General features: G+C 58.3%; 107 protein-coding genes, 3 tRNA genes and 2 pseudogenes. 39 read left to right on the top strand and 73 right to left on the bottom strand.

Annotation, left to right across the window (positions count from 1 at the left end; genetic code table 11):
- Positions 1-406: 406 nt before the first annotated feature.
- The 4 genes and pseudogenes from PMI09_RS29975 to PMI09_RS03555 form a co-directional block, all read left to right on the top strand.
- Positions 407-574, top strand: a pseudogene (locus PMI09_RS29975) (JAB domain-containing protein); the annotation flags it as partial.
- A gap of 49 nt (positions 575-623) precedes the next feature.
- Positions 624-1,241, top strand: a complete 618-nt coding sequence (locus PMI09_RS03565; RefSeq protein ID WP_007788948.1) for a dual specificity protein phosphatase family protein — start codon at positions 624-626, stop codon at positions 1,239-1,241.
- A gap of 102 nt (positions 1,242-1,343) precedes the next feature.
- The gene (sthA, locus tag PMI09_RS03560) at positions 1,344-2,750 is read left to right on the top strand and encodes a Si-specific NAD(P)(+) transhydrogenase (protein ID WP_007788947.1); all 1,407 of its coding nucleotides are present in this window, start codon (positions 1,344-1,346) and stop codon (positions 2,748-2,750) included.
- 181 nt (positions 2,751-2,931) lie between these two features.
- Positions 2,932-4,722 carry a B12-binding domain-containing radical SAM protein gene (locus PMI09_RS03555; RefSeq protein WP_007788946.1) on the top strand — a complete coding sequence of 597 codons (1,791 nt, stop codon included), beginning with the start codon at positions 2,932-2,934 and terminating at the stop codon, positions 4,720-4,722.
- Between the two features lie 34 nt (positions 4,723-4,756).
- Here the strand turns inward: PMI09_RS03555 and PMI09_RS03550 are convergent, their stop codons facing one another.
- The 5 genes from PMI09_RS03550 to PMI09_RS03530 form a co-directional block, all read right to left on the bottom strand.
- Entirely contained in the window at positions 4,757-5,182 is a 426-nt protein-coding gene (locus tag PMI09_RS03550; protein WP_007788945.1) for a nuclear transport factor 2 family protein, read from the bottom strand.
- Between the two features lie 169 nt (positions 5,183-5,351).
- Positions 5,352-6,833, bottom strand: coding sequence for a trigger factor (gene tig / locus PMI09_RS03545; protein ID WP_007788944.1), 1,482 nt, complete (start codon positions 6,831-6,833; stop codon positions 5,352-5,354).
- A 187-nt stretch (positions 6,834-7,020) separates the two neighbouring features.
- Positions 7,021-7,105, bottom strand: a tRNA-Leu gene (locus PMI09_RS03540).
- Positions 7,106-7,260: 155 nt separating this feature from the next.
- Complete coding sequence (locus PMI09_RS03535; protein ID WP_007788943.1) at positions 7,261-7,848, bottom strand: GDYXXLXY domain-containing protein; 588 nt, start codon at positions 7,846-7,848, stop codon at positions 7,261-7,263.
- Positions 7,845-8,948 (bottom strand): DUF2157 domain-containing protein, encoded by a 1,104-nt coding sequence (locus PMI09_RS03530; protein ID WP_007788941.1) that lies wholly within the window; start codon positions 8,946-8,948, stop codon positions 7,845-7,847. Before PMI09_RS03530 ends, PMI09_RS03535 begins: the two co-directional genes overlap by 4 nt.
- Positions 8,949-9,829: 881 nt before the next feature.
- Here PMI09_RS03530 and PMI09_RS29970 point away from each other — a divergent pair.
- The 3 genes from PMI09_RS29970 to PMI09_RS03515 all read left to right on the top strand — a co-directional run bounded on the left by PMI09_RS29970 (position 9,830) and on the right by PMI09_RS03515 (position 10,887).
- On the top strand, positions 9,830-9,976 hold the full coding sequence (locus PMI09_RS29970) for a DUF1127 domain-containing protein (protein ID WP_007788937.1): 147 nt from the start codon (positions 9,830-9,832) through the stop codon (positions 9,974-9,976).
- Between the two features lie 298 nt (positions 9,977-10,274).
- Positions 10,275-10,418 (top strand): DUF1127 domain-containing protein, encoded by a 144-nt coding sequence (locus PMI09_RS03520; RefSeq protein ID WP_016553778.1) that lies wholly within the window; start codon positions 10,275-10,277, stop codon positions 10,416-10,418.
- 265 nt (positions 10,419-10,683) lie between these two features.
- Positions 10,684-10,887: a hypothetical protein gene (locus PMI09_RS03515; RefSeq protein ID WP_007788934.1), complete on the top strand. Its 204-nt coding sequence runs from the start codon at positions 10,684-10,686 to the stop codon at positions 10,885-10,887.
- 44 nt (positions 10,888-10,931) lie between these two features.
- On the opposite strand, the gene PMI09_RS03510 is transcribed toward PMI09_RS03515, so the two are convergent.
- A complete protein-coding gene (locus tag PMI09_RS03510) occupies positions 10,932-11,801 on the bottom strand; it encodes a LysR family transcriptional regulator (RefSeq protein WP_007788933.1) in 870 nt (289 codons plus the stop codon).
- Between the two features lie 130 nt (positions 11,802-11,931).
- Here PMI09_RS03510 and PMI09_RS03505 point away from each other — a divergent pair, with 130 nt between their 5' ends.
- The 4 genes from PMI09_RS03505 (at position 11,932) to PMI09_RS03490 (ending at position 16,872) form a co-directional block, all read left to right on the top strand.
- Positions 11,932-12,549, top strand: coding sequence for a glutathione S-transferase family protein (locus tag PMI09_RS03505; RefSeq protein ID WP_007788932.1), 618 nt, complete (start codon positions 11,932-11,934; stop codon positions 12,547-12,549).
- A 48-nt stretch (positions 12,550-12,597) separates the two neighbouring features.
- Positions 12,598-14,664, top strand: a complete 2,067-nt coding sequence (locus PMI09_RS03500; RefSeq protein WP_007788931.1) for a 2Fe-2S iron-sulfur cluster-binding protein — start codon at positions 12,598-12,600, stop codon at positions 14,662-14,664.
- A gap of 76 nt (positions 14,665-14,740) precedes the next feature.
- Positions 14,741-16,174, top strand: a complete 1,434-nt coding sequence (gene trmFO / locus PMI09_RS03495) for a methylenetetrahydrofolate--tRNA-(uracil(54)-C(5))-methyltransferase (FADH(2)-oxidizing) TrmFO (RefSeq protein WP_007788929.1) — start codon at positions 14,741-14,743, stop codon at positions 16,172-16,174.
- A gap of 104 nt (positions 16,175-16,278) precedes the next feature.
- A complete protein-coding gene (locus tag PMI09_RS03490) occupies positions 16,279-16,872 on the top strand; it encodes a class I SAM-dependent methyltransferase (RefSeq protein ID WP_037081775.1) in 594 nt (197 codons plus the stop codon).
- Here PMI09_RS03490 and PMI09_RS31990 read toward each other — a convergent pair.
- The 8 genes from PMI09_RS31990 to yajC all read right to left on the bottom strand — a co-directional run bounded on the left by PMI09_RS31990 (position 16,860) and on the right by yajC (position 23,779).
- On the bottom strand, positions 16,860-17,078 hold the full coding sequence (locus PMI09_RS31990; protein WP_081499008.1) for a GDCCVxC domain-containing (seleno)protein: 219 nt from the start codon (positions 17,076-17,078) through the stop codon (positions 16,860-16,862). The two genes, PMI09_RS03490 and PMI09_RS31990, sit on opposite strands and share 13 nt — an antisense overlap.
- A gap of 25 nt (positions 17,079-17,103) precedes the next feature.
- A complete protein-coding gene (locus PMI09_RS03485) occupies positions 17,104-18,141 on the bottom strand; it encodes an MBL fold metallo-hydrolase (protein WP_007788925.1) in 1,038 nt (345 codons plus the stop codon).
- 36 nt (positions 18,142-18,177) lie between these two features.
- Positions 18,178-18,837, bottom strand: coding sequence for a peroxiredoxin (locus tag PMI09_RS03480; protein WP_007788924.1), 660 nt, complete (start codon positions 18,835-18,837; stop codon positions 18,178-18,180).
- Between the two features lie 194 nt (positions 18,838-19,031).
- The gene (locus PMI09_RS03475; protein ID WP_007788918.1) at positions 19,032-19,499 is read right to left on the bottom strand and encodes a hypothetical protein; all 468 of its coding nucleotides are present in this window, start codon (positions 19,497-19,499) and stop codon (positions 19,032-19,034) included.
- 69 nt (positions 19,500-19,568) lie between these two features.
- Positions 19,569-20,420, bottom strand: a complete 852-nt coding sequence (locus tag PMI09_RS03470; protein ID WP_007788917.1) for a phytoene/squalene synthase family protein — start codon at positions 20,418-20,420, stop codon at positions 19,569-19,571.
- Between the two features lie 2 nt (positions 20,421-20,422).
- Positions 20,423-20,809, bottom strand: coding sequence for an Mth938-like domain-containing protein (locus tag PMI09_RS03465; protein WP_007788916.1), 387 nt, complete (start codon positions 20,807-20,809; stop codon positions 20,423-20,425).
- 4 nt (positions 20,810-20,813) lie between these two features.
- The gene (gene secDF / locus PMI09_RS03460) at positions 20,814-23,375 is read right to left on the bottom strand and encodes a protein translocase subunit SecDF (protein ID WP_007788915.1); all 2,562 of its coding nucleotides are present in this window, start codon (positions 23,373-23,375) and stop codon (positions 20,814-20,816) included.
- A 56-nt stretch (positions 23,376-23,431) separates the two neighbouring features.
- Entirely contained in the window at positions 23,432-23,779 is a 348-nt protein-coding gene (yajC, locus tag PMI09_RS03455; RefSeq protein WP_007788914.1) for a preprotein translocase subunit YajC, read from the bottom strand.
- Positions 23,780-23,988: 209 nt separating this feature from the next.
- Here yajC and PMI09_RS03450 point away from each other — a divergent pair, with 209 nt between their 5' ends.
- Entirely contained in the window at positions 23,989-24,861 is an 873-nt protein-coding gene (locus PMI09_RS03450) for an ATP-binding protein (protein WP_007788913.1), read from the top strand.
- Between the two features lie 53 nt (positions 24,862-24,914).
- Here the strand turns inward: PMI09_RS03450 and PMI09_RS03445 are convergent, their stop codons facing one another.
- From PMI09_RS03445 to PMI09_RS03385, 13 genes are all read right to left on the bottom strand, one after another.
- Positions 24,915-26,474, bottom strand: coding sequence for a peptidoglycan DD-metalloendopeptidase family protein (locus tag PMI09_RS03445; protein ID WP_037081773.1), 1,560 nt, complete (start codon positions 26,472-26,474; stop codon positions 24,915-24,917).
- A 136-nt stretch (positions 26,475-26,610) separates the two neighbouring features.
- Positions 26,611-27,264: a protein-L-isoaspartate(D-aspartate) O-methyltransferase gene (locus PMI09_RS03440; RefSeq protein ID WP_007788910.1), complete on the bottom strand. Its 654-nt coding sequence runs from the start codon at positions 27,262-27,264 to the stop codon at positions 26,611-26,613.
- A gap of 6 nt (positions 27,265-27,270) precedes the next feature.
- Positions 27,271-28,038: a 5'/3'-nucleotidase SurE gene (gene surE / locus PMI09_RS03435; protein WP_007788909.1), complete on the bottom strand. Its 768-nt coding sequence runs from the start codon at positions 28,036-28,038 to the stop codon at positions 27,271-27,273.
- A gap of 4 nt (positions 28,039-28,042) precedes the next feature.
- Positions 28,043-29,326: a serine--tRNA ligase gene (serS, locus tag PMI09_RS03430; RefSeq protein WP_007788908.1), complete on the bottom strand. Its 1,284-nt coding sequence runs from the start codon at positions 29,324-29,326 to the stop codon at positions 28,043-28,045.
- A gap of 92 nt (positions 29,327-29,418) precedes the next feature.
- Positions 29,419-30,246, bottom strand: coding sequence for a twin-arginine translocase subunit TatC (tatC, locus tag PMI09_RS03425; RefSeq protein WP_007788907.1), 828 nt, complete (start codon positions 30,244-30,246; stop codon positions 29,419-29,421).
- Entirely contained in the window at positions 30,243-30,863 is a 621-nt protein-coding gene (gene tatB / locus PMI09_RS03420) for a Sec-independent protein translocase protein TatB (protein ID WP_007788906.1), read from the bottom strand. Before tatB ends, tatC begins: the two co-directional genes overlap by 4 nt.
- Positions 30,864-30,912: 49 nt before the next feature.
- Positions 30,913-31,113 carry a twin-arginine translocase TatA/TatE family subunit gene (locus PMI09_RS03415; protein WP_007788905.1) on the bottom strand — a complete coding sequence of 67 codons (201 nt, stop codon included), beginning with the start codon at positions 31,111-31,113 and terminating at the stop codon, positions 30,913-30,915.
- Positions 31,114-31,298: 185 nt separating this feature from the next.
- Positions 31,299-31,979, bottom strand: coding sequence for an SMC-Scp complex subunit ScpB (scpB, locus tag PMI09_RS03410; protein ID WP_085990660.1), 681 nt, complete (start codon positions 31,977-31,979; stop codon positions 31,299-31,301).
- Between the two features lie 32 nt (positions 31,980-32,011).
- Positions 32,012-32,872, bottom strand: a complete 861-nt coding sequence (locus tag PMI09_RS03405) for a segregation and condensation protein A (RefSeq protein WP_007788903.1) — start codon at positions 32,870-32,872, stop codon at positions 32,012-32,014.
- A 21-nt stretch (positions 32,873-32,893) separates the two neighbouring features.
- Positions 32,894-33,907 carry a beta-N-acetylhexosaminidase gene (gene nagZ / locus PMI09_RS03400; RefSeq protein WP_037081799.1) on the bottom strand — a complete coding sequence of 338 codons (1,014 nt, stop codon included), beginning with the start codon at positions 33,905-33,907 and terminating at the stop codon, positions 32,894-32,896.
- A 109-nt stretch (positions 33,908-34,016) separates the two neighbouring features.
- Entirely contained in the window at positions 34,017-36,980 is a 2,964-nt protein-coding gene (locus PMI09_RS03395) for an SPOR domain-containing protein (protein ID WP_007788900.1), read from the bottom strand.
- A gap of 59 nt (positions 36,981-37,039) precedes the next feature.
- Positions 37,040-38,797, bottom strand: a complete 1,758-nt coding sequence (gene argS, locus PMI09_RS03390; RefSeq protein WP_007788898.1) for an arginine--tRNA ligase — start codon at positions 38,795-38,797, stop codon at positions 37,040-37,042.
- 65 nt (positions 38,798-38,862) lie between these two features.
- Positions 38,863-40,080 (bottom strand): deoxyguanosinetriphosphate triphosphohydrolase, encoded by a 1,218-nt coding sequence (locus tag PMI09_RS03385; RefSeq protein ID WP_007788896.1) that lies wholly within the window; start codon positions 40,078-40,080, stop codon positions 38,863-38,865.
- A 213-nt stretch (positions 40,081-40,293) separates the two neighbouring features.
- On the opposite strand from PMI09_RS03385, the gene erpA reads away from it, so the two are divergent.
- Both erpA and xth read left to right on the top strand, forming a co-directional pair.
- Positions 40,294-40,626 (top strand): iron-sulfur cluster insertion protein ErpA, encoded by a 333-nt coding sequence (gene erpA / locus PMI09_RS03380; protein ID WP_007788894.1) that lies wholly within the window; start codon positions 40,294-40,296, stop codon positions 40,624-40,626.
- 121 nt (positions 40,627-40,747) lie between these two features.
- Positions 40,748-41,539 (top strand): exodeoxyribonuclease III, encoded by a 792-nt coding sequence (gene xth / locus PMI09_RS03375; RefSeq protein ID WP_007788892.1) that lies wholly within the window; start codon positions 40,748-40,750, stop codon positions 41,537-41,539.
- An 83-nt stretch (positions 41,540-41,622) separates the two neighbouring features.
- On the opposite strand, the gene exoR is transcribed toward xth, so the two are convergent.
- The 4 genes from exoR to PMI09_RS03350 form a co-directional block, all read right to left on the bottom strand.
- Positions 41,623-42,426, bottom strand: a complete 804-nt coding sequence (gene exoR / locus PMI09_RS03370; protein ID WP_007788890.1) for an exopolysaccharide production regulator ExoR — start codon at positions 42,424-42,426, stop codon at positions 41,623-41,625.
- A gap of 707 nt (positions 42,427-43,133) precedes the next feature.
- Positions 43,134-44,408, bottom strand: a complete 1,275-nt coding sequence (locus tag PMI09_RS03360) for an OmpP1/FadL family transporter (protein ID WP_007788889.1) — start codon at positions 44,406-44,408, stop codon at positions 43,134-43,136.
- A gap of 404 nt (positions 44,409-44,812) precedes the next feature.
- Positions 44,813-47,656 carry a valine--tRNA ligase gene (locus PMI09_RS03355; RefSeq protein WP_007788887.1) on the bottom strand — a complete coding sequence of 948 codons (2,844 nt, stop codon included), beginning with the start codon at positions 47,654-47,656 and terminating at the stop codon, positions 44,813-44,815.
- Positions 47,657-47,774: 118 nt separating this feature from the next.
- Positions 47,775-48,665 carry a PopZ family protein gene (locus tag PMI09_RS03350; RefSeq protein ID WP_007788885.1) on the bottom strand — a complete coding sequence of 297 codons (891 nt, stop codon included), beginning with the start codon at positions 48,663-48,665 and terminating at the stop codon, positions 47,775-47,777.
- A gap of 77 nt (positions 48,666-48,742) precedes the next feature.
- Here PMI09_RS03350 and PMI09_RS32500 point away from each other — a divergent pair, with 77 nt between their 5' ends.
- Positions 48,743-48,874, top strand: a complete 132-nt coding sequence (locus PMI09_RS32500; protein WP_274533071.1) for a hypothetical protein — start codon at positions 48,743-48,745, stop codon at positions 48,872-48,874.
- A 13-nt stretch (positions 48,875-48,887) separates the two neighbouring features.
- Here PMI09_RS32500 and PMI09_RS03345 read toward each other — a convergent pair whose 3' ends face one another.
- Positions 48,888-49,550 carry a protein-L-isoaspartate O-methyltransferase family protein gene (locus PMI09_RS03345; RefSeq protein WP_007788883.1) on the bottom strand — a complete coding sequence of 221 codons (663 nt, stop codon included), beginning with the start codon at positions 49,548-49,550 and terminating at the stop codon, positions 48,888-48,890.
- A gap of 373 nt (positions 49,551-49,923) precedes the next feature.
- Here PMI09_RS03345 and PMI09_RS31640 point away from each other — a divergent pair, with 373 nt between their 5' ends.
- Positions 49,924-50,070 (top strand): hypothetical protein, encoded by a 147-nt coding sequence (locus PMI09_RS31640; RefSeq protein WP_007788879.1) that lies wholly within the window; start codon positions 49,924-49,926, stop codon positions 50,068-50,070.
- 994 nt (positions 50,071-51,064) lie between these two features.
- On the opposite strand, the gene PMI09_RS03340 is transcribed toward PMI09_RS31640, so the two are convergent.
- A tRNA-Cys gene (locus tag PMI09_RS03340) sits at positions 51,065-51,138 on the bottom strand.
- Positions 51,139-51,459: 321 nt separating this feature from the next.
- On the opposite strand from PMI09_RS03340, the gene PMI09_RS03335 reads away from it, so the two are divergent.
- On the top strand, positions 51,460-51,726 hold the full coding sequence (locus tag PMI09_RS03335; protein ID WP_007788877.1) for a sunset domain-containing protein: 267 nt from the start codon (positions 51,460-51,462) through the stop codon (positions 51,724-51,726).
- A gap of 759 nt (positions 51,727-52,485) precedes the next feature.
- On the opposite strand, the gene PMI09_RS03330 is transcribed toward PMI09_RS03335, so the two are convergent.
- Positions 52,486-52,920, bottom strand: coding sequence for a BA14K family protein (locus tag PMI09_RS03330; protein WP_007788873.1), 435 nt, complete (start codon positions 52,918-52,920; stop codon positions 52,486-52,488).
- Between the two features lie 198 nt (positions 52,921-53,118).
- Between PMI09_RS03330 and PMI09_RS03325 the strand changes: the two genes are divergently transcribed.
- The gene (locus PMI09_RS03325; protein WP_007788871.1) at positions 53,119-53,760 is read left to right on the top strand and encodes a DUF47 family protein; all 642 of its coding nucleotides are present in this window, start codon (positions 53,119-53,121) and stop codon (positions 53,758-53,760) included.
- Positions 53,760-54,764, top strand: coding sequence for an inorganic phosphate transporter (locus tag PMI09_RS03320; protein WP_007788869.1), 1,005 nt, complete (start codon positions 53,760-53,762; stop codon positions 54,762-54,764). The genes PMI09_RS03325 and PMI09_RS03320 overlap by 1 nt, the downstream gene beginning before the upstream one ends.
- A 1-nt stretch (position 54,765) precedes the next feature.
- Here the strand turns inward: PMI09_RS03320 and PMI09_RS31985 are convergent, their stop codons facing one another.
- On the bottom strand, positions 54,766-55,062 hold the full coding sequence (locus PMI09_RS31985; RefSeq protein WP_007788867.1) for a hypothetical protein: 297 nt from the start codon (positions 55,060-55,062) through the stop codon (positions 54,766-54,768).
- Between the two features lie 117 nt (positions 55,063-55,179).
- Here PMI09_RS31985 and PMI09_RS03310 point away from each other — a divergent pair.
- The 3 genes from PMI09_RS03310 (at position 55,180) to PMI09_RS03300 (ending at position 59,174) form a co-directional block, all read left to right on the top strand.
- Positions 55,180-55,254, top strand: a tRNA-Asn gene (locus tag PMI09_RS03310).
- Between the two features lie 179 nt (positions 55,255-55,433).
- A complete protein-coding gene (locus tag PMI09_RS03305; protein ID WP_007788865.1) occupies positions 55,434-56,780 on the top strand; it encodes a site-specific integrase in 1,347 nt (448 codons plus the stop codon).
- A gap of 585 nt (positions 56,781-57,365) precedes the next feature.
- Positions 57,366-59,174 carry a hypothetical protein gene (locus PMI09_RS03300; protein ID WP_007788863.1) on the top strand — a complete coding sequence of 603 codons (1,809 nt, stop codon included), beginning with the start codon at positions 57,366-57,368 and terminating at the stop codon, positions 59,172-59,174.
- Positions 59,175-59,262: 88 nt separating this feature from the next.
- On the opposite strand, the gene PMI09_RS03295 is transcribed toward PMI09_RS03300, so the two are convergent.
- Positions 59,263-59,946 carry a DUF4145 domain-containing protein gene (locus PMI09_RS03295; RefSeq protein ID WP_052026502.1) on the bottom strand — a complete coding sequence of 228 codons (684 nt, stop codon included), beginning with the start codon at positions 59,944-59,946 and terminating at the stop codon, positions 59,263-59,265.
- A 158-nt stretch (positions 59,947-60,104) separates the two neighbouring features.
- Between PMI09_RS03295 and PMI09_RS03290 the strand changes: the two genes are divergently transcribed.
- Complete coding sequence (locus PMI09_RS03290; protein ID WP_007788859.1) at positions 60,105-61,637, top strand: AlbA family DNA-binding domain-containing protein; 1,533 nt, start codon at positions 60,105-60,107, stop codon at positions 61,635-61,637.
- 181 nt (positions 61,638-61,818) lie between these two features.
- On the opposite strand, the gene PMI09_RS29670 is transcribed toward PMI09_RS03290, so the two are convergent.
- Complete coding sequence (locus PMI09_RS29670; protein WP_007788856.1) at positions 61,819-63,012, bottom strand: AIPR family protein; 1,194 nt, start codon at positions 63,010-63,012, stop codon at positions 61,819-61,821.
- Between the two features lie 418 nt (positions 63,013-63,430).
- Here PMI09_RS29670 and PMI09_RS03280 point away from each other — a divergent pair, with 418 nt between their 5' ends.
- The 3 genes from PMI09_RS03280 (at position 63,431) to PMI09_RS03270 (ending at position 65,639) form a co-directional block, all read left to right on the top strand.
- A complete protein-coding gene (locus PMI09_RS03280) occupies positions 63,431-64,018 on the top strand; it encodes a ComF family protein (protein WP_037081793.1) in 588 nt (195 codons plus the stop codon).
- A 3-nt stretch (positions 64,019-64,021) separates the two neighbouring features.
- The gene (locus PMI09_RS03275) at positions 64,022-64,579 is read left to right on the top strand and encodes a hypothetical protein (protein ID WP_007788852.1); all 558 of its coding nucleotides are present in this window, start codon (positions 64,022-64,024) and stop codon (positions 64,577-64,579) included.
- A 184-nt stretch (positions 64,580-64,763) separates the two neighbouring features.
- Entirely contained in the window at positions 64,764-65,639 is an 876-nt protein-coding gene (locus PMI09_RS03270) for a hypothetical protein (protein WP_052026501.1), read from the top strand.
- A gap of 304 nt (positions 65,640-65,943) precedes the next feature.
- Here the strand turns inward: PMI09_RS03270 and ligD are convergent, their stop codons facing one another.
- From ligD to PMI09_RS03220, 10 genes are all read right to left on the bottom strand, one after another.
- On the bottom strand, positions 65,944-66,990 hold the full coding sequence (gene ligD, locus PMI09_RS03265; RefSeq protein WP_037081769.1) for a non-homologous end-joining DNA ligase: 1,047 nt from the start codon (positions 66,988-66,990) through the stop codon (positions 65,944-65,946).
- 47 nt (positions 66,991-67,037) lie between these two features.
- Positions 67,038-67,484, bottom strand: a complete 447-nt coding sequence (locus PMI09_RS03260) for a hypothetical protein (RefSeq protein WP_007788845.1) — start codon at positions 67,482-67,484, stop codon at positions 67,038-67,040.
- Between the two features lie 117 nt (positions 67,485-67,601).
- Positions 67,602-67,967 carry a DUF1515 family protein gene (locus PMI09_RS03255; protein ID WP_007788843.1) on the bottom strand — a complete coding sequence of 122 codons (366 nt, stop codon included), beginning with the start codon at positions 67,965-67,967 and terminating at the stop codon, positions 67,602-67,604.
- Positions 67,968-68,096: 129 nt separating this feature from the next.
- Positions 68,097-68,375 (bottom strand): hypothetical protein, encoded by a 279-nt coding sequence (locus PMI09_RS03250; protein ID WP_007788839.1) that lies wholly within the window; start codon positions 68,373-68,375, stop codon positions 68,097-68,099.
- Between the two features lie 3 nt (positions 68,376-68,378).
- On the bottom strand, positions 68,379-69,344 hold the full coding sequence (locus PMI09_RS03245) for a glycoside hydrolase family 19 protein (RefSeq protein WP_007788837.1): 966 nt from the start codon (positions 69,342-69,344) through the stop codon (positions 68,379-68,381).
- A 159-nt stretch (positions 69,345-69,503) separates the two neighbouring features.
- Positions 69,504-70,079: a hypothetical protein gene (locus PMI09_RS03240; protein WP_007788834.1), complete on the bottom strand. Its 576-nt coding sequence runs from the start codon at positions 70,077-70,079 to the stop codon at positions 69,504-69,506.
- Between the two features lie 2 nt (positions 70,080-70,081).
- Positions 70,082-71,875, bottom strand: a complete 1,794-nt coding sequence (locus PMI09_RS29665) for a putative carbohydrate binding protein (protein ID WP_007788832.1) — start codon at positions 71,873-71,875, stop codon at positions 70,082-70,084.
- A gap of 14 nt (positions 71,876-71,889) precedes the next feature.
- The gene (locus tag PMI09_RS03230; RefSeq protein WP_007788830.1) at positions 71,890-73,422 is read right to left on the bottom strand and encodes a hypothetical protein; all 1,533 of its coding nucleotides are present in this window, start codon (positions 73,420-73,422) and stop codon (positions 71,890-71,892) included.
- Positions 73,422-75,845: a phage tail protein gene (locus PMI09_RS03225; protein WP_007788829.1), complete on the bottom strand. Its 2,424-nt coding sequence runs from the start codon at positions 75,843-75,845 to the stop codon at positions 73,422-73,424. The genes PMI09_RS03230 and PMI09_RS03225 overlap by 1 nt, the downstream gene beginning before the upstream one ends.
- Positions 75,845-76,249, bottom strand: a complete 405-nt coding sequence (locus PMI09_RS03220) for a DUF6950 family protein (RefSeq protein ID WP_007788826.1) — start codon at positions 76,247-76,249, stop codon at positions 75,845-75,847. The genes PMI09_RS03225 and PMI09_RS03220 overlap by 1 nt, the downstream gene beginning before the upstream one ends.
- A 76-nt stretch (positions 76,250-76,325) precedes the next feature.
- Here PMI09_RS03220 and PMI09_RS03215 point away from each other — a divergent pair, with 76 nt between their 5' ends.
- Positions 76,326-76,622: a hypothetical protein gene (locus PMI09_RS03215; RefSeq protein WP_007788823.1), complete on the top strand. Its 297-nt coding sequence runs from the start codon at positions 76,326-76,328 to the stop codon at positions 76,620-76,622.
- Positions 76,623-76,692: 70 nt separating this feature from the next.
- Here the strand turns inward: PMI09_RS03215 and PMI09_RS03210 are convergent, their stop codons facing one another.
- From PMI09_RS03210 to PMI09_RS03105, 24 genes are all read right to left on the bottom strand, one after another.
- Positions 76,693-77,337 carry a hypothetical protein gene (locus PMI09_RS03210; protein ID WP_007788821.1) on the bottom strand — a complete coding sequence of 215 codons (645 nt, stop codon included), beginning with the start codon at positions 77,335-77,337 and terminating at the stop codon, positions 76,693-76,695.
- Positions 77,334-77,951 (bottom strand): hypothetical protein, encoded by a 618-nt coding sequence (locus PMI09_RS03205; protein WP_007788819.1) that lies wholly within the window; start codon positions 77,949-77,951, stop codon positions 77,334-77,336. The genes PMI09_RS03210 and PMI09_RS03205 overlap by 4 nt, the downstream gene beginning before the upstream one ends.
- Complete coding sequence (locus tag PMI09_RS03200) at positions 77,951-79,897, bottom strand: phage tail length tape measure family protein (protein WP_007788818.1); 1,947 nt, start codon at positions 79,895-79,897, stop codon at positions 77,951-77,953. The genes PMI09_RS03205 and PMI09_RS03200 overlap by 1 nt, the downstream gene beginning before the upstream one ends.
- Before the next feature lie 359 nt (positions 79,898-80,256).
- Positions 80,257-80,406, bottom strand: a complete 150-nt coding sequence (locus PMI09_RS31185; protein ID WP_007788816.1) for a hypothetical protein — start codon at positions 80,404-80,406, stop codon at positions 80,257-80,259.
- Between the two features lie 2 nt (positions 80,407-80,408).
- Positions 80,409-80,822: a gene transfer agent family protein gene (locus tag PMI09_RS03195; protein ID WP_007788814.1), complete on the bottom strand. Its 414-nt coding sequence runs from the start codon at positions 80,820-80,822 to the stop codon at positions 80,409-80,411.
- Entirely contained in the window at positions 80,822-81,271 is a 450-nt protein-coding gene (locus PMI09_RS03190; protein WP_007788813.1) for a phage tail tube protein, read from the bottom strand. The genes PMI09_RS03195 and PMI09_RS03190 overlap by 1 nt, the downstream gene beginning before the upstream one ends.
- A gap of 21 nt (positions 81,272-81,292) precedes the next feature.
- Positions 81,293-81,721, bottom strand: a complete 429-nt coding sequence (locus PMI09_RS03185) for a DUF3168 domain-containing protein (protein ID WP_007788812.1) — start codon at positions 81,719-81,721, stop codon at positions 81,293-81,295.
- Between the two features lies 1 nt (position 81,722).
- Positions 81,723-82,139 carry an HK97-gp10 family putative phage morphogenesis protein gene (locus tag PMI09_RS03180; RefSeq protein WP_007788811.1) on the bottom strand — a complete coding sequence of 139 codons (417 nt, stop codon included), beginning with the start codon at positions 82,137-82,139 and terminating at the stop codon, positions 81,723-81,725.
- Between the two features lie 214 nt (positions 82,140-82,353).
- Positions 82,354-82,737, bottom strand: coding sequence for a head-tail adaptor protein (locus PMI09_RS29955; protein WP_007788809.1), 384 nt, complete (start codon positions 82,735-82,737; stop codon positions 82,354-82,356).
- 4 nt (positions 82,738-82,741) lie between these two features.
- Positions 82,742-83,038, bottom strand: a complete 297-nt coding sequence (locus tag PMI09_RS03175) for a head-tail connector protein (protein WP_007788808.1) — start codon at positions 83,036-83,038, stop codon at positions 82,742-82,744.
- Between the two features lie 10 nt (positions 83,039-83,048).
- Positions 83,049-83,243, bottom strand: a complete 195-nt coding sequence (locus tag PMI09_RS03170) for a hypothetical protein (RefSeq protein WP_007788807.1) — start codon at positions 83,241-83,243, stop codon at positions 83,049-83,051.
- Between the two features lie 67 nt (positions 83,244-83,310).
- On the bottom strand, positions 83,311-84,624 hold the full coding sequence (locus tag PMI09_RS03165) for a phage major capsid protein (RefSeq protein WP_007788806.1): 1,314 nt from the start codon (positions 84,622-84,624) through the stop codon (positions 83,311-83,313).
- A gap of 32 nt (positions 84,625-84,656) precedes the next feature.
- Positions 84,657-85,325, bottom strand: a complete 669-nt coding sequence (locus PMI09_RS03160; RefSeq protein WP_007788805.1) for an HK97 family phage prohead protease — start codon at positions 85,323-85,325, stop codon at positions 84,657-84,659.
- Complete coding sequence (locus PMI09_RS03155; protein WP_007788804.1) at positions 85,297-86,577, bottom strand: phage portal protein; 1,281 nt, start codon at positions 86,575-86,577, stop codon at positions 85,297-85,299. The genes PMI09_RS03160 and PMI09_RS03155 overlap by 29 nt, the downstream gene beginning before the upstream one ends.
- A complete protein-coding gene (locus PMI09_RS03150) occupies positions 86,574-88,283 on the bottom strand; it encodes a terminase large subunit domain-containing protein (protein ID WP_007788802.1) in 1,710 nt (569 codons plus the stop codon). The genes PMI09_RS03155 and PMI09_RS03150 overlap by 4 nt, the downstream gene beginning before the upstream one ends.
- A complete protein-coding gene (locus PMI09_RS03145) occupies positions 88,270-88,758 on the bottom strand; it encodes a hypothetical protein (RefSeq protein WP_007788800.1) in 489 nt (162 codons plus the stop codon). Before PMI09_RS03145 ends, PMI09_RS03150 begins: the two co-directional genes overlap by 14 nt.
- Before the next feature lie 124 nt (positions 88,759-88,882).
- Positions 88,883-89,092 carry a hypothetical protein gene (locus PMI09_RS31980; RefSeq protein ID WP_007788798.1) on the bottom strand — a complete coding sequence of 70 codons (210 nt, stop codon included), beginning with the start codon at positions 89,090-89,092 and terminating at the stop codon, positions 88,883-88,885.
- 399 nt (positions 89,093-89,491) lie between these two features.
- Entirely contained in the window at positions 89,492-90,163 is a 672-nt protein-coding gene (gene nusG / locus PMI09_RS03135) for a transcription termination/antitermination protein NusG (RefSeq protein ID WP_007788796.1), read from the bottom strand.
- On the bottom strand, positions 90,147-91,511 hold the full coding sequence (locus PMI09_RS03130) for a helix-turn-helix domain-containing protein (protein ID WP_007788794.1): 1,365 nt from the start codon (positions 91,509-91,511) through the stop codon (positions 90,147-90,149). Before PMI09_RS03130 ends, nusG begins: the two co-directional genes overlap by 17 nt.
- Positions 91,508-92,173 carry a hypothetical protein gene (locus tag PMI09_RS03125; protein WP_007788791.1) on the bottom strand — a complete coding sequence of 222 codons (666 nt, stop codon included), beginning with the start codon at positions 92,171-92,173 and terminating at the stop codon, positions 91,508-91,510. The genes PMI09_RS03130 and PMI09_RS03125 overlap by 4 nt, the downstream gene beginning before the upstream one ends.
- Positions 92,173-92,460: a hypothetical protein gene (locus PMI09_RS03120; protein ID WP_007788787.1), complete on the bottom strand. Its 288-nt coding sequence runs from the start codon at positions 92,458-92,460 to the stop codon at positions 92,173-92,175. The genes PMI09_RS03125 and PMI09_RS03120 overlap by 1 nt, the downstream gene beginning before the upstream one ends.
- A 5-nt stretch (positions 92,461-92,465) precedes the next feature.
- Positions 92,466-93,812, bottom strand: coding sequence for a hypothetical protein (locus PMI09_RS03115; protein ID WP_007788785.1), 1,347 nt, complete (start codon positions 93,810-93,812; stop codon positions 92,466-92,468).
- Positions 93,812-94,042, bottom strand: coding sequence for a hypothetical protein (locus tag PMI09_RS03110; RefSeq protein ID WP_157213331.1), 231 nt, complete (start codon positions 94,040-94,042; stop codon positions 93,812-93,814). The genes PMI09_RS03115 and PMI09_RS03110 overlap by 1 nt, the downstream gene beginning before the upstream one ends.
- On the bottom strand, positions 94,042-94,533 hold the full coding sequence (locus PMI09_RS03105) for a phage regulatory CII family protein (protein ID WP_007788781.1): 492 nt from the start codon (positions 94,531-94,533) through the stop codon (positions 94,042-94,044). Before PMI09_RS03105 ends, PMI09_RS03110 begins: the two co-directional genes overlap by 1 nt.
- Before the next feature lie 554 nt (positions 94,534-95,087).
- Here PMI09_RS03105 and PMI09_RS03095 point away from each other — a divergent pair.
- The 10 genes from PMI09_RS03095 (at position 95,088) to PMI09_RS03055 (ending at position 98,697) form a co-directional block, all read left to right on the top strand.
- Complete coding sequence (locus tag PMI09_RS03095) at positions 95,088-95,774, top strand: XRE family transcriptional regulator (RefSeq protein WP_007788777.1); 687 nt, start codon at positions 95,088-95,090, stop codon at positions 95,772-95,774.
- 263 nt (positions 95,775-96,037) lie between these two features.
- On the top strand, positions 96,038-96,235 hold the full coding sequence (locus PMI09_RS03090; RefSeq protein WP_007788775.1) for a hypothetical protein: 198 nt from the start codon (positions 96,038-96,040) through the stop codon (positions 96,233-96,235).
- 74 nt (positions 96,236-96,309) lie between these two features.
- Complete coding sequence (locus tag PMI09_RS31180) at positions 96,310-96,483, top strand: hypothetical protein (protein WP_007788773.1); 174 nt, start codon at positions 96,310-96,312, stop codon at positions 96,481-96,483.
- Positions 96,480-96,710: a hypothetical protein gene (locus tag PMI09_RS31555; protein ID WP_007788772.1), complete on the top strand. Its 231-nt coding sequence runs from the start codon at positions 96,480-96,482 to the stop codon at positions 96,708-96,710. Before PMI09_RS31180 ends, PMI09_RS31555 begins: the two co-directional genes overlap by 4 nt.
- Entirely contained in the window at positions 96,664-97,005 is a 342-nt protein-coding gene (locus PMI09_RS03080; protein ID WP_007788770.1) for a hypothetical protein, read from the top strand. Before PMI09_RS31555 ends, PMI09_RS03080 begins: the two co-directional genes overlap by 47 nt.
- A complete protein-coding gene (locus tag PMI09_RS03075; RefSeq protein WP_007788768.1) occupies positions 96,995-97,222 on the top strand; it encodes a hypothetical protein in 228 nt (75 codons plus the stop codon). The genes PMI09_RS03080 and PMI09_RS03075 overlap by 11 nt, the downstream gene beginning before the upstream one ends.
- A 20-nt stretch (positions 97,223-97,242) precedes the next feature.
- Positions 97,243-97,593, top strand: coding sequence for a hypothetical protein (locus PMI09_RS03070; RefSeq protein WP_007788766.1), 351 nt, complete (start codon positions 97,243-97,245; stop codon positions 97,591-97,593).
- Positions 97,593-98,135 carry a hypothetical protein gene (locus PMI09_RS03065; RefSeq protein WP_007788764.1) on the top strand — a complete coding sequence of 181 codons (543 nt, stop codon included), beginning with the start codon at positions 97,593-97,595 and terminating at the stop codon, positions 98,133-98,135. Before PMI09_RS03070 ends, PMI09_RS03065 begins: the two co-directional genes overlap by 1 nt.
- Positions 98,132-98,485 (top strand): HNH endonuclease signature motif containing protein, encoded by a 354-nt coding sequence (locus tag PMI09_RS03060; protein WP_007788763.1) that lies wholly within the window; start codon positions 98,132-98,134, stop codon positions 98,483-98,485. The genes PMI09_RS03065 and PMI09_RS03060 overlap by 4 nt, the downstream gene beginning before the upstream one ends.
- Entirely contained in the window at positions 98,485-98,697 is a 213-nt protein-coding gene (locus tag PMI09_RS03055) for a hypothetical protein (protein WP_007788761.1), read from the top strand. Before PMI09_RS03060 ends, PMI09_RS03055 begins: the two co-directional genes overlap by 1 nt.
- A gap of 340 nt (positions 98,698-99,037) precedes the next feature.
- Here PMI09_RS03055 and PMI09_RS31175 read toward each other — a convergent pair.
- Positions 99,038-99,166: pseudogene (locus PMI09_RS31175) on the bottom strand (IS481 family transposase); the annotation flags it as partial.
- Positions 99,167-99,361: 195 nt separating this feature from the next.
- Between PMI09_RS31175 and PMI09_RS03050 the strand changes: the two are divergent.
- Together PMI09_RS03050 and PMI09_RS03045 are read left to right on the top strand one after the other, a co-directional pair.
- Positions 99,362-99,646, top strand: coding sequence for a hypothetical protein (locus PMI09_RS03050; RefSeq protein WP_157213330.1), 285 nt, complete (start codon positions 99,362-99,364; stop codon positions 99,644-99,646).
- A 160-nt stretch (positions 99,647-99,806) separates the two neighbouring features.
- Positions 99,807-100,310, top strand: coding sequence for a hypothetical protein (locus PMI09_RS03045; RefSeq protein WP_007788758.1), 504 nt, complete (start codon positions 99,807-99,809; stop codon positions 100,308-100,310).
- A gap of 978 nt (positions 100,311-101,288) precedes the next feature.
- Here the strand turns inward: PMI09_RS03045 and PMI09_RS03040 are convergent.
- A complete protein-coding gene (locus tag PMI09_RS03040; protein ID WP_007788754.1) occupies positions 101,289-101,558 on the bottom strand; it encodes an HNH endonuclease in 270 nt (89 codons plus the stop codon).
- Positions 101,559-102,830: the final 1,272 nt, after the last annotated feature.

The raw sequence follows: 102,830 nt of genomic DNA, 5'->3' as shown, positions 1-102,830 counted from the left end.
CTGCCGCCGGCAGCGGCCACCGGCCACTATGGCGTCCAAGGCAGAGACCTCCCTTGCAGCCTGCGGCTTCAATGGCTTGCCGAACGCCGTCTGCTTGCTGAGCGGGTTTTCGGCGGACAAGCATGGGTCCTATCCATGTTTGTTTATCCGCCTTCAATGTCCATGATGACTATATCGCCTGAACTGAGGGTCGGCACGAGGACTGCTCGGCATAGGCCCGGAATGCCACGCCCTTCATCGCCCCGTCGAGTACGCGGTCGTGCCGTAAAACACGCATTTCCGGAAGCGGGAAGGATCAGACGGAATATGGCGGGATGGTCAAAGAACGTCATGTGTTTCAGACACCCCCAAGCTCGTCCGCTGACATGGATACTACACTGAAAAACAAGGCCTTTTTTCTTTCTCTATATTGATCCACAACCATCCCTCAGGCGATCCGACGCCATCGCGCCCCGATATCGACACGACGAAGATGATCGTCGATACGGCAAAGCCGCTCGGCATCACCGTTCATGATCACATCAGCATCGGCAAGGACGGTCACGCGAGCCTCAAGGGGCTGCGTCTGACATAGGAGCCGAATCCGCTTCAGGTGTCCGTCAGGTTTGGGTGGCAAAGCGACAATGCTGCAACCATCCTGCTTCGAGACGTTTATGACGACGACGATCGCTTCTCGCCAATTTCCTCGCTCCAGGAAAGCAGCGCTGTCCTTTCTTGCCCTGCTCTTTCTCATCGTTGGCAGCTATGCTCTCTATTTGAAAGCCACGAACAACTTCCACACCGTCGTCGCCGGCGAAGTCTACCGTTCGTCGCAACCATCCCCGCAAGCTATTACCGACTTCTCGAAGCGTTACGGGATAAGGACGATCATCAATCTGCGCGGCGGGACCAACAGCCGAGCATGGAACGCCGAAGTCGAACAAGCGAAGATACTTGGTATCGAGCATATCGATTTCCCGATGTCGGCTTACAAGGAGCTTTCTCCGGAGCGAGCGAAGGAATTGATCCAAGTCATGAAGGACGCTCCGAAGCCGCTGCTGATCCATTGCCTCTCTGGTGCCGACCGCACCGGGCTCGCATCGGCCCTCTATCTGGCCGCTGTCAGCAAGACGAACGAGAAGGTGGCAGAAGGGCAGATGTCCATTTTTTACGGCCACATCGCGCTGTCGATCAGCCGCGCCTTTGCCATGGACCGCACCTTCGAGAAGCTGGAACCCCTACTTGGCTTCCATGAGTCCTGATATTCGCTCATAAAATATTCGGCAACATTGACCTGCTACCGGTGGACGCGCGACATATTGCGTCGCAAAAATGATTCCAGCTTTCCAATCGGGGCCAGCTCAATGTTCCAGTACGATCTCGTTGTTGTGGGTAGCGGCCCGGCAGGCCGCCGCGGCGCAATCCAGGCCGCCAAGCTTGGAAAGAAGGTTCTGGTCATCGAACAAGGCAAGCGCGTTGGCGGTGTTTCGGTGCATACCGGCACCATCCCCTCGAAGACACTGCGCGAAACGGCGCTCAATCTCTCCGGCTGGCGCGAGCGCGGCTTCTACGGCCGATCCTATCGCGTGAAGGAAGAGATCAGCGCCGATGACCTTCGGCGCCGCCTGCTGATCACCCTTGACCACGAAGTCGAGGTGCTGGAGCACCAGTTCGCCCGAAACCGGGTACAGCACATCAGAGGCAAGGCAAGCTTTGTCGACCCGTCGACGCTCGAAGTCGTCAAGGACGACGGCGAAGTCCTCAAGGTCACAGGGGCCAGCATTCTGCTTGCCGTCGGCACGAAGCCCTTCCGCCCTGACTACATCCCATTCGACAACAAGACGGTGCTCGACAGTGACGAACTGCTCGACATCGCGGAGCTCCCGCGCTCAATGGCTGTGATCGGCGCGGGCGTCATTGGTATCGAGTATGCGACGATCTTCAGTGCGCTTGATACCGCAGTGACCGTCGTCGATCCGAAACCGACGATGCTCGATTTCATCGACAGGGAAATCGTCGAAGACTTCACCTATCAGCTGCGCGATCGTAACATGAAGATCTTGCTCGGTACCAAAGCCGACAACGTGACGCGCCTGGACAACGGTAAGGTTGAGCTGAAGCTCGACAATGGCCGCCACCTGGTGACCGACATGGTTCTGTTCGCCGCCGGACGTATGGGCGCGACCGACACCCTCAATCTGGAAGCAGCGGGGCTCGAAGCCGATAGCCGCGGCCGCCTCAAGGTCAATCCGGAAACCTTCCAGACCTCCGTGCCCAATATCTATGCCGCAGGCGACGTCGTCGGCTTTCCGAGCCTCGCGTCCACCTCGATGGAACAGGGCCGCATTGCAGCGCGTGTTGCCATCGGTGCGGTCGCCAAAGAGCCACCGAAGTACTTTCCCTACGGTATCTATGCCGTGCCGGAGATTTCCACCTGCGGCCTGACCGAGGAGGAAATGAAGGAGCGCGGCATTCCCTATGAGTGCGGCATCGCGCGTTTCCGCGAGACCTCGCGCGGACACATCATGGGCCTCGACACCGGGCTTCTTAAGCTCATCTTTTCGCTGAAGACGCGCCGGCTGCTTGGCGTTCATATCGTCGGTGAAGGGGCGACAGAACTGGTCCACATCGGCCAGGCCGTGCTGAACCTCAAGGGAACGGTCGAGTACTTCGTCGAAAACACGTTCAACTATCCGACACTCGCCGAGGCCTACAAGATCGCCGGCCTTGATGCGTGGAACCGGATGGGCGACATCAAGTCGGAGCTTTGATCGCCTAGCCAGGCCGCACGCTTTGACAATTTACTAAACGAAAACAAAAACCTGATATCCGGCCAAAATCCGTTCGATCTGACTTATTTGTGTCGAATAGCACCGGTAAAACCTTCGCTTGTATAATCCGCCGTGTCTGGTAGCGTCCATTTTCGGGGATTCCTCTTACCAGCGAGTGACCGTGCAAGATCTGTCGAAGACCGCCGAACGGAATTTCCAGCTCATCCTCATCAAGCCGTCGCACTATGACGATGACGGCTATGTGATCCGCTGGTGGCGGGCAATGATCCCGTCCAATTCCTTGGCCGCAATCTATGGAATCGCCTCCGACTGCGCAGAACGCAAGGTATTGGGGCCAGAGGTCGGGATCGAGATCACCGTCATCGACGAGACGAACACGCGGGTCAACATCCCGGCCCTGCTCAAACAACTTGCGCAGCATGACAATTTCGGGATGGTCGCCTTGGTTGGCGTTCAGTCGAACCAGTATCCGCGGGCACTGGATATCGCGCGCCCCTTCCGCAAGGCTGGTGTTCCGGTTTCGATGGGCGGCTTTCACGTGTCAGGGTGCCTCGCCATGCTCGACGGCAAGGCGGTTGGCCTCGAAGCATGTCGTGAGATGGGTATCTCGATGTTTGCCGGCGAGGCCGAAGGCCGGTTGGACCGCGTCCTGCAGGATGCCGCCAGCGGCAAGCTTGAGCCGCTCTACAATTTCATGAACGACCTGCCGAGCATCGAAGGTGCGGCCGTCCCGTTCCTGCCGAAAGCCAATGTGGCCCAGACGCTTGGCCTCAGCACGAGCTTCGACGCTGGCCGCGGCTGCCCTTATCAATGCTCCTTCTGCACCATCATCAACGTCCAGGGGCGCAAGTCGCGATTCCGATCGGCCGATGATGTCGAAAAACTGGTGCGGATGAACTGGGCGCAAGGCATCCATAAGTTCTTCATCACCGACGACAACTTCGCTCGCAACAGGGATTGGGAGGCGATTTTCGATCGATTGATCGAACTCAGGGAGAAGGACGGAATTCCACTTGGATTAATGATCCAGGTCGATACGCTCTGCCACAAGATCCCGAACTTCATCGAAAAATCAAAGCGCGCCGGCGTCACACGCGTCTTCATCGGGCTTGAGAATGTAAACCCCGACAATCTGACGGCGGCCAAAAAGAACCAGAACAAGATCACCGAATACCGGAAGATGCTGCTTGCCTGGAAAGCCCAAGGCATCATGACGCTTGCCGGCTACATTCTCGGCTTTCCTGCGGACACGCCAGAGACGATCCGGCGCGACATCGCCATCATCCAGCACGAATTGCCTTTGGACGTCATCGAGTTCTTCGTGCTGACGCCACTTCCAGGCTCGGAAGATCACCAGACATTGTGGAAGAAAGGCGTCGAGATGGACGCCGATCTCAACATCTACGACGTCGAGCATGTCTGCACCGCGCATCCGAAGATGAGCAAGCAGGAATGGGAAAGCATCTATCAGGAGGCATGGTCGCTCTACTATTCGCCAGCCCATATGAAGACGCTGCTGCGCCGGGCGGTTGCGACGGGCGTGCCGCTCGCCAGCCTCGTCAAGATGCTCGTGTCGTTCGCGACGACGGTGCCGCTGGAGAACGTTCATCCACTCCAGAGCGGCCTGTTGAGGCTTAAGCACCCCTCCGAACGCCGCCCGGATCTTCCCAAGGAAAGCGCCGTGACGTTCTGGCCGCATTTCATCTGGGAAACCATCAGCAAACACCTTTCATTGGGCGCCACCATTGCCAGCCTCGCAACCAGCGCCTTCTTCATCGCACGCGACAAGAAAACGAAGAACTACATGGATCAGGCGCTGACACCGGTCGGTGACCACGAGGATGAAACGCTCGAACTCTTCACCAAGACGGCGGGGGGACTAGCCGCGGTCTCTCACATCCACAAGGTTGCGGAACTGACCCACGCACACAAGGTTCGGCCCGCCGTCTGACCAGAAGCACGGCGTTTGATAGGATAATCGGCAGCTATCTCTGGGCCGCCGAGATCGTCGCGATGTTTAATAGTGATGCGGCTTGAAGCGTGTCGATGAACTCCACGCATTCAATCACCTTGCCGTTGTCGAAGGTCATCTTGTCCATGACCTCTGTGTCGAAGTGCGTTGTGCCGTGACGCATCTGGCCGCTGCGATGCACAAGTGCCACGTCGCCCTCAACATGAATGTCGACAATCTCAAGGGCTTTCATCTCCCAGGTGTCGATGAAGTGCCGCATCGTCGCGCGAAGCGCCGCGCTGCCAACAACCGGGTCGGTAAGCGGCGCCAAGTGGCGGCTCCCGGCGATGCGGAAGACGCAGCTGTCACCGAGAAATGACATGAGCCGCTCAAGGTCGCCCTCAGCCCTCGCCGTGAAAATCTGCCTTACGATTCCTTTCAACTCAGAGGCTGATGTCATCGCAAACCCTCCCCCACAGGCACCGCCCAGATTGCATCAGGTCAATCTAAAATTCAACTGGTGGTGCGCAATCGGCGTTGCTGCCCGTTCGCAACGGTGACCACGGCCCTAGAAACAAAAAAGCCCCGCACAAGGCGCGGGGCTTTCTGTAAATCGAACTTGCCGAAGATTACTCGGCGCTGTCCTCGGAAGCCTTCTTCTTCGGAGCAGCCTTCTTCTTCGGAGCAGCGGCTTCTTCGCCTTCAGCGGCTTCTGCCTTGGCGGCAGCCTTCTTCTTCGGAGCGGACTTCTTGGTTTCCTTCTCGGAACCTTCGCCTTCTTCGTCGGCGAGCAGCTCTTCCTTGGTCACCTTCTTATCCGTAACGTCGATCTCGGTCAGCAGATGGTCGATGACCTTTTCTTCGAAGATCGGAGCACGGATCGAGGCGGCTGCACCCGGCTGGCTGCGGAAGAAGTCGAGGATCTGCTTTTCCTGGCCCGGATACTGACGCAGCTGCTCGTAGATAGCGCGCTGCATTTCGTCTTCGCTCACCTCAACACCGGCCTTTTCGCCGATTTCCGAGAGAACGAGGCCAAGGCGAACGCGACGCTCAGCAAGCTTCTTGTACTCTTCGCGAGCCTGCTCTTCCGTCGTGTCTTCGTCTTCGAAGGTCTTGCCGGACTGGGCGAGGTCGTTGGCGACCTGGTTCCAGATGCCGTTATACTCGGCGTCGACGAGCGAAGCCGGGGTCTCGAACTTGTACATTTCGTCGAGCTGATCGAGGATCTGGCGCTTGACCTTCTGACGGGTCATCGAGCCGTACTGCGACTCGATCTGGCCGCGGACGATTTCCTTCAGGCGGTCAGCCGATTCGAGGCCGAGCTTCTTTGCCAGCTCGTCGTTGATCTCAACATCGGCCGGAGCAGCAACGTCCTTGACGGTGACGTCGAAGGTGGCTTCCTGGCCGGCCAGGTTCTTGGCCGGGTAGTCGGCGGGGAACGTGACGGTGATGGTCTTTTCATCACCAGCCTTGGCGCCGACCAACTGGTCTTCAAAGCCAGGAATGAAGCGGCCGGAGCCGAGAACGAGTTCTGCGCCCTGGTCGGTACCGCCATCGAAGGCAACGCCGTCGACCTTGCCGACGTAGTCCATCGTGATGCGGTCGCCGTTGGCAGCCTTGCCCTTCTTGGTTTCGTAGGAACGGGCGCTTTCGGCGACCTTCAGAACCTGTTCGTTGACTTCCTCTTCGGAAATGTCGACGACTTCGCGCGTGATCTTGATGCCCTTGTTGGACTTCAGTTCGATCGGCGGCAGAACTTCGTAGGAAAGCGTGAACTCGAAGTCCTTCTGAGCGGCAAGGATCTGGTCTGCCTCGTCCTTGTCTTCCGTCATCGCGATTTCCGGCTGCGTCGCGGACTTTTCGCCGCGCTCTGCGAGGATGGCGGTCGGCTGCTCGCGGACGATCTCATTGACGAGGTCGGCCATGATGGACTTGCCGTAAACCTTCTTGAGGTGAGCGGCCGGAACCTTGCCCGGGCGGAAGCCGTTGATGCGGACCTTGTCCTTCACGTCGGCAAGACGCTCATTCATCTTGACTTCCATGTCCTTGGCCGGGATTACGACCTTGATTTCGCGCTTCAGCCCTTCAGCGAGCGTTTCGATAACCTGCATGTCTTCCTACCTTCATTTCGTGGCGGCCGTGCCCAGACGCCGTTCGTTTCGATGAGCACGACGCCGGAAAATTGCCGGGCGTGGCTTGTTCTCAATTCTTATTCATTCCACCCGAGGCGGAACGGCGCTTTGCTGCCGGGTAATCGAGGGACACCTGTTGCCGGTCCCCCCGCCTGCAAGCCAGCTTTGGTGCGGGTAGAGAGACTTGAACTCCCACGCCTTGCGGCACCAGAACCTAAATCTGGCGTGTCTACCAATTTCACCATACCCGCGTTCTCAAAAACCGCATGCATATGCCTGCACATGAGGCCTTCCGGAGCGCGGCGTCTCTATATCACCCGATTTGGTAGAGGCAAAGGAAAAATGAAGGGCAAATGACAGTGATTTTGCCCGCGCTCGCAGGCTTCCACACCCATTTGGCCTCAACTCAATAAAGAGGCTCGTCGTAAGCGGGCTTACCGTCGACGAGGAGGCTGCGTATCTGCGGCGTCCCATCCGAAGCGACGCGAATGGCGATGGAGACGTCGCCGCCTTGGCGAGCCTTCTCCAGCGCCGTCCCCTGCCCTTCAGGAACGTAGTAGCGTTCGATGCCGTATTCGACGCGGATATGGTCGGCGGAATTGGGACCATAACTATAGAAGGGTCTACTGTGCAGAACCACGGTGCCCGGCTGCTGCGGCAGATGTTCGAACGATGATTCGACAATGCCCCAGAATCCGCCATCACCGGGCTTCAACCGCACCCAAAGGCTCCTCTTGCCCTGATCCTGCGGCACACCACCAATGATCGACGCGACCGGGACCGAAGATATCTCGTAGTTCAGCACCACATAGTCACCCCGGAGAAAATCGCGCGGATCAACGGGGGCAGTTTTTAGAAGAGCGTCGGCGCCGCTTCGCAGGATCGATGCGCGGCTCTCTATCACATAGCCAAGAATGGCGGTCTGGAGGGCAGCAACGATGATCGCAGCGACAAAGTAGCGGCGCCCTGAGCCTTGCATCGAAAAAATGCTCATAGGCTTGCCTCCGGGGTTCTGATGGCAAATCGCCGCTCGAGACGAATGACGATCCATGCAACGGCAGCAACGAAAAGCCCCGAGAACAAGAAGAGGCTGGATGTGCCAAGAATCGATCCGACGGTCACCGATGCAAGGTAGAGCAGCTCAACCGCAAACACCGTGTAGCCCAGATAGCGCACCGCGCCATTGTTCCGGCCTTGGAGCGCAATCGCAAGGACCGCGGCCCCCAGCGTCACGAGCGCCAATGTTACGAACTGCCAGCCATGCTCGAGTTCAACATGCAGGAAGAACAGCCCAATCACGGCGACGAGGAAGGTGTAGAAGGCAGGTGCCGAACCGGCTGTTCTGATGAGCGTGGAAAGGCGCGGCAGCGGCAGACTAACAAGCACGAAGGCCAGCATGCCAGCGATGGCATAGACGAGCGCGAGCCAGAAATTCTCGTTCACCGCATAGAGCCAAGTAAGCCAGCCGACGAGTAGCAGATACGCCAGATGACGCACACGGTCTGCGCCGGTGAAGCGCACGAGACCAACGACCACCGCCGCCATGAGCGGCACAACCCAAGGATCGAGACCCACCCAACGCGTATCGTAGGTATCAAGATAGGCGGCAAAGCTGCCCCAGGACAGAAAGCCCGCCACCGCAGCGACAACGCCGGAGCGGAACAGGACCGCCGAAACCACCGCCATGGCAAACCAGAGATACATCACCGTCAGTTCGTCCCCCGACAGATGGTACATCTGCCCGACCAGCGAAATCGCCCCGCCGAAGGACAAGGTTCCAATCACCAGCAGTCCGCCCGCCGCCCCCGTTGCGCCGCGCCTCAGCATAACCGCCGCGCCGAGATGCACGGCCCAGATGATTGCAAGAATGACGGCGAGCCGCACAAGGCGCGGAATGGCCTCCCAATTCGAAGCGACAACCAGCAGGATCGCGGCCCCGAGCAGGATTGCCGCAAGTATCATAAGCACCTTGCCAAGGCTGAAGCTCGCCGGGCGGGCATCATATTCCTTCAGCAGCGCTCCCGCAGTCGCTTCCGGCAGCAGCCCCTTTTCCACCCAAACCGAAAGATCTCGCTCCAATCGACCGCGATACATGCCCTACTCCGCCAAACGCACGATAACGCGCTCCTTTTTTGCTTTATAGCCGTTGATTGAGCATGAGGGAAATATTCCCATACGAATTCCTCATTGGGTGAATTCGGGGTGCGTGTTAACCGATCGATAACGTCAAATCGCTAATATACATCCCATTCTCGCAAGCCATGCGCCTGCCGCATGGGAAGCATGAGTATATTGCACTGCAAAATTAACGCGGGACGATTTATATTACTTTTCACAAGGCAGGGAATGGCGTCCCGGCCCCGGTCCTCCGGAAGCCTTCGAAGATGATCTTCGTGACGAAATTCGGAGCAGCGCACTCCTCCTCCCAGCGCCCTCCGATGGACTGACAACACTCCTCCTCCCAGTTGTCAGTCGCCCTAATGACGCCCACCGGATCCTCCCCCGGTGGGCGTTTGGTTTTCTATAACAGACAATATCACAAGCCCGGTTTTCCAGCGCCTCCAGGGCAGCGCCGATGTCTCTCCCGCACATGTCTCTCCCGCGCGCCCCGACAACCGGCCTGGCGGCAAGCTCATTGATGCAGCAACGACTCGCAGCCAGTGACGGACGGCCGCAAACCTGCGGGAGTCCTACTTGAGCTCCCTAACCGCATGTGCCGACCGGCGTTTATTGGTCCCGGCAGGCGAAAAGGCAGGCGACAGCTGATCGGCTGCAAGCCATTCTGCCTAACGATTGACCAAATATCGGCCGGATCGCGTGAATAACGGCGTGAGATCTGCATCCGGTGCATAGGTGGTCTGAAATCTTGTCTCTGGCACGACTTCGCAGTGCAACATATATTCTGGTCATCAAATAGAGGTCAGCGCCGATCGGCGGCAGCTGGCAGATCGCAAGCCCTAGGAAAGGGGATTAAAATGAACTTTGCACGCTCTTTCAACAACTGGCGCAAGTACCGTCAGACCGTTACCGAACTCGGCCGCATGACCAACCGCGAATTGCACGATCTCGGCATCGACCGTTCTGACATCAATCGCGTTGCTCGCGAGGCTTCTGCCCGCTAATCCAAGCGATCCGCTGTCCTCCCAAGCAGATCGCCTTGACAAAAACGCCCGCTGCCCCTGGCAACGGGCGTTTTCTTTTGTCTGGCTACCAGCTTCCGCAATAGTTGCGGCCAGCTCCACCTCGCTCATGGCGGCGCCCAGAAAGTAATCACTGCATTTGGAATGAGCATCGCATGCACAATTGCATAGCAGATGCCTTTTCTTTGCACTGCACAATATGACTGGGAACGCCTATATGGATATCAACGATGAGACGGCGATGGCGCTGCTCTCGACGATCATTCTGAGGAAGACGAACATGAACCCGATCCGCATTGCAAAAAGCTGGATTAGCTACCGCCGTACGCTCAGCGAACTTGGCAGCCTTTCCAATCAGACGCTCGCCGACATTGGCGTTAGCCGCTACGACATTCGCACCATCGCTTCCCGCTCGTTCCGCTAATAGCGGCGAGCGTGAAGCTTCCAAGACGGCGCCTTTGGCGCCGTTTTTGATTCCGAGCCCTTCGCTGCGATGGGCGCCGCTAACGTGATACGATCGCGAACCAAATCCCCAGGAACGAAATAGCTGCGGCGGTGCGAGCGCGCGAATGGCGACAGAATCCAAACTGCACTGCCCTGTTGACACCGCGATCTCGGCCATTCTTTAGGGTGGACTAATATTAATCATTGTGGAACTATCCGGCCGCTGCCTAACGGAGACATGCGCAATGTGCCGATATAATCTTCGCATGGAGGATGGCTTGTGGACCGTTGTCGATGCCACGACACAACAGCCGGCCGAATTGAACGGCGTTCGGATGGCCCGGATGACGTGGCGCGAAGCATGCGACATGGTCGACATCCTGAACAACCTCGATCGAATAAGCTTCCTGTCAAAACGCTACGAAGCGTCGGCCAGAACAATGGCTTGAGCTTCGCGGATGCGCCCAATGCGGCATCTTGCTGATCCCGGCATTCAGAGTCCGATGGACTTTATCTTCTGAACTGCGAAATCAACGAACGCGCGCGTCTTGGCCGAGACATGCCTTCCCTCTACATGAACGACGTGGATTGGCAGTGGCTCTTCCTCATAATCCTCGAGCACTGTTCTCAGCCGACCGGCGGCAAGATGCTCCGTTACCTGATAGGACAGGGTCCGTGACAGGCCCCATCCAGTCACCGCCGCTGCGATCGATGCATCGACAGTGTTGCAGTACATGCGCGGATGAAGCTTGACGGGCGTATGGTTGGGCGCGAAGTGCCAGTCCAACGGCGCCGATGACCCCGTATTCACAATAGTTACGTGCCGGGTGAGGTCGGCTGGCGTTGCCGGTTCGCCGTGACGCTCGAAGTAGGCCGGCGCTCCGCAGACGACGCGGCGCACGCTCCCGACCTTTATCGCCTGCTGATCCGAATCCGGCAGGTGGCCGATGCGGATGGCCACGTCGATGCCCTCCTCCACAAGATTGACCATCCGATCGAAGAGGAGGACGCGCCCGGTGACGGCTGGCTGCATGCTGAGAAACTCCGTCATAACAGGGACGATATAGATCTGACCGAACAGAACCGGTGCTGTGATGGTCAGGATTCCCGACGCCGTTGAATGAGATCCACCAGCCGATGCTTCCGCCTCGTCGATATCGCTGAGTATCCTTCTGCAGTCTTCGGCATACCGGCTGCCCGACGGCGTCAGCTTTACGGAGCGCGTGGAGCGGAGGAAGAGCCGCGCCCCTGTGGCTTCCTCCAGAAAAGCGATCGCGCGTGTGACTGCCGGTGGACTCATGTGAAGCTGACGCGCAGCCTGTGCAAAGCTCGCCGTCTCGGCGACCTTGACCAAAATCCTCATGCATTGAAGCCGATCCATATGCTCGCCCGCAATATTCCGCGAAATGAAATAGTCTCTTTCAACTTATCGCAATTCAGCACGCAATTGGAAACAATTATTGTCTGGTTACCTCAACACGGAGACCAGACCGATGAAGCTTTACTCACATCCTCTCTCGGGCCATTCCCATCGCGCGCACCTCTTTCTGTCGCTGATCGGCATCGACGCCGAAGTCTTGCAGGTCGACCTTGCTGCCAGAGAGCACAAAAGCGCCAGCTTCCTTGCGCTCAATCCCTTCGGACGGTTGCCGGTGCTCGAAGATGGCGATGTTATCATCAGCGACTCCAACGCCATCCTCGTCTACCTCGCCAAGAAGTACGCACCCGAAGGATGGCTCCCCGAGGAGCCGGCAGCTGCAGCGGCGGTCCAGCGCTGGCTGTCAGTCGCTGCCGGCGAGATCGCCTATGGCCCGTGTGCGGCGAGGCTTGTGACGTTGTTCGGAGCGAAGTTCGACACCGAAGAGGTCATCGCAAGAGCGCATCGAATCCTTCAACTGATCGATGACCGCCTGGTCGATCGCGAGTGGATCGCCGCGAGCAGGCCGACCATCGCCGATGTCGCCCTTTACAGCTACATCGCCCGCGCGCCGGAAGGAAACGTCGATCGGTCTGCCTACCGCAACGTAACGGCATGGCTTGAGCGGATCGAAGCCCTCCCCGGCTTTCAACCATTCCAGAAATCGCCAGTCGGTATTGTCGAGGCGGCTTGAGGCGTTTCATCGCGCTGCGGCCGACCACGAGCCGTCAAGGAGGCAGTTATGTCTACCGATGCACAGAGCACCACGTCCTCTCCCTGGCATGCCGGAGAGATCGCACTGCAGGAAAAGGTCGGCGTCGCCAAGCGAATGAACGAGGTGGGCCGGCGCGTTCTGCGAGATCACTTGATCGATCAGCACCGCCAGTTCTATCCGCAGCTGCCTTTTATCGTCCTGGGAACGGTAGATGCGCACGGCAATGCATGGGCAACGGTGCGTGCCAATCAGCCGGGCTTCCTTCAGAGCCCTGATATTCACACGCTGAGCGTCCGCCTTCCGCGGGAGCACCTTGATCCGGCCGACGCTGGAATGGACGACGGCGAGGCCATCGCCATGCTCGGCATCGAACTCCATACGCGCCGTCGCAACCGGCTGAACGGCACTGTCCATAGAACTGGGCAGGACGGCTTCGATGTGCGCGTGGGGCAATCCTATGGCAACTGCCCGCAATATATCCAGCTGCGCGATTTCGAGTTCGCGCGCGATCCGATGCAACCTTCCGGATACGACCCCGTCAGTTTCGGCAGCCTTGACGGTCGTCCCGCCGAAATGATTGCCAAAGCGGATACATTTTTCGTTGCCTCGTATGTCGACCGCGACAGTGAAGGGCGCCAAATCGATGTTTCGCATCGCGGCGGCAGGCCGGGTTTCGTGCGGATCGGCGAGGACGGCGTTCTGACGATCCCGGACTTTGCCGGCAATCTCTTTTTCAACACGCTCGGCAACATCCTCTCCAACCCACGGGCGGGGCTGGTCTTCGCGGATTTCGAAAGCGGCGATCTGCTGCAATTATCGGGCGACGCGCAGGTTATTCTGGAATCACCTGAGATAGCAGCGTTCCAGGGCGCGGAGCGGCTGTGGCGCTTTCGCCCGAGGCAAATCGTCTACAGGCAAGAAGCGTTGCCGCTTCGCTGGCGGTCGCCTGCGGATGGCTCATCTCCCAACTCCCTGATGACCGGCAGCTGGGACGAAGCCGCCGCGCGGCTTCGTGCGGTAGCACTCGCCAAAAGCTGGCGGCCCTTTCGCGTTACCCGCATCGTCCAGGAGAATGCCAGCGTGCGCTCTTTCTATCTCGAACCAACAGACGAAGGCGGGATCATTCCGCATGTCTCCGGCCAACACCTGCCGATCCGCATCAAGATCGAGGGAACGGATGCGCCAGCGGTTCGCACCTATACGATCTCCTCGGCGCCCTCCGACGGCACGTATCGCATCAGCGTCAAGCGCGAGGGGCTTGTCTCCACGCATCTTCATGATGCCATCCGACAAGGAGACATCATCGAGGTCCGCGCGCCGGCCGGTGCGTTCACGATCGATGCCGCGGAGACACGTCCTGCCGTTTTACTGGCGGCCGGCATCGGTATCACCCCGCTGCTCGCCATGCTGCGGCATGTCGTCTACGAGGGACTGCGCACCAGACGGATCCGACCAACCTGGCTGATCTATTCCGCGCGTAATAAGTCCGAACGCGCATTCGATACCGAATTGCAGGCACTGGCCGAAGCGTCCGGCGGTGTCGTCAAGCTGGTCCGGTTGCTCAGCGACACGTCCGATACAGTTGCTGGCGAAGGCTACGAACAGCAAGGACGTGTCGACATGATCCTGCTGAACAGGGTGTTGCCGTTCAACGACTATGACTTCTATCTGTGCGGTCCAACCGGCTTCATGCAGTCTGTCTACGACGGCTTGCGCGGATTGAATATTGCCGATGGCCGTATCCATGCCGAAGCGTTTGGACCCGCGTCTCTCCAGCGATCGCGAGACGAGGCCAAGCGATCGCCAGCGCGCGCCGCTGAGGACCCGCAGCCCGTCTATTTCATGCGCTCAGGTAGGAAAGCGCGCTGGGAGCCGGGATCGGGCACGCTGTTGGAGCTTGCCGAAGCGCGTGGCTTGGCGCCCGAGTTCAGCTGTCGTCTCGGCAATTGCGGAAGTTGCAGGACGAAAATTCTTTCCGGCGCTGTCGCCTATACGAAGGAGCCGAGCGCCGACGCCGCCGATGACGAAGCGTTGATCTGCTGCACCGTGCCGGCAGCGAGCAACACTGGCGCTCGGCTGGAGTTGGATATCTGAAGACATCGGCGCCGGCATCGACCAGTCGCCAATTCTTCGGTTTCCTGCGCCGCCCTAGCGTGGTAATCAGCCGCGCATGAACAAGACCTCTTCCCATTCTCCCATCTACGTGGTCGGCGGCGGGCTCGCCGGCTCAGAGGCGGCCTGGCAGATCGCAAATGCCGGCGTGCCTGTCATCCTGCACGAGATGCGCGGCGTGCGCGGCACCGACGCCCACAAGACTGACGGCCTAGCCGAGCTCGTCTGCTCCAACTCCTTCCGGTCCGACGACGCGACCAGCAACGCGGTCGGTGTTATCCATGCCGAGATGCGCATGGCGGGATCTCTGATCATGGCGTGCGCCGACAAGCACCAGGTCCCGGCAGGTGGCGCACTGGCTGTCGACCGCGACGCATTTTCCGACGCCGTGACCAAAGCGATTCACGAGCATCCGCTGATCACGGTCGTTCGTGAAGAAGTGACCGGCCTGCCGCCGAAAGAATGGGACCTCGCCATCGTTGCCACCGGCCCGTTGACTGCCCCTTCCCTTGCGAGCGCGATCCAGGCCGAGACGGGTGCGGACGCGCTGGCCTTTTTCGATGCGATCGCGCCGATCGTTCATCGTGACAGCATCGACATGGATACCTGCTGGTACCAATCGCGCTACGATAAGGTCGGTCCCGGCGGCACCGGCAAGGATTACATCAACTGCCCGATGACCGAAGAGCAGTACAACGCTTTCGTGGACGCTCTGATTGCCGGCGATACGGTCGGCTTCAAGGAATGGGAAGGAACGCCCTACTTCGATGGCTGTCTTCCAATCGAGGTAATGGCGGAACGCGGCCGCGAGACGCTGCGTCACGGCCCGATGAAACCGATGGGCCTGACCAATGCGCATAACCCGACCGTCAAGGCCTACGCTGTCGTTCAGTTGCGGCAGGACAATGCGCTCGGCACGCTCTACAACATGGTCGGCTTCCAGACGAAGCTGAAATACGGCGCTCAGGCGGAGATCTTCCGTATGATCCCGGGACTTCAGAACGCCGAATTCGCCCGCCTCGGCGGCCTTCACCGCAATACCTATATCAATTCGCCGACACTGCTCGACCCTTCCCTCACGCTCAAGTCCCGCCCCGGTCTGCGCTTTGCCGGGCAGATCACCGGATGCGAAGGCTATGTCGAAAGTGCGAGCGTTGGGCTGATGGCCGGCCGGTTTGCTGCAGCCGAGCGCAAAGGAGAAGCCGTATCGCTGCCGCCCGTAACGACGGCGCTCGGCTCGCTGCTCGGCCACATCACTGGCGGCCACATCGTCAACGACGAGGAACCTGGCAAGCGGTCCTTCCAGCCGATGAACATCAACTTCGGCCTCTTTCCCGAACTTGAGCCCGGTTCGATCGTCAAGCCCGAAGGTGTCAAGCGCTTCCGCGGCAAGGACAAGACGATCATGAAGCGACAGTTGATCGCCAGGCGCGCGCTTGCTGATTGCGCGAACTGGCTGGGGCTCGACGCTCATCTCGCGGAGAGTGCGTGATCAGGCCGTAGGCCACAGCGCTCTCGGTCCCCCTCTCGGTGGATCCGAGGCCACCGGCATGATCGCAAATGTTATAGTGAAATGTCGTCGAAGGGTGCACGCCTATGGCAGCATTGTTTCAAGGTACGTCCATGCCGGACCGGGATTGGTGGTCTGCGCTGTGGCCTGATCCCGAAGGGCTCCTTCAACAGGTCGGCATCCGGCGGGGCATGAGCGTTCTCGACCTTTGCTGCGGCGACGGCTATTTCACCGGCCCGCTCGCAGCATTGGTCGACGGACGTCTGGCGGCGCTCGATCTCGATCCCGCCATGATCGATCTGGCGAAGGCCGAAGTTGAACGAAGAGGCGCGTCTGTTCGCCAGTGGATTTGCGCGGACGCCGCGTCCTTGGCCGAGCGCCTTTTCGAACTGGTCGATTTTGTCTTGATCGCCAATACTTTCCACGGTGTTCCTGACCAGATCGGGCTTGCACGTTCCGTAAGGGAAGTTCTGAGACCGAACGGGGTGTTCTGCATCATCAACTGGCATCCAGTGCCGCGAGAGGACACGGTGATCCTCGGCAAGCCGCGCGGACCGCGCACCGAGATGCGTATGCCACCCGAGTCCGTGCGCGCCGTCGTTGAAGCCGCTGGCTTTCACATGCTGCGGATCGTCGATCTCCCGCCCTACCACTACGCGGCTGTGTTTCAAGTCGCGTGACAACAGGGCGGGGCGTTCCGGTCTTGAACCGGTGGGCAAGGAACCGACCCATATGAGCAGAAAACGCAGCAATCACCGTCCTTCGGCTTGAGCGTCGCACCGCAGCCTCGGCATTCGTAGAACCAAACGCAGGCGTCAACCGGCATCGTCTCTACCGATCGGTGGCTACAGATGGGACAGGTCAGAATTGATCGCCGCTCGACCATTGCATCGCCTCATGTTGGCTGCTCGCTAATGCGCGATCGGTCCTGCCGCTTTCTTCCAGGCGTCGATGCCGCCTTGAATGTGAAAGGCCAGGGGAAGGCCGGCGTCGTGCGCTGCCTGCACGGCCATTGCCGATCGCTCACCGAAGGCGCAGTAGAAAAGCAGCCTCTTGCGGGTTGAACTTGCCAGCTCATGCAGCATCCCGCCTGCACCTATGCTTTCCTCGAGCGACGGGTACGGGACATGCAGTGAGCCCGGAATCGTACCGTTTCGCTGCCGCTCGGCGTTCTCGCGTAGATCGATCAAAGCGACATCACCGAGGCCGACGACACTCAGCGCCTGTTGCGCCGTCAGCGCCCAGCCGTGGCGCATGACGTTATCCTGGTTCATCCCGACCTTCATATTGGCGGGTACGGCGACATCCATCATCTTCGGATTCGAGAGCTTCAGATTGTTCATCAGGTCGGCGTATTCATCGGCAGACGTCACCTGCAGGCGCGGGTTAAAGGCCCTCTCCTCTCCAATGGTGGAGACCGTATCCCCCTTGTAGTCGTGCGCCGGGAAAACCAGTGTTGAGTCCGGAAGCTTCAGAAGCCGACCGAAAATCGACTCGAACTGCGCTCTCGGGTCGCCGTTCTGAAAATCGGTGCGGCCGGTACCGCGGATGAGCAGGGTGTCGCCAGTGAATACGCGGTCGGGCAGCACGAAACTGTAGGAATCGTCCGTATGGCCCGGCGTATAGATCACGTCCAGGGAAAGCCCCTCGATGGTCAGCTTGTCGTTATCGGAGAGCCGCATCGAAACGACATCGGCTTTTGTCTGCTCCCCCATCACTGTGATGCAATGGGTTTTGTCGCGTAGAGCGCCAAGGCCCGTGATGTGATCGGCGTGGAGATGCGTGTCCACGGCCTTGACCAGCTTCAGGTCGAGTTCATGGATGAGTTGGAGGTAGCGATCGACCCTTTCCAGCACCGGATCGATGATCAGCGCCTCGCCGCCCTTCCGGCTTGCCAGCAAATAGGAATAAGTACTCGACACCGGATCAAACAGTTGCCGGAAGATCATCCCTACCTCCATCGTGGCGGCACAGTTTGCAATGGACTATCCGTGCGGCTGCGGCACGATCCTGATATAGGGCTTCGGCGCTCGCCAACCTTGCGGATATTGCTTCTTTGCGTCGTCGTCGGAGACAGAACCGGCGATGATCACGTCCTCACCGTTCTTCCAGTTCACCGGCGTAGCAACCTTGTGCTTGGCGGTCAGCTGGAGCGAATCGATAACCCGCAGCACCTCATCGAAGTTGCGACCGGTGGTCATGGGATAAACCATAACCAGTTTGATCTTCTTGTCGGGGCCGATGACGAAAACGTTCCGGACGGTCTGGTTGTCGGCCGGCGTGCGCTCCGTCGGATCGCCGGATACCAAAGCGGGCAGCATGTTATAGCGCTTCGACACGGTGTAATCGACGTCGGCGATCATCGGGTAGTTGGGGCGGTAGCCCTGTGTTTCCTCGATGTCATTCATCCAGCTGGCATGGCGTTCAAGCGGATCGACCGAGAGGCCGATGATCTTCACACCGCGCCTGTCGAACTCAGGTTTGATCCGCGCCATGTAGCCGAGTTCAGTTGTGCATACGGGGGTAAAGTCCTTCGGATGCGAAAACAGCACCGCCCAGGAATTACCGATCCACTGGTGAAAACTGATCTTGCCTTCGGTCGTTTGGGCTTCGAAATCCGGAGCGGTATCATTGATCGCAAGCATCACGCACCTCCATCGCGTTTGTGAACACAAACTCAAACATTGCCGGATGAGCGCAAATCTTGCGCCTATTTCGGGCGGCAAGCAACGGCAAAACGGCCGCAGCCATGCGTCACGCGAGAGGCTACGCCGATAAGGATGATCGTGAATGCGGAACGACTGCGGCGAAACGATATGCCGGTTCGCCAGGGGCTTCGCTACTTGCCGTTTTCGGCTGTGGAATTGTGCGACGCCAATGCCTTGTCCGGCTCGGCCACGTAGTTGCCGAGCAGCCAGAGAGAGACCTCGGATGCCTCCTTGGAGGAGGCAAATTCGAACGTGCCGCTCTGATGTGGAGCGTCAAGGAACTCGATGCTGAGGCCGCGGCCCGTTTCCGAGCTCAGGACACGCACCCTGCCCGGCTCGATGATGTGGCATGAATAATGTCTCTGCATGTTGCGCATGAAGCCCGCCTTATTGTCATGCAGGCGTACGAACACTGCCTGTCCGTTGGCGGTGGCCTGCAACTGGCGGATTGCTTCAGTGGGAAAAGCCCGGTTGAACTCGATGATCGCGAGTCCGGTATCGTGAAGGCCATCTTCCTTGTTCTGCGCCGCCATGCGCGTCGAAATGAAGGCGATGAAAATGACGATCGCGAATATAACGCACCAGACGATAATGCTCACATCGCTCTCCGATCAAAGCTGCAACGACGCTTCTATAAGGCACGAGCCTTGCGCGAGTTTGAACAAAAGTCAGATTTTCTTGCGCATCAACGCGAGCAGCATGCCCGCCTGGCGCCGCAGCTGCGAGCGCTGCAACTGACGCTCGAACAATCCTGCGCCCGTCTTCTGAGCGTTGACAAGCACGGGCTCTGCCAGCGCGACAGGCAGGAATGCCGGAAATACGGTCGATGATATCGCGACACTTCTCGCCCTGGCGAGATGGTCGCGGCCGAGCCCGGCGAAAGCTTCGATCGCTGCAGAGATGCGCGACTTGTCCTCCCCGGCAAGAAACGCATCGCGATCAAGTCCCGTCGCGGATAGGATTTCAAGGGGAATATAGAGCTGTCCGCGGTGACGATGCAGCGGCATCAAAAGCAGGAGGCCGGCGATGGCCTGCGCAACGCCTGCGTGCCCAGCAGCCTCAGCGGATCTGGCAGCCTCCTCCGGCGCAAGTACCAGGCTAGCCAATTGAATGAGGGTAGACGCCGTCTCGCCGGCATATCCTTCGAGCGAGACGCGCGTCTCCATCGGATCGTCGTAGAGATCGAAGATGCGAGCATCGATCATGTTTACGAGGGTCTTCGGCGGCAGGCGGTGGGCTTCGATTGTCGATAGCAAGGCAGCGGCAATTGGATTTGCCTGGGTGGAGCCATGCGCGCTCCCCTCCAGCAGGTCGCGCCAGTATTGCATGCGAACCTCCCCCGGAAGGGGCTCGTGCACCAGATCGCGAATACGTGCAAGCTCGGCATTGAAAGCGTAGAGTGCGGCCAATGCGTCCCGCTTGCTTTCCGGCGACAGCAGGCAGGCCAGGTACCGGTCGCGGTCGTTGTCGCGCAGCGTCGCCAGGCAGATGTCCTGGTTCGTCAAAGGCTGATCGGCCATTGTCAGACCGCTATTAGCGCCGCGGCGACGGCGCGGGATTCCAAGAGCATGATGTTGAAGGTGCGAACCGCAGCACCCGTATTCATCGGATCGGATGAAATGCCGGCGGCCCTCAAGGCAGCCTTCAGATCAGCCGGGATCGGACGCATATCGTTCCCTGTGCCGATCAGCAGGACCTCGATCTCGGCTGCCTCGTCGAGCACCTTCTGAAAATTCTCGATCGACAGCGGCTTCGACATGTCCATATCCCAGCCATAGATACCGGACGGAAGGCAAAGGATCGATCCGCGATGGGACATGTCGGCGAAACGGAAACCGCCGTTGCCGTAGGTATCGATGGGCGCGCGTCCAGGAAAATGCGCCTCGCGGATTTCTATGCCTCTTGCCATATTCTCACACTACCGGATTGCCGGAGTTCGTACCCGGCTCGGCCACTTTCTGATTTTGATCACTATCGACGGCGTCCGGCCGGAGCTTGAAAGCAATCAGCACGGGCGCAGCTATGTAGATGGAGGAAAAGGTGCCAACTGCAACGCCGAACAGCATCACAAAGGCGAACGGGCGGATCACTTCACCACCGAACAGGCAGAGCGCCAGCAGGGCCAGCAATGTCGTCGCAGCCGTCAAAACAGTGCGCGACAGCGTCTGATTGATCGAGGCATCGATCAGGATCGGCAGAGGCATCTTGTGGTAGCGCTTCAGATTTTCACGCATCCGGTCGTAGACGACGACTGTATCGTTGAGCGAATAGCCGACAATCGTCAGGATGGCCGCAACGCTCGTTAGATTGAATTCCATGCCTGTCAGCACGAAGAGGCCCAGCGTCAAGATGATATCGTGAAGGGTCGCGATGATCGCACCGATCGCAAACTGCCATTCGAAGCGCAGCCAGATGTAAAGGAGGATGACAGCGAGCGAACCGAGTATGCCCAATGTCGCGGCCCTCGTCAGTTCACCCGACACGGCTGGGCCGACAACCTCCACGCTCCGGATTTCGTAGTCATCACCCAATTCATCGCGCAGTAAGGTCATAGCCGACTGTTCGGCATTCTCGCCGCCACCTTGCGCCTGAATGCGAACCAACGCCGTTGAGGCATCGGCAAGGCGACGGGCCTCGATATTCCCGATGTTCAGATCGCCGAGACGCGCGCGGATGTCATCCGGATCGGCAACACCCTGCTTCGCCTTGACCTCCACAAGCGAGCCGCCGGCAAAGTCAACGCCAAGGTTTGCGCCAACCGTCGCGAAGCCGACCATCGCCAGTATCGAAAGCGCCGCCGACGCCGTGAAAGTGTACCGCCGTATGCCCATGAAGCGGATGTTCGCGTGATCGAAGATGCCTGTCTGAACATCCCTGGGCAGATGCCGCGGATGCTTGCGATGGAGCCAGGTGACGACAATCCAACGCGTCAGCGTGAAGGTGGTGAAGACAGTCGCCAGAATTCCCGCCGCCAGCGTCACGGCAAAACCGCGAACGGTATCACTGCCGAGATAGTAGAGAATAACCGCTGCAATGACGATGGTGACATTGGCATCAAGGATCGTCAGGAACGCACGAGAAAACCCGTTATCGATCGCATCCGCGAAGGAATGGCCGGCTTTCGCCTCTTCCCGGATTCGCTCGTAGACGAGCACATTGGCATCGACGGCCATGCCCATGATCAAGACAATGCCTGCGAGGCCGGGCAATGTCAGCGTTGCGCCGATCACACTCAGCACAGCGAGAATCAGGAGGAGGTTCAGGACAAGCGAAATGCCGGCGATGATGCCCAGCTTTCGATAGAAGGCAAACATCAACCCGGTGACAAGGATCGCAGCGACGAAGCCGGCGACCAAACCGGCGCGCTTCGATTCAGCGCCGAGAGTGGGGCTGACGGTGCGCTCCTCCACGGTCGTCAACGTCGCCGGCAGAGCGCCGCTTCGCAACATCAGCGCAAGATCGCGGGCTCCGTCCTCGCTGAAGCTGACCGGCACGCTTCCGGTGCCGTCCAAGATCGGCGCGTTGATAAGTGGCGCCGCCATGACCTGATCGTCGAAGAGTATGGCAAGGTGTCGGCCGATATTCTGGCGCGTCTTCTGGGCCAGGCGCTCGGTCCCTTCGGCATCCAGCTTATAGCTGATGGCGACCGCGTCCGTTTGCGGATCGACGACCGCCTGAGCATCGACGAGATTCTTGCCCGTTATAAAATCCGTGCGATCGACGAGGTAAGGAACGGGCGGATCGTCAAGCGAATAGAGTACTTCGGAGGTCGCAGGCCAGCGACCGGCAAGGGCCTCCTGCCCGGACATGCTTTCATCGATCATCCGAACCGCAAGCTGAGCGGGCTCGTTCAGAATATTCTTCAGCCGCTCGACGTCAATCGAGCCGAGCGTTTTGACGTCGATGCGGTCGCGGCCATCTGCGCGAACAGAAAAATCCTTGATCTCAAGGCCGGCAATGCGACGCTCGACAACCTCCAGGGACTGCGCCAGGGCAACTGTGATGCCTTCGTCGATGCTATCGTTTGAAATTCGTAGTGTAAGCTGCCCGCCGTTACCTCTCTCCAGGGATACATTCCGGACCGAGCCGCCGAACCAGCCGTTCTTCCTGCTCGCAGTCAACATGCTTAAGGCATTGACCGCAGCGTCCACTTGGCTGGCATCGGTAATCCTGACGGTGACGTCCTGGTCGTTGCCGGTCAGGCCGGTATAGCGAATGTTAGATTCGCGCAACTTGCCACGGACGTCAGCAACCGTACGCTCGAGCCGTTCCCTGACGATATCGGAGCGCTCGATCTGAAAAAGCAGATGGGAACCGCCCTGCACATCAGGGCCAAGGACAACACGGCTATGAGCCAACCATGCGGGCAGCTTAGAACGCTGCCCGTCCGACAATAAATTTGGGGCCGCGATTATCACGGCCACCAGTACCAAAACCCAGATCAGAACGGCCTTCAAGCGGGAAAAACGATGCATTTTCTCTCGACTATTTCCGATCCGGCCCAATCCGGTTCGCGGCTAGGTTTGCAATACTATGCAGCGTCTGCCTTCACCGGCTCACCCTTGACGCGAACTTCCGAAATGCCGGTGCGAACGACGCGAACGCGAACCCCGTCTGCAATTTCCACTTCGAGTTCCTTGTCGTCAACAACCTTGGTGACCTTGCCGACGAGACCGCCGCCGGTGACGACCTGATCGCCGCGACGGATCGCCTTCAGCGTCTCTTCACGCTTCTTGGCCTGCGCGCGCTGCGGACGGATCAACAGGAAATACCAGACAACCATCAGCGGCACAAAAAGGATGATCATTTCTAGGCCAGAGCCGAACGGCGACGCCGCAGTGTCGGTGGCAGCCTGGGCAAATGCCGGGGTGATGAACATGCTAAACTCCTCAAAGCTTTCCGGTGGCGGAACTCCGCCTTTTCTCGGGTGGCCGGACTATAATTATGGTCTTTGCGAATGCAACAGAAACAGCCGGAAACCGTACCGATTCCGCTGCCTCATAACCTTTCCGCTCGCAAAAGGCCATGCTACGCCGCAGGCAAAAGACACAGCAGGCTGGTTGCAACCAGAATTCAGGAGGAAGGCCCATGGCCGAAGACGTCAACAACGCCATTCTGACGGAACTGCGCCGACTGACGGATGCGATCGACCGGTTGGCCGGCCCGGCGCCCGCTGCCAACGACTGGAACGCTGCCGATTGCTTCGTCTGGTCCCCTGCCCGCCAGCACCTCCAGCCAGTTGCACGACCGAACCGGGTCGCCTTGAAGCTGATCCGTGGTGTAGACCACGTGCGGGATATCCTCCACGAAAACACGGTCCGCTTTGCCGAAGGCTATCCGGCGAACAACGTTCTCCTTTGGGGCGCGCGCGGTATGGGCAAGTCCTCGCTGGTCAAGGCCGTCCATGAAGATGTGCGGCGTGAGAGCGGCGTGTCGCTGAAACTGGTGGAAGTGCATCGCGAAGATATCGCGAGCCTCCCGACGCTGCTTGATCTGCTGAAGGATGCGCCCCTCCGCGTCATCGTTTTCTGCGACGACCTCTCGTTCGATCACGATGACACGGCATACAAATCGCTCAAGGCAGCCCTTGATGGCGGCGTAGAGGGTCGGCCAGACAACGTTCTTTTCTATGCAACCTCGAACCGGCGCCACCTGCTTCCGCGCAACATGATGGAGAACGAGCAGTCGACGGCGATCAATCCCTCCGAAGCGGTCGAGGAAAAGGTTTCGCTGTCCGACCGGTTTGGCCTTTGGCTCGGATTCCACAAATGCAGCCAGGACGACTATCTGACGATGATCGACGGCTATGCAGATCATTTCAAGCTACCCATCGATCGCGAAAAGATGCATGCGGAGGCACTGGAATGGGCCACAACGCGTGGCGCGCGTTCCGGCCGCGTCGCCTGGCAGTACATTCAGGATCTCGCTGGCCGGATGCGCATCGCACTCGACCGCGCATAATGACAAAAGCCCGGCTTTGAGGCCGGGCTTTTGAGCATCCTCGGACGCAATACCTATTCGAGGAAAGTAATTGGGTTGACCGGAGTCGCATCCTTGCGGACTTCGAAGTGGACCTGCGGCTGCTTGACGTTGCCGCTCATGCCGGAGACAGCGACCGTCTGTCCGCGCTGGATCTTCTGGCCGCGGGTGACGCTCAGGGTGTCGGCGTTGCCGTACACGGTAACGGTACCGTCGTCGTGGCGGACGAGAACCGTATTGCCGAGTTCCTTCAGGCCGTTGCCGGCATAGATGACCACGCCGTTTTCGGCCGCCTTGATCGGCGTACCTTGCGGCACGGAAATGTCGATGCCATCGTTACGGCTGCCGTTGACGTTGGCGCCGTAGGCCGCAATGACAGCTCCACGAACCGGCCAGCGATACTTGCCGATGCCGGTTGCCTCGGGCGCCGCGGAGGCCACTTCCTTCTTGGCAGCCTCATCCACGGTCTCGGTCGCGACGGGTGCCTTATAGGTTGCGGGTTGCGCGGCGGCGGTCGTTGTTGCGGCGGCAGGCTCAGCGATCGGCTTCGGTTCTGCCTTTGCCGGAATGGAGGCCGTTTTCATACCATCGCGCGAAGCGCCGGGGAGATTGAGTTCCTGACCGATGCGGATCGAACCAGCCGACAGGTTGTTGGCAGCCTTCAGATCGTCGATGCTGGTGCCCGTTGCCTTGGCAATCTTGGCAAGCGAGTCACCCGGCTTGACGACATAGGTGCCGCCGGCGCCCTTCGGTCCCTTACCCGCGCCAGCCGGAAGCTTGCCCGCCGGATCGGCATTTGCGACCGACTTGTCGCGGGCGGAATTCGCACCCGGAACGACGGCAACGTTCTGCTCTTGCTGCTTGCCAGGCTGAGGCAGATGCCCGCCCTTGGAGAGGTCGGCCGTCTGGGCGGATGCCTTGGCGGCATTGCCTCCGTTGAAGGTCGGGATCAGGATGATCTGACCAGGCTTTGCGGCAGTGGCAGTATTGAAGCCGTTGACCCGAAGAATTTCCTTCTCCGGGACACCGTAGCGATTGGCGAGCGTCGCGATGGTTTCGCCCGGACGAAGCGCAACGGAAGGCGCATTGGTTGCCGACCAGCCGGACACCTTCGGGGTCGTGCCGGTGACGATCGAGTCGGTTGCCGTCTTTGGCGGAACGAGAACCGGGGCCGATTTCTTCGGAGCGGCGGCCGCGGGGAATGGCTGCGCGAGCGCTACCTGCTTTTCGCGGGACGGAGCTGCCGGCGCCACCGCGGAGGGAGCAGCGAGATCGGAGCGCTGAACGGAGACCGGTGCCGAGGCCATGCGGGCGCTGGAGGCGCCATAAGCGGGCTGCGCCGGATAGGGTTGGCTCATCGCCTGGCTGCTTGCCGAATAGCCGCCCTGCGCCAAATCCGCCTGCGGCACGGGATCGGCCTGCATATTTCTGCGTGGGATGGAGTTGGTCGTCATCTGGTCCTGACCCGATGACGAGAAAAGACCACCGAAACGTGTTACATCCGAACTGCAACCCGTTGCGGCACTCGCCAGCAAAGCCGCTATCAGGACATTACCGGCAGACTTGCCTACTCTTGGCGAAAGACTGAAACGCATGACTCGACCCACTGATGAACGCAACTATTTGTGGGTTTATTAAAGCGCGTTAGTATTACCATGCGGTTAAGGCACAGGAATCCGCGCGATTTTTTTGAGAGATTGCTAACCATAGCACTCGCGCGACAGGCTCGCGTCAAAGTTGAGACGCAAGGCGCGGGACGATCGGAAGATAGGGTGTATCGAACAGCTCTTCGCGCTCGAAGCGGCTCCCCGTTTTCGTGAGCCGCACAAGGCGACATTCATTCTCGGAGATCATGAGAGGCGCAATCATTGAGCCGCCGGAAACAAGCTGGTCGGTGTAGAACCGCGGCATCGAATTGAACGCCGCGGTGACCACGATGCGATCGAAAGTTCCCTCTCCCTGCAAGCCGGCGCTGCCGTCGGCCTGGCGGATGATGACGTTTCTGAGTCCGAGTGAGTCGATGCGACGCTGCGCATTCGTCGTCAATGTCTTGTAGCGGTCGATCGTCAGCACGCGTTCGGCCATGCGGGCCATGACGGCAGACATGAAGCCGCTGCCCGTGCCGACCTCAAGCACACGTTGCCCCGGCTTGATCTTCAGGTGGTGAAGGATCCTGACCGCGAGATCGACGCCCTCCAGAAATGAGCCGCATTCGATCGGGATCGTGCGGCTCGAATAGGCCTGCTCCGCGAACTGCGGCGGCACGAACAAAGAGCGCGGCGTCTGCTCGACCGCAGTCAGCAGATCCAGATCGGAAACGCCTTCGGCCCGCAACCTCAAAACGAGCGCCGCAAACCCTTCCTTCTCGACCAGCCGTGCCGTCAAAACAATCTACTCCGTACCCGAAAGCGCCCGCGCCACGCGGTCCCGTACGGAATAATCAGTCAGATCCAGTTTCAAAGGCGTTACCGAAATCTTGCGATGCTTCAGAGCGTGGATATCGGTGCCCTCGAGGAAGGCGCCGGCACGCTCTCCGAACTTCAGCCAATAATAGGGAAAGCCACGTCCGTCAGACCGGGCATCGACCTGCAGGTTGAAGGCAAGCTTGCCTTGCGCCGTGACTTCCACGCCCTCGACTTCTTCGGGGCGGCAATTCGGAAAGTTGAGGTTCAGGAACGTGCCCTCGGGCAATTCGAGCGACATCAGTTTCTCGAGAAGAGCCGGCGCGTGTGCCTCGCAGACCTCCCATGGAACGATCCTTGACCCATCCTGGTGGAGATAGGCCTGGCTCAATGCAAAAGAGCGGACGCCTTGCATGGTGCCTTCGATGGCACCAGCGATGGTGCCTGAATAGGTGACATCGTCGGCGACATTCGAGCCCGAATTGACGCCCGAGAGCACGAGGTCCGGCTTGATGTCCATGACCTGCTTGATGCCCATGATGACGCAATCGGTCGGGGTTCCGCGTAGCGCGAAATGCTTGTCGGAGATCTTGCGCAGTCGCAGCGGCTCAGAAAGGCTCAACGAATGCGCAAGGCCGCTCTGGTCCGTCTCCGGCGCGACAATCCAGACATCGTCGGACAGCGTGCGCGCAATCCGCTCCAGCGCTGCGAGGCCTTCAGCGTGAATGCCGTCGTCGTTGGTGAGCAGAATGCGCATCGGCTCAGGCCGCCCGTTCTATCTTCTTCAAACCGCCCATATATGGCAGCAGAGCGTCGGGAACAGTCACCGACCCGTCCTCGTTCAGGTAGTTCTCGAGAACAGCGATCAGGCAGCGACCGACGGCGGTGCCCGAGCCGTTCAACGTGTGAACGAACTTCGTTGCCTTGTCCTCCTTGCCGCGATAGCGCGCGTTCATGCGCCGCGCCTGGAAATCGCCGCAGACGGAACAGGACGAGATTTCACGGTAGGTGTTCTGGCCCGGCAACCAGACCTCGAGGTCGTAGGTCTTGCGCGAACCGAAGCCCATATCGCCAGTGCAGAGCGTCAGCGTGCGGAAATGCAGGCCGAGGCGCTTCAACACCTCTTCCGCGCAGGCCGTCATGCGCTCGTGCTCGGCAAGCGAACTCTCCGCATCGGTGATCGAGACGAGTTCGCACTTCCAGAACTGATGCTGGCGAAGCATGCCACGCGTGTCGCGGCCGGCCGAGCCCGCTTCCGAGCGGAAGGACGGCGTCAGCGCGGTGAAACGAAGCGGCAGCTTCTCCTGGTCGAGGATTTCTTCGCGTACTAGGTTGGTCAGCGTCACTTCCGCGGTCGGAATGAGATACCGACTGTCGGTCGTCTTGAAGAGATCTTCCTCGAACTTCGGCAGATTGCCGGTGCCATAGAGCGCTTCTGCGCGCACCATCAGCGGCGAGCTGACTTCGGTGTAGCCATGCTCGCTCGTATGCAGGTCGATCATGAACTGACCGAGCGCGCGCTCCAGCCGCGCGAGCGGACCGGTCAGCACCGTAAAGCGCGATCCCGAGAGCTTAGCAGCCCGCTCGAAATCCATGTAGCCAAGCGCTTCACCGATCTCGAAATGTTCCTTCGGCGTGTGATTCCAGCGCGGCTTTTCGCCGACGACGCGGGCAACGACATTGTCGTGCTCGTCTTTGCCGACCGGCACATCGTCGTGCGGGATGTTCGGAATGCGCGACAGCGCGTCGTTCAGCTCGTCCGTCGCCTGACGTTCATCCTCTTCGGCGGCCGGAAGCAGCACCTTCAGGTCAGCCACCTCGGCCTTCAGCTTGTCGGCAAGCTCGCTGTTCTTCTGCGCCATCGCCGCGCCGATTTCCTTGGAGGCGGCATTGCGACGGGACAACATGTCCTGGACTTTCTGAATGGCCGAGCGGCGCTTTTCATCGATCGCAATCAAGCTTTCGGACAAAGGCTCGACACCACGCTTGGCAAGTGCCGCATCGAGCGCTTCGGGATTCTCACGGATCCATTTGATATCGAGCATCGTCGTTCCAGGTCGTTGTAAAAAAGATAACCCGGCCAACGCCCGGCTAGGCCTCGACCGGATGCTTGGAAGCGTTCATTGAGGAAGATCGGTCAGACGTTGTCCGACTTGGCAACATCCGTGGTTCCTTCAGCCTCTTCGACCGCCTCGCGGGCACGCTGGCGCTCCACGAGTCGCGCCGCGTAGATGGAAATCTCGTAGAGAAGGATGGTCGGCAGTGCAAGGCCGATCTGGGACATCGGATCGGGCGGCGTCAGCACCGCTGCGACGATAAAGGCGAGCACGATCGCGAACTTGCGCTTCTCAGCCAGCCAATCCGACGTCAGCAATCCGACACGGGCCAGCAGCGTGGTTATCACCGGAAGCTGAAAGACCAAGCCGAACGAAAACACCAGCGTCATGATGAGGCTGAGATACTCGGAGACCTTCGGAAGCAGCGAAATTGCGACGTCGCCCTCGCCTGGCGCTTGCTGCATGGTCAGGAAGAACCACATGACCATCGGCGTAAAGAAGAAATAGACGAGCGAAGCGCCCATCAGAAACAGGATCGGCGACGCGATCAGAAACGGCAGGAAGGCCGCGCGCTCGTTCTTGTAGAGGCCAGGCGCGACAAACTTGTAGATCTGCGCGGCAATGATCGGAAAGGCGATGACCAGGCCGCCGAACATGGCGACTTTCACCTGCGTGAAGAAGAACTCCTGCGGCGCCGTGTAGATGAGCTGTGCCTTTGAAACGTCGAGCTTCGCCCAGGTAACGGCCCACTTGTACGGATAGACCAGCACGTTGAAGAGATGTTTGGCGAATATGAAGCAGGCGATGAACGCAACGAAAAACGCACCGATCGACCAGATCAGTCGCGTGCGCAGCTCCATCAGATGCTCGATCAGTGGCTGCGGCTTGTCTTCGATCTCACCGCTCATGCATCGTCCTTCTTCTTCTTTGCTGCCGTCTTCTTCGGAGCGGCTGTGGCGGCAACCGCCGCGGGCTTCTTGGCGGCGGCCGTCCTCGTCGAAGCCCGCTTGGGCTTCTCGACGGGAGCGGCAACTGCGGCAGGTGCAGGCTCCGCCTTGGCGCGCGGTTTACGGGCTGCCTTAGGCTTCTCCTGAACCACCGCATTTTCCACGCTTGCTGCAGCAATAGGCGCCGGCGCTACGACCGGCGGCGTTTCTGGCAGGCTCATTGATGGCTCAGGCACCGATACAACAGCGGCCGGAACCTCGGTCTTGTTCTCGACCGTCGTCGCCTTCTGCAGGTCGGCCTTGATTTCGTTGCCCATCTGCCGAAGCGGGTTCATGGCTTCGCGCAAACTGTTGACGGGGTTCAGCTTCTGCGCGTCCGTCAGTGTCTGGCGTACTTCGTCCAGATCGGCCTCACGCAGGGCCTCGTCGAACTGGGCACGAAACTCGCCTGCAACCTTGCGGGCACGCTGAGTCATCTTGCCGAACGCACGCAACATCGGCGGCAAGTCCTTCGGACCAACCACCACGATCAAAACGACCGCGATGACAAGCAGCTCGGTCCAGCCAATATCGAACATTCAAGGCTCCTGAGCGGGAAACGTGGGGGCTACGTTTGCCCGGAGGTGATTACTTGGTTTCGTCGGCCTTGTGATCGACGGTCTTGGCAGTCGTGGACTCGGGCGTGCTGTCTTCGTCGTTCATGCCCTTCTTGAAGCTCTTGATGCCCTTGGCAACGTCGCCCATCAGTTCCGGAATCTTGCCGCGACCGAACAACAACAGCACGATGACCAGAACGATCAGCCAGTGCCACATGCTAAAAGAACCCATTACGCTAACTCCCTGTTGCGATGTTTCCAGATGTAAGAGCTTCCTACACCAATTCCAACATCAAAGTTCCCCGTGGATTGTCGCTTAATGTCACGGGATCGCCCTCTGTGACAAGAGAATACACATTCGAAAAACTGTGATCGGCATTGTTTTCGCGATGCGTGGCGGAACCAAGACAAATCCGATTAGTCTTCGGACCCGCCGCCGGGCGCCAGCAGGCCGAGTTCCTCAAGATCGAGTTGCGTGATCGGATCTTCGTCCTCGGTCAACTCGTCGTTCATGACAGGCGACGGCATATTGAAATTGGCCGGGATGCGACCGGAGAGTAGCCCTGCGCCTTTCAATTCTTCAAGGCCAGGTAGATCGCGCAGTTCTTCCAGGCCGAAATGATCGAGGAAATCGCGGGTGGTGCCGAGCGTGACGGGCCGACCAGGCGTACGCCTGCGACCGCGAAACCGAACCCAGCCTGCCTCCATCAGCACGTCGAGTGTGCCGCGGGAGGTCTGGACGCCTCTGATATCCTCGATTTCGGCCCGCGTCACCGGCTGGTGATAGGCAATGATCGCCAACACTTCCAAGGCTGCCCGCGACAGCTTCTTCGTTTCGTTCTCGTCGCGCCGAATGACGAATGAGAGGTCGGCGGCCGTGCGGAACGCCCACGCGTCATCCACCTGCACGAGGTTAACACCGCGATGGGCATATTGCTCCTTCAGGCGCAGCATGATCGCGCGAACATTGAACGCGCGAGGCAAGCGCTCGGCAATGAAGCCTTCGGAGACGGGTTGTGCGGACGCGAAGACCAGTGCTTCGGCAATACGCTCTGCTTCAGCCTCCGCCCGGATGTCGTAGTCCGTCTCTTCCACCATTACGCTATCGATCTGCTCGTCTTCAAGATCGGTCACGCCGGTCGCTCCTGTTCGACGACCTGCAGCGTCGCATGTTTAGGGCCTCGCCGCATGTAGAGGGACTGGAAGGCACCATCCTGACGAATCTCGAGCTTACCTTCGCGGACCAGCTCGAGCGAAGCCGCGAACGCACTGGCAATCGCCGTGACCCGGTCTTGCGGCGACGCCATGTAAGGTAAGAGATAGGATTCGAGCGCCGTCCAGTCGCCGATCTCACCAATGATGCGGGTTAGAAGTTCGCGGGCGTCCGTCAGAGACCATACATTACGTCGAGCGATAGTCACCTGCGTCACAGCCTGACGCTGCCTGAGCGACGCATAGGCCGTCAGTAGATCGTAGAGGCTCGCATCATATGCCGACTGATGTCTGTCAGGGATATGCTCCGGCGCGCCGCGAGCGAAGATATCCCGCCCCAGACGATTGCGGTTGACGAGACCGCTCGCGGCCTCGCGCATCGCCTCCAGGCGCTTCAGGCGGAAGGCGAGCGTTGCCGCCATCTCCTCGCCGGACGGCCCGTCGTCCTTGGCCTGCTGCGGGATCAGCAGGCGCGATTTCAGATAGGCAAGCCAAGCGGCCATGACCAGATAGTCGGCCGCCAGCTCTATCCGGATCCGCCGTGCGCTTTCGATGAACTGCAGATATTGCTCTGCCAGCGCAAGAACCGAGATGCGGGACAGATCGACCTTCTGATTGCGGGCAAGGTAGAGCAAGAGGTCGAGCGGGCCTTCGAAGCCGGCAACGTCGATCAGCAGCGCGGGATCTGAGCTCGCGCGTTCCGCACCGCTTTCCTGCCACAGCTTGTCCATCGGCGTCGTTGCCGTCTGTTGCCAGTCCGTGCCCTTAGTCGTGGTCACCCTGCCCTGCTCCTTCCGCAATCAGACGGTTGCAAACATTTCATCGAATTCGGCGCGGATCGAAACCTCGTCGCCCTCGTCTGCCGTTGGGAAGCCCTTCAGCACCGCTTCTGCTCGCGACAGCGACTGGTCCTGCAAGACCGGTACGTTTTCGACAACCTGCAGCATCTCGCCCATGTGGCCATTGCAATGCAGCACGATATCACATCCGCCGGCGATGATATTGCCCGCGCGCTCACCGATCGTGCCGGCCAGCGCGTTCATCGACGTATCATCGGAAAGCAACAGCCCTTTGAAGCCGATCTGTTGGCGGATGATGCCGTCGATGACCTTACGTGAAGTAGTTGCCGGATGCTCGGAGTCGATGGCCGCAAAGACAACATGGCACGTCATCGCCATCAATTCGTCCTTCATGGCAATGAAGGGCGGGAAATCGTGCGCCTCGAGTTCCGCGCGCGAAACCGTGACAACCGGTAGTTCGTGATGGGAATCGGCAAAGCCGCGACCGTGGCCCGGCATGTGCTTCATCACAGGGAGAAGACCGCCCGCTTTCAAACCCTCGGCAGCGGCCCGGCCCATGGCCACCACCGTCGTCGGATCACCGCCGTAGGCGCGGTTGCCGATCACGTTGCTGCTGCCCTCCACGGGAACGTCCAACACCGGAAGGCAGTCCACGTTGATGCCAAGACTAGAAAGGTCGAAGGCGTGTAGCCGTGACATAAGCCACGCGGCGCGGAGGCCTTTTTCTCTGTCCTGCCGATAGATGTCGCCAAGCTGTTGCCCTGAGGGATAGTGCTGGAAGATCGGCGGTCGGATTCGCTGGACGCGTCCGCCTTCCTGGTCGATGAGAACCGGCGCGTGCCAACCGACAGCTTCGCGCATTTCCGCGACGAGATCTCTGATCTGCTGCCGCTCCGAAATATTGCGCCCGAACAGGATGAAACCCCAAGGACGCTCAGCGCTGAAGAACGCCTTTTCGTCAGGAGTGAGAGAAAGGCCGCTACAGCCTAGGATCATTGCTTTTGATTCGGTCATACCCGAATCATAGAGGTGCCCTGCGGAAATACGAGCTGCGTCAACCGGCATTCACAAAAAAAGCGGCAGACCAGAGGCCCGCCGCTTTGATTAAATGCTTGCCGAAAACCTACTTCGAGATAAGGCAGCTGCCGCCTGCTGCACGGTACTTTTCGCAGATGGCGGCGGCTTCGTCCTTGGAGCCCGCAGGGATGCGAACGCGGTAGAACGTGCCCTTGCCTGCAATCTCGGCCTTGCGGATCTCGTAGCTGCGGCCGCTAAGCACGCTTGCAAACTTCTTCGAAAGGCTCGCGTAGGACTTCTTCGCCTCTTCCTCGGAAGGAAGCGATGCGATCTGGACGCCGTAGCCGCCGGCCGCCGCAGTCGGCTGGGTCTGCGTCGCGGCCGGCGAAACAGCGGCAACGTCCTTCGGCTTTTGTGCTGCCGGTGCAGTTGGCGCCTCAGGTGCCTTCGCCGCATCGGTAGCTGCCGGGCGTGTTGCCGGAGCCGGCGCGGTGTCGCTCACCGTCGAGCTCTTCACAGCGCGAACTGGCGGATCGACGTTGGCCGAAGTGGCGGCAGCCGCCTTGGCCAACGCATTTTCCGAAGGAGCCTGCGCCGCGGTCGGCTTGGTCTCTTCAACCGGCGTCGAACGGATGTCGGCGGTGGCGACCTGCCTCGATGCCGGGAAATTCGCAGCCGTGCCGCCAGCCGGCTTCGAGCCAGCGGTGATCTTCTGCGTCTGAACGGTCGTTGCCTTTGGCAGCGTCGAAGCTGCTTCAGGGGCTGGTTCGTCACGGGCAACCAGAGTGCCGTCCGGTCGGACAATCATGGTGCGGACCTTGCGGGCCGAAACTGACGGAGCCTGGTTGGCGTTGTCGCCTTCGTCGGCAGCGGCCGTATCCTGGCTGGGTAGCAGGCGCGGATCCTGGGTGTCGCCGACCGGTGTCGCCATTGGTGGCGCGATATCGCTGTCATTGTCCTCAGGCAGCGTTTCTGGTGTCAACGTGCGCTGCACGACGTCCACCGGCTGCTCGTCGCTGGATACCAGCGCCTTCTGCTTCGGCGCTTCGGCGGCAGCACCGCCGACGCTGTCGTAGACAGCCTTGTCCTGGTTCGGCACGGTCTTGCCGCCCGGATTTTCAGGCACGACCTTAACCGGGTCCTTGTCCGCTGTGATCACGCGCGGCTCGCCGGAAGCGATACCGAGGCCTCCATCACGGGCCAGGAACGTATAGCCTGCATAGGCGACGCCGCCAAACACGACGATCGCGGCAGCCGCAGCCAGCATACGCTTCATCGAGCGAGCGCGGCTCATATCCTCGGCTTCACTTGCGGACTGGATCTGCACCTGGGAAACGTTCTCGCGGCGCTGGACCGGCTCGTTGACGCTCCGGCGGAAATCTTCTTCCAAGGCGCGCTCGAATTCGTCCAGGCTTTGCAACGGAACTTGCTTGGCAACTGGCGCCGCGGTCGGCGCGATAGAGATTGGCGCACGGGTCCGCCATTCCTCGACGGCCGGCTTAGCAGGCGTTTCTGCTGGCTTGGCGGGTGCGAGAAGGTTGGCGATTTCAGCGTCGACATCGAAATCGAAGTCGGAGGTCGCTACGACCGGTTCCGGCTGCTCGACGGGCGGCAGCACCGGCACGTGCATTTCTTCAACAGCTTCCGGATGATATTCCGCATCCGAGATCATCGACGGATCGAACGGAAGCTCGTCTCCGGCATCAGCCGAGAATGCAGGCGTAGCAGGCGCCTTGGCGACGGGCGGTACCTCTTCCGGAATCCGACTGATCGGGGCCGAGACAACGACCGGAGCTGGGGCCGGCGGCGGCTGGAAAGCGGGCACTGGGGCGACTGGCTGCGGTCTAACTGCCTCGACATGCTGCGCCTGAACTCGCTGCGACTCGACAGCCTGCGGCTGCACCTTTACCGGCTCAGCAAAGTCAAAATCGGCGAGTTCGAGCTCGATACCTTCAAGATCAAGCTCAAAGTCATGACCGGCGAAAGGATCGTCACCTTCCGGTTCGGCTTTGGCCGTGGGAGCGGACACAGGCGGCTCGACCGGCTTCGGCAACGGTGCCACAACAGGCGCGGCAACGCGGACCGGCTCCGGCGAGCGCGGCATCTCTGCGACATCAGCCGCGGCCATGATCTGGCGCTCGGGAACGGGGTAATGCGACACGTCGGCGAGGAGTTCATCGATATCGAAGGCAATATCGTCGACCTCCGTCGGCGCGGCTTCGGTCAGGGCGGCATCCGCCTGAACAGCGCCATCATCCTTCGCGGCAGCAGCCAGGTCGAAGGCGCTGTGATCGATGAGAGCTTCAACGACCGGCGCTTCTTGGCGCATCTCAGACGCGTCGGGAACCGTCTCGGGTTCTTCATGGCGATCGATTTCAGCAGGGAAACCCGCGGCAACAGGCACGTCGAAAGCAGCAACACTCTCCGACGCAACAACGGCCGGCTCAGGCGCAGCGATGGGGACGATCGGCGCAGATGAGGCCTCATCGCGGCGCGCCGGATGGAAGTTGGCGATTGGCAGCCGGATACTGGCCGCAGACCACTGTGGCGCCTTGGTAGGCGCAACCGGAGCAGGCGTCGCGCCGATCGACATTTCGAGTTCTTCGATCAGATCCCGTGCACCACCGGCGACTGGTTCGCCCTCTCGAACGGCATTCGACGCCCAAGCGACAGGGGTTAGGTTGGAAGCCACTTCCAGTGGCTGACGAGCCACCGTTTCGCTGGCAACCTCAGGCTCAACGACAAATTCGGGGACAAATTCGGGCTCGGCCTCGGCAGCCGGCAAAGTATCGGCTTCGATGGGAGCCTCATAGGCCGCCGGCTGCTCCAAAACGGGCTCACGCAGACGATCGAAAGACGCAGCGGACTGAGGTTCGTCGTAACGCTCGAATTCGCGCAACAATTCATCTTCGAGATTGAACGCCGGTTCCTGTCGGGGGGCGTCTTCGACGGTATTCGCTGCTACCCGCGGCTCAAAGCCAACGATGCGAGCAAGTTCCGCCAAAGGGTCGTCGTCAGCAAAGAGGTCCGTATTCTTACGCGTGTCATACGCCCGCTGTTTGTCTGCCATACTCATCCCACTCGCAACTGCCAAGGTTTATGCCAGAGCATTGTGGGTAAATGGTGACGCTACCGCATCTCATCCGGCGCAGCGGTACCCGCAATGGCAAGTCCCGACTTCAAAACCGACGCAACGGCGTACACCAGCCCTAATCTGGCTATACTCGATTCTCGGTTCTTATCGTTAATAAATCGTAAGTCTACTTGATCCTTACCTTTATTCCAGTGCGCATGGAAAGAACTTGCCAGATCATAGAGGTAAAAAACGACGCGATGGGGCTCCTGTGACTGCGCCGCGGATTCGACCAAGCGTGGAAACTCGGCGGCCTTCGCAACCAGCTGCAATTCCGTCGGATCCGAGATCCCCGCCGCCGCTTTCGCAAGCTCGGCAGGCGTCACGTCAAGGTCCGGAAACACTTCCTTCGCCTGCCGGAAAACAGACATGCAGCGTGCGTGCGCATACTGCACGTAGAACACCGGATTGTCCTTCGATTGCTCCGTCACTTTGGCGAAATCGAAGTCCAGCGGTTCCGAACTCTTGCGATACAACATCATGAAACGGACCGAATCGCGGCCAACCTCCTCTACGACTTCGCGTAGCGTCACGAAGTCGCCCGAGCGCTTCGACATCTTCACCGGCTCGCCATTGCGGAACAGCTTGACAAGCTGGCAAAGAAGGACGGTCAGCTTCGCTTTACCCTCGGAAACACCCCGAGCAACGGCCTCCAGGCGCTTGACGTAGCCGCCGTGGTCTGCACCGAGAACATAGATCATCTCGTTGAAATCACGGTCAAACTTGTTCTTGAAGTAGGCAACGTCGGCAGCAAAATAGGTATAGGAGCCGTCCGACTTGATCAGCGGCCGGTCCATATCGTCGCCGACTTCCGTGGAGCGGAACAGCGTCTGCTCGCGGTCTTCCCAGTCCTCCGGCAACTGACCCTTTGGCGGCGGCAGCGTGCCCTTGTAGACGTGCCCCTTGAATGTCAGATCGTTGATTGCCGTGCGGATAGCGGCAGCGCCGTGCGCATGCAGTGTACGCTCCGAGAAGAAGACGTCGTGATGCACGTTCAACGCGTCCAGATCCTCGCGGATCATCGTCATCATTGAGTCGATCGTACGATCCTTGACGATCGGCATCCATTGATCTTCGGTCATATTGTGCAGCCTGACGCCGTAGTCACGGGCCAGTGACTCGCCGACGGGCACGAGGTAATCGCCCGGATAAAGTCCGGGCGGAATCTCTCCGATCTTCTCGCCGAGAGCTTCGCGGTAACGCAAGAAAACAGAGCGCGCCAGCACATCGATCTGCGAGCCGGCATCGTTGATGTAGTACTCCTTGACGACCTCGAAGCCGGCGAAGGAAAGCAGGTTGGCCAGCGCGTCGCCGACGACGGCGCCGCGGCAGTGGCCGACATGCATGGGCCCGGTCGGATTCGCCGACACATATTCGACGTTGACGCGCTTGCCGGCACCAATTGCCGAGCGGCCGTAGTCTGTGCCGGCCTCGATCATCGAGGCAAGCAGACGCTGCCAGTAGCCGACGGAGAGCTTGATGTTGATAAAGCCGGGGCCAGCCACCGAGACGTCCGCAACGTCGGCGTCTTCCTTCAACTTCTCAGCGATGATCTCCGCCAGAGCGCGCGGATTGGTGCCGAGCGGCTTTGCCAGCACCATCGCTGCGTTGGTCGCAACATCACCGTGGCTCGGGTCGCGTGGCGGCTCGATTGCGATGCGGCCGAAATCCAGCTCGGATCGCTTTTCCCTGACCAGATCAATCTGTTCAAGGGCGGTTTTAATCCTGGCTTCAAAATCGGTAAAAAGGTTCATCGCACTCTTCCATGCATAGGCTTTGCCACAAGGCATTTGTCCGGTCTTGGCCGGGCGACCGCTGCCTATCGCAAATCCGGAGTGCGGTCAAACAATCGCCTGTGGGCACTGATCGCGTAGGTATCGGTCATCCCCGCAAGATAGTCGCCGACATGGCGCGCCCTCGCCGCTTCGGCAAGACCGGCGATATGATCCACCCAATAGTGGCTTTGCATCTCCTTCGGATTGGCCATATAGGCGCCGAAGAGATCGGTCACGATCTGCGCAGCGCCGGCGCGGATGCGCATGATCTCGGGATGCCGGTAGATGCGCTTGAAAAGCATTGCCTTGATCTGCCGGTCGGTTTCAAACATCTCGTCGGAAAATGTCGCGATCACGCGATTGGCCTGGCGAATATCGGTTGCGCTGTTCGGCTTGATATCTGCAAGTCCCCGTTGGGCGACGGAAATGACGTCCTCGACCATCCGGGTGATCTGGCGGCGCATGATCTCGTGGGTAAAACGGCTGGCCTCGAGGTTTGGATAGCGTTCCCGTACCTCCGTCATCAGACCTGCCAGAAACGGGATCTCCTCCAGCATGTCGAAGGTCAGATAGCCGGAGCGAAGCCCGTCATCGATGTCATGCGTGTTATAGGCGATATCATCAGCGATCGCGGCAACCTGCGCTTCCAGGCTTGCATAGGTATCCAGTTCCAGGTCGTGGATCTCGCAATAGTCCAGGATCGGCTGCGGAACCGGCCCGCGCGTGCCGGCACCGTCCTTGGTCAGGAGCGGGCCGTTGTGCTTGACGAGCCCTTCCAGACTTTCCCATGTCAGATTGATGCCATCAAAATCGGCGTAGCGGCGCTCCAACTTGGTGACGATGCGCAGCGACTGGGCGTTGTGATCGAAGCCGCCGTAGGGTAGCAGAACCTCATGCAGCGCATCCTCGCCCGTGTGGCCGAAGGGCGTGTGGCCAAAGTCATGGACAAGCGCCACACCTTCGGCGAGGTCCTCGTCAAGCTTCAGTGCCCTGGCGAGAGCGCGGGCCACCTGCGCAACCTCGATCGTGTGTGTCAACCGGGTGCGATAGTGATCGCCATCCTGCGCGATGAAGACCTGCGTTTTGTGCTTCAATCGGCGAAATGCCGTCGTGTGAACAATGCGGTCGCGGTCGCGCTGAAAATCCGAACGGGTGGGGCTGAGGTCCTCGGGATAGAGCCTGCCGCGTGTCGACCAGGGATCTGCCGCATACGCCGCCCTGTCACTGTTGCCGTATCCCAAAGCATGCCTGTCGATCGTCATTCGTCACCGTTACCTGATATGCAGCCGCCCATTGACGCCGCCTTGCGCTCTTCATACCTATAGAGAGCATAAACGGCAAAGCGATGCTTTCGCAGTCATTTTGCCCGAACCTGCGCTTTCGTGGTATAGAGCGTAAGTAGCTTTGAAATCAGCCGCTTGAAACCAGCGGCTAACAGGTATTCTCTCCGGATCTTGAACCCGGCAGGAGCAAAAATGACGGACGCAAGTGTAACCCTTTCCGATGCCGCGGCAAAACGAATCGCGGCAATCGTCGGCACGGAACCCGGGAAGAGCGCGCTGCGCGTTTCCGTGGAAGGCGGCGGCTGTTCGGGCTTTTCCTACAAGTTCGACCTTGCCGATAATGCGCAGGATGACGACACCGTCGTCGAGAAGAATGACGCCAAGGTGCTGATCGACAGCCTCTCCTTGGTCTATATGGCGGGATCCGAAATCGATTTCGTCGATAGCCTGCTCGGACAGTCCTTCCAGATCAAGAACCCTAACGCGGTTGCAAGCTGCGGCTGCGGCACCAGCTTCTCTATCTGATCGATCCCTCAGGGTATCCACACCGAACCGGCCGAAGAATCTCTTGCGGTCGGTTTAAAGTCTTGTCCGCGCTCGAAGGAGCACGATACAAGAGACCGACGAAGCGGAACAGGACACCCCCATGAAGATCGCGACCTGGAACATCAACGGCGTCAAGGCGCGCATCGACAACCTGACGCAATGGCTGAAAGACTCCAATCCCGATATCGTCTGCCTGCAGGAGATCAAGACGATCGACGAGGGTTTTCCCAGGTTCGAAATCGAAGCAATGGGCTATCATGTCGAGACGCACGGACAGAAAGGCTTCAATGGCGTCGCGATCCTTTCCAAGACCAAGCCTGATGAAGTGAGCCGCGGGCTGCCGGGCGATCCGCTGGACGAGCAGGCTCGCTTCCTGGAAGCCGTGTTTTCGCTTCCCGGCAATCGCGTCGCGCGTGTCTGCTGCCTCTACCTGCCGAACGGCAATCCTGTTGAAACCGAGAAATACACCTACAAGCTCGCCTGGATGGAACGGTTACGCACATTCGCAGCCGAGCGCCTGGCTTACGAGGAAATCCTGATCCTTGCCGGCGACTACAACGTCATCCCGGAGCCGCATGACTGTTTCGATCCAAAGGTCTGGGAGAATGACGCACTGTTCCTGCCGCAGACGCGTCAGGCTTTCCGTCGACTTGAAGGCCTTGGATTGACAGATGCCGTGCGCGCAACGACGGATGCCATTCAACTCTACTCGTTCTGGGATTATCAAGCGGGTGCCTGGCAGAAGAACAACGGCATCCGCATCGACCACCTGCTGCTTTCACCGGAAGCCTCCGACCGCATGACATCATCAGCGATTGAAAAGCACGTTCGTGCCTGGGAGAAGCCGTCAGACCACGTGCCTGTCGTAGCCTATTTCGATTTCGCGGCCTGAGTTAAAGCGCATCGCCTTCAACGTTTCGCGCACCCGCGTTCCAGCTATCGCCAAATACGCCTCCGCTGTCGGGAAGGACGCGCTCAGTCGGCGCCGCTAGCTGCAATCTTGTGAGAAAGCGCCACGGCCGAGCGGCGGTCGCCTTCGCTCGCGACGGAGAAGGCCTGCTCCTGCAGGGACTCCATCCAGCCACAGTCCTTCGGCTTGCAGCGGTCAAGCGCGGCGGTCATCAGTGCGAGCCCGTTGGCTGCCTGGCCCTCCTGGAAGAGGATATTGCCGAACACGGCCATGGCACCGGGATGACCGCTCTTGCGGGCCTGGTTGAGCCACTTCTTTGCCTGCTGCGTGCTGGTGCTGCCCCCTTCGCCCGCCAGCATCATCTGCGCCAGCTGGAACTGCGCCTCAGCGACACCAAAGGTAGAGGCAGCCTGAAAATAAAGCTGACGCGCCTGGTTGAGATCGGTCTTAACAGGGCTGCCGGGAATACCGCGCTTGTAATAGTTGGCAAGCGACAGCAGCGCGTTGACGAAGAAGCCGGTGTCTTCAGAGCCGGGCTCCACCCCTTGCTGCGCGATCTCGCTATAGATCTTGAAGGCTTCGAAGTCATCCTGCGCGACGCCATCGCCGTCAGCATACATGTTGGCGAGCGCCCAGCGCGAGCCCGTATGGCCCTTCTCGGCGGCGTACTTATACGCTTCGACCGCTTCTTCTTTCTGACCGTTCTTATACGCCTTGAAACCGAACTTGAAGAGATCGAAGGGACCGGACTCTTTCGAGACGCCCGACTTGATGTCGAATGCGCTCGCAGGCGATGCAATTGCCGCGCAACAGGCAATGGAAAGCCCCATGAGCATCAATCTGAAAGGTCTGAACTCGGACGTCAGCATTTCACTCGGTTTCTTTCGCTTCCCACCCGTGCGGACTTTCGATCCGCGGATGCATTCCTCCCGGCGAGCGATCCCGCGGTGGGCTCAAAGGCCCCTTTGCCCGCGTCGCATCCAGCCTAAGCCCTCCCTCGAGAGCCTCAATTCCAAGCGCATCGACCCTCTCCGCCCGCTGTCCGGCGCGGCTCGCCTGCGATGCCATCTGCCTCACTCCCGCGGCCAGGACATCTGCCTTTCCGCCGTCGAGATAAAGATAATCACCAATTGTGACCAAACCTGTGTCGTCGTTACCGGACGCTGATTCCGATGATGCCGATCGGTTTGAAAACGAGAAGAAAGAGAGGCTTGAAAGCGCAACGTCAGAGCGAATTTCTGAAGCGGAATCGTCCTGCGGGAAAAGGAAAATGGCGCCGGCCGCGGCAACTTTGCCGTAAGCTTCACCCATCCTAATTGTACCCGTTACGAATTCGCTCATCGTACTCTTTTACGCACACCCTACGCCTGTCATTCCCTCGCCCGTCTACAGCGCTGCGCCTAGTTTGTGGCGGGAAATGGACAATTTCGCCGTCAGATCATCTTACGCAAATGCTGGTAAAAAACTGTTGCTGAATCGTCACAAAATGAGACGTGGAAATGGCATGCTTAACGACCCGTACATAAAGAAAAGCCCGGCAATTTTGCCGGGCTGATCTGAGGCTCATCTTTGTAACTTAGAATTTCACCTTGATGCTGGTCGAGACGGCAGCCACGAGATCGTTGCCGAAGTCGTATGAGACGTCATTTCCGTATGTGACGCCATCTTCCACCAGCACACCAGACGAACCACTCGTCAGGACGCCGAGAGCACCGGCAACGCGCCATTCGATGTTGTCGGTCGGGTTGTAGGCGGCACCAAGACCAACGGTCCAAGTATCGGTCTGTGCGCCATAGCCGTGGCTGGTGCCGCGATCCCAGGTCAGACTGACGGCGCCAGTCCACTGTTCGTTGAACTTGTGACCGATGCCACCCGTAACGGTCCAGCCATCCTGATAGAGCAAATCAAGGGACGTCAGTTTGGTCGGGCTGCTCGACGTGCAGGCCCTGCCCTTCGTTGAGACGGGGCAGAGCGGGATAGATTGAAGGACACTCCAGTTCGTCCATTTCACGGAACCGAACGCCAGCCAATCGGGCGCGATACCGCTCTGAACCTTTAGCTCCAATGAGTCCGGAGCTTCCGCCTCGCCGAAGACATTCGTGACACTCCCAAACGGCGCGGCATTCAGAGGCGCGACCGGCGCCCGGACCTGCGTCAGATCAACCGTGCCACTCAAGCTGTCATACTTTACGCGGCTGTTGTAGACTAAGCTGGCACGTATCCCATACTCTGGAATTTCATATGCGATGCCGGTACGCCATCCCCAACCGTTGTCTTCGAGATCCAGACGACCGATGCCAGTGCCGGTACCGATCAACGAAGGAATCGTGCTGACCAGCCGCTCCTTGAAGCCTTCCACCTCCTGATAGAAGGCGCCGCCGATCAAGCGAAGTTGGCCGGGGCCGACGTCGAATTTGTAAGAGCACGTGGTCGCGTAGTTGTGCGTCTCTATTTTGGTTTCAATGTTGTTGTTGGCGCCAGCCCAGTTGATGCCGGGGTTCGTATGCGCGCCGAACGGCTCCGAATAGTCGAAGAGGCAGTCCACATCTTCGTATCCAGCCTTGAAGCCGACATACGGGACCGCGAAATTCTCCGTCTCATCCGCCGAGTGGGACCTGCTGTTGAGGTTTCCGCCGCCCGTGAGTGCTGACGTATTGGTGTCCGTCACATTCTTCAACTCACGCTGCGGCATGACGTAGAACACGGCCGACTGCGCGGAAAAACGCGACTGATCGAAGAGCAGATCGATATTGTAGCCGCCGCGATCAAGGCCTCCCGCGAAGGACGGCTGCGCCAGCGTCGAAAATAGGGCAAGCGACAGAACGCCGGCCGATGTCATACGAGATGCCAATGTGTCTCCCCCACTCAGGCAATTGCAATGGCGCGACTGTGCAGGCGATGCCGATAAATGGCAACTTTGTGTTCGGGCGTGATTGGAAACTCGGCTAACGGATGTTTTACGTAAAAAATTGACGGGCACGTCAATATTTCTGCAATTTAGAACAAAATTCTATAGATGGTAAAATTACCCACTGCATTGAGGTCGACCATTCCACATTAGCTGCCTCCTGTAACAGGGAAACAACACTCCTGTTTTTCGCCAGAGGCAGCAAGAAAACGTGTGGAATCAAGGTGGGATCCCGGAAATATCGGCAAATCCGGATGCCAAATCCGGAGATCCATATCGACCTTCAGCAAAAGGCGCCCGATTCGACATCGGGCGCCTTTGAAATTACCTGCTACTAAGCGTTGATTTCACACGGCCTCGGATACACGCGACAGTGCAACCCGCAAGCTAGCGATCTGGCCTTGCAGTTCCTCCAAGCGATCACGCTCAGCGGCGACCACTTCAGGATTGGCATTGGCGACGAACTTCTCGTTCGAGAGCTTGCCGTTAATGCGCGCGATCTCACCATCGGCCTTGGCGATCGCCTTCTCGAGGCGTGCTTTCTCCGCGGCAAGATCGATCAGCGTGCCAAGCGGAAGGCAGACAGTCGCCCCAGAGACGACGATCTGCGCGGCACCTTTCGGCGCCTCGCTGGCCAGCGAGATGCCGTCGACACGGGAAAGACGCTTGATCGCAGCGTCATGCCGGACAAGCCGCTCGCGCGTCAGGCTGTTGGCGTCGACGACAACCAGCGGCGCGACCGCCGACGGCGGGACGTTCATTTCGGCGCGAACGGAGCGGATACCGGAAACCAGATCGATCAGCCAATTAATCTCATCGGCCGCACCATCATCGGCATAAGACGGCGCCGGCCATTCGGCGTGGCAGACCAGCGTGTCGCGCTCGCTACCCTCGCCTGCGGTGTGCGCCCACAGTTCTTCCGTCATGAACGGCATGAAGGGATGCAGGAGCTTGTAGATCTCCTCCAGGATATAGGCGGCGCAAGCCTGCGCTTCCTTCTTGGCGCCCTCGTCCGCGCCATTGAACACCGGCTTCAGCAGCTCGAGATACCAGTCGCAGACCTGGTTCCAGACGAAGCGATACAGCGCGCCTGCCGCATCGTTGAAACGGTAGGATTCGAGAGCTTCCGTAACGTCACGTTCCGTACGGGCAAGCTCCGTCAGAATCCAGCGGTTGATCGTCAGCTCGGCGGCTTCGGGCACGAAGTGTGGATCGCTCTTGGCACCGTTCATCTCGGCAAAGCGCGTCGCGTTCCAGAGCTTGGTGCCGAAGTTGCGGTAGCCGGCGATGCGGGCCGGATCGAGCTTCACGTCACGTCCCTGCGCTGCCATGATCGCCAGGGTGAAGCGCAGAGCATCAGCGCCGTATTCGTCGATCAGCTCCAGCGGATCGATGACGTTGCCCTTGGACTTCGACATCTTCTGGCCGTTCTTGTCGCGAACCAGCGCGTGAACATAGACCGTGTTGAAGGGCTCGACCGGAGCGCCGTCCTCATCCTTCATGAAGTGAAGGCCCATCATCATCATACGAGCTACCCAGAAGAAGATGATATCGAAGCCGGTGACGAGAACGTTGGTTGGGTAGTAGCGCTCCAATTCGGGCGTCTTGTCGGGCCAGCCGAGTGTCGAGAACGGCCAGAGCGCGGACGAAAACCATGTGTCGAGAACATCCTCGTCACGCGTCAGGATTTCGCCCGGCTTGAAGTTTTCGAGCAGGTCTTCGACGTAGGCCTTCATCGGGCCTTCGTGCGAGAGATAGTGCTGGATCGCCGCTTGCAGAGCTTCCTCTTCGGTCTTTTCGACGAAGACCTGACCATCCGGGCCGTACCAGGCCGGAATCTGATGGCCCCACCAGAGCTGGCGCGAGACGCACCAGGGCTGGATGTTTTCCATCCACTCGTAATAGGTCTTGTCCCAGCTGCGTGGAACGAGCTTGGTGCGGCCTTCGCGAACCGACGCGATCGCCGGTGCGGCCAGCGTCTTGGCGTCAACGTACCATTGCTCCGTCAGGCGCGGCTCAATCGGAACACCGCCACGGTCGCCATGCGGAACCATGTGCTTATGCGGTTCGACCTTGTCGAGCAGCCCCCCCTCTTCAAAGATACGGACGATGATCTTGCGCGCCTCGAATCGATCCTTGCCTTCGAGCTCATCCCAGGCGCCGTGCAGCGCTGCGGCATCTGGAATGCCTTCCAGGAAATCCTCGTTGTCCTTGAGGGTGATCCGCGCATCGGCCGTGAGTACGTTGACGATACGCAAGCCGGTGCGCTTGCCGACGTCAAAATCGTTGAAATCATGCGCCGGCGTCATCTTGACCGCGCCCGTGCCGGCCGTCGGATCCGGATAGTCGTCGGCGACGATTGGAATGCGGCGGCCGACGATTGGAAGGATCACATGCTTGCCGACCAGCGGCTTGTAGCGCTCATCCTTCGGATTGACGGCAACGCCGGTGTCCCCGAGCATTGTCTCCGGGCGGGTGGTGGCGACGACGACATAGTCGCGCGTTTCCCATTCTGTCGGCTTACCTTCTTCGTCGAAGGCAACCGGATGCTGATAGGTGACGCCGGGCTCCAGCGGATAGCGGAAATACCAGAGGTTTCCGTTGACCTCGTGCTGCTCGACCTCGATGTCGGAGATCGCCGTCAGCAGCTTCGGATCCCAGTTGACAAGGCGCTTGTCGCGATAGATCAGGCCTTCCTTGTAAAGCGTTACAAAGACTTCAAGAACGGCAGCGGAGAGCCCCTCGTCCATAGTAAAGCGCTCGCGCGACCAGTCGCAGGACGCGCCGAGACGCTTCAATTGGTTGAAGATGAGGCCGCCCGATTCCGCCTTCCATTCCCAGACCTTCTCAATGAAGGCTTCGCGCCCCATGTCGCGGCGGCCCGGCAACTGCTGTTCCATCAGCTTGCGCTCGACAACCATCTGGGTGGCGATACCGGCGTGGTCCATACCCGGCTGCCAGAGCACGTCCTTGCCACGCATGCGCTCGAAGCGGACCATGATGTCCTGCAGCGTGTTGTTCAGCGCGTGTCCCATGTGCAGCGAGCCGGTCACGTTCGGCGGCGGGATCACGATGGTGAAGGTCTCGGCGCCCGGCTTGGCATTGGCGCCCGCACGGAAGGCGTCCGCCTCATCCCATTTCGCAGCGATTTTCGGTTCAACGGCAGCGGAATCGTAGGTCTTGTCGAGCATTTGGGGACCAAAATCTGGAGGTTCTTAGATGCGGGTTGTAAATAGGATGGCTTCAGGCAAGTCAATAAAAAAGCCGCCCCGGAGACCGGAGCGGCTCTTTGGGAAAAGGCGTTTCCGATCAGCGGCGCGGGCCGCGCGCCACGCGTTCGATCTCCTCACGCACCAGACGTTCGACCAGCGTCGGCAGATTGTCGTCCAGCCATTCGCGCAGCATCGGGCGCAGCATGTCTTCCGCAATCTCATCGAGAGAGCGACGTTCGGCGCCATCGATCGCGGCAGCGAGCTCCTCGAAGGACCGGCTGACCTGAAGGCCCGCGTCATGCGAGAGCAATGCCGGCTGCTGCTGATCCTCAATGCGGCCTGGCAGCATCTCCTCCGCCATCGGTGTGGCAACGGCGGGAACGGATACCTCAGCCACTTCAACGACAGCCGGTCGCGGCTCCATGGCAACAATTTGAGGCATTTCGAACGGTACTTCCACAGGCGGACGCACGGCAACGATTTTTGGCGCAGGAGCTGAAATGGGGGCTGTCGCGGCTTCAGCAGGTTGCGGAGCCATCGGAGCAGGCATCGGCATCTCACGAGGAGCTTCCAACGCCTCGGCTCTCAGTTCTGTGTTCCTTATGTCCGGCTGCCGAAATGCCGGCGGCACTTCGCGCTGCAACTGGGCAGCGTTCCGCTCCGACGCCGCACGGACGCGCGCAGCGACATCGGCGAGAGACATGGCACGCGGCTGCGCCCCCGGCAGAGGAGCCGAGCCCGCCGAGTTAGCAGCGACGAAACGTGGGTCGGGCTGAGAGACCGGTTCAGGGAATTCCACGCCAGCGTAAGTCTCGTCCACCGTCAAATGAATGTCCGAATCACGATCGTCCTCATCGGCGCCATAAACCGCCGGCAGCGACGCAGAAAGCGCCCTGCCCGCACCAGGGTCATTGCTTTCGATGATCTGGCGGATCGACGCCAGAATCTCCTCCATGGACGGTTCACGCGCTACGCTTGGCTGAGCCATATCTATCCCCGTTATTCCGAAAAACGACCGGATTGCGTGGAATGGGCATCCGAATCACCCGTACCTTAGGATAGCCGATGATTGAAAAAAATCATCGCGAATCAAATGAATGCTGCCATGCACAGCTTTCTGCCACGCTTGCTTGGCACCCCGTTTCGATGGCCGGAAAGAAAGACGGGCGCCAAAAGGCGCCCGTTGAAAATCAGTGATCGCAGCTGTTGATCAGAACACGAATTCGCGCGCCTTGGCAAAACCAGGAAGCGGCTTAACGGAGGCATTGAAGTAGACGTTTTCGGAAACGGTGCCGCGCTCGCTCACAAAGACCTTCGCGCGTGCCGAACCGCCGTAACCCTGTACCGTGACCAGACGGCCACCGTCACGAAGCTGGGAGAGCAAGGAGGAAGGGACTTCCTCGACTGAGCCACTGACGAAAATGAGATCATAAGGAGCGCCGGACGCATTGCCAGCATTGAGTGAGCCTGTGACGACCGACACGTTCGTGTAGCCGGCAAGGTTGGTCCTGGCTTCCGTAGCGAGCGTTTCGTCTTCCTCAACCGCGATCACCGTACCGGCAAGCTGCGAAAAAAGAGCCGATACGTAACCACTGCCAGCGCCGATCTCGAGTACGACATCATCCTTCGTGACCGCCGCAAGCTGGAGCAGCTTTGCAAGCGGCGACGGCTGCATCAGATAGCGCGCAGGCTTGGCGGCATCTGCCGGACAGATTTCGACGTCACTGTCGATATAGGCAAGCGGCTTCGCCTTCTCGGGAACGAAGACCTCACGCGGCACGGTGAGAAAGGCCGTCAGCACGGAATGCGAGGTGACGTCCGTCGTGCGGAGCTGGTTGTCGACCATGTTTGCGCGTGCTGATTCGAAGTTCATTATGTCCTCTCGCCCGGTAGAAGCGGCTTTGTCTGCACGTCTCTTAATCTTAGCACAGCGGCCTTTCAAGGCTTCGCGAATGGCTGCGGCAAGAATTCGGGGTGCGAGCGCCGCCGACGCGGCCCTAGCGCAATCCTTCATGGAACAAAGGAGCGTGCTGTGATATTATTGCAACCGGAGGAATTGAGGAGGAGTAGGCCATGCCGAACATTATCGAATATCTTTCGTTGTTCGACTTCTTCATCATCGCAACGTTGGTTGGCATCTTCTGCTGCGGTCTTTTCGATCGTGAAACAAGCTGACTGCCTACCTTCAGGCCATTGTCAGTTTTTGTCCCGATAGTGTCGTTTCCTTGCGATTCGACGGATGGGACATGGCAATCAAACCGCTCCTGCTGGGCAGCTTCTTCATCTGCGCGCTGCTAGCAATCATACTCCTGATCCCCTTTGTGAGGGTCAGCGCCCCGAACATCGCGACAACCGGCGTGTCACCGATGCCATCGCTGCAGCGGATCAACTGAACGCCAAGCCGCGGTGGAGGTAGCGACTGGAACGCGGGCCGAGAAGTTCTTTTTAGGCAAGAACAAACGACGAAACATACCTTTAAGCTCCAATGGCGGCCGTCAAACGGGACCTATATCGTGTCGCGGTCGATCCCGGAGCCTCCCCAGCCCCTCCCCAGTCGACAACCCGGCCGGGGCCGAATACAGCCGGGGCCGCCCGGTTTACGGCGAAGGCTACTGCAACTCGGTTTCCTCTTCTATGTCGATGAGAATGCCGTGGCGCAACGCTTCTTCCTTGGACAGGGCCTCCTCGATCAGTATAGCCAGCATGTCGGCATGCAGTTCACGGCTCCACCAGTTGCGGTATTTTGGTCGCCGACTTCATAGGCGCTCCTCAGAACTGAAGATGAAGCTTCAGCACCCTACCGAAAACTCGGCGACGCCGAGTTGGTCGTGGGAAACGTCCGCGTAGGCTAGTGCCTTGCGGATTTTCACTATGCCGGTGGAGAAAATGTCGTCGAAGCTTAGCCGTGGAGGGATGGCGCTCCAGAAGCGTCCGACCCGGACCGCCGAGCTGCTCGGCGGGATGAGGTAACTATGACCGGGAGAGGGCGACCAACTTGGCCGCCCCCTCAGCATTGCTGGGACAGAAAACTCACCCCCGCCCTGTCTGCCGCGGACAGGAAGATGGAGCTGATCAAGGAGTGGGTCCGATACCTTCAAAGCCCCGCGTTATCCCCGGCAGACCAGTAAGAGGAGCATAGCGCTGTTGTAAGAGTTGGCCCAGATGGACCTAGGTCCTAGTCCGATTGGAGTAGGTGGATTGGCGAGCTCGCTGCAAACAAATTTCGCGGGATTGAAGCGGCAAGAGACGTGCTGCCAGCTGGCGATTGGACAGCAAGCTGAAAATCGGATTAAGACGCCACTGCCCGATCCGGCATGGCGATAGGTCAACGCGACCTGATCAGAAAATCCGGCCGTAAATCAATATCTTACGGATAGAAAATAGAGTTGGAGGCCTCGCCCGGAATTGAACCGGGGTACAAGGATTTGCAGTCCTCTGCGTCACCACTCCGCCACGAGGCCTCACGCGGTCGAAAAATCGAACCGTGGCGGTCGTTTAGAACCATCCTAGAAAAATCGCAAGAGGGTTCATTCTGAATAATGTCCTTTTTCCATTCTGAATAAGCGTTTCCAGAACGTTCTTCCACAGGCTTGACGTGAGGGTCCAGGAAGACAGATCAAAGGGCCATTACGGAATCGTATCAGGAAGCGGATGCTTCACCTTTCATGCAACTTCTCCTTGAGCGAAGGCCGGAATTCTCTTTTGCTAAAGGTATGCCGACACACCGCTCATTTCCCCCGCCGCGATATCGGACAAAGAAGCAGCCACCGCCGCTTTTCACCATGCAGACTTTCTACCTGGCGATCATCGTTGGCGGACTGGCTGGCTACGTTGGAACGGACCTACTCACGTCCTCGACGCCGCTTGCGGCCTTCTCCAGCGCATGCAACATCAAGGGCAACGTCAGCATCAACACTGGCGAGCGGATCTACCACGTCCTAGGCAAAAAATATTACGACGAGACCAAGATATCGCAACTCCACGGGGAGCGGTGGATTTGCAGCGAGACAGACGCGCGAGCTGCTGGCTGGCGGAAGGCGCGATCCTGAATTGTTGCCGGTTCCTAGTGAGGCAGAGCCGGCGTGCCCGCTCCCATTCGTTCCCCGAGGCTGAAAGCTTAACCGCCCGAAGGCCTCATTGATGCCGCTGATCAGGCAGCCTATCCCCTGCGGGATTTCGTCAGTTCGCCTGTCAGCCGCGGGCGATATTGCATTTACTCGGATCTTAAAAGCTGCATGAGCCGTCGCCTCTGGCCTTGAAGCCATCCGCGCAGGCGAGGTTCAAAGGTTCGTTCAGCGAGCGGGCCCCCGGCCCACCGGGGGTACATGACGAACTGATTGCGGCGAGCAAGAGAAAAGCGAAAGCTGCGATTGGCTTGTGCAAGCGGATCATGGGAACTCTCCAAATTGAGCATCCTACAAGGCCTGACCGCCGAAACCTTCCGATCCCAAATAAATCAGTGTTAGTTCCGGGTTCGGACCTGCTGAAACAGCTAAGCGGCGGTAAGCATCCCACGTCCCCAGCAGGTCGTGCTGTTCAAGCGACGCGCGGAAAGGTCAAGGGACAGCCATGACATGATGAACCTGTACTCGCCTGTTGGAAAGAGGAGAGGCGAGAATCCATGTTTTTGAAGGATATGTACGACGAACCGCCTGAGCGAACGTGATCTTGCCTCTCACCTTGAGCTCGTCGATCACCGTAAACGCGGCAAACCTCGACCCGGAAGCGTGGTGATGATCCCGGTCACCCTGCCGCAAAAACCGGCAGGATTTCCAATCGACAGGCCCGCCGGTTTCTTTGATCAACCATTAGTATGGCGAGTAGCACTGCCGCCGCGGGCCATAATATGGCTGATAGGTGTTGTCATATGCCCGATAGGAGCGGTAGCGGCTGTAACACCAATCGACGTGCGAATTGCCGATCGGGCCAACCCGTGGCTGTGAAGCAATGAGGCCGCCGATGATTGCCCCCGCCGCCAGACCACCGATCAGAGCGCCGGCATCATTGTCGTGACGGCGATAGTAGTCATCACGATAGTAGCGCCTACCATAGTGGCCGTGGCGATAGCCACCGCAACGATAGACGCTGCATCGATCGTAGTTGCGGTTGTTTCTCGCGCCAGAATCTCCAAACGTGCCGCGGCTTTGAACCGAATGCTCGTCACCCGAATTTTCGGCAAAGGACGGTCCGATGCCCGACAGGCTCGTCGCAATTGCCAATACCAGTACCGCAAGCTTCTTCATTCCAGCACCTTCTCATTTCCTGCCTGTCTCGCGTTGGAAAACGCTTAGAACTTTAACGCTCAGTCAAGTCTCAAGTTCCCTGGCTCCTATTGTAATGCACGGCGCAAAAGAATCTTGGCAGGTGCAATTGTGACACTTTAATTGCAAGCCCTGCCAATTTATGACGAGCTTCTAAAAATTCTCAAACGGATGGATGGAATGCTCAGCTGGTTTCGTAGACTTTTGCCGCGTGAAGACCGGTTCTTTGACCTTTTTGCCCAGCATTCCCGGACGATCGTTGGCGCCGCCGAAGCGCTGAACGAATTGCTCGCCGGCAAGGATACCGAGCGGCATTGCGATCGGATCGTCGCGCTCGAAAACGATGCCGACAACATCACCCGCGAGGTGCTGCTTGCGGTTCGCCGGAGCTTCATCACACCTTTCGACCGTGTCGATATCAAGGATCTGATCCAGTCGATGGATGACGCGATCGATATGATGCACAAGACTGTCAAGACGATCCGGCTCTTCGAGCAAACCCAATTCGATCCACGCATGCAAGAAATGGGCGTGGCAATCGTGCAGGCCGCCCATCTCATCGCCGAGGCGATCCCACTGCTTGATCGCATCAACGCCAACGCTCCGCGGCTCATGGCGATTGCGGAGGAAGTTACCCGCGTGGAAGGACGCTCCGACGAGTTGCACGATCACGGCCTGAAGGAACTCTTCCTCCGTCACGGCGCGTCAAATGCGATGGCCTACATCATCGGCAGCGAAATCTACGGTGAACTCGAGAAGGTCGTTGATCGCTTCGAAGACGTTGCCAACGAAATCAGCGGCATCGTGATTGAGAACGTTTGATGGACGCCACCCTCGCCTTTCCGCTGCTCGCCGGCCTGATCGCGATCGCGCTGTTCTTTGACTTCCTGAATGGCCTGCATGATGCCGCGAATTCGATCGCAACGATCGTTTCCACGCGCGTACTGCGGCCTCAGTATGCCGTCGTCTGGGCAGCTTTCTTCAATTTCATTGCGTTCCTGTTCTTCGGTCTCCATGTTGCCGAAACCCTTGGAACCGGCATCATCGACCCCAATATCGTCACGCCGCTGATCATCTTCGCGGCACTGATGGGCGCGATCGTCTGGAATATCGTAACCTGGATCTTCGGCATCCCGTCCAGCTCTTCGCATGCTCTGGTGGGCGGGCTGGTAGGCGCCGGACTAGCAAAAGTTGGCTTCAGCTCAATCGTGTGGAGCGGACTGCTGAAGACAGCGGGCGCGATCGTCATGTCGCCGTTGATCGGCTTCATGCTGGCGCTCTTCCTCGTGCTTATCGTCTCCTGGATCTTCGTTCGGCAGACACCCTTTGCTGTCGATCGGACGTTCCGCGTCCTGCAATTCGTATCCGCCTCTCTTTATTCGCTGGGCCACGGCGGCAATGATGCGCAAAAGACGATGGGCATCATCGCCGTACTTCTCTATTCGCAGGGTTATCTCGGGGGAAGCTTCCACGTACCGCTCTGGGTCGTGCTCTCCTGCCAGACGGCCATGGCGCTTGGGACACTCTTCGGCGGCTGGCGAATCGTCCATACCATGGGGTCGAAGATCACCCGTCTGAACCCTATGCAGGGGTTCTGCGCGGAGACAGGCGGCGCTCTCACCCTCTTCGGAGCCACGTGGCTTGGGATTCCGGTTTCCACGACCCATACGATCACTGGCGCGATCATCGGCGTTGGCGCCGCGCGCCGCGTCTCGGCAGTCCGTTGGGGCCTAGCAGGCAACATCGTCGTTGCCTGGGTGATCACGCTCCCGGCTGCCGCGCTTATTTCGGCGCTCTTTTATTGCGTGGCGGGCCTTTTCAACTGATTTAAGGGGCGGGTTTCCGCCTCTTGCTCCACCAGACGGAGAATCGCCGCCGCATCCGACGCACGAGATGCAGGTCGTGCGACAGAACGATGAATCCCAACGGAATCATCCAGAAGCCGAGAACGGGCAAGAATCCCAAAACTCCACCCAGGATCAGCAGCATGCCGATCGTCATTCTGGCGAGGCGCGACCGTGGAAGCGGAATACTTACGGAGCCCAGAACGAGATGGCCGGTGTTGTGATCGATGCCAAATCGCTTGGCTCCCGATTTTCCAGTGGTATCATGTGCTTCAGTCATCCACAGGAGATGGGGTTATACAGAACGAATACAAGCGGATGTCATTTTTTTGAAAAAACCGCTTGGCAAATCGGGCAAGCATTTGTATTAGGCCACTCACACCGCGGCGAGCGGTGATCCCTGGTAGCTCAGCGGTAGAGCATTCGACTGTTAATCGACAGGTCGCCGGTTCGAATCCGGCCCGGGGAGCCAGATTCAGAAGGGCTGCGTCACAAGCGCAGCCCTTCGTTTTTCTAGCGTTTGCAAATACTTAGCAACACCCCCTCAAGCCGGACCAAGAGCAGCATTTGCCTGCCTCTTGCTGTTTTGGCTACATTTTGGGATACATTGCGGACTACATCGGGACGAAAAGCCGAAGGAAGCCGCCCCTCATGGCCAATGACGATATCTCGCGATACGTGGTCAAACACCCTACCAGTGGCATTTATCGTTACTACAGACGCGTGCCGATTGAGGTCGCGCCGCTAGACGGCCGCGTCCACGTCAAGCAATCGCTGAAGACAAAGAATCACAAGGAAGCGCTCAGCCGCGCCGAGAACGTCCACCAAGCGCTTGAGACGCTGTGGAAGGCGCTTCTGCATGGCGAGGGCAAGGAATCGTCTGTGGCGCGCTACGAGGCCGCTCTGAAAGCCGCCCAATCGCTTGGGTTCACCTACAAGCCGGCGACGGACGTTGGAGAAGCCGACCTCGCCGAGTTCGAGCGTCGCATCGCCGTGGCGGAAGACGCGTTCGACCGGTCTGAGACGATTTTGGACGCGGTCATGGGGACAGCCGACCAGCCGGCGCCTACGCTGAGCGACGTCTGGAAGCTCTACGAGGAGCATAATGAGGCGGGGATGACGGGCATGTCCCCCGACCAGCTGCGCAAGCACAAGAACTCACGCCTGCGTGCTATCGATTACGCCAAGAGCCAACTTGGCGAGAACATGGAACTCGGCCGGATCGTTCGCGCCGATATACTGCGCTACCGCAGCTGGTGGACGCAGAAGGTGAAGACCGAGAACCTGAAGGCCTACACGGCGAATCGCAGCTTCAGCGACATGCTCGGCATGCTCACGGTGATCGATGAGGCGCTGCACACAAACTACAAGGAAGTCTGGACGAAGAGCCGGATCAAGGAAACAAACGCCAACAAGCTCGACAAGCGCCGGCCCTTCTCGGTTGACTGGATACAGAACAAGATCCTCGCCCCCGACGCGCTGCAGACCATGAACCTCGATGCCCGCTGCATCGTCTACATCATGATCGAAACCGGAATGCGGCTGGGCGAAGTCTGCAACCTTCGCCCCCAGGACATCGTTCTCAATGACGAGGTGCCGCATCTGGAGGTCGCGGAGCGCACCGATCGCCGCCAGAAGACTGAATACTCGATCCGGCGCATTCCGCTTGTCGGCGTCGCGCTGTGGGCAGCGAAGCAGTATCCGGAAGGCTTCCCGCGCTACCAGGATAAGGCGGACGTCGCGTCTGCTCTGATCAACAAGATGATGAAGAAGGAGGAGCTGCGCCCTACCCGGCTTCATACGCTCTATTCCTTCCGCCACACGTTTCAGGATCGCATCGAGAACGCTGGCGTTTCCGATCGCATGCAAGCGGACCTGATGGGGCACGAGTTCGGCCGGCCGGTATACGGCGACGGCTCGGAGATGAAGCGGCGGCAGGCGCTGCTTGAATCGATCAAGTTCAAGTGGATGGAAGCTGAGCCCAAATCGCGGAGTTGAACATGCGACGATCTTTACCTTCGATCTGAAACGTCCCCAATTATTATTGTTGATCGTCGCATGGCTCGAACGTGTTTTTCCACGATCCGCCTTTAACGCAAACATATGTGTCGCCACTCAGGCAAATCTTACTTCCGATAGGACGGCAATCGTTCTTGTCAGGGTCATACCAGCAACAGTCTGCTGGTGGACTTTGCTTGTCTTTTGGGACAATCGTGAACGACGCCACTCGTCCGGAACTCGATATAATCGATAGCTGCTTAGACATCACTTCCCCCTGAGTAATTTAAACATGGCGGAGCTTAACTATCGAAACCGCAGCGAAACATATGGCAACGCCAGCGCAACCAAAACTATAGTAACGTCATGCGTTCATTCTAATAGCTTCTCAAATAAATTCAACGCACAAATTGCACTGTTTACACAGGTACTAAAATTGATTAAACTTTAAGTACCGACATTATAGTTTTCGCGTTTGCGGCTATACTACCTTCGTGAAATCGACAATTTCTTCCGAAGGAACGCTAATCTGCGCTTATGCGCTTTTGACGTGCGGAATAATGCTGTAAAACTTGGGGGAGAGAAATGCGTGCTCTGGTATGTGCTGTGGCATACTTCTCATTTTCCATGTGCGTCTTCGCACAGGCGCAAAAGCAACCCGCCCCACCTGACCTGCCAGAAACAACAGCCACCAACTTCTTAAATCCTCGCTTAGCTGAAAAGCCCCAACCCCGGAACATGACCTACAAGGGGAAAAGTATAATGGCTTTCACAGAGGCTGAGGTCCCAGTAGAGGCCGTCGGAGACCCACAGGCGTATGCGTATCACGAGAATAGCGCGTTAGGCTTGGGAAAAGGCTTCGACCCGCGGGATGTGTCCCAATACAAACGAGGCTGCATAAAAGGTCAGCAAGTTGCGATCGACACTGGGCCGGTCGACACTAATTTGCGAGTGATCTACGTCCGAGATCGTAACCAGTTAAACTTTTCCATGAACTACGATTCAAAGGCGGACGCTGCTTTCTTGACTGCAAAAGGCTCCGCTCGCTTCTCCGTTGACACTTCGGGTGCGTTCGACTCGGACGCCATCACTGTTGTGATGACTGGGAAGACGGACTTCGGTAGGTGGGGGCTTGATGCTGACGCTGATTTGACTGAAGACGCTAAAAAGTTGTTGTCAGACGGAAAGAAATTCGCCGAAATTTGCGGAACTCGCTATGTGGCTGCGGAACGCAGGGGGGCATCTGTCTCAGCTGTGATCACAATTTCCCGTGTTAGTTCGGAGTTCAAAACTGAATTTGTTTCAGAATTTGCAGGAAAAGGCGGCTGGGGCGACCTGTCCGCGAGCGCAAAATCGAAACTTACGCTTGCTCTCCGGTACGCACGATACCAGTCCCGCGCCAACGTACAGGTTTTCGCAACAGGCGGTGGTGGCCTGTCGTCTCTCAAGGAAGGGCTAGAAAAGATCCCTTTAGATGAGAAGGATCCGCTGTCAAAGACGTTTGAGGCGCTGGGTGGCTTTCTTAATGGCTTCACGGCAGCGAACGCCGCGCCGATACGATATTATGTGGCCAGCATGAAGCAATTCGGATGGGATGAGTACTCCGTAGATCCTTGGACCGACGCTAGGGAGGAAAGTCTGCGTACGCTCGTTCAATGGTATCGAAACGCATCATTGGAGGTCGAGCTTTATCAACAATTGCACGACACGAGCTCTCTCCTTTACAGGTACCTCGGCTCCGAAAGGGCGACCATAGAACTAAAGGACGAAGAAGAAGCCAAGCTGTTGAAATTTGCAGACGCTAAAGCGCACGCGACATGCAAACAAGAAACCAGACTCGTGGCTTGTTCGATGCCGGCCTACGGTGCGATTGGGTTTTACAACATCGTTGCGGAGCTTGGTCCCCCGAAGATGTTGTTTCAGTGCCTGACAAATCCCGGAGCGATTTTTACTGACGAGCAAAAAACGCGATTGATCCTTAGCACAGCGAGGAATGTTCGTTTTGAGTTTGTAAAGGGATTGATGCCGGGTGCCGAGTTCGTCCAATGTTCGTTCTCGATTGACCTTGCAATGTTGGGAGACGAGTACAAGAACATCGTTGCCAGCCGACAGGGGTTTGACTACGCAACCGGCGGTGAAGATTGGGTCCACGACTGGCGTGCGGGTGGTGGCGGCATGTACTTCTGGTACCTCTGGCCGATTTACAACAACCCGCCGGGTTTCGAGAACACCATAATTGAGTGGTTTGGGAAACATCGCGGGGACTTCTCAGGTACGTACTTTATTGAGTTTGAGGATAGGCTGAATCGTCGTTTTCGCCTGCCCTTTTATACCGCAGCATGGCATGGCACAGGCGGAGGGCTAACTAAGTTCGAGTGGGAGGTGCTTCAATAACGGCGTCTTGGCGCACGGGACCTTGGCAGCGCAATCTTTTTCGAAGCGACTTTCGATCCGCCCTCGCGTCGAGTCAATCAGCGTCCTGTCAACCCTTGGGCTTACCTTTGCGGCTAACGATCGCCTTCGCCTTTGCCTGGAGTTTCGCGCTGCGTTCATCCAGCAACTCGATCAAAGTGTGTTCGATGAGCTCGAAGCAATCAAGCAAATCATCAAAGTCGGCGCCCCCCTCATGGCTCCCAAAATTTCCAACATACCGAAGTGCATCTAGAGCTATTTTATGTCCGGACTGAGTTTCATTCAGTAGGTCAATTCGCTCTGCCAGGTCGAGATCGCCTGATTTGCCGTTGCGCTTTCTCCCTTCACGCGCAACCGCTAACTGATCGAGCAATGTTTCGATGAAAATTCGAAGCCTGTTGGCACAGGCACCCCTATTCATCCAGAAAAGCTCGAAGGCTTGAATAAGATGCTGTCGCGGTACAGCCTCCAACTTCTCCGGCCAGGTGATGATTGGTGGCGCGGGCACCATTGCTCGCGGTACTACCGTTTTATCGTCGTAGGTATCGTATTCTTCAGTTTCGGGGTTGAAGATATCCTCTTCACGGGATGTGTAATCACCGCTAACTGCGACAACCTCCCCACAAAACCTGAAGTCGCAAATCAGAAAACACGTAAACCGCCCTTCCGACACACCACCCATCTCTAAATGTGAGAGTGCGGTTGATACGTGTTGTGGCTGAAGGCGATAGAAGTGTTTAGCATAGCTTCTCAAGTGCCCATTCCGACAACGCGGGCACGGTAAAAGGGGAAACGAACCGTATTTTGTTCTCCATAGTCTGCGGTCCACTTTGCCTCCAATCGCCTGAACCCATTACGATTATTTAAGAAGAACCGCCTATCAGAAGCTGTGCACTGGTGGAAGACGGATCGATGGCGACAAGAAGTATTACTGATCAGGAAATCTCTCTGATCAAAGGCATGCTTGAAAAGGGGATGAAGAACACAGAAATTCAGTTTTTCTTCAACCGGCCCGAAAGAAAAGTGAATACCGGCCGCATCTCCCAAATAAAAGGTGGCTCCTATAGCACCTCGGCCGCGATTAAAGCCGCCGACCCCGCCGTCGTCGAAACGTTTATTACCTCGTTCCGCAGAAAGACTGCGAATTCAGGCGAAGATTCTGGTCCGACAGGAGAAGAAACCCTCCGCAGCCTTTTCCATGAGGTTACACCCGGCGAGCACTTTTTCCGTCTGGGCGAAAGCGACCGCCATGAATGTAAAGAGGACTTTGGTTTCAAGCATTCCGGGAAGTGGCTCAGAGCGATTGCTGCTCTTGCAAACAACACCGGGGGTTACGTGATCTTTGGCGTGAAGGATAAGAATGTTGTCAACGGCAATGTTGCTGCGGATAGCTATAAAGTCCTAGGAATGAAAAGCCCCGAGTTTGAGAACGCAGACCCCGTGGACTTCACGTCGCGACTTAAGGCTGTTTTTGACCCCACGCCCAAGATCGAAACTGCACTCTTGGAGTTTTCTCCAGGCCAAAAGGTCGGAGTAATTTATGTCCATCAGCATCCCTCGCGACCAGTCATCGCGCTGAAGAATGAGGGCGGCGATCAGGTGCGAGAAAGTGACATCTTCTTTCGTTACCCCGGTCAGTCGTCACGCATCAAGTATAGCGATCTTCGAGCAATTTTGGACGATCGTGATCGAGACTCAAGACAACAGATCCTGCCAATGGTCGAAAGGCTACTCGCGCTTGGCCCATCCCATGCTATGGTCGCCGACCTAACCGATGGAGTGCTCACAAACGGGGCTCGGTCACTGGTGATTGGTGACGAGCTGTTAGGCAAAATCAATTTCATCCAGCAAGGGCAATTCGACGAAAAGGAGGGGGCCGCCACCCTTAAGATCGTCGGCGACGTTTATGCTGTGGATGGCGAAGGTCAGGTGATCCGGCGCGGCTTCGTAACCCCGGTGGACCTGATTCGAGACTTTCTGTCTGCGGATTCGCCGTACGATCCGAAAGACTACATTCGTTGCGCGGTCGAGGCCGGGAATGGAGGGTGGTTCCCACTTCACTACTACGCGCACAAATCAAATCTTAACTTGGAGGCACTGACAAGCCTGATTGAAGGCACCAAAGCTCCCCTGAAAAGGAAGCAACTTTACGTCGACCGGGTACGAAATCACGATAGCGCTTTCACTAAAGCCGGAGGAGCAGCGCCAAAATATAGAGCTGGTTTAGACAGAGGCTTACTTCCAAAGACGCCGGAAACAGCCAAAGACGCTCTAACATTTGCGCGAGCAATAGGCTCATTAGAGAGCCAACCTCCAATCGACGTAAAGAAGCTTTTGGCGCTCCTCAAAATATGCTGGGACTTTGCGGAAGGTATAGGATCAAGCGAGATGAGCGTGATAAGGAAGGCTGCAGCCCGCATTGATCAGCTATATTTTGCGGAGTAACATTAGACCCCATGCCGGGCCACGAAAATCCAAAGAAAACAACACGGTTAGCTAAAGGCTGGACACCAGTTCTTGCCACGCAATCATTACGTTTTTCGGAAAAGTGTCCAGCCATCAGCGAGGACGTTAAACTGAAACGGCCGCCCCGACCTCTCGTTGCGACCGCCTCTTTAATTCCCTTTTAGGCGAAGAGATCGTTGGTCTTCGTCGCCAAGCGCGCGTAGATCGATGTGATTCGATGCAATGTCGTGTAGCATGCCTTGCTTTTCCCCATCAGCTGGGGGCTGCTGTTTGCGATCTCTGTATAGGCTTGAGCGGCAGCCTCGATAATCTCTTCATCATTGAATGCGATTGGAATCCGGGCAGCCCACTTACCTTTCGCATCAGGCGTTACGAATGCGGAATGAGCAGCAAGTATCGGAAAAACGATCCCGTCAGGAACCGAAACCACATTGCCGGCCTTGTCGCGCTCAATGGACCGAAGACGTGTACCTTTGAATCGCGGATGGCTTTTCCACTTTTCGTAGAGCTGCCACGCAGGCCCAGCCAAATCGAGGAAGCAATCGGAAACATCCTCTAACGCATTATCGTCAACCATCTTCTGAAAGAGTTTGAGGCATCGTGTTTTCTGGCTGTACGAAAATGCCTTATTCGTCATCTCGGTCTGATCACCTGCACCGCTAATCTTTTTCAGGATCTCAGGAGGCATCAGAGCGAAAGTTACCTGAATGAGTTTTTCCGTATCAAGGAATCCATCATCCTCACCCGTAACTAAGTCGGTCTCGCGTTTGCGGAGGTTGACGTCAGGAAAGAAGTTACGGACAGCCTGTTCCAGATCTTCGAGCTGTCCCTTTCTTCCTGCAATCGAAATCGCGCGAACGTCGTTTTGAAAATTGCGTGCGATCGAGATCTCGGCCACGAGCTCGGCATCTCTTGTAATGATGATTTCATAGCGGATGCTCGGCTCGAATTCCGGGTCGCTATTGTTCTTTGCGAAATACCGCTTCAACTCGCCTTGAGTCTGCGATCCGTTGATGATGCTGGGGCTTTCAAGGGTAATTGACTTCGCCTTGTCGTCCACGACAGCACTCTTCGCCACAATGACCATTCCGCCATTCAGAATACTGAAAATGTCAGGGGTATCCGTCAGAGTCTTGCGGATAGCTTGATGGACAAGGGTCGGAGAGCGCCGCTGCTTTCCCTGAACGTCGACCAGATATTCACGGACGTTCTCGTTATCTTCAAGCTCAAGAACGGATGACGCAGGCGCGTGGCCTGCATAGACCTTGCGTTCTGAGTTGTCATCTTCTGGGGAGCTAATATTGCGGCAAGTATGGTATGGGAACGTGAAAGCGTTCTGCGCATTAGCAGTCATTTTATTCTCCAGTTTCCGTCGATCGCGAATTTGAAGGCGCATCCACCAGGATGACCACCGCGATTCAACAACTTAAGCGTGACGTAAAAACGGTAACCCGTCAACGGGCTCAAGCGCGAGATACGGCAAGATGGCAACGACGGTTGGTCCGGTCGAGGTGACACTGGATGACAATGAAGAGTAGATTGAGTGGTCCGCGCCCCGTCCTGAACGGCGGTAGTTTCTAAAAAAAACCAACAAAACCGGGACAGGCGCATTCAGTTTGCTTGCTCCTGTTCGGCTTTTCTTCAGCGAGACGGTCCGCAATCGGGCCCGATTGAACAATGGACCCGATACATCAACGCCACCTCTGGTTTAGATATATTTACAAGTTCTCCCCAAGTCGGCTAACAGATCGTGCGGCTTGGAGGAGAATATGATGAACGTTACGATTAAGAGTCTGTCGGGCCCGTGGGACAGAGGCTATGCACTCGATAAGCATAAGATTAAGAGCACCTTTGCAGGCTATAATGAATATGGCTACAAGACCTTTAATACAGTTCGAACAGAGGCGGGAGAAGCTGTTTTCCGGCTCAAATATAGAAGCGATTGGACGCAAGCGGGACTTCTTGCGGCAGCTGTCTACGAGCACATTGTACCGCATTTCCCTCAACTCGGGCTGGTCATCCCAATGCCGGCATCTCAGGCGCGCCCAAGGCAGCCTGTTGATGCGGTTGCGGAGGAGCTAGCAAAGTTGATGAAAGTCAATTCCTTCTCTGGCATCATCGTCAAGGCGCCCTCAACAACTGGAAAAAAGCTAAAAGACCTCGGAACGAAACATGAAAAAGCCGCAGAACTCGCAGGAAGGTTCTCGATCAAAGACGTGATATCAGGTCAGGGAAAATGGAATGCGTTGCTAGTTGATGACCTGTTCGACAGTGGCGCGTCGATGGAAGCCGCGACAAACGCTTTGAAGACGTACAGTAAAATTAATGGCGTCTACGTTGCCGCACTAACGTGGAAATGAGAGATGGAATCAGTTTTTATCGCGGGTTCGATCACAATAAAGCACCTGCCATCGCTTTTCATTGAGAAACTCGACAGTCTGATCGCGGCGAACCTCGCCGTCGTGATTGGGGACGCAAACGGCGTTGATCGGGCGGTGCAAAGCATACTGGACGAACGTGGAGCGAAGAACGTCACCGTCTTCTGCTCCGGCAAGGTTCCACGTAACAATGTCGGAAACTGGCCGGTGAGGGAAATTCACACCACCGCCGAACCAGGCACAAAGGCCTTTTTTACCGCCAAGGACATCGCTATGGCGGAGACAGCGGAGCTGGGTCTCATGCTGTGGGATGCGAAAAGCACTGGCACTCTAAGCAACGTGATTGAATTGACCCGCCGAGGAAAAAAATCAGTGGTCTTTGTCAATAAAAAAGATGCTTTCACGATCGTAAGAGGGGCCCAGGATCTGCAGAACCTCGTCGGGATCATGTCTGACGGAGCCCGAGATCAAGCCGAGAAAAAGATCAGCCTGACTGCCACCGTCAGAAAGCTCACACAACAGCAGGCGGGGTTTTCGTTCTAGCCATTTCGGTGGAAAATAGCGGGCTTGACAGAGAGTCTCGCACCAGAACATTCTAGGAACACTTTGTTCTTTAGCTAACGGCGATAAACAACTTTGCATTGAGCATTAGCTGAATGTTTGCAATTTCTCTGTAGGTGTCTCCCCCATGCCCAATGGAATTCATGTACTTGTGGGAGATGGTTTCGTGGAGCCCGACAGCGACATTAAGATTAAAATAGACTTTATTGAGGACGGTTCTTCGGCGCGGGTATTCGAGATCGCCGCCGAGCTTATCCGAGCTTTCGAAGATCTTGATAGCGTCCTCATTACGTCTGTTGACTCTTCGATGGCAACAAGCTTGGTGCTCGAAGACGTACAGAAATCAAGTCTAAAGATTTTCCTGCGAAACCTCCTCAAACAGGCGGACGACGACGCCCTTAAAACATTGGATTGGAAGCCTCTGGTTGGCCAGTATCTCGTGAAAGCCAAGTACATTGCCCTCAAATGGCTGGACGAGGACGTGGCAGATGGCCAGCCGGCCGGCATCGAGGATCTAACTGATCACATTCGTCAGTTGGCATCAGAAACAGACGTCCGACACCTTCCGGACTACCCGTCAATAAATCCGTCGCGCCTAGCCCAAAGCCTGGATGAGATCCAGCGGGTAAAGACAAAATTCAAAGAAGGTGAGGCGCTCACGATCACGCTCGATAGTACTGATTATCAAGTCAATCTCAAGCGCACTTGGCTGCCTTCCGAACATCTTCAAGATGTTGAAACCGATCGCGAACTTTCGAATATCGTCGATATGGTGCTCGTGATCCGAAAGCCTGACCTATTGGGAAAGAGCCAATGGCAATTCAAGCACGGTAAGCGGGCCTTTAGTGCTCCAATCACGGACCGGGAATGGCTCGACGAGTTCGATAGAGGAAACCATCCGTTAAGCCCCCATGACGCGTTACGAGTTCGCGTCAAACATACCGCGAAGTATGACGAAAAAGGAAATTTGAGCGAACAGACCGAAGAAATAGTCAAAGTATTGGAAGTTATTAAGCACCAAGATCCACCGACGTTGATCTAGCGACGACAGGCGGATGCCGCAGCTACGATCCGGAACGATAGCGCCCCACGCCGAAGTACGGCAACTCAGCGAAAACATGGGGTTGCAGCATTGTGAGGCATAAGCGCGCTCGTCCAAGTTCTTCTGCTTTTTTTCTACCTTGTCTCACTGACGAGCGAAAAATACGACATTTTACGAATATCTTCAGGCTTTGTGATCGGCCATCTTTGTTTCGCGTCAAGGTCAAGCAGCGTTCGATAGCCGTGGCGCAGGATCAGCAGATCCTTGGGCCAAGGCTGCGTGGAAACAGCCTTGGCCCAGATCACTACTGTTCCGCGATTTCGTAAACGGCGGCATTGTCCTGCGCTTCACGCAGCCCTTTGTACGAGGCGTGGCGCAATTTCCCGTCATGCGTCCAGGAGCGATACTCGATCTCTGCGATGAGTGTCGGTTGAACCCAAACGAGGTTCTTACGCCGCCCTTCGTACTTGACCGGCGGCGTCTTTCGCTTCAGCCGATCGAGCGTCTTCCGCAGGTACTCTGCCCTGCGCTCATTAAAGCCAGTTCCGACCGATCCGACGTAGATCCAGTCGCTCCCCTTGCGCGCGGCAAGCAACAAGCTACCGATCCCGGATCGGGCCACCATGGAATGCTCGTAGCCGACGATCATGAAACTGTCGCTCTGGACGCACTTGACCTTCACCCAATCACCGAGACGGCCGGAGCGGTAGGTACTGTCCTTGTTCTTGGCGATGATGCCTTCGAGACCGTGCACGCACGCTGCGGCGAAAATCTCACGGCCATCGCCGTCGACCTCCTCTGACAGACGGATGGCCCCTTCCTCATTTCGCAGCAGCGACTCCAGGAAGAACCGGCGAGCGGAGAGTTCCATGTTCCTGATGTCGTGACCGTCGAAGTACAGGAGATCGAAGGCGAACATGATGGCGTTGCCGGCTGGTAGTTTGCCGCCGCGGCCACCGAGGGAGTTCTGCAGACGCCCGAAATCCGGCCTGCCCTCCTCGTCGAGCACGACGGCCTCGCCGTCAAGGATGGCCGTGCCGACGCCAAGCCGCTTGGCAGCTTCCTCGATCCCGGGAAATCGATGCGTCCAATCATGGCCGCCGCGAGTAAGGATGCGGACGTTCCCGTGGTCGAGGTGGACCGCGATCCTGTATCCGTCCCACTTTACCTCGTACGTCCAATCCGGTCCAACGGGCGGGCGCGGTTTGAGCAATGCCAAGCATGGCTCAATACGATCTGGCATCGGGTCGAAAGGAAGTCGCGGTTGCGACGGGTCACGCGGTTTTCGCGGTCGACTGCGAAGCGGCTTGTCACTTGCAACAAGAGGCTTGGATCGCGGGGGCTTTGCCATCGGATAATTACAGCAGCAAAGCCTAAAAAGACAATTGCTTCCTTTGCTCAGGGTGCCATCTGACCTGTTTCCCACCACGTACCAGATCCGCCCGACGACCGCCTTAGTAGTTCTTCGCTGTTGTCGACCTGCACGACGGTAAATCTCCCGACCAGCCTTTTCGAAATCGCCTCCGCTATCTCACGACGGACGATCTGCCGCTGGTCCCAATCCTTGCTGGCCATCAGAAAGGCCCGCTCCGCCGACACCTCCAATAGGATTCGCTCCAGCTCGGCTATCAATTCGTCGGAGGTAACTGGACGGTCGCCATAGCGGAATGACAATGGAAACATATAGCGAGGTGCAATTCTCTCGGCCATAAAGCGACAGACATTAAGCTTTCGGCGTTTGCCAACGGACCAGCCGGCATAGTCTCGCAGCACTCCAGGACGCTCGCAGGCAAGTCCATCTGCGGTTAAATTGAAGATGGTTTGGGAAGGCGTATCAGACAGCATGGTTCATCCTCTGTTGAGGTTTTGATGCCCTGCTATTGGTGGAAGCGGCCGCCACGCCTGCGGATCAAATGGCGTTCTTTCCTGTCGACGTCAAGCATGGCGCCGGCGAAATTGCCATTAGCGCGTGACGACAGCCAGGACGATACGGCGGATGACATCGGAAAACGTGACGCCCAGAGCAACGCCACCGATACCGATCACCCCGAGTCCACCTATCCCCATCAGCTTCCAACGCTGCACCTCATCCGTAATCCGCCGCATCTCCGGAATGTCTTCCTGAACCGCCGCAATATTGCCCTCCACCTTGCCAACACGCTCCACAAGCTGGTCCATGCGCTGATGCATGGTTGCGCGGCTGTTGTCGGACTTGATTTCAGAGGCGCGGAAGGCATCGCGAAGATTGCGAACCTCTGCCAGCAACTCGCCAAGCTGCTGATGGGTTCGGGGATCGAATTCAACTGGCGTCACTGCATCCCCCATCATTTCCGGCAGGCCGGCTGCTGGTCGCAGGTTTCGTTGTGCGCAGCGACCTGTTCAGCAAACGGTCGGTCGTTGGCAATGATGAACTTCCGCGTTTCCGACGATGGCGTCAGGCGCTCGAAGCCGGCGCCGTCATTCGCAGGTGCCCGCGTCACGCACCCACTGACCACCAAGCCTATGACACAGATCTCCATCGCTAAGCCTGCCCACCGCTTCATTCGTCGCACCCCGTTGCTTGATCAGATCCATCGATCGCTGCAGGGCCGCAGCACGTTCCGCGACCCTCCCTTCTTCCTTGGCGGCCGGCAGCCACCACAACGCATTGATGACGATCAGCGCCGCGCCGGCGGCGACTGCGCCGCCGATCGCAGCCATCGGCAATTTCAGACTGTCAGGCAGCCACGCAAGCATAGCTCAACCCTCGACGGCCTGGCGGATGTCCTTCACCGCTGCAATGATCCAGTGGCGCAGCAGCAGCGCCAACAGGAAGGCGACCAGAGCAAAGACACCGATCACGAGGATGGCGCGCCAGTCCATGCCGCCGAGGAAGCTCAGACCGATGCCTGACCCGGTTCCCAATCCACCAAGCCAACCAAGCAGATTGAATTTCTTCTTCACCTGCGTCTCGACCGCCGCTGGCACCACAGGCTTGTCCGCGATAACGGGCGCCGAGACGAAGCCCTGCGCCGGCGTCGCGCCGGACAGAGCAAGCAATTCGGCATGCAGAGCAGCACGTGTCTTCGGCCCGACATCGCCGTCTGCGACCAAGCCCTTCGACGCCTGAAACTCACGGATCTGCGTCGGCTTCAGGCCGAGAACAACCAGCACCAGGCGCGCGAAGTGCTCGACACGATCGCCAAGCCCGTTCTTGCCGCCGTTGACCTTCGTGGTGATCGTCTCGATGTCGCCCTGGTCGGCATAGCGATTGAGGTTGCGGCTATCCCAATACCAGAGCGGCACCAGCCCTTCCCACGGGTCGGTATTGACGAGATCCGGATTGGCGACGAAGTCCGGAGGGTTGAAGCCCTTCTCATCACACCAGTCGTAGAACGCCTGATAGTTGGCCTTACCGGTAAGCTGCATACCGGTGCGGCCCATATACTTCTTGCCGTCACCATCGAGCGCCGGCGTGTTACCGAGGTCTGCCCGCGCGTCATAGCGGGCCTGCACCGGCGTCGGTCCCCAGATCTCGCGATCGTAGCGGAAATCGCCGCTTTCGTGCATCAGCTGCGCCAGGTACTGGACGACGCGGTGCACGCGATCCATGCCGAAGTCGTCACGATAGCGATCGAGCGACACCAGGACGGAATTCATATTGGCTTCGTTGACCGGCTTGAGAGCGGCCGCGCGAATGTGCTGAGCCGTAACGCGTACGTTCATTAGAAACTCTCCAGATTTTTCGCTTAAAGGTTGGCCCGCCTACTTCGATTGGCTGAAGCGCGATGTACGGCCGGTTGTGATTTCATGCGACCGACCGATGCGGTCAGTTTCTCTTGTAATGCGTCAGGAAGCTCGCCTCACCCCGGCGGGCTTCTTGCTTCAGGGCCAGTTTGCGGCGCCGGCCGCCGCTTCAGCCGCCGCCTCAGTAGTTGCCGCATCGATTGCAGCCTTGGTGCCCAAGCGCACCGCCTCGATCGCTCCGCCGATGATCTGCCATTGCAGAAAAGCGCCGTTGACGACAGCGGCAACGTCTCCGAGCGTCGGAGCGGTGATGCCAACTTCGGCTGAAAGCAATGGAAAGCCGGCAGGCTCCGGTGGCGTTCCGCCAGCCTCGACTACCGCGGTATACCGCTTCGCCTCCTCCGCCTTCTGCTGGTAGGTCATGGCCTGACCAGAGCCCCCAGTGATGTATTTTAGGCGTTCACTTTCCGCTGCGGCATCGACCGAGGCCTTGAGAGAAGCCTTGATCGCAGAAAGGTCCGGCTCCGGAAAAGCGGGGATCACGTTCTCGCGCACACGCTCGTCATCAGGCGTACCTTCAGGCGCCGGCGCCATTTCCCATTCATCCCAGATGCGGCGCCGATGACGGTTTGCCATGTCGTCGGGAATGATCATTTCCGCGTCGTCGATAACAACCGCAATGAACCCGAATTGCGTGAACCCTAAAACTTCCATTGTCATAGCTCCGCGTCACTAGTACCGACAAAGTTCACACCGCCCGAACCAGTTGCAACGATGCTAACCCCGTAAGAAATGGCGAGTTGCGTGCTAGCTGCAATCACAAGAGTTGTGACGTTCGTGACACCGCTTAGATTGGACAACGCGTTTGTGGGACCTGCTCGCATTGGGACAGGTCTTACCAATTGTATATAAATCAAGTTTCCAGCCGTGTTGTATCCTTGAAGCTGTAGCAAGTTATAAACTTGATAGTACCGTTGGCAGAGTGCGTTTTCCTGCTGTGGGTGTCGTGGTGAGAACGGATCACTTTCACGGGTTGCATCTCCCTTAACGACGGAAACACGAGATATATTGATTGTCGTGGTCGGGTTCGTTTGCGTCGTGGTGCGAAAAAAGTAAAACTCAAGAAACGAATCAAGGTTCGTCCCTATTGTCTTTCCGTTGATACTCGGGATAGCAAATGTCAGACTGAACCGCTGTTTCACTGTAGTCAAAGCAACGGTTTGTGCGGCAATGCCGACTGATGCGCTAGGCGACCCACCCGTACCAAAAAACTGATTGAGTGCAACCGAAAGATCGGTGGCCGCTGCGGCGCTTGCGTCAAACGTAACCGTTATCGTAGTGTTTGCGAGAGTTCTAACATCTTCAATTCGTTGAATTAAGAATGACGCGGCCGACCCGACTGTCCCACGTACCCACGTGAGGGTGTAAGTGCTGTCTTCATTTTGCGCGGGGGTGTTTGTCACGCGACTGATGGTGTTAGCGGAACCGGTTCCGCCGCTGAGAAACCAGCGATCAAATGTGTAAGCGTTTGCCGCATATGACGCCGCCCCTCGTTGGTTGAAGAAAAAATCACCATTGATCAGCTTGTTGCGAAAACCGCTTAGGATGTCGACCTGAAGCACTCCGCGTGCTTGTTCCGGTGTCAGGTTTTCAGGAGCACCCGAACCCGCCGTGATACGACCTTTTATCGTCGCGTTCGCCATATTCGCAAGCAAGGCGTTTCCGATAGAACCGTTCGCGGCTTTCTTGATCAGTTTGCCCGTCGTTGTATCGAACGCAACGATATCGCCGTCGGCAACACCACCGGTCGGACCGACAACGTCACCCGTGCCGGTTCCGTCCGTTCCCTTGATGGACGTGAGCTGCCAGTAAGCATTCGCGGTCGTTGGCAGCGTAGGCGGAGCATTGCCGGTGGTTGCCTGTAGGGCCACGAAGGATGAGCCGTTATAGAGAACCGCGTCGTTCCTGGCATAGGCTGTTGCGGCACTGTAGGTGCCGCGCGGGTTTGCATAGCCAGCTGGTCCCATAGGACCGACTGGCCCCGCGCCGTACGCGAACGGCCCAGCCCAATCGCCGGACGTTGCCGACGCCTTCACATAGAGCTGCGGCTGCGTCACGCCGATGATGACGAGGTAGGAAAACCCCTTGGCGCGATCGTTGTAGGATGCGCGCCCGGCCAGATCGCCAGAAGCATCGAACTTGAAGATGGTCCCAGCAGCCAGTTCAGCGATCAGCTCTGCCAGCGTATTGGCGTTGGTCGTAAGCTGCTGAAGATATGCCGTGTCGCGGACAAGCACGTAGTCGTAAGTCCCCGTTGCACCGGCCCACTCTATCAAAGCCGTGATCTGCGTGTTGCTATCAACAGTTTCGATCAGCAGGAGGTTTCCCTCCGCTTGCGCCGAAATAAAACCGCCGGCGATCAACGCCGTCGCCCAGGCCGTCCCGATACCAGTCACCACGGCGGAGCCGTTCGTCAGGGTGATTTGCCCTGTCGTGTAAGCAGTCGTCATGTTTTTGAAGTCCCCTAAGCTGGGATGCCGAGAATGTAGTAACGGATGCCGACGATCGGTGTCGGGTCGCTTTCAGTGACGAGGTTGGATTGCGAGCTGCCGCCAGACAGGTACTTGCGGGTCGGCAATCCCCTGAAGGTGTAGAAGCGCGCCTCGCCAGCCGTCAGCCGGCAATAGGTCGAGCCGCCGCCGGTGTAATACTGCTTGCCGGTTTCAGTCGGATCGACGTAGCCGTACAGGGTAAATGGCGGCCTGACACGGGCCGACAGATTGCCGCCAAAGCCGCCGAGGTTAACCCCTGCCCCTCCACCATGGACCGTCACGTACTTCACGAACGGAAACAGCCCCGTGTTGTCGATCGGCACCGACCATTCGCGCGCACCGTCAGCCTGCGCAGTGACGTTGATGTAGCCCTCGGCGATGATCTGCACCATCGGCCAGCGACTATCGACCATGACATCCGCGAGACGCGGTGGGTTTGACGCCCCAGGACGGAGGAACTGCACCACGTCGCGAGTGCCATCGTTGAACTCGCGCCACACGTCGTTACCGCCGCCGACTGGCGAAGAGTCGTCTTGTGCATAGACGATGAAGCGAGCCCGCGCCGCCCCATAGGGGTTAGAGAGGACCAGGTTGGCGCCGCTGAAATAGTAGTCAGCCCCGTACTCCGTTTCTGAGGAAAGCGGATTCGTCGGGTAGTAGACTGTCGAGCCCTGATAGACGATCACGTCCGCGAACAGGTTGCCGACAGCGCCAGCCATGAGGTCGCCAAGTGGATAAACCGTCGTGCCCGAGGGCAGCGCAATGTCGTCGGCGGCAATGACTTTGGTGGTGCGAGCCGAACTATCGAAATAGAGCTGCGAAGGCGTTGCCGTGCGAGCGTCGTAGCCGGGTTTCGAGGCGCGGCAAAAGTCGCTGGTAATCTGTACCTGAACTTGCCCGGCGACAGGAGCCAACGGCGGATTGGCAATCGCCACGTTGTTGCCGGGAAGGTTCCAGACGACAACCTCCTTGCACGACTGGCCAAACAGCGAGGTATCGAAGAGCGAGGCCAACCCCTGCGACATGCTGAAATTCGTGGAGAACCCCGTGCTCGTGAAGTCGCTCATCCAACCAACTTCCATATAAGCCGGTGTGGTCCAATAGGCGGAGCGATTGTTGAAACCGATAAACGCTCGTGTCACGCGCGCGGCATAGTAGAGGGTGTTGGCCTGATCCTTCTGTTTCACCTCGTACAGCGGCACGCTGTATTCCAGACTGGTGAAGAACGACGACCGATAGAACAGCTGCCCGTTGTTGCCAACAAAGGAGCGATGGTATTTCGCGAAGTTGCCGATGTTGCTGCCGGCCGGCGTGAACACCTCTGTAGCCCCAAGATACGGCTGCACATCCCGACCCGATGGCCGCATCGTCTGGTATTTGCTGTTGTAAAGGAACTTGTAGCGCTGGCTGTCCGGCGTATTGACCGGATCATACGACGCGTCCTTCATGATCTTGACGCAGCCGGCGTCCTCATAATCGACGCCTACATGCCAGCTGATTGCCATTAGCCGCTCCTCACTGTAATCCCGGTGGAGTTCATTCGGACCTTGCCGCCTCCGAGGCTGATATCTGCTGCCGTGATCGACCCGATGTTGGCGACCTGAAGCTTGAGGGCGCCGCTTTCGAATACGAGAGGCAGAGCGTTCACGGCACCGTTGGTGACAATGAACTGATCGGCAAGAACGGCGAACCGGCTCTTGAGCACGCCGGCGTCGGTGTAGATTTCAAGGAAGAAACCGGAATCCTTGTATGCGTCACCGAGCGTCGCCCGAAGCTGCACGGAGAAGCGCGCCGTTACCCCTGCAGGTGCTGCCACCGCAGTGAAGCGGACTCGCCCCTGCGCAAATCGATCATCGATCTCGGCTTCTACGTCGGTGATCTGCTCGGCCATCGCCTGCAGCTCGTCGGCAACGACAACAACCTGCTCATCGAAGGCAGCCCGGTTATTGCCGACCTCGATCGCCAACCGCCGACGCGCCGTTTCGGAGGCAGCCGTCCCGACCTGAAAGCTCGTCAACAGTTGCTCGAGGAGTGGTCGGGTATCATCGAGACCAGCTTGAAGCTCGGAAAATCTGTCGAGCACGTCTTTCTGAAGGTTGGAAAGACTCACCTCAAGATCATTGTTGCCGCCATCAAGCGATTTGAACGTCAGCCAGTTCGTCCAGTTGGTGGCACGGTTGGCGTTGATCTTGTAGCGGAACTCATAGTCCGTCAGGCTGACGATGCCTTCTTGGATGAAGGCAATGGTCTCGTCTGCTCTCGCCTGCCGTGAGAACACGTTGGCAGGCTCCGTTTTGATCCGCCACTGGAATGTGATGCCGGTAACGGTTACGTCCTCGATCGGCGCCCACGAAATGCGGAACGCCGCATAGGATCGGCCATCGGCGCCGACAGCCAAGACAGGTATGACAGCATAGTCCTGCAGCTCGTTTAGATAGACCGGCTCCCCGTTCGGAATCGGTATCGTCGGCGGGATCACGCCGACGCTGTCATAGATGCCACCGTCACGCTCCTGCAGCGACAGCGAGACATTGCGAGGGCCATCACTTGTGAGGGCTTTGATAGCACGCGCCTGCACCATGTAGACGCGGTCGCCATAGCGTGCCGAGTTCCACCGGACCCAGTCGCCAGCCTTGATCGTCTGGAAGCGTGGCCGCAGGACGATGTCAGCCGTCGCCTCGTAACGGTTCTCGTTGAAGTAGATCGAGGCCAACTGGTTGGCTTGTCGCTTTGATCGAACCTGCGGGAAGTCGAGCGACACGTCACGCGTACGCCGATCGAGCGCCACGTAAGAGGCGTTCGTCTGCGTATCATAGCCAGCCGGCGACCACATGTTCGACGGCTCCGGATAGGTGCCGGAAACAGCATTGACGAGATCCGCCATTGATCGACGACGCTGGAAGCGGACCGCTTCGCCCCGCACTAGGTCTGCATCCGTGAAGGTCTCGACGATCGGCTGATCGGTCCCGATCAACGGCCAGGAGCCGTCGACGTCGTCGATGACGATTCCGCCGCAGGACGTCATGACGGCCTCGATGTTATCACCATGTGGCACGTCGCAATCGAACAGGACGGAGCAGCGATAGCGCCTTTCACCCCCGGCATCCTCGTCGCAGATATTCATGGCCGCGACATAGCGATCGAACGGCAGATCGGACGCTGCCATCCCCATGCCGCAAAACATATCGTCGTTGACGGAGAAACCGCGCCGGTAGTTGTACTCCTGCACGATCGGGTTTTCGGAGAACTCGTAGGTCGAGTAGTTGTCCCAGCGATGACCGCCGACGCCGCCGACGGTGGAATCCTTGCGTATGTCGTAGAGACGAGCACCGCGGAACTCGAAGAAGAAATCCGGAAACTGGCCTAGCTTCTCCTGGTCGTAGGTAAGCTCCGCCTTGATCCAGCAAATGCCGGTTCCGATGTGATCGGCAGTCCAGCGCCCGGTCGGATTGGAATTGGCAATCAAGGCAGCATCTGCCGCCGTCTGGATGCCAGTGTAGAATGTGAAGCGGATCAGTCCGGCATAGTCGCCGGCCGTCACGCTGTAGACCGTCTGGGTAGGATCAGAGGAGATGACGCCAAGCGACAGCAGCGAGCCGCCTGCCCAGATGCGCGACAGGCCGTCGCAGGGAAAATCGGACAGTACGTAGACCTGCTCAAGATACTTGTTCGAGCTGCCGTATGTATTCACGTAGCAGTCATGCCCGGCGATGCCGACAAGGCCGCACGCGACCTTGCGGCTGACGTTCTCGCCGTACTCGCGCTCGAACTCGACGCCACCGACCTGCTTCTGGTTTTTCTTCGCCTGGCGCTGCTGGATCTTGCCAACTATGAGATTGAGACCGATCCCGATGATGGCTTTGCCGATGATGCCGAGCGAGCCGAAAAAGCCACCGAGGGCAGCACCGATAGGGGCAAGAAAAGGCATCAGGTCACCTTGAATGCATAGGTCACGGCCGCAGCCGGAAGGAACTCGACGGCCTCGACGCCGCGCGTCATGAAACCGATGGATGTGAAGAGGCCGCCGGAGAGCACGCCATCGCGATCTATGACGCCGATATCGCCGCGCTGCGCCATCGCTGGCGGGATCTCCTCGAACTTGGCAGCGAAGGCATCGCGGACTGTCTCGAAGCCGTGTTGGCGTAGCCTCTTGGCAGCACCAGCCTCGGTCGTGTAGCCGAGCGCCTTTGGATACATCCGTTCGCCGGTCACCGCCTCGACACCGTCGTCGGGGATAAGGTAGCAGTCCGATACACCGTATTCTGACGGCAACGCCTGATGCTTCGCCACAATCAGGTTGAGGCGCTTCTCCCAGCCGGGAATTCTGGTCATGTGAATTACCTGCTAGGGGATATCGACTCTCGGTTGCGGGAATGATTATCTCGCGTCGCAACCAAAGGAACGAATAATGGAACGGACCATCATACCAGAAGGCGGAATGACGCCGACAAACCTCGCGGCTGCGCTAGCCGCCATGCAGCATTCCCTGCGGACGACCATTGAGGCTATTCCCCAAATCGACAGCAGCCAGCAAGATTGGCTAGATCAACTGGAGGCTAATCTAATCCGAGAAGCCAAGGGGACGGTTGCCGATGGGATCGCTATTGGCGAGGAGGCGGCCGCTATCAGGTTCGGCATCGAGGTCTTGCAAGCCACGCTTGATGCTTGCCGTACAACTCTCGGCCTCGCCAGTGATCAAACTTAATACGTCGGGTGAGATGGATACCAGCGATTTACCTTGGCGAAATGTCATAGTTTTCTTCATTTTCGTATCCTCATAATCCTCTGAAACCTATCGCACGAGCTGCACCAGCAGCAGCGCTCTTGGCAGCGTTCAGGGTGGAGCCTGTCGCCTTGCCCCAGGCGATATCGACACGGCCGGCTGTCGCGGCATGCTCGAAAAATCGGTCGCCCGCATCCCGGCGCTGCTGATCCGCCACGGTGCGCTTGCGACCGTTCTGCCTGCTGTAGTCTAGCTGTCGGCCTTCGCAGCGTGCCGTGAGATAATACCCACGGGTGTCATCGATATTGTGCTCGACCACATCGAGGTAGCCGCGAGCGACTGACTCGACTTGGATCAGCGCTCCCGTGTCGGGATGGAAGTGAGCGTCATAAACGACCACCGGCCGATCGCGATAATCCTCGCTCTCGATTTCAGTGAGGATCTCAGGAGTGAGGCCGAACTCCTTGCTCTCGGCGAGAGTGAGCGTGAAGCCGCCATCCGCAGCCGTGCCTGTGCCGCCTCCGATATCCGAGACCTCAATGAGGCCGAATGGCTGATAGGTGACGCCGGCCCAGATCAATGGCTCTCGACGAGCAATGAACCCATAAATGCCAGAGCCGAGCTGCACACGGACCATCTGGCGAGTCGAGATGCGGCCAGCGTCGTATAGCGCTTTGACTTCTGTCGAGAGCGTCACTGGCTTTCCCTAAGCTGAAACGAGACTGAGTAGAAGCGACCGGAGCGCGGCGCCTGAAAGCTTCCCGGTACCGGTCGCATAACGAGACCCGGCTTGGCGAAGCGCACGACAGCGCCGGACTGCGCAACCGCATCGAACGGAGGAGGCTCGACGGCAACTGTCCGGGAAACTCCGGAGCCAGTCACTTCCGTGACACGACCGACGAAGTATTTGCTAGACCGTTCCAGTCCGATCCGGTCTCCGACAGCGAGATCGAGGCTGGCGTCCACACCATTGATTGAGAGGACGTTGCCGTCAGTGACGCTCACAAGGTTCCCGGCGTCATCGGCCGGAACCTGGTCCTCTCCGTGCGCCGCCGGATAGCAAACGAAAGGGTGCCGAAATAGCACAGAGCGCAAGCCTTCGCGTAGCGATAGCCACCACGCTTCCACGACAGCGTATTGGCTGTAGACCAGTGGTCGCGTCGTAAGGTTCGCCACCCACGCAGGATCTTCTACCTGTGTGTAGTTGATGAGGCGCGAGCCTGAAGCAGAGGCTTTGACAGGACTATCGAGGATGAAATCAGCTGTGACGAAGTCGACGTCTGGCAACTCCCGAGGAAAGGTGATTGCCATTAGATCATCCGCCTCTTCTGCGCATCTTTCACGGTACTGACTACGGTCCCCGGAATCTCAGAGCGCAGTTTTGCAAGCTGACGCTCCACACGAGCGAGGCCGTCAGCGTCTGCTCCTCTGGCATCAATCGCGATGGAGACAGGAGCGCTTACGCTACTCCCGGTCGACACCCCTTTCGGGGTGATCTTCTCACCACGCTCAAGAATTGCAGGAACCTCGTTAGGCCGCAGCCCGGCAATCCCGCCGTTGTGGTAGCGCTTTGCGCCCTTGAAAACGGATGGCGATACTGCACGGCCGTGACCGTATCCATCTTGGCCAGCGACGCCGCCGTCGTGAAGAATGCCTGGAATAATCGCACCTCCAAAGATTCCACCCTTGCCTGCAGCTCCGCCGATAGCACCTCCGCTGAAAATGGCATCGAAAGCCGAACTGGTCAGCCGATCAGCGATGCGACCGAGCGCGTTCGTGAAGATATCAGCGGCGCTCTTGCCATCCCGAAGATCATAGACAATGCCTTCCAGCACATCGCGGCTAATATCCTGAAGCTCGCGCATAGCTTCCTTATTAGCCTCGATCGCATCGCGCTCGGCAAAGGAGGCCTCGACGAGCTCAGAGATCTTGGCCTTCTGTTCGTCTGTAGCTGCTGCGCCAGCGCGACGTAGAGCATTCGCCTCGGCACGCTCCGCCGACGTCTTACCGATCAGGCTTTGCTCGAATTCGAGTTGCTCGATCAGTTCGACAACCGCTTCCTTTTCCCGCTTCGCTTTCTCCGCCGCCTCGTCACGGGTCTTTCTACCCGATGAACGATTAGAACCTGGTAGGCCCTCAAGCTCGATCAGCGGTCGGCTTTCTGGCCTTGGCCCATCTTCAGGAAGGCTGAAACTCTCGCCCTGAATAGGACCGTCAGCGCTTCGATCAACGCCTGCATATGCGCCCTGCGACGGGAAGAGCGCGGTCGTCGCAGCTCCCGTTTGGGCGTTCACCTTTTGGACGCTGTCCGCCGCCTGAAGTGCTGCCGCAGATAGTTTGTTGAACATTTCACGGAAGGAATCGACTGCGGGAATGCCGCTGCTGTTGATAGCCGCAGAAAGAGCATCCTGAACACGTTGGACGTCCTCTACCGTGAGCGACCCATCCTTCGCGGCTTTTGTAAACTCGTTGAATGCGTCCTGCAGGCCAAGGATTACATCAGCCTCCTCCCCAGCGCTTTGCAACTGACCGACTAGGTCGGCAACCGCGACGCCAGCGTTCGCTATCGATGCGCGCGTGCCCTCCAACGTATTCTCGTTCAGGATTTGCGCGCCAGCCTGCAACTCGCCGATCTTCTGCGCGCGCTCCAGCTCGCTGGCATACTCGCGAAGCGCGGGGACGGCATCGCCCCATTCCTTAGCGACCTGTTGGATCAGCTGAGCTTGCTTCTGAAGCGTCTCTTCTGACTTCCCTCCGTCCGAAAGCAGGGATGTAAAGTATTGGACGGCCTCACCTCCAAGCGCAATAATGGCAATCGTTGCCAAAGACACCGGGTTCAGCAGCGAAGTGAACGCGCCCGCCACCCCTGCAACGGCGCCGCGCAGACCTGTACCGGCCCCCAACGCTTGCGTGATCTGCGATCCTTGCTGAAGGGCGATGAGGAACGGTGACTGACCACCCGATAGCTGAACGCCGATGTCGTTCAACTGCGCGGCGAGGTTCCCCGTCTGTACCGTGGAGGAGCGCATTGCATTCTGGTATCGCTTCGCGCCCTGCTCAGCCGTTGTGAACGCGCGATTGCTATTGGCCGCGACCTTGCCGAAGGCGTCTCCGGAGGCTTTATCGATACCCTTGAAGGCATCCTCGATGGCTTTGGTATTGGCCTGCGTCTGCCCAACCAGAGATTTCAGCTGTCGCTGGATTTGACGGGTATCGGCACTTATGCTCAAAACCAACTGTTCGTTGTCAGTAGCCAAGAGGGGCGTCCTTTGAGTGCATGGTTAAAAGGGCTAATTGCGGGCACATGTTTCGTCGTCATGGCAGCGGCAGGCGTGGTCACCTATTTCCAATTTTTCCCGCACCAAGCGGCGGAAGTAACCGCCACACCTAAGCAAATCGCACGTTGTGAAAAGCAGGTCGCAGACGCCATGCTCTATCCTTTGGACCAGGACCCACCTGAAGGTGTCGGGCGAGGCTTCGCAATCGGACTAATAGGCTGTGAAGATTACGGCCTTTTCCCACCTTCATCGAAGGCGTTCCTATCGCGGTCTAAGCTAGCACCGTACCTCGAAGCCTACCGTGAGAACCGAGATGTTTGGCGAAAGCAGTAGGATGTTTAGCTAGACAGCCACTCCCAAAGATCGTCCTTTTCAACTTCCGTAAGTTTCTTGTCGACTTCCGGATCGGTCGCCTCAATGTGGCCGTCCAGAGCGGCCAAATATTCGAAGATAGACAGGCCCATCACCTCATGCGGCGACAGGCCCATGGCTATTCCGTTTCCGATGACGGCGGCAAACCGTATCTTTCCGTTCGGGAGCGGCTCTTCCGCTTTGCCGGGTTTGCCGCCTCCGATTTTTTTCCGACTTCTTCCTCCGTGCTGCCGATGACGCCAGCCCCGAGAACCTTCTGCGCAACGACGAGGTTCTCCAGCGGCGGCCTTCCCTCGACTTCGCTCTCAACAAGCTCGAGCGCGTCCATCTGGGACAGACCACCCCCAATAAGCCCCCACTTGATGACTTCCGCGATGTCCTGCAGGTGCCAGCGTCCAGAAACGAGGCGATCGAGGACAACGTAGGGGCCCGCATCACAGGCCTCCTGGATCTTCATCAATTCCCGCCACGTCAGCTTGAAGAAGGTGCGCCGGCCATTGAACGGTACCTCGCTCGAACCGTCCCTGCTCATTACGGGGTGACCGGCGTAACAGTGCGAACCATTTCGCCATCGCTCTGCATCGAGACGTTCAGCGTAGCGCGGCCCGCGTTGGCTGCACCGGCTTCAACGCTTTCCAAATGCATGGCGCCGGTCCAAGTGATCGTCTTAGCCGGGAACTCCCATTCGACTTTGACCGGTATTGCATCGATGCTGTCGAAGGCATCGAGCCATGTCTCAACGCTCTCGGCTGCGAGCACGCCCTCACCCGAGATTGTCATTGAGAGCGATGTGGCGTCACGGCCAAGCCAGTCGACTTTGTCAGGATCGTTGCAATCTGGGACGTTGACCTCGTTCAGACCCTTATTGAGCGTGATCGACCGCTGCGTGAAACCGCAGGGCGCCGCGTAGACGATCGGGGTTGCGTCATTACCGATGAGGACGCGGAACTTCCCGCCCTTGATGGTCGTAGCCTTGGCCATTTGAAGTCTCCTGATGGCGGTTTAAGGTTGTTCCGCAAATGCCTCGAAGGTCATTACGGCATGCGAAGTCAGTCCGTCCGGATCTCGCAGGAACCGGGTTTGGCGATGACGGAAGTAAACGAGGACGTTCTGAGGTAGGACTAACTCTGGCGACTTCAGCGCTCTCCGTATTTCGTCGCTGATCTGCTTGGCCTGCGGAAACCCTGTGGCTCGCGACCAAACGTCGACATCGAGCGAGATCTCGAACCCGTCGACGCAATCGACGTCATCGGATGTCTCGTCGCCCTCTCCGACAGTAACGTAAGGCCAAGCAGCACCGGTTTTACTGATCCGCTCGCTCTCTGGCGGGACAGCATCATAGACCCGTGCCCCGACAAGATCAGCCAAGGCAGCCGCCGTCCTCAGGCGCGCCACGATGGCGCCCTGCAATTCGAGAGATGGAGAGGTCATGCTAACCTTTGACCCTTTTCACGGCCTTACGAACCGCGGCCGCCATCTTGCGGCGGATCTTCGGACGCTCTTGCCGGTAGGTTGGGAATATGTGCGGCCGCTTCGCCATATTGACGGTACCGAACTCAAGGAAGCGCCAGATATAGTCTGCGAAGACACCGGTCGCATTCGGATCTTTGGTCTCATTATTGAGGCCATTTCCGACAGCACGCTCCCCAGGCCGATTTGAGAGCTTATCCGCCTGGATGCTCTGTCTGTATGAGCCTGTTTCGCTGGGAGCGCGAGGCTTGATCTTGGCCGCAAGAGCTTGAGCGCCTTCCATCTGCGCTGCTGCTAGCTCTTTCTCAGCCTCAGGGACGATGCCGTTGAGCAGGCTCATCGTCTTTTCACGGCTGAGGAATTTTGCCTTCGTCTTCATCGGGGTTCCCAATCTGCTGCGTAACTGTTGATCGCCTTGGGAGCATCTCTTCCGCTTTGCCTGCGGCGATCGCTTGATCAGCGCAGGCGCGTTTCACAGTAACCTCCATTCCAGCAATGTAAGCGACTGTGACTCGCTTCGTCGGCTTGAAGTCGAAGTCTGAACTAAATCTGACGCGTGCCATTGAAGCCTCACTGTGTGCAGGAGCTGGTCATCACGCCGCCACGCCGCTTTCGACCATGATGTCGAGAAACTGCCGATCCTCGGTTGGTGCGATCGAGCGAACAGCGTAGATCGGCCCATCCCAGTACCGATTCTTGTCGGCGCCCTGCCATGAGCCGTTGCGGCTATCCCTCATGCGCCAATCCGGAGCTATTTTCAGCGTATCGCTGTCACGGCGCACGCGAACAACTATTGGCTGCCGCCCCTCCAACCTAGAGGCAACGACCGTTTCTCCGCCTCGCAGGTATGTAAATCCAGCCCGGCGCTGGAATTGTTCGACAAAGGCGTCTTGCTCATTGCCATAACCGTCGTCCTGACTGGCGCGCTCATCGAACACGACCTTCTCGTTCAGGCGACCTGCATCACGCTTGTCCATGGCGTCAAACCCTAAGCCAGCGATATGGGTCAATCAGCAGCTGGCTCGATTTGGGCAGCCCGTCCAGTCCAGCACGGTCCTCGTAAAGCGTTGCCACATACATCATGGCAGCGACTTTAAAGACCGCCTCTTTACCCAAAGGGACCAGTGAAATGTTGCAGTACTGAAGAACGGAAGCCTCTGCGGCATCCATATATGTCTGGATGGTCTGGTCGTCGTCGCCAGTGTCAACGCGCAAGTGCTCCTTGACTTCCTCTAGCGTGTAGAGCGGACCAAGTTGGGTGATGACGACGTTAGCCATAATTATGCCCCTACTTGTCGACGGCCTTGTTTACGACGGCTGGCGCCCTCTTGTCTTTTGCTGTCGGCGCCTTCTTGGCCTCATCGGCGCCGGCCTTTCGGACGGCCCCATACGCCTCCAGGCGCCTGAAATCTTCCGGACTGAATTCCCGCGTTGATCCTGCAGGATCTCCGTCGAGCGGCTTAATGAGAATTGCCTTGATCATGCTTGCCTCCTTCGGTTCATGAAACCGGCGCAGAATGTCAGCGCCGGTCGATATGAGCCGAAAAGAACTAAGCTACGCGGCCGAGATCGCCGTAAACGATCGCCTGAGGGCGGTAGATCGCCATGGCGAGCCGTTCTTCGGCGCGGATCGTGACCTTGTTCTTGATGAAGTTGTCCTGGTCTTCGGTCGAGACGTCGATGGTGGCGTCCTGACGGTCGAAGATCTGCGCCGCGAGGTTGAACGCACCGACAAGAGCCTTGTCGACGCCCATGGCTTGCGTTTCGACGACAGGAAGCCCCCAGAGGGTCTTCTGGATCGTGCCCTGCGGGTTGCCGATGATGTACCTGCCGGTATCGTCCTTCTCCATTTCGATCGCAGCCATATCGATCGGGTTCATGACGATGCCATTCGGCGGATACTCGGCAAGAGCCGCCTGGAGGATCATCAGGCGAACAGTGTCGAGCTGCGTCGTCGCGGCCAGCCCGCCTGGAGCGGCATAGGCAGTTGCTGCCGTGACCAGGCCGAGCAGGTTCTGGCCGGTTCCGGAGCCGTTGAGGAGCTGGTTTTCCTCGACGTAAGAGAGTCCATAACGAAGGCGCTGGTCGATAATCGAGCGAAGACCGGGAGCGTCGGCCAAGATTTGGACGGAAGTGCGCATCCAGTGCGCAATCGTGCGAACCGTAGCAACCTTGTCTTCGAACTGAAGTTCCGACTGGGGTTTCGCGGCACCCTCAGCTACCGGAGCGGCGTTGTTGGTGAACAGCTTCTCCTGTTCATACTCGATTGTATTGCTGGAGGTCTGGCCAGGCATCAGAAGCGCACGCACGGTCATGCGACGCTGCGGAAGTTCGACCTGAACGCCGCGACGATCGACCGGAACCAGGGCGCCGGCGGAGCCGGGAGCGTCTGTCGTGAGCGAGGTGATGTCCTTGACCTCGACGAGCACGCGACCACGAGGGCGTGTCTGTCCTGCGAAGGCCTTGAAATCATCGTTCTCGACGAAACGTTCACCGGCCGTGCGATGATCGTTGTCGTCGCCGCCACGGTGCGCCATCTTCTGATCAAGCTCGTCGAGGCGAGCTTTCGCATCATTCATGCCCTTGATGGCCTGGTCGGCGAGTTCCTTGGCGGTGGTGGCCAGCGGCGTGCCCTTTTCGGCTTCCGCGAGTGCCTTTTCGGCGATCTCCTTGACCTTGTCGTGCTTCGTGTCGAAGTCACGCTTGAACTCAGCCGCCAGCTCGGCTGCAGTCTTCGATCCGCCGCCATTCGGGCGATCCGGAGCATCGAAAACGATGCGCGGGCCGAAAGGCAGAGCGGCCATGGAAGCAATAGCGAATGCGATGGAGCCGCCACATACGACGGCCAACTTATGTCCCTGCATGGGAACCTCCAGTTTCGGTTGAAATCGAGCTTTCAGCTCATCAGTGCGCGCAAGAATGCGACGCCATCATCAGCCGCGGCGGCAAGTTCCCCTTGCCCTTTCAGATGGAGACGCGCGGCGCGCTCCGCCTGCGAGTTGGAGAAGCCCAGCCCCTTGAGCCAGGTCTCAAACTCTCTTTCTGAAAGCCGGTCCCCGGCTTTAAGCTTTTCCGTGAGGTCGTGAGCGGCCTTAGCCGCCTTCACACTCTGAACTACAGCGTTTTCGTTGGCGCCAACGGACACGATGCTGACTTCGACGAGGTCGAGCTTCTGGAGCGTCCAGACGTACGTTTCGGTATCGACGCTATACTCTTTGATCCTGTACCCGATCGACAATCCGTCGATATCCTTGGCCTTCAGAAGAGCATGCGCCTCTCTGCCGCGCTGAACGTCCATGTTCAGCTTCCCACGCATCAGCAGGCCTCGAGAATCCTCCGTTGCTTCGAGCCACTTTCCGATCGGCTCGTCGGAATTGTGCTGCCAAAACAGCTTTGGCATCGTGCCCTTGGCCTTATGAAGCGCGAGGCTTTCCGAATATGCGCCATCTGCGATGATATCGCCGTAAGCGTCGGGCTCGCCGCCGAAGGTCGAGCCATAGCCTTCGAATTCGCCGGTGTCCTTGAGCGATTTGATCTCAAGAACTGGAGCTGTTTTCCTGTCCATTTCCGTCTCCGTTGATGGCGTTTGCGAGTGGGATGTCCTGCATCTGCACAGTCACGACGTCCCCGCCCTCGATCGGCGGGAGATTTTCGAGCGCTCGGCACTCGTTGCGGGTGGCAATGCCCATTCGGATTGCCTTTTCGTAAGCTTCGTAGCGGCTGGCTGTGTCGCCCCGCAGAAGCCCCTCGAAATTGAACTCGATCACGATCCCCTGCGATCTCTGCTCGGACAGAGAAACTAGCTGCTTCAACACCGATTGCTCGATGCGTTTCAATCGCTTGCGAAGGGTGAATTTCTGGAAGCCGAGGACATCCGCCTCTTTTCCGGTGCCCCAGTTCGAAGCCTTGTCGCCAAAACCGACCATTGCGGGCGGAACGCCGAAGATCCGGCAGATCTGCTCACCGCTGAACTTGCGGCTTTCAAGCATCTGAGCGTCTTGCGGGTCGATCGAGATCTGCTCCCACGTAAGCCCATTGTCGAGCAGCATGGGCCTCCCGTTCCGGATCGAACCCATATACCGCTCCTGCAAGAGCCGCTCCAGCTCCTGCCGTTGCTCTTTCGACAGCTGCGTCTCTGGCCTCGTAGACAGAACGCCGCTTGGATTGACACCATTAGCAAAAACCGATCCTGCAGCTTCCTCTGAGGCCATCGCGTCGCCGAAGACATTTCTGCAGATCGAAAGTGTCGATGAGCCAGAAATGCCGTCACCCAAAGGCCCGCGAATATGGAGAACATCTGCGGCTCGCTTCACATAGGAGCGTCCGTTGTCCGCCCAGGAGTATTCCAGGTCGTTGTTTGCCTTGCGGCGAACCGTCATCCTGTCCGGTCGGATTGGATAGAGCGACGTTATGATGCCGCCGGACCGCCTCTCGATCAAAGCGTAGGCATTACCGTGCAACTCTACACTCGCCGCCATTACCTCCCAGAAATCGACAGCGGTCTGATCGAAATTCGGGCTGTCGTGCAGCACGAAATACAACGGATGATCCTTGGCGACGGTGCGAATACCGTTTTCTGTCCGATAGATCATCAGCGGCAAGGAAGCGATGGTTCCGGCGATCAGCTGCACGCACGCCCATGTGGCAGAGAGGCCAACCGCCGAATTAGCCTGATTGAGCCGGCCATCCCGCCAATCCGCAAGCGTGACCTGGTTGGTCACAAAGTTATCGCCATTCTCCGTCGAGGCGGCGCCGCCTCGCCATGCCTCGATATCTTTAACACCATCGCGGCCAAGAAGGCGGGTAAACCAGTTCATGCGTAGCTCGCTATCCACGCCTCGGCATCGAAAGCCGCAGCAGCTTCAGGGTTTTGGAACATCAGCATCGCGGCGTTGAAAAGCGCCATGAGGAGATCGATTTTCGCGGCACCAGAGACTTCCTTGGTGACCACGTAATTGCTGCCGCGCAGTGTCTGTTTGGCGTTTCCGACAGACCAGGCCATCATGGGCTGGTCGCCGTGTAGGAAGCGCCCATCCTCAAGCTTCAGAGGCACCGACGACACCGCCGTCTGCAGCTTCCAACCCTGGGCGACAGCCTGAATGAGCGGTTGCTTGAGGTTGACGGCTTCGAGCGCATCGAGAAGCAACGCCACACCCGCCGCATCAAGGCCAATGCCGCCCTGTTCAGGAAGTAGGCCGCTTTTGAAAACACGGAGGCAGATCTCTGCAGCCGCCTCGGCTTGCTCCTCGCCAGATCCCGCAATCTCAAGGTCACCCGCCTCCTCAAACCCTCTAAGGCGAGGAGCAATGCTCTTCCGCTGCTCGAAAACGGTCTTGCGGGCCCAAGCCTTGCCCCATCCTAGCCAACGCTTGGTGTGCTTTTCCCTGCCGATGACGTAGAGGCCAGCCAGGTCATCTGCTCCGCCCCAGTCGATACCGATGGTACAGACCTCGGAGCGCTTCAACAGCGCATCTAGCCCTGTCAGTTTTGCGTCAATGCAACTCTGCCAATGCAGGGCGCCGGACCATCCATCGCCGCCGAGGCCGACACCGATCTCGATATTGAGATGCTGACTGGCCCATATCTGCTCAGCCTCTTTCGAGACCTTGCCATTGTTCTCGTAGTCGTCGATCAGCGCTTGCGGGTCGATCGAGCGCCCCATATTCGGAAGGATCAGCTCCCAGTTTTTCGGGTTACGCCAGAATTCCTGATCGAGCTGCTTTTCGACCGGATACTCGTAGAGGACGGGCAGCATAATTGGCGATCGACCGCCCTTTCCGTCGCGGATCTTGCGAGCTTTATCCAACTCGGTTCGCCAGATACCTGCAGGCGGCTCGTCCGACTGCGTGGTGATCATCAGCAGTCGGCCGCGCTGCTTCGTAATGCCGCCGCCTCGGATCTGCTGCATCACCGCTGCGGCCTTTGCCTTCTTCCCCAGCTCATGCACTTCATCGATGATCGTCATGATCGGGATTTCCCCAGTCACAATCGATGTGTCGAAGGTCTTAACGTCGAGCGAGGTACCCGTTTTGTAACGGGTGATCGTCTTCGTGTGATCCTGAACCTTGAAGATCGTCTCAAGCTTCGGATCGAGGCGGATCATCCCTTGCGCTTGGTCGAAACAGCGCTCCGAAATGTTCTGGCTCGGCCCGACCAACAACATCTGCCGGTTAGGCGCCTCGATGATGTACAGGGCCGTCAGAGCAAGGCCAGCAACATAGGTGGTCTTCGAATTCTTCTTCGGGACCATGCAAAGCAGCTCCCATACCGTTGGAAGCAAGGTCTCCGGATCTTCGCTCGCAAGAAACACAGCCAGCATGTCACGAAACCAATCACCACATGCGTCCACCAGGGGAGGATTACCAGGGACGTCCGGCAAGCGGAGACGATTGAAAAACGCGATTGCCTTTGCGGCCTTGATCTTGTCATACGGCACGTCAGCCATTGGCGTCTGGCCGGCAAGAAGCTTTTCCCACCAGTCTGGGCAGGCAAAGCGAGGCAAATCCTCCTCAGTGTCGAGCATTCTGTGACGCTTCCTGCTCCAGTTCCGCCATCAGGTCCGCGTCAGCATCCCGTGCGCGGATCTCGTCGAGCTGCTTTTTGCCGAGCCGCTCGGATGTCGCCGGCTTTTCATCCTTCTTGGGCGCGGAACTAAGTTCCCGCTCAACTTCCATTCGATCGTTGCGTTCTAAGAGCCGACCAAATTCCTTGAACGCTCCGACGTTTCCGCCCTCAGCAAGCTCCCATGCCAACTCCAACCGCCGAGCGTCCAACTGGTCGCGAGCTGCATCACGCGCTTTCAGCTCGTGAAAATAATTCTTTCGCAAAGTGGGCAACGAGATAGCCAGAGCGTTGGCGATCCGGGGGTTTGCCCAACCGAGTGCCACTAACATCTTGACTCTGTTACGCGTTTTGGCAGTCACCTCGTGAGAGGGTCGCCCGACCCCTCTTCGGGTGTCGACAACCGGGTTGCCGAAGAGGTCGATTTCCTGATGCACGAGAAAAAAATCTCCAAATGAGAGGGGCGCGGGTCCGGGCCGAGGGGCCCTCCAGACTTTCGACCCACCCCCCGAGGGGTCAGGCGTCGATCGGTGGGTCACCCACTTCGACCATGACCGGTTGCTACCAACCGGGCGTAGCCCGCTCCTGCTTCTGCTTCTCACTGTCGTGGTAGGCCTTGCTCACTGTCTGCAGGTTGTTCACATCCCAGAACAGCCGCTCGTCGCCGCGATGCGGGATCTTGTGGTCAACCACTGGACTGTTATCGGCTGGATACTTGCCGATGCAGAGAACACCCGTTTGCTTGCAGGTGTAGAGGTCACGCCTAAGCACTTCCTCTCGCAGCTTCCGCCATCGGTTACTCTTGTACCAGGCGCGCCATGGTTGGCTTTGGTCACGCTCACGACTGCGCTGTACTTCCGCTTCCTGTCGTGTCGATGGCGATATCGGAGATAGGCGGGAGCCGAGGGGCTTAAGCCGAGGCTTGAGGGATGTGAGCTTGCCCATACCCTTTAAACAGAAAAGGCGACCGCCAAGGGTCGCCTCAATCGCAGATCGCTGCATCTCACAGCTGTAGCACTGGCCTTGAATCGGTCGCCTCATCGTCGAGGCAGTCAAGGCGGGGTCTGACCGGTAAGCAACCCTGAAGCCTTCGCTTCATTCGCCGATGATCGAGCCATCGACTGATTTGGGCCCACGCTGGGATCTCAGATCGTCCGAGGCAATTTGTAGTCAGATTTTTTCGATCTGCGCAAGATCCAGTTCGACCGGCGTCTTCCGCCCGAAAATGTCGACCTCGACCCTCGCAACGCACCCCTCGAAGTCGACCGAGACCACGACTGCCTGGAAGGAAGCGAACGGTCCATCACAGACACGGACGATCTCCTCGGGCAGGAAATCGACCTTCGGCTTCACCTTGTGATCGTATTTCCCCTGCGCGGCCATGGCTTTGAATCGAGCGATGGATTCTGCATCGGCGCGCCATGGCGTTTCAGCTCCACCGACCACCTCGATCACATCCTTGACCGATAGCAACCCTGCCATCGCAGCGGCCGACGAAACGCAATGGACGAGCACATACCCGACGATAACAGGCTTTTCTGGGACGATACGAACCCGGCCACGCTTGACGGTTTTGTAGGCATTTGTGGTCACAACGAGGCTTTCAACATCCGCATCGGCCAGCAGTTTTTCCACAGCGAACTCGCGTCCGGTCATCACGCGGAGGCAATACCAATGCGGTTTCACGTTCTCGGAAACGCTGATTCGTTCGGCATTCGCCTTAGATGCCATCGAGAGCATCGTCGCATTGATTCGGCGCAAACTGGCAGCACCCTCAAGTGCTGGCATCAGGCGGTTGATGTCGACCTTCTCGGCCATGATGATTTTACGCTGCATGATCATTGTCCCGCTCCTGATCCATGATTTCGCGAGCTGCCCGCTCGAACTCGTTAAGACCGTCCGGTCCGCCTTTTGGAAAAAACACCACTCGCTGATGGTGAGGCGCCGGCCCGAAAGGCCAACCCCGCTCGTCGTGATAGACGCGCCAGCGGTCCCACATGGCCGAGCCTACAGGGACTGCTTCGCAAAGCTCCTTCAAGTGCTCAAACACCGGCCAAACGGTAACGTGTGCCCGATCCTTCGCAGCATCGTGCAGCCGATTGGCCTCGGGATATCCTTCCGAGGTCGTGCGTCGCACACGCTCCTGCGCCTCAAAGTTCAGTGGGAAAACGATCTCACCATCCCGCTCTGACAGACCGAGCTTCTGCAGGTAGCTGACCGCCGCACTGGCGCCGCGGCGAGCGTGAACCTCATACGTCGCCCGCACCCGCTCCCTGAGATCGTCCGGCAGCTCGAAGTTCACAGGCCCGGATACGAGCGACCAGGCGCGTGCGGCTCCGAACGCGGGACCGAACACCGGCACCACGATCTTGCCGCCGGAGATCGCAGGCGCGCCGCCGGCTACCGGACGAACCACTGCCTTGTCGGCCTCGTCGAGCATGGTCCAGACCTTGTCGCGAAAGTAATTCGCAACCGGCATCGGCTGCGAGATCCGGTCACGCTTACACTTGGCGAGGAAGGCATCGCGCCATTCGCAGGCCGCATCCCTCTCCTCGATCGAGAGCTGCGCAAACTGTTTGGCGATATGTCCGATCGTCGACTTTGCCCATTTCGGCCACTCGCCTTCCCGGTAGCCTTGGCCGGTGCAGAACTTCTGCACCCGCTTCACCAGGTCGGCATTCACGACGCCAGCGATGTTCGAACTATCAGACCCGGAAAAATCGCGCTCGCGCGCCTCTCTCTCTCTTACCGGTTCTATTACTGGTTCCCTTACAGGTTCTATTGAGGACTCAGGAGTCCGGTTCAAAGTGTCAAATTTGTCCGGTTGAAGCTGCACTTCCTGTCCGGTTGACCCGTCGTGTGAACCGGACAAATTGTCCGCCTCATTTTCGGCGTTCTCCACAGGCGAAAAGGCCTGGAAACCCTGCTCAAAGCCAAGGCTGTAACGGTTCGCCTTGCGGTTTTTTCCTTCCCGCTGCTCGATCCAGTTAACCAGTCCCTTCTCGCGCAGCCCGCCCAGGCAGCGCCTCACCGAACGCTCATCAATCTCGCAAGCATCAGCGAGATAGTCCTGCTTCGGATAGCAGCCGAAAATGGGGTTATGGCAGTCGGCCAGGTGCCAGAGCACCCTCGCCTCGGCGCAGCTGATGCCGCGCACCTTGACGGCCCACATGGTCGCTTCGTGGCTCATGCTGCTGCCACCTCCTGCAAGGCGTATCCGCCCCACTGAGCCGCTGCTGCAGCCGCAATGCCAGGATAGGTCTCAGAACGAAGCTTCCAGCGATCAGCAGATGGCGGCGCACGGTGCACCCGCGCCCACCGATTGCGCTCAGCGGTACCGGCCGGCGGCGGCGTCAGCTTGTTCGTTGGAACGAGTTTCGGGAGGCCTTTGAGATAGAAGCTCGTCGCCTTCAATGCCTCGTCGCCGAACCACCATGGCTGCACGGTCTGCGCCGGCGGCTGGTAGTTGCGAATGCGCTCCTTTGCGTGCCGGTGCATCACCGGGTTCTCGATGGCGATACGCTCGATCGGCGCATTCCAGCAATCGGAGAACAACGCCGCGCCCTCATCGAGGTCGGCCCACATTTCTTCGAGCGTCAGCCCAACAGGCGGCCGCGTAAGCCAGCGAACACCCGAATTGCAGAGCCGCGTGCAAGGCGGGTGCATCACTGCCAGAAGGTCCCAGCCATCGCCGAGCAGATCACGAACGTCGCCAATGATATGGCGGTTGCTACCGTCAACAGATGGCAACAGGTCGCACGACCAAACGTCATGCCCGAGGTCGGCAAAGGCGCGCCGCATGCGCCCCGATGTTTCACAGCCGATCAACACCCTTAAGGAATTCACAGTCATTAAGCCCCCGTGGCGCCCGCCCGCGCCGCTATGTTCAGATCGATTTGGGTTATGTTCAGCGCGAGAATGCGCGTCTGTGGCAGCGCCCCGTCCGGCTGCCGCACAGAGTTCACGGCTGCGAGCCGTGCATCGAGGTAGGCCACGCCAGCGTCGAAGCCCGCCGTCTTGAGCACCTTGCGAATGTCCATGTGGTCTCGGAACACCACGCCATCGGGCACGCGCGTCAGCCAGTCCGCCCGCTCGGCATGCGTCGCCAAGTCCGCGAGAATGTCGACAAGGGGAAGCATAGCGCTCACGTCGCCTCGCTTTCCGCCGGCAGGTAGCCCTTCCAGTCGACACGGATCAGCTTGGAACCACTACTGCCATAGGTGCCGTCTTCCTGCCGCTCCCACACGAACCACGCGGTATTCATGCGGCTGGACGATTCTGGCCCATCCCAACCGTCGCGGTGCATCATCGGCAGGCGACGGGTAAAGACGTAGATCCGCGCCGGCGAATTCTCATCCATTGCAAAATTGCGCTTCTCGTCGTCGAAGCCGCAAACAAAATTGAGGTTGAGCAGCAGCGCCATCTTGCGCGGCTTGTGGACACGCAACGCATGCGCCACGTAGGAATTCAGCACCGGTCCGTAAGGCGGGTTAGTGACGATGTCGAAGCTGCTTGCGCCTTCCGGGTCGCCTTCCGTTGTCAGGAAATCGACCTCTCGCTGCACTTCGCCAAAGCTGTCCGCCGTTCCGTAGTCGACAAGATCGGAAAGCACGACACCATAGCTTGCCGCCTCAAGCATGCGCGCGATCGCGCCTTTGCCGCAGGACGGCTCCCACACGGTTGCCGTGAAGGTCTCAAGTGCGAGAAGCGTATGCATCGCCTCAGGCGGCGTTTCATAAAGATTGTTTCCGCGCTCTTCCTTCGTCGCCGTCGAGGTTCCGACCGCCACTCTGAGGTTGGCTCGCGACGGTTCAAGACCGGCAATTATGCGCGCCTGAATCGCCCGCTCGACTAGGCCCGGCGCCTTCCGCTCGGCGTCCGCCAGCTTGCGCGCCTCGTGAATTTCCTTCCGGGTAAGCCCAGTTTCAGACTGCTTGAAAATGTTCTCGTCGGAAACATTTTTCGGGCGGCCCTTGCCCGCGGCCCTGCCCTCTTCCTGCGCAACATCGTATTCGTTGGCGATCAGGATCTTTGCGCGGGTTTCGATCAGCAGCGCGTCGCCTTGCAACTGCCGAGCCTTGGTGATCAGCCGATCGGCGGCGCCGAAGCGCTCGGCCAACCTCCCCGCCAACTTAGCCTGCTCATATGCGCCGGCAGCAAGCATACGAGCGCGGATCACGTCGCCATCGTCGAGGAGTGCCCGCGCGCGCTCGACCACCTGGGCAAGTCCCGAAGCATCGCGGCTCTCGACAACCACCAACTCGGTTGCCGGAGATTCCTCACTCGGATCGCCGAGCTCGTCGAGAAGCGCAACGTATTCCCGCGCCTTCTCGGTGGGGTAATAGCGCGTGCCGATCTTTGGATCTCGCGACAGCAGTTGACGGCCGTTCAATCGATTGGCGGACATCACGTCGCGCTGCTCTGGGCATTCGATCACGCCTTCCGCAACAGCACGTCGCAGCATCTCGTTTGACTTGTCGCTGAGCTTCATCACTCGCACCTCATCAGGAGGTCGAGGAACTCGTCGCCCTTTTCCGTCATGGTGACGAAGTGCGGATCGTCGTTAAGGCGGACGAGATAGCCGCCATCGATCGCTGACGCGACACTGCGCAGATCGCGATCCAGCGAATGCGGATACGCCCGGCGGTTCTGCCGGGCGTGGAGCCTTACGCGATACAGGAGGCGGCAACCAGCGCCGCCGAGGCCAGGTTCGGTCGCCATCATTCCCCCACCACTTTCAGCCCGGCTTTGGCGCCGCCCGTCGCCTTGATGACCGCGAGCGCCTGGCGGAAATTCGACAGTCCGCGCGCGATCGATGCCGCCTCACGGTCCATCGAATGCGCTTCGGTCGGCGTAACGATCCCATCGGCCATCGCGGTTGCGCCCGCCGCCATCAGCGCCGCCGCCTTCTGCATCAGCTCCGAATAGGAAGTCAGTACATTGACGTTGGCCTTGTGCTCCGCGTCCGGATCTGACAGCCGCCGGCCACTCAGTTCCGCCATGGCCTGCGTCACGACGGGAACGCCGCATTCGCTTTCCAGCGCGTAGACCACTGAAAGCGGCATCAGGTCTGTGTCGCGCGGGTTGTTCATGCGACCGATATGGCTTGGCGAAACCGAGGAGATTTCCGCTGCACGATCGATACCGCCGGCGATCTTGATGAGGTCACGCTGGGCAGCTTTGACGCGGTGAAACCAGGCATCTGAAGACATGGCAAATCCTTTCCCGCGCCGGGAATTCCGAGCGGTTTTTCCCGTAGTGGGAACTGGTCGAAAAATGTGAGTGTTAGGCCATCATCAGATCACGGAGGGCCACATGCCTGGAAGCATCGAAGAGAAAGCGCGCCGGAAAGCGGAGATCGCGCAGTCCGGCGCGAGGGGGCGCGGCGGCAATGACCGCGCGGGGAACAACGAGACGTCATGCGGCCTCCTTCGAGCGCTCTGGGCGAGGCAGGGGACCTGCGTCAGGCCAGGCGACACTTTGGGGCCAGTTATCGGAAAACCACTGAAGAGCGCGCTCAAATGTGCCCGTCGCAAGATCGCCACCTCCAACAATGTCGTCGAGTTTAGCGCCGCGATTGAAAACGATCGTAGACATCCGCTTACGCCCGATGCCCGAGGCTTCAGCGTAGGTATCAGCCAGAGTGATAATTTGCTCTCTTAGGGTCATGGCGGCAAAATGCGGTCAAATGGCCGCATATGTCAAGATCAAATAACCGCTTTCCAATATTCGTAATGCGGCTGATAATCCGCACATGGAGAAATCTGTGACAGACATCCTCAAAGATATCATTGCCGAGCAAGGGCTTACGTGGGAGGCAGCAGCCCTCAAGAGCGGTTTGGAGCGGAGTTATTTTCGCAAGCTTTTTGAGCGAGGCGGCGCCTCCCCGCGCGGCCAAACCCTGAAGAAAATCGCCGATGGCCTCGGTGTTCCGATGACGGTGTTGCTAGGCGAGTCTAGCGACGCTGGCGCGATCAACATGACCCCATCCGTAAAAACTGACGTGCGACCCGCATCTGCCCACTTGCCACTGCCGATGGAAATGGCGAAAGATGTACCCGTCATGGGAACGGCGGCCGGATCACATCTCAGAGGTGCATTTCAGCTGTCATCCGAGCCGGTTGACTACGTGAGGCGCCCGCATACGTTGATGAACGCTCGTAATGTATATTCGCTCTACGTCGAGGGAACCTCGATGGAACCACAGTTTCAACCAGGCGACCTCATCTACGTACATCCGGACAAGCCGCCGCGTTTTGGGGACGCAGTGGTGATCCAGGTCCAGCTTGGTGACAGCGAAGCAATGGAAGCGACAATCGGCATCCTGAGCAAGCGTGCGACCGAAATTGTTACCATCCGCAAGCACAATCCGAATGCCGAAATCGACATCCCCCGTTCGACCATCGTCGCCATTCACAAGGTGCTTTCGGTCAACGAATTATACGGCGTTTAGCCTCATCAAACCCTATTGACGCGCGTTAAAAGGCGGCGAATCACTTCGCCGCTTTTTCAGTTTTTGTCTCACATTTTCAGCGACATCCGCAGCAATGCGGTTAAATAGCCGCACATATCGTTGACAGCGGGCATTTGTCCGCATTATTGTCACGCTGTCCGGTTTACTCCTCCTCCCAAGACCGGACCGCCTATCGGAGGCGCGCCGCTGCTCTCTCCTCCTCCCGGAGCAGCGGCGAAACCGGGGAGACGAAGGAGAGCCAAGTGCAGACACAAACCACCTACCCCGCAGCCATTGCCCGGAACATCGCCAACGAAATGGCGGATCTCGCCCTTGAGCGAGGCGAAGGCCTCACGCGCAAAGACTTCCAAGACTTCGGCTACACCAACGAACAGATCGACGCCTACAGCCAGCAGGCAGCCCAGATCCATTCGCGCCGATCGGTCCGCCGCGTCGCCTGAAACCTTCCGGTTTCGGTCACCGCTCCGACCAGGAACGGAGCGGGTTCCAAAACGGAAGCGAAAGGGCTCCTACCATGCAGACAATTCGGACAGTTCGTCCGGTAGCAATGGCGCTGCCGGAACCGGGATCGCTTTTCCTGCGCGTGACGCGGATGCCGATCGAGCGCCAGCGTCGCGCGGAGTTCGCCTTGCTGGCCATCATCGTCGCGATCCTCCCGTACGCGATTATCCTGCAGGCAACGAGATGAGCGATGCAACCTTCACCGTTCTCGCTGCGCTCGGCAGCACCTTGGCAGGCGGCGTTCTCTTTGCCGCTGTCATGTTTGCGATCGGCGCCATCTCGAAAGCAGTCCGCCGTTTTTTCGAATGGCGGCACCTGCGCACGCTTCGGATCGACGACACATGGGAGAACGCACCATGGACATGTGATGGCCGACATCCTCCCTTTCCCGGCGAAGCTCCGGCTCGTCACTGATGGCTTTTGCCCCAGTATCGCCGAAGAGATCGAGATCGAGATCGAGATGGGCCGCGCCCGTCGTCGCCACGTGGCGCAGGCGCTGGAGTACGTTGCTGGCGCCAACATCGATCTGGCTGTCGACAACCTCTGCGGCAAGACTGGCTTCGAGGGAGTGACGGAAGAGACCACGATCGGCCTCGCACACGCAATGATCCACGTCATCGATGCCCTCGGGTGCCGCAATGCGGATCTGCCTCTGCGTCGCACGCTCAAGGAAGCAATCGAACGGATGGAGGACGTCAGTGCTGGCTAAGTCATTCCTGCGCCAATGCACCGCAAGCACCGCATTAAAACTGGCGAATGTGACCCTGCCGCTGAAGCACGAGATCGACAACCTCGGGACGATCTCCGACGTCACCGGCCGGGGGATCATCGTCATCGATATGCATCGCGAGATGCCCGACGACCAGGTCACGGATATCGCCGAGCTGATCGTTGATGCGGTCAACGCCTACACCTCCCACCCATAATCAATCCAGGAGCAGTTGCTATGGCTGTAAAGCTTCCGAACGCCGCAGTTCTCGCCGCCCATTTGAAATCAGGCATGGACAGGAACCAGATCGCTGCTCGCTATGGCGCCCATCGCGACACAGTCCGCCTTGCACTCATTCGTTACAATCTACTCGATCTGGCGCCAGCCAAGAGCGAGGGACCGGCGCGTCGCATAACGCGCCATCTGTCGCGTGAGATGATCACGGTTCAATCCGATCGCCTCGTCATCCTTCGCGAGATGGTCGCAGGAGATCACGGCGGGGTGGCGATCCGACAGTTATCTCTGCCCCGGATTTCTATGCATGTCGCCGCTCTGCGCGAGCGCGGTTTGGATACCGCGGCCCCCTGATGGCTACGTCCGAAGAGAAAAACAGACTCGCTGCCGTGAAGCGGCGGCACGAGGAGGCCAGCACAAGCTGGCAACTCGGTAGCGGAGGCCTGGAATTGTTCGCCATCCTCGTCCCCGGCACGCCACCGGCGCCGATCGTAAAGCTGCTTGATGATTGCGGTTACACCGACCGCGATTTCCTCATGCACGCACACGAGGACATCGCCTTCCTTCTGGCCATGCTGAAGCGCGCCGCTGAGAAGCTGCGGAGCGTTATACCACCCGAAGATCCGCGTGACATCGAGCGCCGCGAACGCGAGGCCGCAGAAAAGAACTTTTCCGCCGAGTGCGCGATCAAGTGCCAGAACGACCGGGCTTTCCGCCAGTTCCTGATCGAGTGCCACCAGTTGCAGGACGCAGGCGACACCGAACGTGTGAAGACGCGTGTCCGCTCCATTCTCGCCATCACCTCGATGAGTGAGCTGAACGAAGACGCGAACGCTGCCGCACGCTGGAAGGCCCTGCGGTCCGATTTCAAAGCATGGCTAAAGGTAAGCGCATGACCGTGAAGCAAGAGCTGGGACGGCGCGACAACATACGCGAGAAGGTTATGGCTCGTGTTCGCATCGACGAGGATACGGGCTGCTGGATCTGGACCGGCCCAACCTCTGGGACAGGTGGTCGCGGCGCCGGATATCCTCGCATGGCTTTAGCCGGGCAGACCGTCGCGGTTCACATCGTCATGTGGACCAACGAGCACGGATACATCCCAGGCAAGAAGGAGCTGGACCACGTTTGCCGCAACCGGCTCTGCGTCCGGCCCCATCCCGATCATCTGGAAATGGTCACCCGTAAGCGCAATGCCATTCGTCGCGAACAGGCAAAGCGAGCACTGATTTGCGAGGAAGCTTGATGGTGACTAGAGCTCAGGCCAAGGAAATCACCCTTGAGCGGCTTGGCGAGATGTTGATCTTTGCCGCCAAGCTCGTCGATCGAAAAGGCCCGATCGCGCAGCCAATCCTGGATCGCTGCGAGCGGGAGTATCTAGCAGCCAAGCAGAGGCAAGAAATGAGATCCGGCAGCCAGCTCGAACGCATCCAAAAAATGTTGGGAGCAGCACCATAAAGAATCAGACTACTTTTCGGCATACTTTTTGGACTACGACGTGGCGCCAGAAAGACATAAATTCTCAGAAAACCCTGCAATACAAGGAAACTCCTAAAGTTCATATAGAGGAGCCAAGTCCGGCCCGGGGAGCCAGCTTTCTGAATAAGTGTCTGTTTTTGTTGAGAAATCCAAAGGCAGACACTTTTTCCCCTCTTTCCCTCCCCACTTTTGCAATCTAGTTTCGCAGGTTGGCTCCTGTGGATAACCCGCGCCGACTCAGATCTTCTAGCGTCCCGCCAAGCATACCCATACAATGCCTCAGCGTTCGCGGTGATAGGGAATCGATGAAGCCGGACAAACTTCGCAATTTGCTCGTCGAGCTCGAAACGCGCGCGGCTTGTGCTTGAGACAACTGGCCGCTGATCACTGCGACAGCCATTTCCTCTCGACGCAAAGGTGTCAGTCGGGCATTCTTATGAATGTTCATTCGGAGCGATCCTGGAAAACTGAGGTGTGGTAACTCCAGTCTCCTAAATCTGCTCCGAATGGACAACCTCCTGAAAGCTCACACCTAGAGCGATCCTACTCACGCACGAACCTCACTACCGGGTCTCCATTATTGGCCTTAAGGTCTGAAGTGAGGAGGCATCTTGCCAAGGTCGACTCGTTGCGAGCTGGCGACGTGGCATCACTCGAGGCGATGGCAGCGAAAATTCCCATCCCAGCTGGCCACCAAAGCCTCGACAACTTGATCCTTGGACTAAAAATAGGCCTCAACCAGCTCGGACCGGACGAACTACTGGAAGCTCTGCCAGGGCAAAAGACAGCAGCGTTTCATTTTGCCGTCGATGACGATGCACTGAAAGTTATCGATCAACCTCTCCGCCCCTCTTCCCGTGAGAAGGATATGGCCATGGGGGCCTTGGAGGTAGCTGTAGAGCACGGTGAGTATGTGATTGGGGGTTAGCTGGGACCAACCACTCGCCGCGCCTGAAAGAGGCTTTCCAGCAGCTTCAGACGACGATGGTGGGTTACACGAACATCGTGCAGATCGGATCTCGCGCCCAGATCTGCAATCGGCTCGTACATGGCAGCATCGAAGAGCTCTCGCCAACGATGTTTAGCCTGTGATTGGCCATATAGAGAGCGTCTTTTCCGCCCTCGCCCAGTTCGAAGACTGGCGGATTTATTCGGAGAACGCGGCGGCCGTAAACATTGATGCGGGTTCTGTCGAGAAACTCACTCACGGAACGGCTGAGCTCGTTAAGCACCTTCGGCGTGATCCTACCGCTGACCTATCGGCCATCGATGCGCTCGATACCGCGTCGCGCTGGATTCAGGATGGCGATACCCCTGACAAGAGAGATGTGCTTGGCCTCAGCCGTTCTTGGGAGAACCTTTGGTCAGTCGTTTCTAAGGTCGTTCTCGGATTTGGACGCGACGTTATCTCTGAGGGTCGAACGCAGGTCGCGGCAGCGGTACTATCAGCGCTTCTTATCGCCGCGCCAGGCATGGTTTCAGTGATCGCTAAAATACCAGGTGGGGAATGGGTCGAGACCGTGTACTCTTACTTCAAGGCTGTTGGCATCAAGCAGCTCGGGGACGGATTGACCACATGCCGCCGCTTCTAGTTGCCAAGCGCCGTATACTAATGGGTGATCTCGAGGACTGCGCCATCCGGAATGCACTCTATCGCACTGCCTCGGTGTACATATGCCCTGAGTGCGGTCGATATGTGCGACCTTATAGCAGTGACAACGACGCGCCTCGTTTCAAACACATGACCAAGTCTCCCAAATGCAGCTACTCCGGCGGCGCCCGAAGGAAGCGGTAGAAAAACCCGTCGGCATTCGCGCCGATACGCAAGCCTCGCAAATGAAAAAAGGCTCGCCACTAGGAACAGGAGACGAGCCTTCATAGTGTTGCCTGCCACGATAACCTTGCCGTGATGCTCACAAGAGTGGACCTAGAAGGTTAAGATCATTCTAATGTAATTAGGCGTTGTATAAAGCAACCGTACCGTGCTATTTTGATCGCCTCGCGTTGCCTTTGAGGGAATGAGCAATGGCAGAAGAACGTAAGCACGAGACCATTCGACACGCGCAACCATGGGCGCCCGACTGGCGAACGTCTATTCAAGCTCAGATCATGGAAGGGGGACTGGCGGCCGCACAAGCCAAGCTCGACACTGGCGACTTTGATCCAGGAAACGAGTATGTCGAGGTATCGGTACCACTCAGAGTGAAAATCCAAATCCCGGTAGACGCCAATCGGAAGCTGATTTGGAGCGATGCAGGCGTGCAATGCGGCTGTATCTGGTCGCAGCCCGGAGTCTGTAAGTGTACCGGGCCCGGCGCTGGCGATCCGACCTGCAATTGTGTGCCAGAAACATTGCCCCCTGTAGCGTAGCCAAAACGGCCCCAGACTAAGGCCAGACGGAACGCCCCGCCGGGCTTTTCTGCGCAGCGTGAAGAAACCACCAGCATTTGCGCCGACGGCTCCAGTCTCCCCTTGTGGTGCGCCCACGGATGGTGGCCGGGGCGTTGCCGGCTGGTGAGGCCGGCGAATAAAAGAGGCCAGCCTTTCGGCGGCCGGCGCGCACTTCGCGCCTAGAACTCATCGCGTTTCAGGCTGGCATAGAAAAGCCAGTCGTGCCGGCCTCGTGAATCATTGCACTTCTTGCAGGCAACGGCGAAATTGTCCCGGTGGTCTTTGCCGCCATCGGCACGGCGCCGGAGGTGCTCGAGCGTAGCGGCCTGTGGCCGCCTTCGTTCACGCGGCTCGTAGGAGATCGTCATGAACCTGCGGCAATAGCAGCACTGGCCACCCTGCCGGTGAAATAGAATTAGCGTGTAGATGCGTCGCGTCTCGGTATTCATCGGTCGCCACCAAATACTCGCCGCGTACCGTGCGATGCGGTCGATCGGCGCAATCCATCGTGATGTCGTATAGCTGTCGGCCCATCGCAGAACTTGTGCGGCCAGTGATGATGGCGCGAACATCGTGGAACTTGACCGCCTGGCCGACTTCTCGGAGAGCAACGGCCGAGGGATACGCGGGCGCTTGAGCAGTCACGCTCGAGGTCGGGGAAATAAGGATGTCGCGACTCGGCTCAGAAACCGCGAGAAGCTCTGGTTTATTGCTAGCCCGGGCATAGATGGAGTTGATTTCGAGAATCTGTTCCTCGTGCTTATAAAGCGAAGTGCAATGTTCACATCAAATCGACGAGACGAAATGCAGCGTTATTCAGCGAGGCTCAACCGACGTGTCGAAGAACAGATGAGAGCTGAAGGAAAAGCAATCATAAATTTCACCGATATCCTCGAAGATTATTATCGCAGCTAAGTCGGCCAGGGCTCCAATTGCGCGGCGACATCGCCCTTGCCGCGCTTGACCGCCCTCGCCCGACTCGCCTAGCTTCCAATCGCGGCTCACCAATCCGCAACCTCTGTCCTCGGACAGAGGACACCACCACAAAAGAGGATCAGAACCGCTTTCGGCATTCGTGCCGGCGGCAATGTCTCTAACGTGTTCGGTGAGAAATGGATAAATCCGATTTTCAAGAAGCCGCCCTCGCTTATGCGCGCTCCGCTCAACCGCTAGATCCAGAGACGGGCTGTCGCCGCGAAGACGTGCAGCTGGCATTTATTTCCGGCTATAGGTCGCGTTGCGAAGACGAGCAGCGGACCGCTCCGCCCCTCCGCCCGCGCCAGCCAGTACCCTGATCACACCACAACAGATCGCGGAGCGCATCACTGCATCAACCGGCATCCACCTGACGGGCCGAGCTGAGCCGATCGATCGGTGGGAAATTCAGAGGAAAATTGGGAAGCCGCGACGCTCGGTCATGTCGCAGGGCTGATGCGCTGCAAATGCGGGCACAAGGGCGCACGCTTGATGGTGAGGCACCTGTCGCGGTGAAGCACTCTCGGCTAATTGACTGTCGCAGGCACATCGAGGATATCTTCCCTCAAAAGTTGAGGGATACGTCATCAATGCAACTACGGTCGATTGCTATTCTATTCATTGCTACGTTATTTGCGCATGCAGCGCTTGCCGATGGGCGAGCGAACACGGCTCCGAAGAACTATCTAGACTCGGTGCGAGACAGCATCATTACGAACTTGTCGATGCCGAATGTGGCGGCCGCC

Origin of the sequence: Rhizobium sp. CF122, assembly GCF_000282035.1 — a bacterium.
Lineage (GTDB): Bacteria > Pseudomonadota > Alphaproteobacteria > Rhizobiales > Rhizobiaceae > Rhizobium.
This window is presented reverse-complemented; position numbering and strand designations above follow the sequence as displayed.

Excerpts from the sequence above, each read along its gene's own strand:
- tatB (WP_007788906.1), bottom strand. The coding sequence starts at position 30,863 with ATGTTCGATATTGGCTGGACCGAGCTGCTTGTCATCGCGGTCGTTTTG.
- trmFO (WP_007788929.1), top strand. The coding sequence starts at position 14,741 with ATGAACAAGACCTCTTCCCATTCTCCCATCTACGTGGTCGGCGGCGGG.
- PMI09_RS03385 (WP_007788896.1), bottom strand. The coding sequence starts at position 40,080 with ATGACGATCGACAGGCATGCTTTGGGATACGGCAACAGTGACAGGGCG.
- PMI09_RS03225 (WP_007788829.1), bottom strand. The coding sequence starts at position 75,845 with ATGCCTTTTCTTGCCCCTATCGGTGCTGCCCTCGGTGGCTTTTTCGGC.
- PMI09_RS03450 (WP_007788913.1), top strand. The coding sequence starts at position 23,989 with ATGGCCGAAGACGTCAACAACGCCATTCTGACGGAACTGCGCCGACTG.
- PMI09_RS03300 (WP_007788863.1), top strand. The coding sequence starts at position 57,366 with ATGCGTGCTCTGGTATGTGCTGTGGCATACTTCTCATTTTCCATGTGC.
- PMI09_RS03320 (WP_007788869.1), top strand. The coding sequence starts at position 53,760 with ATGGACGCCACCCTCGCCTTTCCGCTGCTCGCCGGCCTGATCGCGATC.
- PMI09_RS03325 (WP_007788871.1), top strand. The coding sequence starts at position 53,119 with ATGCTCAGCTGGTTTCGTAGACTTTTGCCGCGTGAAGACCGGTTCTTT.
- PMI09_RS03180 (WP_007788811.1), bottom strand. The coding sequence starts at position 82,139 with ATGAAGACGAAGGCAAAATTCCTCAGCCGTGAAAAGACGATGAGCCTG.
- PMI09_RS03255 (WP_007788843.1), bottom strand. The coding sequence starts at position 67,967 with ATGATGGGGGATGCAGTGACGCCAGTTGAATTCGATCCCCGAACCCAT.
- PMI09_RS31180 (WP_007788773.1), top strand. The coding sequence starts at position 96,310 with ATGCAGACAATTCGGACAGTTCGTCCGGTAGCAATGGCGCTGCCGGAA.
- PMI09_RS03115 (WP_007788785.1), bottom strand. The coding sequence starts at position 93,812 with ATGAAGCTCAGCGACAAGTCAAACGAGATGCTGCGACGTGCTGTTGCG.
- PMI09_RS03185 (WP_007788812.1), bottom strand. The coding sequence starts at position 81,721 with ATGACCTCTCCATCTCTCGAATTGCAGGGCGCCATCGTGGCGCGCCTG.
- PMI09_RS03245 (WP_007788837.1), bottom strand. The coding sequence starts at position 69,344 with ATGAACGTACGCGTTACGGCTCAGCACATTCGCGCGGCCGCTCTCAAG.
- PMI09_RS03330 (WP_007788873.1), bottom strand. The coding sequence starts at position 52,920 with ATGAAGAAGCTTGCGGTACTGGTATTGGCAATTGCGACGAGCCTGTCG.
- PMI09_RS03290 (WP_007788859.1), top strand. The coding sequence starts at position 60,105 with ATGGCGACAAGAAGTATTACTGATCAGGAAATCTCTCTGATCAAAGGC.
- PMI09_RS03060 (WP_007788763.1), top strand. The coding sequence starts at position 98,132 with ATGACCGTGAAGCAAGAGCTGGGACGGCGCGACAACATACGCGAGAAG.
- scpB (WP_085990660.1), bottom strand. The coding sequence starts at position 31,979 with ATGGTGGAAGAGACGGACTACGACATCCGGGCGGAGGCTGAAGCAGAG.
- ligD (WP_037081769.1), bottom strand. The coding sequence starts at position 66,990 with ATGGCAAAGCCCCCGCGATCCAAGCCTCTTGTTGCAAGTGACAAGCCG.
- PMI09_RS03275 (WP_007788852.1), top strand. The coding sequence starts at position 64,022 with ATGGAATCAGTTTTTATCGCGGGTTCGATCACAATAAAGCACCTGCCA.
- PMI09_RS03480 (WP_007788924.1), bottom strand. The coding sequence starts at position 18,837 with ATGCTTGCGATCAATGATACCGCTCCGGATTTCGAAGCCCAAACGACC.
- PMI09_RS03515 (WP_007788934.1), top strand. The coding sequence starts at position 10,684 with ATGTGCCGATATAATCTTCGCATGGAGGATGGCTTGTGGACCGTTGTC.
- PMI09_RS03445 (WP_037081773.1), bottom strand. The coding sequence starts at position 26,474 with ATGCGTTTCAGTCTTTCGCCAAGAGTAGGCAAGTCTGCCGGTAATGTC.
- PMI09_RS03280 (WP_037081793.1), top strand. The coding sequence starts at position 63,431 with ATGAACGTTACGATTAAGAGTCTGTCGGGCCCGTGGGACAGAGGCTAT.
- xth (WP_007788892.1), top strand. The coding sequence starts at position 40,748 with ATGAAGATCGCGACCTGGAACATCAACGGCGTCAAGGCGCGCATCGAC.
- nagZ (WP_037081799.1), bottom strand. The coding sequence starts at position 33,907 with ATGACCGAATCAAAAGCAATGATCCTAGGCTGTAGCGGCCTTTCTCTC.
- PMI09_RS03170 (WP_007788807.1), bottom strand. The coding sequence starts at position 83,243 with ATGATCAAGGCAATTCTCATTAAGCCGCTCGACGGAGATCCTGCAGGA.
- PMI09_RS03040 (WP_007788754.1), bottom strand. The coding sequence starts at position 101,558 with ATGAATACCGAGACGCGACGCATCTACACGCTAATTCTATTTCACCGG.
- PMI09_RS03130 (WP_007788794.1), bottom strand. The coding sequence starts at position 91,511 with ATGAGCCACGAAGCGACCATGTGGGCCGTCAAGGTGCGCGGCATCAGC.
- PMI09_RS03510 (WP_007788933.1), bottom strand. The coding sequence starts at position 11,801 with ATGAGGATTTTGGTCAAGGTCGCCGAGACGGCGAGCTTTGCACAGGCT.
- secDF (WP_007788915.1), bottom strand. The coding sequence starts at position 23,375 with ATGCATCGTTTTTCCCGCTTGAAGGCCGTTCTGATCTGGGTTTTGGTA.
- PMI09_RS31990 (WP_081499008.1), bottom strand. The coding sequence starts at position 17,078 with ATGGTCGAGCGGCGATCAATTCTGACCTGTCCCATCTGTAGCCACCGA.
- PMI09_RS03205 (WP_007788819.1), bottom strand. The coding sequence starts at position 77,951 with ATGGCAATCACCTTTCCTCGGGAGTTGCCAGACGTCGACTTCGTCACA.
- PMI09_RS03250 (WP_007788839.1), bottom strand. The coding sequence starts at position 68,375 with ATGCTTGCGTGGCTGCCTGACAGTCTGAAATTGCCGATGGCTGCGATC.
- PMI09_RS03150 (WP_007788802.1), bottom strand. The coding sequence starts at position 88,283 with ATGCTCGACACTGAGGAGGATTTGCCTCGCTTTGCCTGCCCAGACTGG.
- PMI09_RS03565 (WP_007788948.1), top strand. The coding sequence starts at position 624 with ATGCTGCAACCATCCTGCTTCGAGACGTTTATGACGACGACGATCGCT.
- nusG (WP_007788796.1), bottom strand. The coding sequence starts at position 90,163 with ATGATCATGCAGCGTAAAATCATCATGGCCGAGAAGGTCGACATCAAC.
- PMI09_RS03070 (WP_007788766.1), top strand. The coding sequence starts at position 97,243 with ATGGCTGTAAAGCTTCCGAACGCCGCAGTTCTCGCCGCCCATTTGAAA.
- PMI09_RS29970 (WP_007788937.1), top strand. The coding sequence starts at position 9,830 with ATGAACTTTGCACGCTCTTTCAACAACTGGCGCAAGTACCGTCAGACC.
- PMI09_RS03550 (WP_007788945.1), bottom strand. The coding sequence starts at position 5,182 with ATGACATCAGCCTCTGAGTTGAAAGGAATCGTAAGGCAGATTTTCACG.
- PMI09_RS03530 (WP_007788941.1), bottom strand. The coding sequence starts at position 8,948 with ATGTATCGCGGTCGATTGGAGCGAGATCTTTCGGTTTGGGTGGAAAAG.
- PMI09_RS31555 (WP_007788772.1), top strand. The coding sequence starts at position 96,480 with ATGAGCGATGCAACCTTCACCGTTCTCGCTGCGCTCGGCAGCACCTTG.
- PMI09_RS03190 (WP_007788813.1), bottom strand. The coding sequence starts at position 81,271 with ATGGCCAAGGCTACGACCATCAAGGGCGGGAAGTTCCGCGTCCTCATC.
- PMI09_RS03125 (WP_007788791.1), bottom strand. The coding sequence starts at position 92,173 with ATGACTGTGAATTCCTTAAGGGTGTTGATCGGCTGTGAAACATCGGGG.
- PMI09_RS03395 (WP_007788900.1), bottom strand. The coding sequence starts at position 36,980 with ATGGCAGACAAACAGCGGGCGTATGACACGCGTAAGAATACGGACCTC.
- PMI09_RS29955 (WP_007788809.1), bottom strand. The coding sequence starts at position 82,737 with ATGGACAAGCGTGATGCAGGTCGCCTGAACGAGAAGGTCGTGTTCGAT.
- PMI09_RS03335 (WP_007788877.1), top strand. The coding sequence starts at position 51,460 with ATGCAGACTTTCTACCTGGCGATCATCGTTGGCGGACTGGCTGGCTAC.
- PMI09_RS31985 (WP_007788867.1), bottom strand. The coding sequence starts at position 55,062 with ATGACTGAAGCACATGATACCACTGGAAAATCGGGAGCCAAGCGATTT.
- yajC (WP_007788914.1), bottom strand. The coding sequence starts at position 23,779 with ATGTTCATCACCCCGGCATTTGCCCAGGCTGCCACCGACACTGCGGCG.
- PMI09_RS03505 (WP_007788932.1), top strand. The coding sequence starts at position 11,932 with ATGAAGCTTTACTCACATCCTCTCTCGGGCCATTCCCATCGCGCGCAC.
- tig (WP_007788944.1), bottom strand. The coding sequence starts at position 6,833 with ATGCAGGTTATCGAAACGCTCGCTGAAGGGCTGAAGCGCGAAATCAAG.
- PMI09_RS03220 (WP_007788826.1), bottom strand. The coding sequence starts at position 76,249 with ATGACCAGAATTCCCGGCTGGGAGAAGCGCCTCAACCTGATTGTGGCG.
- PMI09_RS03195 (WP_007788814.1), bottom strand. The coding sequence starts at position 80,822 with ATGAGCAGGGACGGTTCGAGCGAGGTACCGTTCAATGGCCGGCGCACC.
- tatC (WP_007788907.1), bottom strand. The coding sequence starts at position 30,246 with ATGAGCGGTGAGATCGAAGACAAGCCGCAGCCACTGATCGAGCATCTG.
- PMI09_RS03240 (WP_007788834.1), bottom strand. The coding sequence starts at position 70,079 with ATGGAAGTTTTAGGGTTCACGCAATTCGGGTTCATTGCGGTTGTTATC.
- PMI09_RS03485 (WP_007788925.1), bottom strand. The coding sequence starts at position 18,141 with ATGATCTTCCGGCAACTGTTTGATCCGGTGTCGAGTACTTATTCCTAT.
- PMI09_RS03355 (WP_007788887.1), bottom strand. The coding sequence starts at position 47,656 with ATGCTCGACAAGACCTACGATTCCGCTGCCGTTGAACCGAAAATCGCT.
- PMI09_RS03105 (WP_007788781.1), bottom strand. The coding sequence starts at position 94,533 with ATGTCTTCAGATGCCTGGTTTCACCGCGTCAAAGCTGCCCAGCGTGAC.
- sthA (WP_007788947.1), top strand. The coding sequence starts at position 1,344 with ATGTTCCAGTACGATCTCGTTGTTGTGGGTAGCGGCCCGGCAGGCCGC.
- PMI09_RS03345 (WP_007788883.1), bottom strand. The coding sequence starts at position 49,550 with ATGAACTTCGAATCAGCACGCGCAAACATGGTCGACAACCAGCTCCGC.
- PMI09_RS03535 (WP_007788943.1), bottom strand. The coding sequence starts at position 7,848 with ATGAGCATTTTTTCGATGCAAGGCTCAGGGCGCCGCTACTTTGTCGCT.
- PMI09_RS03065 (WP_007788764.1), top strand. The coding sequence starts at position 97,593 with ATGGCTACGTCCGAAGAGAAAAACAGACTCGCTGCCGTGAAGCGGCGG.
- erpA (WP_007788894.1), top strand. The coding sequence starts at position 40,294 with ATGACGGACGCAAGTGTAACCCTTTCCGATGCCGCGGCAAAACGAATC.
- PMI09_RS29670 (WP_007788856.1), bottom strand. The coding sequence starts at position 63,012 with ATGACTGCTAATGCGCAGAACGCTTTCACGTTCCCATACCATACTTGC.
- PMI09_RS03165 (WP_007788806.1), bottom strand. The coding sequence starts at position 84,624 with ATGCAGGGACATAAGTTGGCCGTCGTATGTGGCGGCTCCATCGCATTC.
- PMI09_RS03080 (WP_007788770.1), top strand. The coding sequence starts at position 96,664 with ATGGCCGACATCCTCCCTTTCCCGGCGAAGCTCCGGCTCGTCACTGAT.
- PMI09_RS03215 (WP_007788823.1), top strand. The coding sequence starts at position 76,326 with ATGGAACGGACCATCATACCAGAAGGCGGAATGACGCCGACAAACCTC.
- PMI09_RS03110 (WP_157213331.1), bottom strand. The coding sequence starts at position 94,042 with ATGGCGACCGAACCTGGCCTCGGCGGCGCTGGTTGCCGCCTCCTGTAT.
- PMI09_RS03155 (WP_007788804.1), bottom strand. The coding sequence starts at position 86,577 with ATGAACTGGTTTACCCGCCTTCTTGGCCGCGATGGTGTTAAAGATATC.
- PMI09_RS03175 (WP_007788808.1), bottom strand. The coding sequence starts at position 83,038 with ATGGCTAACGTCGTCATCACCCAACTTGGTCCGCTCTACACGCTAGAG.
- PMI09_RS32500 (WP_274533071.1), top strand. The coding sequence starts at position 48,743 with ATGATTGAAAAAAATCATCGCGAATCAAATGAATGCTGCCATGCACAG.
- PMI09_RS29665 (WP_007788832.1), bottom strand. The coding sequence starts at position 71,875 with ATGACGACTGCTTACACGACAGGGCAAATCACCCTGACGAACGGCTCC.
- PMI09_RS31640 (WP_007788879.1), top strand. The coding sequence starts at position 49,924 with ATGGCAATCAAACCGCTCCTGCTGGGCAGCTTCTTCATCTGCGCGCTG.
- surE (WP_007788909.1), bottom strand. The coding sequence starts at position 28,038 with ATGCGCATTCTGCTCACCAACGACGACGGCATTCACGCTGAAGGCCTC.
- PMI09_RS03160 (WP_007788805.1), bottom strand. The coding sequence starts at position 85,325 with ATGGACAGGAAAACAGCTCCAGTTCTTGAGATCAAATCGCTCAAGGAC.
- PMI09_RS03415 (WP_007788905.1), bottom strand. The coding sequence starts at position 31,113 with ATGGGTTCTTTTAGCATGTGGCACTGGCTGATCGTTCTGGTCATCGTG.
- PMI09_RS31185 (WP_007788816.1), bottom strand. The coding sequence starts at position 80,406 with ATGGGCCTGTCGCCGCATGAGGTGATGGGCCTGTCTATCTTCGAATAT.
- PMI09_RS03470 (WP_007788917.1), bottom strand. The coding sequence starts at position 20,420 with ATGGCCGATCAGCCTTTGACGAACCAGGACATCTGCCTGGCGACGCTG.
- PMI09_RS03465 (WP_007788916.1), bottom strand. The coding sequence starts at position 20,809 with ATGGCAAGAGGCATAGAAATCCGCGAGGCGCATTTTCCTGGACGCGCG.
- PMI09_RS03490 (WP_037081775.1), top strand. The coding sequence starts at position 16,279 with ATGGCAGCATTGTTTCAAGGTACGTCCATGCCGGACCGGGATTGGTGG.
- PMI09_RS03120 (WP_007788787.1), bottom strand. The coding sequence starts at position 92,460 with ATGCTTCCCCTTGTCGACATTCTCGCGGACTTGGCGACGCATGCCGAG.
- PMI09_RS03260 (WP_007788845.1), bottom strand. The coding sequence starts at position 67,484 with ATGCTGTCTGATACGCCTTCCCAAACCATCTTCAATTTAACCGCAGAT.
- PMI09_RS03305 (WP_007788865.1), top strand. The coding sequence starts at position 55,434 with ATGGCCAATGACGATATCTCGCGATACGTGGTCAAACACCCTACCAGT.
- PMI09_RS03500 (WP_007788931.1), top strand. The coding sequence starts at position 12,598 with ATGTCTACCGATGCACAGAGCACCACGTCCTCTCCCTGGCATGCCGGA.
- serS (WP_007788908.1), bottom strand. The coding sequence starts at position 29,326 with ATGCTCGATATCAAATGGATCCGTGAGAATCCCGAAGCGCTCGATGCG.
- PMI09_RS03520 (WP_016553778.1), top strand. The coding sequence starts at position 10,275 with ATGAACCCGATCCGCATTGCAAAAAGCTGGATTAGCTACCGCCGTACG.
- PMI09_RS03055 (WP_007788761.1), top strand. The coding sequence starts at position 98,485 with ATGGTGACTAGAGCTCAGGCCAAGGAAATCACCCTTGAGCGGCTTGGC.
- exoR (WP_007788890.1), bottom strand. The coding sequence starts at position 42,426 with ATGCTGACGTCCGAGTTCAGACCTTTCAGATTGATGCTCATGGGGCTT.
- PMI09_RS03350 (WP_007788885.1), bottom strand. The coding sequence starts at position 48,665 with ATGGCTCAGCCAAGCGTAGCGCGTGAACCGTCCATGGAGGAGATTCTG.
- argS (WP_007788898.1), bottom strand. The coding sequence starts at position 38,797 with ATGAACCTTTTTACCGATTTTGAAGCCAGGATTAAAACCGCCCTTGAA.
- PMI09_RS03230 (WP_007788830.1), bottom strand. The coding sequence starts at position 73,422 with ATGGCAATCAGCTGGCATGTAGGCGTCGATTATGAGGACGCCGGCTGC.